Below are 115,343 nucleotides of genomic sequence, written 5' to 3'. Positions count from 1 at the left end.
GCCCAGCACGACCAGCCGTCACTGGCGACTTTGCCGAAGGCTTCCAGCACCTCGCGCACCTTGGCGGCGCTGATCTTTTCCGGCGCCAGGAAATCGAAGGAATAGCACATGTGGACGCGTTTGCCGCCGGCGGTGTAGGCGGCGACCACTTCCAGCCCGCGTTGCGAATCGCCGACTTCGCCGACTGCGGCGGTTGCCGGATATTCGTCGAGCAGCGCCCGGAACCGTTCGAGGAAGGCAAGGTTTTCCGGCCGGCTCTTGTCGTAGATATGGTCCTGGTAGTTGTAGGGATTGACCGCAGGTGCTGTCTGGTCGTTGCGCTCTTCGGGCGGCAGCGGCGGATTGTTCTCCAGCCCCTGGCTGTGGAAGTAGAAATTGATGGTGTCGAGGCGGAAGCCGTCGACGCCGCGCTCCAGCCAGAAGCGGGTGACGTCGAGCAGCGCGTCCTGGACTTCCAGATTGTGGAAGTTGAGATCGGGCTGCTCGGACAGGAAATTATGCAGGTAATATTGCTGGCGGCTGGTGTCCCACTGCCAGGCCGAGCCGCCGAAGATCGACAGCCAGTTGTTGGGCGGCGTGCCGTCCGGCCTGGCGTCGGCCCAGACATACCAGTCGGCCTTGGGATTGCTACGGCTGCCGCGGCTCTCCTTGAACCATGGATGGTTGTCGGCGGTGTGCGACAGCACCTCGTCGATCATCACCTTGAGGCCGAGGTGATGGGCTTCCGCAACCAGCGCGTCGAAATCGGCGAGCGTCCCGAACATCGGGTCGACGTCGCAATAGTCCGACACATCGTAGCCGAAATCCTTCATCGGCGACTTGAAGAAGGGCGAAATCCAGATGGCGTCGACGCCGAGCGAGGCGATGTAGGGCAGCCTGCGGATGATGCCCTTGAGGTCGCCGATGCCGTCGCCATTGGAGTCCTGATAGGAGCGCGGATAGATCTGGTAGATCACCGCGCCCCGCCACCAGTCGCGATCGACGGCGAGATCGGGCTTCGAGGTCGCCTTCAAAGCGGCTTGCATAAGTCTCAACCTCCTTTGACCGAGCCGGCCAGCAGCCCGCGGACGAAATAGCGCTGCAGCGAGAAGAACACGATCAGCGGCACGATAATGGTGACGAAGGCCGATGTCGTCAGGATTTCCCAGTCGCCGCCGCGCGAGCCGAGCAGCGCGTTGAGCTTCGCGGTCAGCACGATCTGGTCCCCTTCGGTACCGAGGAAAACCATTGCCACCAACAAATCGTTCCACACCCACAGGAACTGGAAGATTGCAAAGGACGCCAGCACCGGGAAGGACAGCGGCAGCACGATCTTGACGAAGATTTCGAAATCGCTGGCGCCATCTATGCGCGCCGATTCCATGATCTCGCGCGGCAGGCCGGCAATATAGCTGCGCAGGAGATAGATGGCGAAGGGCAGGCCGAAGCCGGTATGCGCCAGCCAGATGCCGAGATAGGTTTTCGACGGCACACCGAAGAAGATGCCGACGCCGTTGTAGATCTTCAAAAGCGGGATCAAGGACATCTGCAGCGGCACGACCAGCAGGCCGATGATTGTGGCGATCAGCAAGGCGCGGCCGGGAAAACGCATCCACGCCAATGCATAGGCGGCGAAGGCGGCGATCAGGATCGGGATGACCGTCGCCGGGATGGTGACGGTCAGCGAGTTTATGAACGAGCGGCCGATGCCCTCCGAAAACAGCACGGTCTTGTAATTGTCGGTGGTGAATTTCGGTGGCGCCGACGAGGCGTAATAGACGCGCTGGCCACGGTCGCCTTCGAAAGCCTTGGGCGAACTCATGACGAACGTTCCGTCGGCATTGAGCTGCAAGGTCACGCCGTCGCCGAGATCGGCAGTGGTGCCGGCCGGATATTGCGTCGGTGCCGCCGACTTGACGCCGAAGGCGCTGATGTTGCGCGCAGCACCGTCGCCGAAGATATTGCCGGCAAGCACGAACTTGCCGTCCTTCTCGACCTGCGCCGAGGCCGGCGGCAGGCGGCCGGCTTCAGTCTGGCTGGAGCTGGAGAATGAGTTCCACCAGCCCGAGGCGATGATCTGGTCCTTGTCGCGCAGCGACGAGACCAGGATGCCGAGCGTCGGCACGGTCCAGATGGCGACGAAGACGAGCACGGCGATGTGGACGCCGAAGCGGCTGGCAAAGGACTTCCCGGTCGCGACGGCCATCTCAGTGTCCTCCCGTCTCTTTGTTCGCCTGGCGGATGTTCCAGACCATGATCGGGATGACCGCGATCATGATGATGATGGCGATGGTGGCGCCGCGGCCGAAATCGCCGCCGCCGCGGAACATCCAGTCGAACATCAGATTGGCCAGCACCTGGCTGTTCCACTGGCCGTTGGTCATGGTCAGCACGATGTCGAACACTTTCAGCACCAGGATGGTGATCGTCGTCCAGACCACGGCGATGGTGCCCCAGATCTGCGGCACCATGATCTTCCAGAATATCTGGAACGGATTGGCGCCGTCGATGACCGCGGCTTCAAGCGTCTCTTCGGGGATGCCGCGCAATGCCGAAGACAGGATGACCATGGCAAAGCCGGTCTGGATCCAGATCAGGATGATCATCAGGAAGAAATTGTTCCAGAACGGAAGCGATATCCAGACCTGCGGCTGGCCGCCGAAATACTGGATGATGGCGTTGAGCAGACCGATCTGCGTCTGGCCCTCGCCGCGATATTCGTAGATGAATTTCCAGATCACGCTAGCGCCGACGAAGGAGATCGCCAGCGGCAGGAAGATCAGGCTCTTGGCGATCGTGCCCCACCAGATCTTGTCAGTGAGCACGGCGATTATCAGCCCTAGAAAGGTGCAGGCAGCGGGCACCACCGCCAGCCAGATGATGTTGTTGAGGATCGAGTTGCGGAACTCGCGGTCGCCGAACGCCCATTCATAGTTGGCGAAGCCGACAAAATGCTGGCCGCCGCGGTCGAGGAAGGACAGCCAGAGCGTCGCCACCACCGGATAGATCAGGTAGACGGTGAGGATGATCATCGCCGGGCCGACGAACAGCCACGGACGGACCAGTCCTTGCCGGCGCAGATTGTCGATGGCCGCAGCCCCGGCCACGCCGCGCGACGGGAATATCAGGTCGACCAGCTTGTTGGCGCCCCAGAAATAGGCGACGCAGCCGCCGACGCCGATGATGATGACAAAAATGGCCGATAAGATCTGAGCAGCCATGGGTCCCTCTTCCCTGCGCATGATCGGCCGGGCCTTGAACAGCCCTGGCGATGTGGCTCTGCGCCGATTTAAGTTATTCTGAAACGAACGAACGCAAATCGGTCCGGCGTAAGGCGCCGGTCGGATCCGGGCCATAGCGGCCCGGATCCAGTCTGTGGAGGAAGTCCTGAATTTGCCGCCAAAGCGGCTGATTACTTGGCAGTGGTTACTTGCCAGCTGACTGCTTGCCAGCTGACTGCTTGCCAGCTGACTACTTGATAGCGTCCCAGCTCTTCTGGATGTCGGTGGCGACATCCTGCGCCGACTTGCCGCCGACCAGATCGATCATGCCGGTCCAGAAGGCGCCGGCGCCGATCTTGCCCGGCATCAGGTCCGAACCGTCGAAGCGGAAGGTCGAGGCATTGGCGAGAATATCGCCCTGCTTCTTCAGCGCGTCGCTGGCATAGGCATCCTTGTTGACCGACTTGAGCGGCGTGACGAAGCCGCCCTGGGCCATCCAGATTTCATGTGCCAGCGGCATTTTCAGGAATTCGATGAACGCGCGTGCACCCTTCGAATCCTTGGTGATCATGGCCAGCGTGCCGGCGCCGAGCACAGGCGTGCCCAGCTCGGGCTTGGATGCATAGGGCGGGAAGTAGAAGAAGTCGGCGTCCTGTCCAACCTTTGTGCCTTCCGGGAAGAAGGTCGGGATGAACGATGCCTGATGGTGCAGGTAGCATTTCGGCGGCACCGAGAAGAGGCCCTTCGGGCTGTCGCGGAAGTCGGTCGCGGCAACCGCCTTGGCCCCACCGTCGACCATCTTGTCGTCGGTCGCGATCTTGCCGAAAATGTCGATGGCGTTGACCACCGCCGGATCGTTGAACGGGATCTCGTTCTTTACCCACTTGTCATACACGTCGGGCGTCTGGGTGCGCAGCATGATGTCTTCGACCCAGTCGGTCGCCGGCCAGCCGGTAGCGCCGCCTGAGCCGAGGCCGATGCACCACGGCGTGCCGCCGTCGGCGATGATCTTCTTCTCGAGGTCGGCGAGCTCTTCCTGGGTCTTGGGAACCTTGTAGCCGGCTTCCTCGAAATTGTCGGGCGAATACCAGACCAGCGATTTCACGTCGGCCTTGTAGGGGAAGGCGAAGAAGCCCGGCTTGCCGTCCTTGTCCTTGAAGGTGCCGAGATCGACCCATGACTGGCCGGCGCCGTAATTGTCCTTGATCCATTTGGCGGTGTCGTCGCCCAGCGGCGTCAAAAGGCCCTTGGACGCCAGATCCTGGATCAGGCCCGGCTGCGGCAGTACGGCGATATTGGGCGGGCTGCCGGCTTGGGTATCGATGACGATCTGCTGTTCGTAATTTTCCGACGAGGAGTATTTGATCTCGGCGCCGGTGGCTTCCTGAAAATATTCGAGAACAGTGCGGATGAGGCCTTCGTCCTCGCCGCGCCAGGGCCCGAAGATGGTCAGCGTCTCGCCCTTGAGATCGACCTTCTTCAGCTCTTCGTAATTGGCCCAGTTGAAGCGCTTGTCTTCCCCGGGCTTGAACTTCAGTTCGGCTTGCGCCGGCAGGGACAAGGCGAGTGTGGCAAACGCTGCGCCAAGCAGAAGCATCTTCTTCATCGGTATTCCTCCCAGTGTGGACACATACACCCGGGCGGAACCTCCATTCCGCCCGCCGACGCTGCAGGACTGTGACTCGTTCAGAAAGGAACCGCAACCTTTCGAAGAGTCTTCCAAAGCGCTTTGGTCTTTTTGATCTCGCCATTGAATCGGCTGGAAGTCAAGAGGGCGGTGGGCTAATCGATTTAATTGCGGGCCGCAAGACTTGGTAAAGTGCACTGCAGCACAGTTTTACGGCGGTGCAGCACCGTATTAAGCTTCAAACTGGCCGGACCAGTGCGTATGGTCGACCAGCTCGGCCGCGCCCATTGTGGCGCCGCGTGGCTTCAAAATTAAAAGCGCTTTGAGGCTTGGAGGCCTCCCAGTGAACCTGAAGCAGCTCTCTCATATGCTGGCCCTGTCGCAGACAACGGTAAGCCGTGCGCTCAACGGCTATCCCGAGGTCAACGAGGAAACCCGCCGGCGTGTGGTGGATGCCGCCAAGCGCCACGGCTACCGGCCCAACCCGAGCGCGCGCCGGCTGGCGACCGGCAAGACGGGCATGATCGGGTATGTGCTGCCGACGGGCGCCTCCGTCGACATCGACCCGCATTTCGTCGAGTTCCTGTCGGGTCTCGGCGACTATGCCCGCTCGCACGAGCTCGACCTAGTGCTGTCGCCGGCCGATGCCGACGACCAGGAAACCACCTATCGCCGCATCGTCGCCAACCGCCAGGTCGACGCCGTCTACATCTCCTCGCCGCGCCCGGCCGACCGGCGAGTGGCGCTGGTCAACACGCTCGGCATTCCCTTCATCGTCCATGGCCGCAGCGAAGGCTTCGATTTCGACTACCCCTTCACCGACATCGACAATGAGGGCGGCTTCCACGACGCCGCCCGGCTGCTGGTTCAGCTCGGCCACCGCCGGCTGGCGCTGATCAATGGCGACGACCGCGAGACCTTCGCCATCCACCGCGAGCGCGGCATGCGCAGGGCGCTGGCCGCGAGCGGCCTGACGCTCGGCGAGCGCCATGTCTGTTCACTCACCATGACCGAGGAGAACGGCTACCGCGCCGCCAGGCGCCTGCTCGAACAGAGCGAGCGGCCGACGGCGATCGCCTGCTCCAGCCTGATCATGTCGCTCGGCGTCGTGCGCGCGGTGCGCGACCTTGGCCTGACCATTCCCGGCGACCTGTCGTTGATTGCCCATGACGACGTCTTTCCATGGCTGAAGCCGGAGAATTTTTCCGTGCCGCTGTCGACGACGCGCTCGTCAATCCGCCTCGCCGGCGCCCGCATCGCCGAACGCCTGGCAGCGCGCATTTCCGGCTTGGAAGAAGGGGCGCGGGGCGAGGTCTGGCCTGTCGACCTGGTGGTGAGAGGCTCGGTCGCCGGCGCGCCGGTTTAGGGATTAATCCAATTGCTCCGCTGGCAAGTTCACCCATGTGGATGTTGCCCGCAGATAGATTGACTTCGTTGGGACAACGGTCTGCCTGGACCTGTCCTTGATTTGGCTTCGAGTGGGTGGCAACCAGTAAGCCAGAGCCATCAACCAGTCCTCAGGGTGCGCCACTTGCCCATATTCCCGTTCTCCGAAACGGATCCAATCCGGCATCCTGGCCCACCGCCGAAAACGTCGGAGGTGGTCATTGTCGGTGGCGGCATCATCGGTGACGACGGCGCTTTTCCTGGCACAGCGGAACATCCCGGTGACGCTGCTGGAAAAAGGACGCATTGCGGCCGAACAGTCGTCCCGCAATTGGGGCTGGATCCGAAAGCAGGGACGCGACGCCGACGAGTTGCCCATCGTCATAGAGGCTATTCGCCTGTGGCGGCAACTGGCTGAGGAATGCGGCGAGGACATCGGCCTGACCCAGACAGGTGTGACCTACCTGGCGAAGACCGACAAGGACATGGCCGGCTTCGAAGCATTCATGAAGATCGCTGCGACGCATGCGCTCGACACCCGTCTCCTGGATGCAGACGAAACCGCGGCACTCATCAAAGGCATGTCGCGCAAATTCAAGGGCGCGATGACGACGCCCTCCGACATGCGGGCGGAGCCTTGGCTGGCGGTGCCCGCACTTGCCCGGCTCGCCGCGCGAAAAGGCGTCAAAATCGTCGAGAATTGTGCGGCGCGAACCCTCGAAATCTCAGGCGGCAAGATCAAGGGCGTGTGGACCGAGGCGGGGTATGTCGAGGCCTCCAGCGTGCTGGTCGCCGGCGGCGCCTGGTCATCTCTGTTCTTGCGCAGACACGGCATCTCCATCCCCCAGCTCAGCGTCAGAGTAACCGCAGCCGCAACGGAGCCCATGCCTGAGGTCTATGCAGGTGCGGCCGCCGACGAACACATCGCGTTCCGGCGCAGGCAGGATGGCGGATATACGCTCGCCGCGGGCGGCAGCCATTTGCTTTACCTGGGGCCTGACGCATTCCGGCACGCCACCAATTACCTTCCCGCCCTCAGGGACAATCCGTTCGGGACACGCTACTTTCCGTTCGCCCCGTCAGGCTACCCTGACGCCTGGTCGACGCCGCGCGATTGGGCGCCGGATTCCGTCAGTCCTTTCGAAAAAATGCGGGTGCTGAACCCGCCCCCTGAACGAGCCGGTCTGCGTTCCATAGAACGCAATTTCGGACGTCTTTTTCCACAGCTCGAAACAGTTCGCCTGAAGGCAGGCTGGGGCGGCATGATCGACGCCATGCCGGACGTCGTCCCCATCGTGGATCATGTGCAGGCCGTCGGCGGTCTTTTCGTCGCGACGGGAATGAGCGGTCACGGCTTCGGTATCGGGCCTGGCATAGGCCGGGTCGTTGCCGACATGATCCAGGGAAACCAGACCGGGCACGACCTCAGCCGCTTCCGGCTGTCGCGCTTCCATGATGGCAGCCCTGTTCGGCTGGGTCCGGCGCTCTGAATTGGGTGGCGCGAAATTCGCCCGGTTTACTTGTTCGCCGCCGCCTTCGTATCCAGCAGCCCATAACCGAAATCATTGTCCCGTCCCTTCGGACCGAGATCCCTGGCGGTGACGGCCAGCGCCTTTTCGATATCGTCGGCCGAGCGCTCGGGTGAGGCGTGGATCAGGTTGGCGATTGCGCCGGACACGATCGCGGCGGCAAATGAGGTGCCGGTGACGACGTCAGAGCCGGCGCCGCTCGGCGCCACCATCTCGACGCCGGGCGCCGAGATGAAGACATAAGCGCCGCGATTGGCCTGCTGCATCAGCCCGTCCTTGGCGTCGGTGGCGGTGACCGCGATCACGCCGTCATAGGCGGCGGGGTAGCCATAGGGCGCTTTCGGCCCGTTGTTGCCGGCAGCAGCGACCAGGATGATGCCGAGCCCGCGCGCATTGCGGCAGGCGGTGGCGAGCAGATCGTTCTTGGGGCCGACGAAACTCATATTGATGATGCTGACATTCTGGTCCGCCGCCCAGTCGAGCGCCGACAGGATGACATCCATGGTCGACCTGCCGTCCTCGAAGGCGCGGGCGTGATAGATCCTGGCGCCGGGCGCCATGCCTTCGAGCGCGCCGACGCCGGCGATCAGCCCGTCGACCGAGGTACCGTGGTCACGCTTTTCGACCGGCACGTTGGGCATGGCGTCGAACTGGTCGGCAATGACGCCGGACAGCGCCGGATTGGTGTCGTCTATGCCGGTGTCGATGACGGCGATGCGCACGTTTTCGCCACTGGCTTGCTTGTTGTCGAGCTGAATGCGCTCGAAGGCATAGTTGACGATGCCGGCCGCCTGCTGCAGCGAATAGATATGGTTTGGCTCGCGCCGCAGGGTGCGGCCATCGGCGGCCAGCTGCGCCAGCACGGCGCCGACCGGGCGGCCGTCGGGAATGCCGAAGCGCACCAGCGTGGTGCCGAGCAGCCGCGACTGGCGCTGCGAGCGCACTTCAAGGCCGAAGGAGGCGGCGATCTGCTGGACGGCGCCGGCATCGCCGTCGACGGTCACCAGCACCTCGTCGGGCACGAACTCGCCGGCGATGGCACGGCGCGGCGCGGTCGCGACAAGATCGGTCGGCGAAACGATCGCCCCGCCGGCGGGTGGCCCGGCCTGCGTGTCGGCAGGCGGCGCTGACGGCCGCGGCGTCGGCACGGGCGCTACGGGAGCCGGTGGGTTGGGAAACAGGTCGACGATCAGGGCCGGAAGGGTAACTGCGCCTGGTTCGCCGCCGACGTTGGCCTCATTGCCGTCTTTCGGGCAGTCGGCAGCCGCCGCTCCGGCCGCGTCGGTGCAGTCGGCCCGGCCGGCATTGGGATCATTGGTCTGCGCCGACGCCGGCACGGCGACGATTGTCGTCGCCGCCACCAGGATCGCCGCAAATCGAATGACCGCCCTAGCTGCCATCAACCGGTTTCCTTCCCTCGATCACAGTCTCCGCGAACGGCTGGGCGGCAATAAGGCCGACGAGCCTGGTGTAGTCTGCTCCGGTCTTGACCGGGATGGCAATGCGGAAGACGCCCGAGGCGGCCGGCCCGCCGGCGATCTTCAGCGCGTTCTGGTCGAGGAAGACAGCGATGTCGGACATCTTCGCATCCGGCTTGAACTTGACCAGCGCGAACGGCAGTTTCGCCAGATCATCCTCGGCGCCGGCAATCTCGAAATCATGGCTCTTGCCGCCGGTCTGCACGTAGGACTGCACCACGACCAACGCCAGCAGCACCGCCGCTGCCGCCCAGGCGACACCGACCGGCACCGCCATGAAACGGCCGAGTGCCTGCGCCAGCCAGGAACGGCCCGCGGGAGCGCGGACCGGTCCGGCTTCGGCGTCGAGCGCCCTGGCAAAGCGGCTGAGCGCATCGGCCGGAGGCCGGATCGCCTCGTTGGCGGCGGTGGCGCCGGAGAATTCCGCCTCAGCCTCGCCAAGCGCCGCCGTCGCCGCCGGATCGGACGCCAGCCATTCCTCGACGGCTTCGAGGTCCGAGCCTTCCAGCGAGCCGTTCAGGTAGAACGGCAGCAGCGTTTCCATTTCGTCACGGCGCGAGATTTTTTCAGCGGCGCTCATGTCTTCAGGATTGCTCATGGCCACCCCCTGTCGTAACCGGCGGCCTTGAGGGCTTCGCCGAGTTTCTTGCGGGCGTAGAACATTCGGGTCTTGACGGTGGCGACCGGGATGCCGAGCACCTCGCCAATCTCCGTCACCGACTGTCCATGGTAATAGGCAAGGTCGATCACCGAGCGGTGTTCCTCCGGCAAGGCATCGACGAAGCGCCGCAAAGCGGCGCCCTTGTCTTCCTTCATGGTGGCGACTTCCGGCGTGTCGGCGCCGTCGGGAACCTGCGCCGCATCGTCGTCATCGATCCAGTCTTCTTTTTTCTTGCGAAGCATCGACAGCGCCTTGAACCGGGCGATGCCGAGCAGCCATGTCGAGACTTCCGAGCGCCCTTCGAAACCGGGCGCCTGGCGCCACAGCTCGAGAAAGACCTCGTTTGCGATATCGTCGGCCATCATTTCCGATCCCGTCTGGCGCACCACGAAGCGGTAGACCCGCGCGTGGTGACGCATGAACAGCAGCCGAACAGCGGCACGGTCGCCCTTCGCGACCCGGTCGACAAGCGCGCGATCAGTCTCGGTCGCTGCCGTCATGGCCGGTCGAGCCGCCTGGCTCCTGTCTGCTCTGTCGCCGATAGGTTCAAAAAGGTTCATCCTTCCGCCAAGGAATTTTGGCGAAGCTAACCGAAGAGAGGGAGTGTTGCCAGAGCGTCTGTCCAGCCGATAGATGGGTAACACTTTGAACCGGATACATAGGTGACACTTCTCTCCCCCTATGCGTCCGCCGCAGCGCCAAGCGGATTGGTTGGCGCGGCGCTGCGGCGGACAAGCTTCATGTGCCGTGTGTCGATGATGCCGAGCGGGTGGGCATGGAATGAGAGTGTCCATTGTCCGTCTTCGGTCTCCAACGCAGCGACCGGTTCGCCCGCCAGCGCTTGCGAGACATATATGAAGCCGCCATTCCATCGGATCTCGCCATTGTGGCGCACGCGGCGGACCGAGGCCTCGGCCGGATAGACGGGCTCGGGTGGTGTCCTGGGCATGGCGCGCTGTGAGGACCGGTAGTGCTGGGCGGGCGTATCCATGCCCAGCGCCTCATGGGGACGTTCCTCATTGTAGCTTTGGCGGAAGGTCTCGAAGGCCTGGCCCTGTGCCGTTCGGTCGGCTTCCGGTGCCTCGGCCATCGGCAGCATGGTCAGGTGAAAGCGCTCGTGACGTCCGTTCTGCTGTGGCCTGCCGGGTGCGATCCGCTCCAGCGTGATGCCGAGCTTGATGAAGCGCACGACAAGCGGCGTCAGCCCGGTGACGCCGGCCGATGCGAAGGGCGGGCCATTGTCGCTTTTGAAGCGATCCGGCAGGCCATGCTCTTCAAACAGCCGTTCGAACACCGGCCAGGCTTCGCTATCGGCCGTCGACCCCGTCGCTTCGAGCGCCAGAAGAAGCGGCTCGACGCATCCATCACCGTCAAGGGTTCGCAACGCCAGCCGTCGCGGGTCCGGAACCAGCCCTTGTGATCGCCAGTCCACACCGCGTTCGGTTCTTGCGGCTGTGGCCAGGGTCCATTGCCGCAGGCCCGCAGGCGGGGTCGCTTGCGGGCGCGGACAAGCCCATGCCGCGCAAGGATCGCGCCGACCGTCGAGGCTGAAGGCCACATGAACTCGGGAGCCGTGCGCCTGAGCCGTGCCACGATCTTCTTTGGACCCCAAAGCGGATGCAGCTCCTTGGCCGCCACAATCCGCTCAACCAGATCCTGAGCTGTTGCACGGCCTTGATTGAGCGGGGCTCGCGGCAGGTCGTGCAAACCCTCAGGCCCAAACGTCCGATAGCGTCCTAGCCATTTGTAGCCGTTCTTGCGTGAGATCCCGTAGGCCGCACAAAGCGCAACCATCGTCTCATCCCCAGAAAGACACTCCACAACAAACCGTAGCCGCTCGTCCATGATGCCAGTCTCTCGCCAAACCATCGCCGGTCCTCCGGCGGACAAGAAAACTGTCACCCATGCTATCGGTCCATTCTGTTACCTATCTATCCGGTTCGGACACGTCTCCCTTCTCCCCGTCACTACACGGGGAGAAGGTGCCGGCAGGCGGATGAGGGGCGGCGCCGGCGTTGGGGTATTTATTTTGATGTTAGCGCTGCCCCTCACCCTTACCCTCTCCCCGTATAGTGACGGGGAGAGGGGGTAGCGAACGGCGGCTCAGCGACGACCTCCGTCACCCCAAAAACGGCTTAGCCTTCATGGTCTCCGGCACCGGCACACCCAGCCGCTTCAGCACCGTCGGCGCCAGTTGCAGCTGATCGAGCAGCGTGTCCGGATCCGGCCCTTTGCCGGCTCCGAAATAATACAGCGCGAAATCCTGCATTTCATCGTCACGGCCGCCATGATGGCCGCGGTCTGTCTGGCCGTGGTCGGCGGTTACGATCACCTCGTAACCGGCCTGCCGCCAGCCCGGCAGGAAGGCTGCCAGCATGCCGTCCATCGCATAGCAGGCATGGTCCATTTCGTGGCAGTCATGGCCGAAGCGGTGGCCCATCGAATCCAGAGTGCAGGTGTGCAGGATACCGTAGTCGATGGCATGGCGCCGGGTCAGCATGGTCAGCGTCGCAAACAGGTCGACATCGCTCGGCGTCATCTGGTTGCGGGCATTATAGCCGGTCATGGTGTGGAAGCGGCCATGCGCGATCGGTCCGTTGGGCTCGTCATACTCCATGTCCTCGACCAGATCGAACGGATAGGAACGGAAGAATTCGGACCAGTAGGAATGAGTCACTGCGCCGGTCTTGCCGCCGGCCTTGCTGACCTCGGAGAAAATATCCGGCTTGTTGACGAGAAAACGGTTCTCGTTGGATAGGATGCCGTGCTCCTGCGGCGAAACCCCGGTGTGGATCGAGGCATAGCAGCAGGCCGAGGTCGACGGCAGCACCGAGCGCATCTTCCACACCTGCGCCTCGCCCGACTGCACCCAGCCCTCGAGATTGCCCATCAGCCGGCGCCAGTTCCGGTAGGGCACGCCATCGAGAATGATGAGCAGCAGTTTGGTCTTGAGCGCCATGGGCGGCTCCGGAAAGCTTTTGCCGTTGAAGGAAGTTTTCGCGACAAAGGCCGCGAATTCCCTACTAATTCCCCGCGCTCGCCATGCGCCGTCCCTTGATCGCCTTTTCCAGCCAGCCGATCTCCATCTCGGGAACGGACGACAGCAGCAGGTCGGTATAGGCGTCGAAGGGCGGCGTCAGCACCTTGCTCTTGGCGCCGTAGCGCACCACCTCGCCGCGGTACATCACCGCGATCGAATCGGCGATCGACTTCACCGTCGCCAGATCGTGAGTGATAAAGAGGTAGGCGACCTTCTCGTGCTGCTGCAGGTTGAGCAGCAGCTTGAGAATGCCGTTGGCCACCAGCGGGTCGAGCGCCGATGTCACCTCGTCGCAGATGATCAGCTTGGGCTTGGCGGCGAGCGAGCGGGCGATACAGACGCGCTGTTTCTGGCCTCCGGAGAGTTCGGCCGGATAACGATCGAGAAAGCCCTTGCCCATCTCGATCTCGTCGAGCAGTTCGGCGACGCGCTTGTCGCGCTCGCGGCCGCGTATGCCGAAGTAGAATTCCAGCGGCCGGCCGATGATGGTGCCGACGGTCTGGCGCGGGTTCATCGCCACGTCGGCCATCTGATAGATCATCTGCAACTGGCGCAGATCCTCCTTCGGCCGGTCGGCAAGCCGGTTGGCGAGCGGCCTGCCATCGAAGGTGACGGTGCCTTCCTCGGGCGGCAACAGCCCGGTGATGGCGCGCGCCAGCGTCGACTTGCCAGAGCCGGATTCACCGACGACCGCCAGCGTCTGTCCCGGATAGATGTCGACCGAGACGTTCTTCAGCACCTTGACGTGGCTGCCGCCGTAAGCGGCGGTGACGTTCTTGACCGACAGGAACGGCGCGGCGCCGGGCTTCTGCTCGGCATGCTCGATCTCATGCACCGAGACCAGCGCATTGGTGTATTCCTGGCGCGGCTCCTTGATGATCTGGCGGGTGCCGCCCCATTCGACCAACCTGCCATGGCGCAGCACCATGATCTCGTCCGAGACCTGGGCGACGACGGCAAGATCGTGGGTGATGTAGAGCGCCGCGACATGGGTGTCACGGATGGCGTCCTTGATCGCCGCCAGCACGTCGATCTGCGTCGTCACGTCGAGCGCCGTGGTCGGCTCGTCGAAGACGATCAGGTCGGGTTCCGAACACAGCGCCATCGCCGTCATCACGCGCTGCAACTGGCCGCCGGAGACCTGGTGCGGGAAGCGTTCGCCGATGGTTTCGGGGTTCGGCAGGCTGAGCTTCTTGAACAACGCCACGGCACGTTTCTCTGCCTCGGCGCGTGTCGCCGTGCCGTGCAGCAGCGTTGCTTCCACCACCTGGTCCATCAGCTTGTGCGCCGGGTTGAAGGCGGCGGCCGCCGACTGCGCGACATAGCAGACCTCGCGGCCGCGCAATTTGCGGAAACCTTCCTTGCCGCCCTTGAGGATATCGCGGCCGTTGAGCAGCACCTCTCCGCCGGTGATGCGCACGCCGCCACGGCCATAGCCCATCGACGACAGGCCGATGGTCGACTTGCCGGCGCCGGACTCGCCGATCAGGCCGAGCACCTTGCCCTTTTCCAGCGTCAGCGAGACATCGTGGACCAAAACGATGTTCTTCGGCGCCTCGCCGGGCGGAAACACTGTCGCTTCGATGCGCAGATTGCGGATATCGAGCAGCAGGCCGGGCTTTGCTTTTGTGTCAGCCATCACCCGCGTCCTCCCTTCAGGCTTGTCGTGCGGTTGAGCACCCAGTCGGCGACCAGATTGACCGAAATCGCCAGTGCTGCGATCGCCGCGGCGGGAATGAGTGCCGCCCCGATACCGAAGACGATGCCGTCCTTGTTCTCCTTGACCATGCCGCCCCAGTCGGCATCCGGCGGTTGCACGCCAAGCCCGAGAAAGGACAGCGTCGACAAGAACAGCACCGCGTAGATGAAGCGCAGACCAAGTTCCGAGACCAGCGGCGAAAGCGCGTTGGGCAGGATCTCGCGGAAGATGATCCAGCCGCTGCCTTCGCCCCGCAGCTTGGCGGCCTCGACATAATCCATGACGTTGATGTCGACGGCCACCGCGCGCGACAGCCGGTAGACGCGGGTCGAGTCGAGGACGCCCATCACCAGGATCAGCGTCACCAGGTTGGTCGGCAGCACCGAAAGCACGACGAGCGCCATGATCAAGGTCGGGATCGACATCAGCAGATCGACAAGGCGCGACAGCAGCGTGTCGAACCAGCCGCCGAACACCGCCGCCGAAAAGCCGAGGATGGCGCCGAGCGAGAATGACAGCGCGGTGGCCAGCACCGCAATGAACAGCGTGATGCGAGCGCCGTAGATCATGCGCGACAGAAGATCGCGACCGAGATTGTCGGTGCCCAGCAAATGTGCCGCCGTCATCGGTTCCCAGACATCGCCGACGATTTCGGCATTGCCGTACGGTGCGATCAACGGTGCGAAAACTGCCGCCAACACGAACATAGCCGTCAGCACGATGCCGATCAGCGCGGGGATGGGGATGCGTTTGATGTCGAGCATGCCCGCCGCCTATTTCGGATGTCTGAGGCGCGGATTGGCGACAATCGCCCCGATGTCCGCAATGATGTTCAGGCTGATATAGACGGCGGCGAAGACCAGGCCGACCGCCTGCACCACCGGCACGTCGCGCTTGGTGACGTGGTCGACCAGATATTGTCCCATGCCGGGATAGACGAAGATCACCTCGACCACGACGACGCCGACGATGAGGTAGGCGAGGTTGAGCATGACCACGTTGATGATCGGCGCTATGGCATTGGGGAAAGCATGCTTGCGGATGACGTTGAAGGCCGACAGGCCTTTCAGTTCCGCCGTCTCGACATAGGCCGACTGCATGACGTTGAGGATGGCCGCGCGGGTCATGCGCATCATATGCGCCAGCACAACCAGCGTCAGCGCGGTGGCCGGCAGCGCGATCGCCTGCATGCGCTCACCGAACGGCATGCCGTCATAGACCGTGGAAATGGCCGGGAACCATTGATACTTCACGGCAAAGAAATAGACGAGCACATAGCCGATGAAGAATTCCGGGAAAGATGTCGAGGCGAGCGCCAGGCCGGAGATCAGCTTGTCGACCCAGCCATTGCGGTAACGCACGGCGATCAGGCCGAGGATGATGGCCAGCGGCACGGCCACGATCGCAGCCCAGAAGGCGAGGAACAGCGTGTTCCACAGCCGCCCCTTGATCGACGTGGCAATATCCTGGCCGCTCGACATCGCCGTGCCAAGATCGCCGGTGAGCACACCGCCTAGCCAATGGAAATACCTGATGTAAGCCGGCTGATTCAGGCCGAGCTGCTCGCGCAGATTGGCGAGCGATTCCGGCGTCGCCGACTGTCCGAGAATGGCTTGCGCGACGTCGCCGGGCAGGATCTGGGTGCCGGCGAAGATCAGGACCGAAACGGCCAGCAAGAGGACGATGCCCAGCGCAACGCGCTGGGCCACAAGTTTCACGACGGGTGAGGACATATCCGCAAAGCCGGGCTCAGGCTTCGAGCCAGCACTTCGCCAGCGCGTAGCCGTTCATCAGCTCCTGATGCGGATCGTCGACCCAGCCGCCGACCTTGGCGCCTGTCGCATCGATGAACTGATTGAACATCGGCAGGATCAGGCCGCCCTCGTCGCGCACCAGCACGGCCATGTCGTGGTACATCTGCTTGCGCTTGGTCTCGTCGAGTTCGGCGCGTGCAGCCAGCACCAGCTTGTCGAAGTCCGGACGCTTGAAACGGGTGTCGTTCCAGTCGGCGGTCGACAGATAGGCGGTCGAGTACATCTGGTCCTGGGTCGAGCGGCCGCCCCAATAGGAGGCGCAGAAGGGCTGCTTGTTCCAGACCTCGTTCCAGTAGCCGTCGCCGGGCTCGCGCTTGAGCTCGATCTTGATGCCGGCCTTGGCCGCGCTCTGCTGGAAGAGCTGCGAGGCGTCGACCGCGCCCGGGAAGGCGACGTCGGAGGTGCGCAGCAGCACGGTGCCGTCATGGCCCGACTTCTTGTAGTGGAACTTGGCCTTGTCGGGATCATATTTGCGCTGCTCGATCTCGGAAAACAGCGGATAGGACGAATTGATCGGGAAGTCGTTGCCGAGCGAGCCGTAGCCGCGCAGCACCTTGTTCAGCATCTCCTCACGGTCGATCGCGAGCTTCAGCGCCATGCGCAGGTCGCTGTTGTCGAAGGGCGCGGTGTTGCAATGCATGATGAAGACATAGTGGCCGGGGCCGGCATGGTTGCGGATGGTGACGCCCGGTACACGCTTGATCAGGTCGACGATCTTCGGCTCGACGCGGTTGATCATGTTGACCTGGCCGCCCTGCAGGGCCGCCGTGCGCGCGGTCGCGTCGTTGATGACGATGATCTCGATCTGGTCGGCATGGCCCATCTTGTCGGCCTGCCAGTAATTGGCGAAGCGCTCGCCGCCATGGCGCACGCCGGGCTCGTTGGTGGTGACCTTGTAGGGTCCTGCCGAGATGCCGGCATCCGCCTTGTCCTTGCCGCCGTTGGGCTGGACGATGAGGTGGTAGTCGCTGAGGAGATAGGGAAGGTCGGCGTTGGCCTCCTTCAACGTCAGGACGACTTCCTTGCCACTGGCCTTGATGCTGTCGATGCCCTTCATGTAGCCCAGCGCGCCGGACTTCGACTTTTCATCGGAATGGCGCTCGAGCGTTGCCGCCACATCCTCAGCGGTCACCGTCTTGCCGTTGTGGAATTCGACGCCGTCTCGGATTTTCAGCGTCCACACCTTGGCGTCGTCCGACGAGCCGATCTCTTCGGCGATGCGGTTCTCGAGCTTGCCTTCCGGAGACAGCTCGACGATCAGTTCGCCCCACATCTTGCCAAAGGCGAACGGCACTTGCGTCATGAACAAAGCCGGGTCCAGGCTGTTCGTGGATTCGCCGCCGACGAGGCCGGCCTTCAGCGTGCCGCCCTTGACCGGGCCTTCCGCACGAGCCGCACTGGAAAGCAGCATATTGGCGAAGGGCGCTGTGACGCCGAGTGCGGCGGCGCGGCCGAGGAAATCACGACGGCTCAGCTTGCCGGACGCAACGCGCCGGCTCAGATATTCGAGTTCGTTGGACATTTGAGTTCCTCACTCTGTTGGTTCGACCTTATGGTCGTTTTTTGCTTGTTGTTACCAAAGGGATATTGACCGGAAGGCAAAGCCGTAAGCAAGACGGAATGCGACATGCCGTGGCGTAAATCGTGCGTCGCAACTGGACCAGTCGGGTCGACGCTCAGAGCAGGTCGCGCGGGATCGTCTCTTCGAAATCGCGTTCGAAAACCAGCGTTTCGCCCTCATAGGCTTCGATTCTGGCGCTGACGATGAAGTTTTGCGCATCGCAGCGCATTTCAGCCGACGTCTCGGTGCGAACCGACCATCCGTTTCGCGACAAGGTCTGCGTCCAGTGCGTGCGACCCGAGGCAGACAGCGGCTCGTCGGGGTGGATCGTCCAGCTCTCGCGGGCAATGCTGCCATTGGCCAGTCCATGCGCGAGATCGCGCACTTCTCCGAAATCATCCGTGATCGACAGCGTGACGATGCCGGTCTTCTCATCGCGATCGACGTGACGCTCGGAATTCGCTGCACGAACTGTCGCGGTTGCCCAGGGTGTTGCGCCTTCGGGAGACTGGAACGAGGTCTCGTCGGCTTTTGCGAGCGGGCGCAGCGGCAGCCTCAGCGTCGCCGCTGAAAGGTCTAGCCGCACCGGCTCCGGCGACGGCCAGATCATCGGCCAGTAAGCATTGGAAACCGCGATGCGCAGGCGGTGTCCGGCCGGCACGCGGTAGGCGCACTGGTCTAGAATAACGCGCGCCGAAACCGTTTCGCCCGGCACCAGCGCTTGCGGCTGTTCGTGCGAAGAACGATGCGTCAGGTTGAGCACGCCGTAGGAGATCAGTTCCGAGGCGCCGTCGGGGTGCACGTCGCACAGCCGCACCGCGATGTTCGCCTGCGGGCGATCGGACGACACCCGGATGAGAAGCTCCGGCGCGCCGACGATGTCGAGTGCCTCGGCAAGCACAGGCTGATCGAAGCAGACGGACAGCGCGTCGTCCGGGCGCTGGTCGCCCGGCAGTTCCGGGCCAAAGGTGAAGGGAAAATATTCGCCGCCGGCGAGCCCGCAGCTTTGCGGGGTCGCCACGATCGCCGGCCTGACGCCGTCAGCAATGAGTTCGATCGCCCCGACCTTGATGTTGGGAGACGGCCATTCCTGTTCGGCCACCCAACGGCCCGGCCGCTCCGGGTGCCAGCGCGCGGGGCGCACACTGTCCATGACATAGGCGCGATAGTCCGGGTCGGCCTCGACACCGGTGTCGACGCCTTTCAGCCAGCGGTCCCACCAGCGCAACGCCTCCTGCAGGAAGCCGATGGCGGGTGTTGGCCCGGCATAATGCGGGTATTTGTGGATCCACGGCCCGACAATGCCCTTCACCGGCGCCTGGATGTTGGCGACGAGGTGCGAGATCGTGTTGCGGTAGCCGTCATGCCAGCCGCCGATCGACAGCACGGCCGCTTTGACGGCGGAGAAATCCTCGCAGATCGAACCGCGTTTCCAATAGGCGTCGCGATGCTGATGGCTGAGCCAGAGCGGCAGAAGGAAAGACTGGTTCTCCAGCCGCGTCAGCCAGAGGTCGCGCCAGCGGTTGTCGCCCGCAATCAGCGGATCCGGCGGTCGCGACGAATAGGACAACATGGTCGAGGCCCAGCCGAAATTTTCCGTCAAAAGGCAGCCGCCCTTGTAGTGGATGTCGTCGGCGTAGCGGTCGACGGTCGAGCACAGGCTGATCACCGCCTTCAGCGCCGGCGGCTGCTTGGCCGCCACCTGCAGGCAGTTGAAGCCACCCCAGGAAATGCCCATCATGCCGACACTGCCGTTGCACCAGGGCTGTGCTGCCGCCCAGGCAATCACATCGCAGGCGTCCTGCAATTCCTGCTCGGAATATTCGTCGTCCATCAGACCTTCGGAATCGCCATTGCCGCGCATGTCGACGCGGATCGAGGCGTAGCCGTGGCCGGCAAAATAGGGATGCGTCAGTTGATCGCGAAAGATGGTGCCGTCGCGCTTGCGATAGGGCAGGTGCTCGAGGATCGCCGGCACCGGATCGCTGCTGGCGTCCTCCGGCATCCAAACCCGCGCCGACAGCCGGCAACCATCCGGCATGACGATGCCCATATCGGGGAATTCGACGACCTTGCGGGGAAATTCGGTGATGGTTTTCATGCGATGCTCCAGGATGTCAGTGACGCATGGAGCGGGCATGTCATGAAGTCAAACGGGCGACGGCCGGTGTCGCCGCGACGACGCCACGATATGTAGCCCGATTGTTTTGCCCTGATGTTGCAGGATTATAATTAATGTATTACATTTATTAGCTGAACCCAACGTGATGAGGATTTCGCCTGAAAATCGTTTGGGATGAGCCAAAGCGCGTGACGAACCTGGACAGCCGGGGTCTCGATTTTGCCGAACTCGATATTGAGTTTTTTTGCGACTTCAACCGTCCTTCCAGCCAAGGCCGACCGGTTCAAGGCGATTGGCGAATTCGGAGAGATCATCCTGGCCGTGATTTTCAAGCCGCTTGGTTCGGAGGTGATCTCGATGCGCGCCGTGCCAGCCGAAAGGAAAGGTCAGTATATGAACAATCCTAAATCGCGTGTTCGACCGCTTACCGATGCGGAGGAAGTGGAAATTCAAAGACAAATTGTTGATGATCCCGACGATGCGGAGACGACAGACGAACAGTTGGCGCAAGCCAGGCCTTTCGCGGAAGTGTTTCCAGAACTTTTCGAGAGCATAAGGCGTGCTCGTGGCCGGCCAGCCGTGGAGAAGCCTAAGCAAGTCGTGTCCATCCGTCTGGATCAGGATGTCATCAGTAAATTCAAGGCGACCGGCAAGGGCTGGCAGGCCAGGATCAACGAGGTGCTGAAAAACGCGAAGGTAGGCTAGGCAATCCGCGTCAGTTCAGCGGAATGTCGTTTTCGGCCTTGCGCGCCTGATAAGCGCCGGACAGTTCGTCGTAGCGGGCGGAAATATTGCCGATCCTTGCCTCAAGCCGGCCGCGCTCGGCCTCGGGCAGCGTCCGCACCAGCCTGCGAATGGAAAAACTCTTCCAATAAGCGTTCTCGGCATTGTAGCCGCCGGGATCAAGAGTGAAGACCTCTTTCAGGATTTTCAGATCGTGCGGGATCGCAAAGCTGTCGCGTGAATCCTCGTGGCTGAAGAGGTAGTAGAAATTGTCGAAGCCGGTCCAGGTGATCGCCGACAGGCAGAGCGAGCAGGGCTCATGCGTGGCGATGAAGATGGCGTCCTTGGTGTCGACGCGCTCGGCTTTCGGCATTTCATAGAAACGCTTCAGGCAGTGCACCTCGCCATGCCAGAGCGGATTTTCCATCTCGTTGTTGGTTTCGGCCAGCACCAGCGAGCGGTCGCCCTTCCGCAGGATGGCGGCGCCGAACAGCTTATTCCCATGGGCCACGCCCTCTGCCGTTTTCGGCACGATGTCGTGCTCGATGACATCGAGCAGGCGGTCGATCAGCGACAAGTCGGTCATTTCTCAGGTCTCGTTGGGGAGATGGATTTCGTAGGGGTGCGAGAAATGGAACTCTTCGAGGTTGGAGCCGTCACCGCCGCGGTCGACGATGACGAAATCCTGCGCTTCGCCGAGCGGCGTCAGCACGCCGTGCCAGAGATTGCGCGGATAGTTGACGCCTTGCCCGGGTGCGGTGATGAAGGCGTGCGGCTCGCCCGGACCGTCCTTGCCGTCATGGCAGACGACGACCAGGAAAGGCCGCGGCGACAGCGGGATGAACGCCTGGCTGCCCAAGGGATGGCGCTCGACCATGCTCAGCTTCAGCGGCAGGTCGTAAGGCGTGCCGCGCGCCATCGAGATCAGCACGCGGGCATTCGGTCCCGCGGCTTCAGCGGTGGCGAGATTGTGGTAGCGCTCGGTCTTGCCGCCATTGATCGGGTAGTGATTGCCGCCGCCCATGTCGATGACATCGCCGAAGCCGGCAAAGCTTTCGCGGGTCAGCGGCCGCGCTGTGATGCGGGTCACCGCGCGCGACCGCCAATGCCCGCCCCGCCGAGCTTGGCGTGCCGGTTGACGTCCTTGTAAAGGAGATAGCGGAATTTGCCTGGGCCGCCCGCGTAGCAGGCCTGCGGGCAGAAGGCGCGCAGCCACATGAAGTCGCCGGCCTCGACCTCGACCCAGTCCTGGTTGAGGCGGTAGACCGCCTTGCCTTCCAAGACATAGAGCCCGTGCTCCATGACATGCGTCTCGGCAAACGGGATGACGGCGCCGGGCTCGAGCGTGACGATGGTGACATGCATGTCGTGGCGCATGTCGGCCGGATCGACGAAACGGGTCGTCGCCCAGCGGCCCTCGGTGCCGGGCATCGGCGTCGGCGCCACTTGCTGGTCACTGCTGAACAGGGCTTCCGGCGCGCCGATGCCGTCGACGGCCTCATAGGCCTTCCTGATCCAGTGGAAGCGTACGGCGTCGCGACCTTCGTTGCGCACCGTCCAGCCGCTGGCCGGCGGCAGGAAGGCAAAACCGCCGGCTTGAAGCAAGTGCTTCTTGCCGGCCAGCGAAACGGTCAACTCGCCCTCGACCACGAACAGCACGCCCTCGGCGCCGGCGTCCGGCTCGGGCCGGTCGCTGCCGCCGCCGGGCAGGACCTCGACGATGTACTGCGAAAATGTCTCGGCGAAACCCGAAAGCGGCCTGGCGATGATCCAGGCCCTGGTCTCGTCCCAGAACGGCAGTGGGCTGGTGACGATGTCCTGCATCACTCCCTTCGGTATGACGGCATAGGCCTCGGTGAAGACGGCGCGGCCGGTCAAAAGCTCAGTTTGGCCGGGATGGCCGCCATGCGGTGCATAATAGGTTTTCTGGTCAGTCTTGATCATATCCATTGGGTCCTGACCCCTCAGTCATTTCATTAGAGCGGGAGCATGTCTTTCAGGCGGAGCAGCGCGATGCGCTCGACCTGTTTGCAGGCGGTATCGAGTTCTACGCCACGGCTGTTGCCGATGCGCGCCTCGAACTCGGCGAGGATCTCCTCCTTGGTCTTGCCCCGCACCGCGATGATGAAGGGAAAGCCGAAGGTGGTGACGTAAGCGGCGTTGAGCTTGGAAAACAGCTCGCGCTCCTTGTCGGTCAGCGCGTCGAGGCCGGCGGAGGCCTGCTCGCGTGTGGATTCCGCAGTGAGGCGTCTCGCTTCGGCCAGTTTGCCAGCGAGATCGGGATGAGCGTTGAGGACGCCGATCCGCTCGGTTTCGCTGGCGGCGCGGAAGACGCGGCAGAGCGCATTGTGCAGGCCGCCGGCGCTGTCATGCGCCGGCCCAAGCTCCAGCTCATAGGCACGTTCGGCGATCCAGGGCGAATGTTCGAACACGCCGCCGAAAGTGTCGACGAAGGTCTCGAACGCCATCTTCGACGGCTTGAGCGCCGCCGGCTGGTAGGGGTGGTTCTCCTGCCAGTGCCTGGCGATATCGATGCGCCGTGCCAGCCAGACCTTGTCGTGCGATCTGACATAGTCGACGAAGCGCTTCAGCGCCGCCACCCGCCCGGGACGTCCGACGAGGCGGCAATGCAGGCCGATATTCATCATCCGCGGCCGGCCCGCTTTGCCCTCGGCATAGAGCGTGTCGAAACTGTCCTTCAAATAGGCGAAGAACTGGTAGCCGGAATTGAATCCCTGCGGCGTGGCGAAACGCATGTCGTTGGCATCGAGCGTGTAGGGGATGACGAGTTGCGCGCCGCCGCTGTGCTCGAACCAGTAGGGCAGTTCGTCGTCATAAGTGTCCGACACATAGTCGAAGCCGCCCTCTTCGGCCACCAACCGCACCGTATTGACCGAGGTGCGGCCGGTGTACCAGCCGGTCGGCCGTTGGCCCGTCACCTCGTAGTGCAGCTTGATCGCCGCTTCGAGGTCGCGGCGCTCGTCCTCGGCGCTGTGGTCGCGGTAGTCGATCCATTTCAGGCCGTGCGAGGCCATTTCCCAGCCGGCCTCCTGCATCGCCGCCACCTGGTCGGGCGACCGGGCTAATGCTGAGGCGACCCCGTAGCAGGTCACCGGCACTTGCGCCTCGCTGAACAGGCGCAGCAGCCGCCAGAAGCCTGCCCGCGCGCCATATTCGTAGATCGATTCCATGTTCCAGTGGCGCTGGCCGACCCAGGGCGCGGCGCCGACGATTTCCGACAGGAAGGCTTCCGAGGCCTTGTCGCCGTGCAGCACGCAGTTCTCGCCGCCTTCCTCGTAGTTGACGACGAATTGGACGGCCACATGCGCACCGCCCGGCCATTTCGGATCCGGCGGATTGGCTCCGTAGCCGCGCATGTCTCTAGAGTAACGCATTGCCCCTCCCCGCCGGACGCTGCCGGAAGTTATGATCAGGATAGTCGAAAGGGTTGCTCGCGCATTCCCCCGAAATTTTTGAAAGTGTTTTTGTGCCACTCCGCTCGACCGGGACTTATGCATCGCCTTTAATTGGCGCACAATTCACTGCTTTGTTCGGCTGTATCGGAAATGGGAGGCGCCAGTGGCAGAAACGTCGAAAGCCGATGGCGGACGTCTGACGACGCATGTGCTCGACACCGCGACCGGCAAGCCGGCGGCGGGCCTGTCGATCGCGCTTTATCATCTTGAGAGCGACGCGCGGATACATTTGAAGACCGTCGTCACAAATGCCGACGGCCGCTGCGATGCGCCGCTGCTGGCAGGAGCGGAATTCCGCCTCGGCGAATACGAACTGGTGTTCGCCGCCGGTGACTATCTACGCGGCCAGGGCACCAAACTGCCGGAACCGGCCTTCCTCGACAGTGTGCCGATCCGCTTCGGCATGGCGGAATCCGTGCATTATCACGTGCCGTTGCTTATCTCTCCTTATGGCTACTCGACCTACAGGGGGAGCTGACGCATGGCCAAGATCACCATACGCAACGAGATCCGCTTCATCCTCAATGGCAGGGATGTCGCGCTGTCGTCGGTGGCGCCCGACGCGACCTTGATCGACTGGCTGCGGCTCGACCGCTCGCTGCGCGGCACCAAGGAAGGCTGCGCCGAGGGCGATTGCGGCGCCTGCACGGTCCTGGTCGGAAAATTGTCCGCCGGCAAGCTGGTTTATGAAAGCGTCAACGCCTGCATCCGTTTCCTCGGTTCGCTCGACGGCACCCATGTCGTCACCGTCGAGCATCTGCGCGGCGCGCCTGGCCAATTGCATCCGGTGCAGCAGGCGATGGTCGATTTCCACGCTTCGCAATGCGGCTTCTGCACGCCGGGCTTCGTTATGTCGCTCTACGGCTTGTGGATGAAGTCGCCGGACCCGTCGAATGCGGCGATCGAGAAGGCCTTGCAAGGCAATCTTTGCCGCTGCACCGGCTATGAGGCAATCATGCGCGCCGCGCGTGCCATCTCCAGTTACGGCAAGGCGGCGAAGGATCCGCTGGCGGCCGAGCGCAAGGCGATCACCGCCAGGCTCGAGGCTATGCATGACGGTGCCCGCGTCGAAATCGGCGCCGGCAAGCTGAGGTTGGTCGTCCCGGCCAACGCCGATGATTTCGCCGCTGTACTGGATAAGGAACCCGACGCCACTGTTGTCGCCGGCTCGACCGACGTCGGCCTGTGGGTCACCAAGCACATGCGCGACATCTCACCGGTAGTCTTCATCGGCAATCTCGAGGGGCTGTGCGCGATCTCCGAAGACAATGACGTCATCACCATCGGAGCCGGCGTCACCTACACCGACGCCTTCGCGACACTGGCCAAGCGCATCCCCGCGCTCGGGCCATTGTTCGACCGCATCGGCGGCGAACAGGTACGAAACATGGGCACCATCGGCGGCAACATCGCCAATGGCTCGCCGATCGGCGACACGCCGCCGCCCCTGATCGCGCTTGGTGCGCAACTGACGCTGCGCCGCGGCAAGAAGCGGCGCACCATCGCGCTCGAGGATTTCTTCATCGCCTATGGCAAGCAGGACCGGCAGCCAGGCGAATTCGTCGAGGCCGTGCACGTTCCCGTGCCGGCCAAGGGCACGAAGTTTGCCGTCTACAAGATCACCAAGCGCCGCGACGAGGACATCACCGCAGCCCTTGGCGCCTTTTTCCTCGACTTGGCCAAGGACGGAACCGTGGCCGATATATGCATCGCCTATGGCGGCATGGCGGCCACCCCGAAGCGGGCTTTCGGTGTCGAAAAAGCGCTGCTCGGCAAGCCGTGGACGGAGACAACGGTGGAAGCGGCCATGGCTGAATATGCCGGCGATTTCACCCCGCTGACCGATATGCGGGCATCGGCCGAATACCGGGCGCTGGCGGCCAGGAACCTGCTGCTGCGCTTTTTTGCCGAAACCAGCGGCAGCAAGGCGCCGTTCCAGGTGTCACGCAACGAGGCGGCCTGATGAACAAGCACGCCTCTCCAGATCTCAAGGCGCAGAAGATTTCCGGTGGCGTCGCCGCCGACCAGCGCCACGATTCCGCGCACAAGCATGTCAGCGGCAGCGCGGTCTATATCGACGATATGCCGGAACCGGCGGGCATGCTGCATGGCTGCCTCGGCCTGTCCACGGCGACGCATGCGACGGTCAGCAAAATGGATCTGTCGGCGGTGCGCGCGGCGCCGGGCGTCGTCGATGTGCTGACGGCCAAGGACGTTCCGGGCGAAAATGACATTTCGCCGACCGGTCGACACGACGAGCCGGTGCTGGCCGACGACAAGGTCCAGTTTTATGGTCAGCCGATCTTCTGCGTTATTGCCAAGACGCGCGAACAGGCGCGCCGCGCCACCCGGCTGGCCAAGGTCGAATACAGTCCATTGCCTTTCGTCACCGACATTGGCGATCTCGACCCCCGCAAGGACAAGCTGGTCACGCCGCCGCTCACGCTGAAGCGTGGCGATGCCGCTGCCGCGATCAAGGCGGCGCCGCGCCGGCTGAAGGGCAAGATGCGCATCGGCGGCCAAGAGCATTTCTATCTCGAAGGCCATATCGCAGTGGCCATTCCTGGCGAGGACCAGGACGTCACCATCTATTCCTCGACCCAGCATCCGAGCGAAGTCCAGCATATGGTCAGCCATGCGCTGGGCGTGCCGAGCAACGCCATCACAGTGGAAATCCGCCGCATGGGTGGCGGCTTCGGCGGGAAGGAGACGCAAGGCAACCAGTTTGCGGCATTGGCTGCGATCGCCGCCAAGAAACACCATCGCGCGGTCAAGATCCGGCCCGACCGTGACGACGACATGATTGCCACCGGCAAGCGCCATGACTTCCTCGTCGACTACGAAGTAGGTTTCGACGACGCCGGCAACATTCTTGGCGTCGACTTCATGTTCGCGGCGCGTTGCGGCTTTTCATCGGACCTGTCCGGCCCGGTCACCGACCGCGCGCTGTTCCATTGCGACAACACCTATTTCTGGCCGGCGGTGCATGCGCAATCGGCGCCGCTTTACACCAACACCGTGTCGAACACGGCGTTTCGCGGCTTCGGCGGCCCGCAAGGCATGGTCGGCGCCGAACGCGTCATCGACGAGGTTGCCTTTGCCGTCGGCAAGGACCCGCTCGAAATCCGCAAGCAGAATTTTTATGGCACCAGTGGTGATAAAGACGGGGGCCGCAACGTCACCCCGTATCACCAGACGGTCGAGGACAACATCATCCACCGCATCGTCGCCGAGCTGGAGGCGAGCGCCGACTATGCGGGGCGCCGCCGCATCATCCAGGCCTTCAACGCCAACAGCCGCTTCATCAAGCGCGGCCTGGCGCTGACGCCGGTCAAATTCGGCATCTCTTTCACGGCCACCCACTACAACCAGGCCGGCGCGCTGGTGCATGTCTATACCGACGGTTCGGTGCATCTGAATCACGGCGGCACCGAGATGGGGCAAGGCCTCTACGTCAAGGTGGCGCAGGTGGTGGCGGAAGAGTTCCAGATCGACCTCGACCAGGTCAAGATCACCGCGACGACCACCGGCAAGGTGCCCAACACTTCGGCCACCGCGGCGTCGTCCGGCACCGACCTCAACGGCATGGCGGCGCAGAACGGCGCCCGCCAGATCAAGGAACGGCTGACCGACTTCGCCGCCGAAAAATACCAGGTGCCGCGCGAGCAGGTGCTTTTCCTGCCCAACCGGGTGCGCATCGGCAACCAGGAGATCGCCTTCACCGACCTTGTCAAGCAGGCCTATATGGCCCGCATCCAACTGTCGGCGGCGGGTTTTTACAAGACGCCGAAAATCCACTGGAACCGTGACAAGGGCGAGGGCCGTCCGTTCTATTATTTCGCCTATGGCGCCTCGTGCTCGGAAGTCTCGGTCGACACGCTGACCGGCGAATATGTCGTCGAGCGCACCGACATATTGCATGAAACCGGCCGCTCGCTGAACCGCGCCATCGATCTCGGCCAGATCGAGGGCGGCTTCATCCAGGGCATGGGCTGGCTGACGACGGAGGAGCTGTGGTGGGACGACAAGGGCCGGCTGCGCACGCATGCGCCGTCGACCTACAAGATCCCGCTCGCGTCCGACCGGCCGAAGATATTCAACGTCACGCTGGCCGACTGGCCGGAGGCCAACGAGCCGACGGTGCACCGTTCCAAGGCGGTCGGCGAACCGCCCTTCCCGCTCGGCATGTCTGTGCTGCATGCGCTGTCGGACGCGGTGGCAAGTGTGGCCGATCATAAGGTCTGTCCGCGTCTCGACGCTCCTGCAACACCAGAACGGGTGCTGATGGCGATCGAACGGTTGAAGGGTGAAGCCGAGAATAGCGCCTGACTCTGACCTGGATTCTGGCAAAACGTGCAATTCAGACTGAAAAACTCTATATTTCCCGTACGGGAATGCGAAATATGAACTCGAAAGTGCAAAGCCTCAGAGCTTTTCTCGCCAGCGCCGGCCGGCTTGCTCTGGTCGAAGTGGCCGGCACCAAAGGCTCGACTCCGCGCGAGAAGGGCGCCTTCATGCTCGTATCGCAGGCGGCGATTTTTGGCACGATCGGCGGCGGTCAGCTCGAGTACATGGCGATCGACAAGGCGAGGCAGATGGTGGGGTCTTCACCCTCCCCCTTGTGGGGAGGGTCGGCCGGCGAAGCCGGCCGGGGTGGGGGTGCGGACGATCGTGCCAAGCCACCCCGTTTCGCGGACGCCGCCACGCGGCGTCCGCTCACCGACCCTCCCCACAAGGGGGAGGGTAAAGAAGCCCGCATCAGCTTCGACGAAGTCTGCGCCACGCTTGACGTGCCGCTAGGCCCCGAGATCGGCCAGTGCTGCGGCGGGCGCGTCGAAGTCTTGATCCGTATCGTCGATGCCGCGCTTACTGCCGAGCTGATCGCGGCCGCAGAAGCCGAGGAAGCCCACCTGCCGCATGTCTATATGTTCGGCGGCGGCCATGTCGGCCAGGCGCTGGCCGCGACGGTAGCACTTCTTCCCGTGCATGGCGTCGTCATTGAGACGCGGGCCGAAGCGCTGGAAGACATGCCGGAGACGGTCGAGAGGCGGCTGACGCCGATGCCCGAGGCCGAGGTGCGAAACGCTCCCGCCGGCACCGCCTTCGCCATCCTAACCCACGACCATGCGCTGGATTTCCTCATCGTCGCCGAGGCGCTGAAGCGCGACGACGCGGCCTATGTCGGCATGATCGGCTCGAAAACCAAGAGAGCGACGTTCAGGAACTGGTTCCTGAAATCGGCGGATGGCACGGAGGCTGAGTTGGCCCGCCTCGTCTCCCCGATCGGCGGCGACGCCGTCAGGGACAAGCGCCCGCCGGTGATCGCGGCGCTCGCGGCAGCCGAGATCATGACGGCACTGGTCGTTCACAACACCGCGCCGAATGCCGACCATGAAGTCCAGCACAAGATGATGGCCGGCTAAGCTTCGGCGCGGCTAAGCAGGCCGCTTCAGGCCGAGATGATCTCGCAAGGTGCTGCCTTCGTATTCCCGACGGAACAGTCCGCGCCGCTGCAGTTCCGGCACCACCAGCGTGGCAAAGGCATCGAGCTCGCCGGGGAAGTATGACGGCATGACGTTGAAGCCGTCCGCGCCGCCGCCCTCGAACCGCGCCTGCAATTCGTCAGCGATCTGCGCCGGCGTGCCGACGATACGCCAATGGCCACGTGCGCCGGCGAAATGGCGCGCAAGCTGGCGGATCGACAGGCCGTCGCGGCGCGATTGTTGGATGACCAGCGCCTGGCGGCTTTTCATGCCCTCGGTCTCCGGCAGTTCGGGCATCGGTCCGTCGATCGGATAGGTCCCGAGATCGGAGATGCTGAGATAGCTGGACAGCAGCGCCACGCCGACATCGTCGGGGATCAGCGCCTGCAATTCCTCCTGTTTCTCCCGCGCTTCGGCCTCGGTGTCTGCCACCACCGGGGAGACGCCGGGCATGATCTTGATGTCGTCGGGTTCCCGCCCATAGGCCGCCATACGGCCCTTGAGGTCGTCGTAAAAGGCCTTGGCTTCCTCGAGGGTCTGCGCCGCCGTGAACACCACGTCGGCGGTGCGGGCGGCAAGGTCGCGGCCGACATCCGAGGCGCCGGCCTGCACCATCACCGGCGCGCCCTGCGGCGAGCGCGGCAGGTCGAGCGGGTCGCGCACCGAAAAGCTCTGGCCGTTGTGACCGTGAAAGCCACTGCCTTGCCAAAGTCCTGATACCACCTCGGCGAATTCGCGCGCCCGCTCGTAGCGGTCGGCATGGGGTTTCAGGCCCATCGCGCCGAAATTGGCGGCTTCGATGGGGCTGGCCGACGTCACCAGGTTCCAGCCAGCCCGGCCACCACTCAGATGATCGAGCGACAGAAAGGTGCGCGCCAGACCGTAGGGCTCGTTGTAGCTGGTCGACGCCGTCGAAACGAGGCCGATGCCGCTGGTCTGCACGGCGAGCGCGGACAGCAGGCTGATCGGCTCGAAGCCGATCGAGCGTGAGGTCTGGCTGGCGATGCCGATATTGGCTTCGCGCAGACCGGCGGCGTCCTCGCAGAACACCATGTCGAACTTCGCCGCTTCCGCCGTGCGCGCCAGCCGGATGTAATGATCGATGTCGATGCCTGCAGTAACATGCGCCTTGGGGTGACGCCAGGCGGCGATGTGGTGGCCCGTCGCCCACAGGAAGGCGCCAAGCTTCATCTGGCGGGTCATTGCGCTCCTCCGGCAAGTCTGAGATGAGAGCGCAAGGTGGTGCCGGGATAATCCGGGCGGACGAGGCCGCGGCGCTGCAATTCCGGCAGCACGCGGCCGATGAAACCGTCAATCGCCGCAGGCGGTATTGCGATGTTGAACCCGTCGCAGCTTTGCGAGCTGAACCATGTTTCGAGCGCGTTGGCAGCGACATCTGCGCCAACGTTCAGCAGCAGCTTGACCGCACCCGGATCGCGTCCGCAGGCCACAACGCGGCGCTTGAGATCGTCATGGCGCGCCTTGGGGTCCTTTGTGGGTCTGTCCAGCAGGACGACATCGGCAGTGCGGGCGGCCATATCCAGGTCGGCCTCGGACAGGCCGGACAGCACCAGCACCGGCGTATCCTGCGGCGAGCGCGCGACGTTCAGCGGCCCGCGCACGGAGAAAAATTCGCCCTTGTGGTCGAGCAGGTGCATTTTTTCGGGATCGTGGAAGCGGCCGCCGATCTTGTCGAACAGCAGCGCGTCGGCATCCCAGCCCTGCCACAGGCGCTGAACGATGCCGATGTATTCCTGCGTGCGGCGGCGGAACACATCGTCGGAAAATCCATCCGGCCGGCTGAAATTGGCGGCTTCCCGTGGCGCCTGCGCCATGGTCGCGTGCCAGCCGGCGCGGCCATGGCTGATGATGTCGAGCGAAGCAAGACGGCGCGCCAGATTGTACGGCTGGTGAGCCACCGTCGAGGCTGCAGCGACAAGGCCGATCCGACTTGTCACCGTCGCCAGCGCCGCCAGCAAGGTCGTCGCTTCGAAAGAACTCGACCCGGCGCTGTTCGGCGCGGAATCATCGAGGACAATCATGTCCAGCCCCGCCGCTTCCGCTTGCTTGGCAAAACCGGCCAGGTCGCTGAACCCGAGCGGCTGCCCGGAAGTAATGTTGAGCGAAACGGCAAGATGCATTGTGGCTTGCTGGTCAGTCGGCATGGGACCATCGATCATAGGGCGGCGTATGCGAACCTAAGGTCACCTGCTTGTAAGACAACCCTGGCGACTGGGCCAACAGCCCCTCACTTGCCGGCCAGCAAATCCTTGATCAGCCGCTGGCAACGCTCGGCCATGAAGTCGAGCAACAGCCGCACCTTTGGATCCTGCAGCTTCTTGTGCGGATAGACGGCGGCGAACTGCACCGGCGTTGGCGGCGTGCTGGCCAGGATGACCTGCAGCCGCCGGTCGCGGATGAAGGGTTCGACCTCGAAGCGCGGCTTGTTGATGATGCCGCGGCCCGACAGCGCCCAGCCGGTCAGCACATCGCCATCGTCGGTGTCGTAGGGGCCGTGCACCTCGAATTTCTGCGGGCCGGACGGCGTCTGCAGCGTCCAGACATATTCGCGCGCCCCGGAATAGCGCAGCATCAGGCAGTCGTGCTTCTTGCCGATCAGCTCCTGTGGCTCCACCGGCTCGCCGCGCGCTTCGAGATATTTCGGTGCCGCCACCAGCACGCGTTCACATTCCATGATGCCGCGCATCCGCAGGCTGGAATCCTCGATGATGCCGAGCTTGAAGGCGACGTCGATGCCTTCCTTCATGATGTCGATATTGTGGTCGGAGAGCCTCAGCCGCACCTCGATATCGGGGTATTTGTCGTGGAAATCCGGAATGCCCGACGCCACGAGCCGCCGTCCAAGGCCGAGCGGTGCGGTCACCTTGATGGTGCCGCGCGGCTGGCCGGAAAGAGCCGAGACCGCGGCTTCCGCCTCGGTGATCGCCTCCAGCACCTGCTTGGCGCCGGAGTAGAACACCGTGCCATGCTCCGTCGGCATTAATTGCCGTGTGGTGCGGTTGAACAGCCGCACGCCGAGGTGTTTTTCCAGCTCCTTGATGCGGTTGGAGGCGACCGCCGGCGAAATGCGCATGTCGCGGCCCGCCGCCGAGAGATTGCCAAGCTCGACGACGCGGACGAAGACGGCGATGTTGTCGAGATAGGCCATTCGTGGCTCTTTATTTGGCGGCGTACGTGGTCAGCCTAGTATTTTCCATTTTTTTTTGAAAGTCATCGTACACCTCGCCTCTTTTCGTTTGCGCCCCACACCGTAAAGTCAGCCGATCGGCAGGGACGATTTCACATGATGGATTTCGCGATTTTCTGGGACTGGCTGAGTTTCGCCGTGCGCTGGCTGCACGTCGTCACCGGCATCGCCTGGATCGGCTCGTCCTTCTATTTCGTCGCGCTCGACCTTGGGCTGCGCCAGCGCCCCGGCATGCCGGCCGGCGCATTCGGCGAGGAATGGCAGGTGCATGGCGGCGGCTTCTACCACGTCCAGAAATATCTGGTGGCGCCGGCCGAAATGCCGGAACACCTGACCTGGTTCAAGTGGGAATCCTACGCCACCTGGCTGTCCGGCTTCGCCATGCTGTGCGTGGTCTACTATGCCGGCGCCGATTTGTTCCTGATCGACCCCAATGTGCTGCCGATGTCGGTGCCGGTCGGCATCCTTTTGTCGATGGCCACCATCGGCGTCGGCTGGGTAGTCTACGATCTGCTCTGCCGGTCGCCGCTCGGCAAAAGTGACACCGGACTGATGCTGGTGCTCTATGGCGTGCTGGTGTTCATCGCCTGGGGTCTGACGCATCTGTTCACCGGCCGCGCCGCTTTCCTGCATCTGGGCGCCATCACCGCCACGATCATGTCGGCCAATGTCTTCATGGTGATTATTCCAAACCAGAAGATCGTCGTCGCCGACCTGATTGCCGGCCGCAAGCCCGACCCGAAATACGGCAAAATCGCCAAGCAGCGCTCGCTGCACAACAATTACCTGACGCTGCCCGTGCTGTTCCTGATGCTGTCGAACCACTATCCGCTGGCGTTTGCGACGGAGTTCAACTGGGTCATCGCCTCGCTGGTGTTCATCATCGGCGTCTTGATCCGGCACTATTTCAACACCGTGCATAAGCGTGCCGGCAACCCGCACTGGACCTGGATGGCGGCTGCGGTGCTGTTCGTCATCATCATGTGGCTGTCGACAGCGCCGAAAATACTGACCGGCGAGCCCAAGGCATCCGCCGCGGCCGAAGTCTATATCGCCTCGTCGCATTTCCCGGCGGTGCGCGACACCGTGCTTGGCCGCTGCTCGATGTGCCATACGGCCGAGCCGGTCTATGAAGGCATCTACCATGCGCCGAAGGGCGTGATGCTCGACACCGACGCCGGCATTGCCGAGCATGCGCGTGAAATCTATTTGCAGGCCGGGCGCAGCCACGCCATGCCGCCCGCCAACGTCACCCAGATCAGCGACAAGGAACGGGCGCTGCTGGTCGCCTGGTTCGAAGGCGCAGGGAAATAGGGATGACCTCCACACTTCTGCGCGGCCGCACCCTGAGTTTTTTGCGCTGGCCCGAAGCCATCGACGACCATGCCGCCTGGCGCTATGAGGAGGATGGCGGCCTGCTGATCCGCGATGGCCGGATCGTTGCCGCAGGCAGCTACACGGAAGTCGAAAAGCAAGCGGGCGACGGTGCGAAAAAGATCGATCATCGGCCGCATCTGCTGCTGCCCGGCTTCATCGATGCGCATGCGCATTTTCCGCAGATGCAGGTCATTGCCTCCTACGGCGCCGAACTGCTCGACTGGCTGAACACCTACACCTTTCCCGAAGAGACCAAATTCGCCAACGCTCAGCATGGCCGCCGCATCGCCCGGCTGTTCCTGGACGAGATGGTGCGCCACGGCACGACGACGGTCGCCGTCTACTGCTCGGTGCACAAGGCGTCTGCCGAAGCGTTCTTTGCCGAATCGCATGCGCGCGGCATGCTCAACATTGCCGGCAAGGTGATGATGGATCGAAACGCGCCGGCAGGCGTGCTCGACACGCCGCAATCCGGCTATGACGATACCAAGGCACTGATTGCGGAATGGCACGGCAAGGGCCGCCAGCTTTATGCGATCACACCGCGCTTCGCCATCACCTCCTCGCCCGAGCAGTTGGAGATGGCCGGCACGCTCTGCCGCGAGCATCCCGATCTACACATGCAGACGCATCTGTCGGAAAACCACGCCGAAATCGCCTTCACGCAAAAACTCTATCCGCAGGCGCGCGACTACACCGATGTCTACGAGCAGTATGGCCTGCTGGGGCCAAAGAGCCTGTTCGGCCACTGCATCCATCTCTCGGAACGCGAGGCCGATGCGCTGTCGGACAGCGGCTCGGTGGCGGTGTTCTGCCCGACCTCGAACCTGTTCCTCGGCTCCGGCCTGTTCGATTACCAGCGCTTTCGGCGCCGCGACAAGCCGCTGCGCATCGCCGCGGCCAGCGATGTCGGCGGCGGCACCAACTATTCGATGCTGCGCACCATGGACGAGGGCTACAAGGTGATCGCGCTGACTGGCGAAAAGCTGAACCCGTTCCAGTCCTTCTGGCAATTAACACGTGGCAATGCCGAGGCGCTGTCTATGGCGGACAAGGTCGGCACGCTGGATGAAGGCACCGATGCCGACATCACCGTGCTCGACGCCCGCGCCACGCCGGCGATGCGGCTGAGGATGGAGACTGTGGAGACGCTGGCGGAGGAGCTGTTCCTGCTGCAGACGCTGGGCGACGACCGTGCCGTGCGCGAGGTCTATGTCGCGGGGCGGCCGGCCAAGATCGATATGATCGTGGGGTAGGACCCATCATCCGCGCGGGACAAGATGATGATTGCGCCTGGTTGCCAAGTGGTTCCCCCACTCCGTCGCCGCTTCGCGGCGCCACCTCTCCCCCCTCCGGAGGGAGAGGAAGGGAGCCTTTGCTTCGGAGGACGGGCGCCGGTTCGGACAGCTTGGAGCCCTTCCTCTACCCTGTCGATCGGGGGAGAGGTGTCGAGAGAAGCTCGATGGAGTGGGGGGCGACCCTGGCGGGGCAAGACCACCACCGCGACGAGACCTTGACCGGGCGGAGCTTGTCGTACACACGATTTGTGACGATTTCGGAGAACAAAATGGCCGCCGCGGACGACATCGCTCTGATCCAGAAACAGGAAGAGACGCTGGTCTTCCCGGCCTTCGACGAGGCCGTCGCCTTCAAGGTCGGCGCGGCGATCCGCGAGCGGGCGCTGGCCGAAAAGCTGCCCATCATTGTCGATATCAGGCTGTGGGATCGGCCGCTGTTTTATGCCGCGATGCCCGGTTCAAACGCCTCCAACCCCGACTGGGCACGACGCAAGATCAATGTGGTCAAGCGCTACCTCAGGAGCACCTATCGTCTGGTGCTGGAACAGCAGCGACCGGACCGCACCTTCAAGGTCGGCGAGGGGCTGGATATTGCTGATTACGTACTGGCCGGCGGCGGGTTTCCGGTGACTGTAAAGGGTGCCGGCGTCATCGGCGTCATCGCCGTCTCCGGCCTGCCGGAACGCCAGGACCACGGCGTCGTCGTCGATGCACTGTGCGATCATCTCGGCGTTGATCGGACACAATTGGCGCTGCCGCCGGAAGATAAATCGTGACGCTACCGCTGCCCCTCATCCGCCTGCCGGCACCTTCTCCCCCTATAGTGACGGGGAGAAGGGACAAGCCCGCTCTCCCCGTCTTTCACGGGGAAAGGATAAGGGAGAGGGGCAGCGCCAACGTTTGCTCAGTTTGAAAACCGCCAGTTACGGCCAAGGATAACCGTGCTCGACCCAAAACCCTTTCTCATCTCGATCTTCAATGCCGCTGTTGCCGCTGCCGATCCTGAACGGACCATCAGGGATCATCTGCCGGCCAGGCCCAAGGGCCGTACCATTGTCATTGGCGCCGGCAAGGGCTCGGCGCAGATGGCGGCCGCGTTCGAGAAGGTGTGGAATGGCCCAATCGAAGGGCTGGTCGTCACCCGCTACGGCTATGGCGCCAGATGCGAGCGCATCGAAATCATCGAGGCGGCACATCCGGTACCGGACGCTGCCGGTCTTGAGGCGTCGCGGCGCCTGCTCGAAAAGGTGCAAGGGCTGACTGCGGACGACCTGGTAGTGGCGCTGATATCGGGCGGAGGATCGGCGCTGCTGCCGTCGCCTGCCGCTGGCCTGACGCTCGCCGACGAAATCGCCGTCAACGAGGCGCTGCTCGCCTCCGGCGCGCCGATCGCGGCCATGAACACCATCCGCAAGCATCTCTCGACCATCAAGGGCGGCCGGCTGGCAGCTGCCGCCTGGCCGGCCAAACTGGTATCACTGGTTGTCTCTGACATTCCCGGCGACAACCCGGCCCTGGTGGCCTCCGGCCCGACCGTGCCCGACTCCGGCAACCGCGCCGATGCGCTGGCCTCGATAGCGGCCTATGGCATGAAGCTGCCCGACGCCGTCATGGCGCACATCAACTCGCCAGAGGCCGATGCGCCAGATCCGGATGACCAGCGCTTTTCACGCAATGAAGTGCACCTGATCGCCTCGGCTGGCGTGTCGCTGGAAGCGGCAGCCGCTGAGGCAAAACGGCAGGGCATCGAAGCCGTCATCCTCTCCGATTCCATCGAGGGCGAGGCGCGCGAGGTCGGTGGCGTGCATGCAGCCATTGCGCGCGAAGTGGCGACGCGCAACCGGCCGTTCAAAAAGCCGGTGCTGATCCTGTCCGGAGGCGAGACGACCGTGACCTTGCGGGCCCCTGTTGACGGAAAAAGGGGCAAGGGCGGCCGCAACTCGGAATTCCTGCTTGCCTTCGCCATCGGCATCAGCGGCGCGGGAGGTATTCATGCACTGGCCGCCGATACCGACGGCATCGATGGCTCGGAAGACAATGCCGGCGCCTTTGCCGATGGCTCGACTGTCTCGCGCATGCGTGCCGCCGGCGTCGACGCCAAGGCGATGCTGGCCGGCAACAATGCCTGGACGGCGTTCAACGCGATCGGCGATCTGTTCGTGCCGGGGCCGACGGGTACGAATGTGAACGATCTGAGGGCAATCCTGATCAGTTAATTCGGCCGTGGCGGCCGAAGTTTCCAACCTTGGATACACGACCGTAGGTGATTGGCTGAAGCCACTCAGCTTCGTCATCCCTGGGCGAAGCAGGAGCGAAGCTCCGTCGCGAAGACCCTGGGGTCCATTCCGTAATGTTAGCCATCGAGCGCAGCGGAGCAGAATTCTGCACCGTAGCAGCGTGCAAACGTCGCGGCATGCATCCTCGGGTCTGCGCTGCGTCGCTTCACTCCTTGCTCCGCCCGCGGATGGCGATGTCGCTGAGGCTTTCGCTCATCTCACGACCCCATAAGCCGCTTCACCTCTCTCATATCCCTGAGAAACCGCTCGCGCTCTGCCTCCTTGTCCGCCGGCTCATGAATACGCAGGATGAAGGAGGGGTGGATGGTGATGAACACGCGCAAACCGTCCTCGCGCTCGATCACCTGGCCGCGCATTTTCGTCACGGCAATGGCCTTGCCCAGCAGCGACAACGCCGCCGTTGCCCCAAGCGCCACGGCGAGGTCCGGCTTGATCAGCTCAAGCTCCCGGCCGATCCACCAGCGGCAGGCCTGGACTTCGCCGGTATTTGGCTTCGAGTGGATGCGGCGCTTGCCGCGCGGCTCGAACTTGAAGTGCTTGACGGCGTTGGTGACGTAGACTTTTTGCCGGTCGACGCCTGCGTCATCGAGAATTGCATCGAACACTTTGCCCGCTGGCCCGATAAAAGGTTTGCCGGCGAGATCTTCCTGATCGCCAGGTTGTTCGCCGACGAAGACCACTTTGGCGTCATCCGGCCCCTCGCCGAACACGGTCTGTGTCGCGTCGCGCCACAACGGGCAGCGGCGGCAGCCTTTCGCGGCTTCGCGTAGCTCGGAAATGGTGTTGGCGTCATCGTCCGGCGCCTCGGCCGGCTCGCGCTTCGGCCAATGTTTCGCCTGCAGCTTGGCGTGGTGCGGCGCCGGCATTGTCGGCAGTCTGGCAATCATATCCCTGGCGGCCTCGTCCGCTCCTGCGATCAGATCTGGAATGAGCGAGGCCTCGGGAAGGTTCCGCCAATATTTCTTCGGCATCTCCTTCTGCATCGCCTTCACCTTGAGCCGCGCCGGGTTGAAGATGTTTTCGAAATAGGTCAGCCACAACGCCTCGGTGTCGTCCTGATCGGGTGCATCGCCCTTGGCCGCACCCGGCCCGATCGCCAGCCTTTCGCCGTTCCAGTCGGCGGAGGCATAGGGCGTCAGGATGGTCCAGCGCATGCCGGTGAACCGCCGGACGAAGAAATCCGCGTTGCGCTCGACAATGAAATGCTCCGGCTCGAACCAGGCGACGTAGCGCTCGTTCTCGCCGTCGCCGATCTTCCGGAAGCGTACGAAGGCATGCATCTTATGGCCGTCGCGCCGCACCGCCTTTTCCATGGCTTCGAGCCGCCTGGTGTCGGGATCGGATGCGATCGCCAGCAGTTTCGGCTCGGTGCGCAGGCGCCAAAGCATCCAGTAGAGAAAGGCAAACCGGCCGGGGTCGGAGTGGCAGAAGGCGGTTTCGGCATGGGCGATGAACTCGCGCGGGACGGTAAGCTGCGCGCCCTCTGGCACCGCCGGCAAGGCATCTCGAGGATCATTGGCGTCGGACCCGACACCCCAACTAATATCCTCAGGCCGGACCTCATTCAGCGTCAGACGCCGTGCCGCATCGCGCCAACCGGCGAAATCGGTCTGGCTCGCTAGCCGGACAGTGTATCGGGCAAGGTCGAGCTGGGCCGGCTGCATGGTCAAAACAGCGACAGTTGTTCGCAGGACTTTACGATCGTATCGCGCAGGCCTGTCTTGTCGGTGAGTCCGCCCGGCGACCAGCCTTCGGCGATGATGAAGGGCCTCAGCTTGGCGATCGAATGGCAGATCCGTCCGACATCTTCCAGCCGCATACGTCGGTGGCGGCGGGTTTCAAGGATCTTCGCCACCACCTTGGTGCCCAGACCCGGAACCCGCAGCAGCGCTTCCCGATCGGCGCGGTTGATGTCGACGGGAAACCTCGCCCGATTGCGCAAAGCCCAGGCGAGCTTGGGGTCAATGGCGAGATCGAGCATGCCGTCGCTGCTGCCGGCGAGGATTTCCGGCTGCGAAAAGCCGTAGAAGCGCATCAGCCAGTCGGCCTGATAGAGCCGGTGCTCGCGCATCAGCGGCGGTTTCTGGAGCGGCAGCGACGATGACGAATCCGGGATCGGGCTGAAGGCGGAGTAATAGACGCGCCGCAGATGGTAGCTGCCATAGAGCCGCGCACTGGAGTGCAAGATACCGTCGTCGGATGTCTTGTCGGCGCCGACGATCATCTGCGTCGACTGACCTCCGGGCGCAAAGCGTTCGCGCTTCTTGGTCCGCAACGTCGGCTCGGCCTTTTCCTCCATCTTCCGGCGCAGGTTCGCCATGGAAAGCCGGATCGTTTGCGGCTTCTTCTCCGGCGCTAGTTTCTTCACGCCCTCATCGGTCGGCAGTTCGACATTGATAGACAGCCGGTCGGCGTAGAGCCCGGCCTGCTCGACCAGTTCGGCCGAGCTTTCCGGAATGGTCTTCAGATGAATATAGCCGGAGAATTTTTCGTCCAGCCGCAGCCGCCGCGCCACTTCCACCATTTCGGCCATGGTCTCGTCGGGCGAACGGATGACGCCGGAGGACAGGAACAGGCCTTCGATGTAGTTGCGCCGATAAAAGTCCATGGTCAGCTTCACCACCTCGTCGATGCTAAAGCGGGCGCGGCGCACATTCGATGACGAGCGGTTGATGCAGTAGCTGCAATCGTAAATGCAGAAATTGGTGAGCAGGATTTTCAGGAGCGAAATGCAGCGGCCATCCGGCGCGTAGGAATGGCAGATGCCCATGCCTTCTGTGGAGCCGATACCGCCGGATTGGAGCGAATCCTTCTTCGCCGAGCCGGACGAAGCACAGGAGGCGTCGTATTTGGCGGCGTCAGACAGGATTGCCAGCTTTTCACGGACGGTGGGTGCGCTCATCCGTTCATGATATGTTCTTGACGGCTGCAGCGCCACCTCATTTGATGCAGGCGGCGAAAAAGTAATCGCCGCCTGATCGTCGGGCTAGCAGGACGACTGCCCGAGTTCAGGCGGTCTCTCAGACCTCGTGGAGGTAGAGGTGATAATCTAGCTCGCTGACGGTGCGGGCGACGCGCAGATACTCCGACTGCTTGATCGCCACGAAGGTGCGATGCAGATCCTCGCCAAGCGCCTCTTTCAGGAAGCTCGATGCCCGCGCCGCCTCGATCGCAGCGCGCCAGTCGACCGGCATGGTCGTGCGCGTGATGGCGGCTTCATAGCCATTCCCAGTGGTTTCGGGGCCGGGGTCGAGGCCTTCATCCAGACCCTTGATGATGCCAGCCAGCACCGTTGCCGCGATCAGGTAGGGATTGGCGTCGACACCCGACGGCCGGTGCTCGATGCGCCGGTTCTTGGCGTCGCCCGCCGGGATGCGCAGCGCCACCGAACGGTTGTTGACGCCCCAGGTCGGCGCCACCGGCGCATAGGACTGCGAGACGAAGCGCCGCCAGGAATTGGCGTGCGGCGCAAACACCAGCATCGATTCGGCCATGGTCTGGATCAGCCCGCCGAGCCCCTGCAGCAGCGGCAGCGACCAGCTTTCGCCGCCAGCCTCGGCAAAAACGTTGCGGCCGTTCTTGTCCTGCAACGAAACATGGAAATGCATGCCGGAGCCGGCATATTTTTCGATCGGCTTGGCCATGAAGCAGGCGGTGACACCATGGCGGCGCGCCTGCGCCCGCACCAGCCGCTTCAACATGACGAGGTCGTCGGCCGCCCGCATGACATCCTTGCGATAGTTCAGCGTCAGCTCGTACTGGCCGGGCGCGTATTCGGAAATCACCGTTTCGGCCGGAATGCCTTGCGCCTTGGCCGCGGCATAGATGTCGGAAAACAGCGGCTCCATGCCGTGCAGATGGTCGACGGAATAGACTTCCGTCTTGGCCGAGCGGCGGCCGTCGAGCACGGCGTCCGCCGGCTTTACCTTGCCGTCGGCGTCACGCTCATTGGCAAGCAGGAAAAATTCGAGTTCGAAGGCGCCGGCGGGATAGAGGCCCTTGGCCGCCAAGATGTCGACCTGCCTGGCCAGCGCCAAGCGCGGGTCCGACGACATAGGCTGTCCCTCGAGATGGTACATCGCCATCAGCAACTGGCCGCGCGGCGGGTTCGTGCCGTAAAGCGGCACCAGCGTGCCGGGGATTGGCCATGCCCTGAGATCGCCATCGCCGGTCGTCCAGATCAGCCCGGTTTCGTGCACATCCTCGCCGGTGATGTCGAGGCCGAGGATCGAGATCGGCATGTGGCGGCCGCCCTCGAAGATGCTTTTCAGCTCATGCCGGCGCACGATCTTGCCGCGGCCGACCCCGTTGGCGTCGGTCAAGACGATATCGAAGGCTTCGATTTCGGGATGGGCGTCGAGAAAGGCTTGCGCCTCGGCGGGCGTCGAGCCCGAAGGTGAAGTCATGATTAGTGTACTCGAGTTTGGCTTGGCAGCTTGTCTCATGCCGTCAGCCTTGCCGCAACCGTGGCGAAGGCGGTGATCAGCCGGTTGACCTGGGCGCCGGTGGTGGCCGGTGAGATCAGCATCATGTTGTGAAAGGGCGCGATCAGCACGCCCTGGTTGACCAGCGCGACATGGATAGCCGCCTCAAGCTCCGGCGCATGGGCAGTCTCGGCTTCGGCGCCGTTCCTGAGCGGGCCAGGGGCGCAGATGAACTCGACGCGGGCGCCGACGCGGGCGACATGCCAGGGCAGATTGTAGCGATCGATGACGCCGGTCAGCCCGGCATCGAGCCGCAGGGCGAGGCGATCCATCCGGGCATAATTCTCCTGCGTCATCACCTCTTCGAGCGTTGCGCGCATGGCTGCGAACTGCAGCGGGTTCGCCGACAGCGTCGTGCCCATGCCGGAATAGCCCGGCTCCTTGGTTCGATTGTAGTCGGCATAGCGCGAGGCGACCTCGTCGCTCATGCCCCACACGCTTGCCGGCACGCCGCCGGCGATCGGCTTGCCCAGCACGAACAGGTCGGGCTGCAGCCCGAATTTCCTGGTGTAGCCGCCGGGTCCAGTCGAAATCGTGTGCGTCTCGTCTATCAGCAGCAGCGTTCCGGCCGCGCGCGTCAGTTTGCGCAAGGCGTCGTGAAAACCCGGATCGGGCAGCACCATGCAGGAATTTGTCAGCACCGGCTCGGCGATGACGCAGGCGACATCGTGGTCGGCGAGCGCCGCTTCCAGTGCAGCAACATCGTTGAATTCGATGACCTTCGCCGTCCTGGTCAGGTCGCGAAACTCACCCGCCAGCCCCGGCCGATTCACGGGCTTGCCGTCGACCATCCGGACCATCGTCTCGTCGACCGAGCCGTGATAGCAGCCGTTGAAGACCAGTATCTTTTCGCGGCCGGTGACGGCGCGGGCGACGCGCAGCGCGAAGCGGTTGGCGTCGGTGGCGGTGGTGGCGATCTGCCAGAACGGCAGACCGAAACGCTGAGTGAGCAGCGGCCCGATGGCCAGCGCATCTTCCGAAGGCAGCATATAGGTCAGGCCGCGCCCGGCTTGGCGGCGGATGGCGCGCGCCACCGGCGGCGGCGAATGGCCGAACATCGAACCGGTGTCGCCGAGGCAGAAATCGTCCAGCCTGTTGCCGTCGATATCCGTGATGGCGGCGCCCTTGGCGCTTTCGACCAGGATCGGGAATGGCGTCGGCCAGTCGTTCATCCAGTGCATCGGCACACCGCCGAAGAAGCCTGGCAGGCCGTTACCGACCTTGGCCTGCGATTTCGGCCGCGCCTTGCGGAAGGTGTTCGCCTCGCTTGTCCGCAATGCAGCGATGCGGTCACGGCTGATACCGCCAATGGACGCCTTTGAACTGTTCGTGCTGTACATGAAATCCCTCTCGGCCGGCACACTACCCAATTGGCGACGGCAACCGCAATTGGCCGTGTTGGTGCCCTGCATTGGGTCAGCAGCAAGTTCGGCAGACTTGACCTTCCGGCGCAGTCGGGCGCCAATGCGATCGGGTCTGTGGTTTGGGGAGAAAAATGCGGACGATCATCTGCGCTATTGCGCTACTCTTGTCGGCCGCTGCGGCTTCCGCATCGGGCGGCGTCTGGTGTTCCGTCGATGACAAAGCGGTGCAATTCGAGGTCGGCGCCGGGGTCACCAGAGGTATGGGCGGCCCGACCTTCAATTTTCGCGGCGATCTCGAGATACTTGGCCGGCCGGAAGGCGACAGTCTGCGCAAGACCGTCTTCGAGGATTCCGACCTCACCCAGTACTGGCTGGACGACAAGGAGTTGCGGCTGAACGTCTACCACGAGCATCAGCTCGGAGATAAATTCAACTCTGTCGAACTGACGATCCTGACCAAGACCAGTGACGAGGGCGTCTATGACGGCCGGTACACGCTTGCCGTCTACGACAACGCCGCCGACACGGAACAGGACGGCAAGCCGAAAGAATTGACCGGCAAGGTGTCGTGCGGAGCCGAATAGGTCACGCCGAGATATCGATGACGCCGCAGTCGCCGGCGGCACTGCCGAAGGCGACCCGGCGCTCTTCCTTATCCCACATCATCGCGGTGATGGCGCCCTTGCCCGGGCGGCGCAACAGCACCTCTTTGGCATCGGTAAAGCGCACCGCCATGACCATGCCGTCATCATAGCCGACGGCGACGACATCCTGGCTCGGATGGCAGGCAACCGATGTCACCATGGCGTTGCCGCGCGTGCCGAGCTCCAGCGGCGCCTTGCCCATCGGGCCGTCCTTGCCCGAAAACGGCCAGACGATCGCCGCCGGCGCGCCGGAACTCGCCAGCCATTTGCCCTTCACGCTCCACGACAGGCTTTTGACCTTGCCGGGATAGCCGGTCATGCGCATGTGCTTGCCGTCGGCGAGCTTCCAGCCATGCAGCGCGTTTTCCTGCATGGTGGTGACGAGGAAGGCGCCATCCGGCGAGAAGGTGACGCCGGTATGGGCACCGGCCCATTCCAGCTCCACCGGCTTGCCCTCGGCGGCCGGGAAATGCAGCGTCGCGCCATTGTAGCGGGCGACGCCGAAGCGTATGCCCTTGGGGGAGAAGGCCAGCCCCTCGACCGAACGCGGATGGGCAAACTCTTTGGTCTTGCCGTCGGCAAAGCGCACGAAGGCAGTCTTGCCTGTGGCATAGGCGATAGCGCCTTGCGGCCCGGCGGCGACGCTGGTGATCCACTTCTTGCCGGCGCTCGCCAATTCGCCGACGGTGCCACCTGCGGTGACAGCAAAAATCTTGCCGTCCTCGCCGCCGGTGATCAGGCGGTCGTTGGCGGCGTCATGGAACGTGGAGAGCAGGCCGTCATTGGCCTGAATTGCCTTGTGGCCGTTGTCGAGCCTATGAACTGTCCCATCGGCCAGCGCAAAATGCGGCACGTTGTCGAGGAAGACGGCGGCAAGGCAGTGACCTTCCAGGTCGAGGGGAGCAACTGTGGGCATCAGGACCATTCCAATGAAGCTGTCACCACTCCCGGGAAGCCACTGAGGCGGCCAGGCCTGGCGTCAACCTTCTCCCCTTGTGGGAGAAGGTGGATCGGCGCGCAGCGCCGAGACGGATGAGGGGTGTTGAACGGATCGCCGTCGGTGCCGAGCTGGAGCACCCCTCATCCGACCTCGCTTCGCGAGGCCACCTACTCCCACAAGGGGAGAAGGAAGAGCGGGCAGCGCTAGCGCCATAGAGTCCGGAAATCAAGCCGCCTGGCAGGCGTCAAAGCTCTTCTTCAGCCGTTCGGCGTCAAGCTCGCGGCCGATGAACACCAGCCGGCTCTCATGCTTTTCGCCGTCTTTCCAGGCGCGCTGGTGGTCGCCTTCGATGATCATGTGCACGCCCTGGATGACATAGCGCTCGTCGTCGCCCTCGAGCGCGATGATGCCTTTCAGCCGCAGGATGTTGGGACCTTCCATCTGAGTGATCTTCTCGATCCACGGGAAGAATTTCTTCGGGTCCATCTCGCCGCCGCGCAGCGACACCGACTGCACGGTCACGTCATGGATGTCGGAGGGATGCGCGTGATCGTGATGATGATGGTCGTGATCATGGTCGTGGTGATCGTGGTCGTGATCATGGTGGTCGTGATCATGATCGTGCGCCTCGAGAAAATGCGGATCGTTTTCCAATGCGCGCGACAGGTCGAAGGCGCCGCGGTCGAGCACTTCCGACAGCGCCACGCCGGCGCGCGTGGTGCGGTGGATCCTGGCCGCCGGGTTGATGGCGCGGATGGTGGCTTCGACCTTGGCCAGCTCTTCGGGCGTCACCAGATCGGTCTTGTTCAGCACGACAACATCGGCGAAGGCGATCTGGTCCTCGGCTTCCTTGGAATCCTTCAACCTGAGCGGCAGGTGCTTGGCGTCGACCAGGGCCACGACAGCGTCGAGTTTGGTCTTGGAGCGCACGTCGTCGTCCATGAAGAAGGTCTGCGCCACCGGCACAGGATCGGCGAGGCCGGTGGTCTCGACGACGATGGCGTCGAAGCGGCCGGGACGGCGCATCAGGCCTTCGACGACGCGGATCAGGTCGCCGCGCACCGTGCAGCAGACGCAGCCATTGTTCATTTCGTAGATTTCCTCGTCGGATTCCACGATCAAATCATTGTCGATGCCGATCTCGCCGAATTCATTGACGATGACGGCATAACGCTTGCCATGGTTTTCCGACAGGATGCGGTTGAGCAGCGTCGTCTTGCCGGCGCCGAGATAGCCGGTGAGAACGGTCACTGGGATTTGCGTCTGTGCTTCGCTCATATCTTGCCTCGAAATGGCTGGGCCACGGAATTGCGGGCCGCAAGAAGGGATTGTTGGCCTGATATAGGATGTGTGCCGGCCTTTTGCACGAGGCAAACCGCCTGGGTGTTTGACCCAGGATTGACGAAGCGGATGGGTAGACCCGAGAGGCCGAGTGCGAGGGATGCCGACCATCAACGTGTCGCCGGAAACGCCTCTTCGTTGACCTGTGCTGAGCCGCGCCGCGTCAAACCGTTGCAATCGCCTTGGCGGAAACTCGTTTGTCATCTAACTGAAATAAACATCTGGCATCACCATTTCGAGCACCACAAATGCTTGCCGGCAAAGCTGTTTCGAAAGCCGGAATCTTTTGGATCGTCGATTGCCAACCGGCCGGCTGCGTCTATGCTGCACGCACCGGTACGGCCGAAGAGGGATCACCATGGCCAAGGCGGACAAGACTGCAACGATGAGCCGGCTGCATTCGGCGGCAAGGCTGGCAAGGACCGCGCTGGCGGCGCGGCTTCTGGCGCACGGCTTCTATGCCGGCCAGGACCAGATCATGCTGACGCTCGACCGCGAGGACGGCCAGACGCCCGGCAATCTCGCCGGCCGCCTCGGCGTTCGCCCGCCGACCATCACCAAGACCATCAACCGGCTGCAGGCCCAGGGCTTTTTGGAAAAGCGCGCCTCTTCCGCGGATGCACGCCAGGCGCATATCTTTCTCACCGACACCGGCCGCGAGATCATCCACGCCATCGAGAAGTCGGTGAAGAAGACCGAGAAGCAGGCGTTGAAGGGCCTCGACAAGAAAGAACAGAAGACGCTGTTCAAGCTGCTCGCCCGCATCGAGGCCAATTTGTCGAACGAGGAGCTGGTGCTTGTCGACGACGATGGCGACATCGACGATTGATCTTCCTAGGCGGCTACCGAAGGCCCGCGCACCAGGGTCGACCAGCGGCCGGGCGTCAAGCCGAATGCTTTCTTGAAATGCCTGTTGAAATGGCTCTGGTCGCTGAAGCCGGCGCCAACGGCAATCTCGGCCAGCGGCTCGCCCACCTCGATCATCCGTCTTGCCTTTTGCAGCCGGCGCATCAGCAGGAACCGATGCGGGCTGGTGGAATAGGTCGCGCGAAAATGGCGTGACAGCGCATAGCGGTCGAGCCCGGTGACGGCTTCCAGCTCATCGGAACGAACGGACCGCTCGGCATTCTCCTCGAGATAGCCGCGCGCCAGCGCTGCCGCACGCGAGGCCGACTTCCCCATCGGCTTTGCTTTCTGTCCCGCATGACGCCCCAGATGCTGCGCCAGCTCCGCAACGAAATCGGCGACGAACAGCTCGTCCAGTTCCTCATCGAGCGGCGACAGGGCCGAAAGCAGCGTGCCACGCAAGGCAGGATCGCTGACCACAGCATCCCTGACGAAAGGCAGCGGCGCGCCGTCGAGGCAGTCGAGCAGCAGTGAGGGTTCCAGATAGAGGATCCGGTAGCGCAGACCATCCTCGGTCCCGGCGCCGCCATCGTGCACTTCGTCGGGATGCAGCACGATAACCTGGCCGGGCAGGCTGTGGTTGACAGTGCCCCTGTAGTGGAAGCGCTGCACACCGGAAAGCGTCACGCCGACGGCAAGTGTATCATGACGGTGCAGGTCGAAGGCGTTGCCATGGAAATGCGCCTCGATGCGCTCGATGCCGGTGCTGCCTGGCGCCGAGACGATCCGGTCTTCATCCGCGCACGAACGTCCAAGACCCTGTGTCGCCTCACCGTCTAGATCGTGCGTCATCACCTATCCCTGCCCTTCATGGGCGTGCTCCGGAGTCCTCATTTTGGTGTTCGATACGAAATTTGCAATCGTGCTGCGGGACGATCTCGCCGTCTGGCAAAAGCTCAACGTCACGGCCTTCCTGACCAGCGGCGTCGTCGCGCAATTCCCCGACATTATCGGCGAACCCTACCGCGACCGCGCCGGCAACCTTTACAATCCTCTGTCGATCCAGCCGGTCATCGTGCTTTCGGCCGATGGGCCGACGCTCAACTCCATCCACCGGAAGGCGCTGGAGCGGCGCGTGACGGCGTCAGCCTATGTCGAGGAGATGTTTGCCACCGGCTTCGATGCGGCCAACCGCGCCGTCTTCGCCGAGTTCGGCCCTGAGGACGCCAAGATCGTCGGCATCGCGCTGCGTGCCGACAAGAAACTCGTCGACAAGATCACCAAGGGCGCCCGCATGCACGCCTAATTCAGCAGGAAGCGTGTAACGGCGCTCATGAATTCAGTCGGCCGCTCGACGTTCAGCATATGGACGCCCGGAAGCAGTGTAAGCGTGGCGCCGGGGATGCTGGCTGCGATCGCCTCGCTGTGGCTTGCCAGTGTTACCTTGTCGTCTTCTCCACCGATCACCAGGGTGGGGGCGGTAATGAGGGAGACAGTCCGGCGCAGATCGCAATCGCGTACGGCGGCGAAGCATCCCGCGAGACCTTGGGGCGGCGTCGCCAGGACCATCGCGCGGAACGCGTCGACGGTTTCGTTTGGGCCGGCAAGCATCGAGGCGGGAAACCAGTTGTGCATGAACATGTCCGCGGCGGCCGACATGTTGCTCGCAGCAAGGACAGTACGGATCTGCTCGTCAAAGTAAGAAGCCGGCCCGAGATGTGGCGAGGTGTTGGAAAGGATGAGACGCTCGATGCGGTCCGGGGCATGGATACCCAGCCACTGCCCTACGAAGCCGCCCAGCGACAGCCCGCAGAAATGCACGCGGGCGATCTGAAGCGCATCCAGCAGCTCAAGGACGTCGCGGCCCAGCCGATCGAGCGAATAGGCTCCGGCCGGAGCATCGGAACTGCCGTGGCCGCGCAGATCATAGCGCAGCACCCGGAAAGATCCGGCAAATTCCGCAAGCTGCCGGTCCCACATATGCAGGTTCGTCGCAATGGAATTCGAGAGCACAAGCACAGGGCCGGCCCCCGCCAGCTGATAGGCGATCCGGCAGCCGTCGCCCGTCGTAAAATAAAGCGTGTCAGTCATCTGGTCCTCATCTCACCCTGGCGAAAGGAGTTCGATGCTCCCGCCGCCCTTTGAATGAGCCACCCTAGGCCTCGTAATTATCCAGGAAAATTACTATGATTGGACGATCTCAGTAGGTTTTTACGATAATGAATGGTCTAAAACTCCACGACCTACGGTGCTTTGACGCCGTGGCAAGCGAGGGCAGCTTCCAGGCGGCCGCCCTTGCCTTGAACCGATCGCATCCATCCGTCTTCGCCGCTGTCGCACGCCTCGAGCAGTTGCTCGGGCTCACACTTCTCGACCGCAGCGGATATCGGGTGGGGCTGACGGAGGCGGGCCGCGAGTTTCACGCGCGAGCGCAGCTGACATTGCGCGAGCTCGACCATCTGCGAACCTATGCGGGCCAGTTGGCGAGCGGCGAGGAGACGGTCCTGCGTGTCGTCATGGGTGATCTCTGCCCGCGACCGCAAATCCTGCGTATGCTCAGCGGCTTCTTTGCCGAACGCACCGGGACACGCCTGCACCTGGAGTACGAGGCGGTCGGCGGTCCGCTCGAACGGTTGATGGAAGGCTCGGCTGACCTCATCTTCCATCGCGCGGATCCTTCCGATCCGCATCTCGAGCGGATCGATCTCTGCGCGGTGCCCCTCGTGCCGGTGGTGGCGCCTGGGTTCCTTCCGTTCGCGCCTGGCCGCGAGATTGCGCCGGAGCAGATGCGGCCCTTCACCCAGTGCGTGATCCGCGACACGGCGCGGCGGCCATCGCCGGAGAGCTATTTCCTCATCGACGGTGCGCATCAGTGCTCGGCGCCGGATCATCTGATGAAGAAGGAACTGATCCTTCACGGACTGGCCTGGGGCCATCTGCCGGCATGGCTGATCGAGGACGAACTGCGGGATAGGAGGCTGATCTCGATCGCTGGTGCACATCTGCCCGGCCGGACGGAGACCCTGGCGGCGGTGCGCCGGCGCGACCGACCGCATGGACCCGTCGCCCAGGCGTTGTGGCTTCATCTCCAGGCGCAAGTGGCATCCGGCGAGGCGCTTTAGCCGGCATAGGATCGGCCCGCGCTGAGCCTGCGCGCGGCTCCTGTTGTGCCAGTCGCTTTTGGCTTGCCGGGCGCAGGCGATTGCCGCAAAGGTTAAGCGTTGCTCCTCCCTGCCCGGCCTGACATTGAACGTTCCCGCAAAAGCAGACGAAAGCGCAACGCCGCCCGCGGCGATGCTGTTCATGCTTTCCACCTATGTCTTTTTCACCTTTCTCGACACATCGAGCAAATATCTGGTCCTGGCCGGCGTCTCGGCGCTGATCGTCGCCTGGGCCCGCTTCACCGTCCATGTCCTGCTTGTCGGCGTCTTCCTGCGCGGCTGGCGCGAGCCGTCGCGCTTCCGCGCCAACAATTTGCCGGCCCACATCCTGCGCGGCGGTCTGCTGTTCGGCTCGACGATGTGCAACGTCATGGCGCTCAAAACGCTTCAACTGGCCGAGACCACCTCGATCTACTTCTTCGGGCCGATGGTGATCACCGCCCTTGCCGGGCCGCTGCTTGGTGAATGGGCCGGCTGGCGGCGCTGGCTGGCAATCCTGTCGGGCTTTGTCGGCGTGCTCGTCATTACAAGGCCGGGCATCGGCGTGTTCGGCATCGGCCATCTTTTCGCGCTCGGCTCGATGCTGTCGAACAGTTTTTACGTCATCATGACGCGGCGGATGTCAGCCAGCGAAACCTCGGAAAGCCTGATCCTGTTTTCGGCGCTGGCGCCGGCCGTGCTGCTTCTGCCGATGCTGCCGTTCTCGCATGGGCTGCCGCAGGATAGCTGGCACTGGTTCATCCTGGTGATGCTGGGCGTGTTCGGCGCCGGCGGCCACTGGCTGCTGGTGCAGGCCTACCGCCTGGCGACCACCACGGCGCTGGCGCCGTACCCCTATTCGCAGATGGTCTGGATGATCCTGTCCGGCTGGATCATCTTCCACCAGTTCCCCGACCGCTGGACGCTGGTGGGTGCAGCCATCATCGTCGCCAGCGGCCTTTACATCATCCATCGCGAGCACCGTCTGCGGCTGCGCAATCGCACGACCGTCGATGCCGAGGCGGAGGCTCTGGCGAAAAAACTTTGATTTGCGCCGAATCCGATGGCATAACGCCGCATTTAAAAAATTTAAAAGACTCGGGGAGCCAAGGGCTGGCACAAAAGATCAAGCTTTCGACGATCGCGGATGCGCTTGGCGTCTCCACGGCCACCGTCTCCCTCGCCTTGCGCGACAGCCCGCTGGTCGCAGGCGCCACGCGTGACCGCATCAAGGAGCACGCGCGGGCCATCGGTTATATCTACAACCGCCGCGCCGCCTCACTGCGCACCTCGCGCTCGGGCATTGTCGGCGTCGTCGTGCATGACATCATGAACCCGTTCTTCGCCGAGATCCTGCGCTCGATCGAGAGCGAACTCGACCGCAGCCGGCAGACCTTCATCCTGTCCAATCACTACGACCAGTTGGAAAAGCAACGCACCTTCATCGATACGCTGCTGCAGCTCGGCGCCGACGGCGTCATCATGTCCCCGGCCATCGGCACGCCGGCCTCTGACATCGTCATGGCCGAGGAAAACGGCCTGCCGGCGGTGCTGATCGCACGCAGCGTGGAAGGCGCCGACGTGCCGGTGTTTCGCGGCGACGATGCCTATGGCACGGCACTTGCCACCAATCATCTGATCTCGCTCGGGCACAAGCGCATCGCCATGATCGGCGGCACCGACCAGACCTCGACCGGGCGCGACCGCTACCAGGGCTATCTCAACGCCATGGAGGCCGCCGGGCTTGAGGTCAGGCCGTCCTGGCGCATCGCCGGGCCGCGCACCAAGCAGGGCGGATTCGAGGCGGCTGGACAGTTTCTGGCGCTTAAAGACAAGCCAACCGCCGCTTGCTGCTGGAATGATCTGGTCGCCATCGGCCTGATGAACGGCATTGCCCGCGCCGGCCTGGTGCCGGGCGCCGACATCTCGGTGACCGGCTATGACGATCTCGAGGAGGCGGCAATCGCGACACCGGCGCTCACCACAGTCTGGAATGGCCAGCGAGAGGTCGGCCGCCGTGCCGCCAGCGCGCTGCTCGACAAGCTGAACGGACAGGCGGTACGGCCGTCACAGGAACTGATCAAGCCGGAACTGCATGTGCGCCAGTCGACCGGCAAGCCGGTGGAGCGTGCATGACCAAGACTGATGCGTTGCAGACCGTCGCCGTTCTGGTGCCAGGACATTTCAACGACCATGCGGTCGAGCGCATCGACCGCACCTTCAAGCGGGTCAAGATAGAGCGCGCCGATCCCGCCCTGGTCACCGACGAGATGCGCCATGACGTGCGCGCCATTGCGTCCTTCGCCGGCGTCAATGCGGCATTGATGGATGCATTGCCCAACCTCGAACTCATCGCCTCCTTCGGCGTCGGCTATGATTCGGTCGATGCCGGCCATGCGGCCAAGAAAAACATCATGGTCACCAACACCCCCGATGTTTTGACCGAGGAGGTCGCCGACACCACGGTCGGCCTTTTGCTCAACACCGTGCGTGAACTTTACAAGGCCGAGAAATGGCTGCGCGACGGCAGTTGGGTGAAGAAGGGCAACTATCCCCTGAGCCGGCTGACCTTGCGCGGTCGGCATGTCGGCATTTTCGGCATGGGCCGCATCGGCCTTGCCATTGCGCGCCGGCTGGAAGCGTTCGGGCTTCCGGTGGCCTACCACAACAGGCGCAAGGTCGAAGGTCTGGCTTATGAATACCACCCGACGCTGAAGGGCCTTGCCGAAGCGGTCGATACGCTGATTTCCGTAGTGCCGGGCGGCGCTTCCACGGAGAAGGCGGTCAATGCCGAAATCCTGGCGGCGCTTGGCGCCAACGGCGTTTTCGTCAACATCGGCCGTGGCAGCACGGTCGACGAGGCAGACCTCGCCGCAGCGCTTGCCAACGGCACCATCGCCGCGGCCGGGCTCGATGTTTTCGCCGATGAACCGAATGTGCCCAAGGCTTTGCTGGACGCGCCAACCTCGCTTTTGCCCCATGTCGGCTCGGCCTCGCACCATACGCGCCGCGCCATGGCGGATCTGTGCGTCGACAATCTGGTATCCTGGTTCAGCGAGCGCCGGCCACTGACCCCGGTGCCTGAGACGGCGCAAGTCAAGCCACGAAGCTGAGCGGCTCTCTGCCACACTCGTTAACGTCGGCTTAACGCTTTGGAATCATTCTGCATCTGCGCCGGGGGGCGCGGAGTGCAAGATGACGAAAGTTCCGGCATTGATTGCGGCAGCGGCACTTTTCGCCGGCTTTCAGCTGTTTCACGGCGGCAGCAGTGAAAGTTCGGCCAATGAAGCAAGGCCGGCAACCACCTTCAGGCTGGTCGCCAATGGCGACGAAGGCGACTGCGCGGTTAGCCGCGGCGCCGCGATTGACGATGGCCTGTCGCTGTTGGCCGTGGCGCCGAGTTGCCGCGGGTTGCTGCCGGGGATCGAGCGGGCAAAATTCTGGCGAGAGGGCGAGGACGGCACAATCGCGTTCAGCGCCGACGGCACCGACCCGATCGTCACCTTCTCGGTTGCGGATGGCGACGGCTACGAATCCTACGCTCCGGCCACGCCGCTGCTTTCGCTGGCGACAACCGGCGAACGGGATCAATCCGCCGGCAATTGATCGTCGGGATTTATTCCGCCGCCGCCCGTGCACCGGCCTTCGCCGCCGCATGCAGCCGCACCGCATCGCCGAAGGCGCGGAAGATCTTGGCCGAGTTGCCGTCCGACTTGACCCAGTATTCGGGGTGCCATTGCACGCCGACGGCGAAGGCGCGGGCGTCCTTCACCGAAACCGCCTCCACCGTGCCGTCGCCGGCAACCGCCTCGACTTGCAGCTTCGAGCCGAGCCGGTCGATGCCTTGGCGGTGCAGCGAGTTGACCTTGATGTCGCCGGCGCCGAATACACCGGCCAGGCAACTGCCCGGCTTGATCGAAATGGTCTGGTGAATGGCGAAACGTTCGTCCTGATTGTCGCTCACCTGCGCGCGATGGTCCAGCGAACCTTCGCGCTCCTGGATCTCGGTGCCAAGCGTGCCGCCTAGCGCCACGTTCAACTCCTGGATGCCGCGGCAGATGGCAAGCAGCGGCACGCCGCGCTCGATCGCCTTGCGGATCAGCGGCAGCGTGGTGGAATCGCGCGCCGGGTCGTAGGGGCCGTTGGCTTCGCTGGCGTCGCCGCCATAGAGCGATGGATGCACGTTGGACTTCGAGCCAGTGACCATGACACCGTCGACCGAAGACAACAGCTCGTCGAAGTCGAGCCGGTCACCGAATGACGGCACCAAAAGCGGGAACACGCCGGCGCCGGAAAGTGCTGCCTCGATATATTGCTGCGGGACGGCATGCCAAGTGTAGTTGTCGAACTGACGGACGTCGGTTGATATGGCGACGAGCGGCTGGTGCATTTTGGGTCCGGATTCCATTTGGAGCGAAGCGAATAATCTATTGTGCCTGCAAAATAGGCGATCCGAAGGCGCTTTTCCATGCCAAGTTTCGCCATCTCGCATGGGCCACGCGCGACCGTTAGACTATAGTTGCAGGCCGGGCGCGCGCCTCGCGGATTTGTCATTAGCGCCGCCTCAAATCCCGCCGCCATGCTGGACTCGACCCCTTGCCCGTGTATTGTTTCGGGCAAATCGACAGCGGGCGCGAGGAGATGTCCCTGATGTCGGTTTGTTGGTCCAAAAGGGAGGTTCTGCATGGATCGTCGTTCATTCATCCGCAAGGCCGGGGTCACCGGCGTGGGCGCCGCGGCGGCTGCCGCGACGCTAGCCGCACCGGCAATCGCCCAGTCCAATCCGAAAGTGACGTGGCGGTTGGCGTCATCCTTCCCCAAGTCACTCGATACGATCTATGGCGGCGCGGAAGTCTTCTCCAAGATGCTGTCGGAAGCGACGGACGGCAATTTCCAGGTCCAGGTCTTCGCCTCCGGCGAACTCGTGCCCGGCCTGCAGGCCGCCGACGCCACCACTGCCGGCACTGTCGAGGCCTGCCACACGGTGTCATACTATTACTGGGGCAAGGACCCGACATGGGCGCTCGGTGCGGCAGTGCCGTTCTCGCTCAACGCGCGCGGCATGAATGCCTGGCACTATCATGGCGGCGGCATCGACCTGTTCAACGAGTTTCTTGCCACGCAGGGTCTTTTCGGCCTGCCCGGCGGCAACACCGGCGTGCAGATGGGCGGCTGGTTCCGCAAGGAGATCAACACCGTCGCCGACCTGTCCGGCCTCAAGATGCGCATCGGCGGCTTTGCCGGCAAAGTGGTGCAGAAGCTCGGTGTCGTGCCGCAGCAGATCGCCGGTGGCGACATCTATCCGGCGCTGGAAAAAGGCACGATCGACGCCGCCGAATGGGTCGGCCCCTATGACGACGAGAAGCTCGGCTTCTACAAGGTCGCGCCCTATTACTACTATCCCGGCTGGTGGGAAGGCGGCCCGACCGTCCATCTCCTGTTCAACAAGGCGAAGTACGAAGAGCTTTCGCCGGCCTACAAGTCGCTGGTGCACACGGCCGCGCACGCGGCGGACGCCAACATGCTGCAGAAATACGACTACCTCAATCCTGCAGCAGTCAAGCGGCTGGTGGCCGGCGGCGCGAAATTGCGCCCGTTCAGCCAGGACATCATGGCCGCCTGTTTCGAGAAGGCCAATGAGGTCTACACCGAAATGGAAGCCACCAACGCACCGTTCAAGAAGATCTGGGACTCGATCAAGGGCTTCCGCAAGGAGCACTATCTGTGGGCGCAGGTGGCCGAGTACAATTACGACACCTTCATGATGGTCCAGCAGCGCAACGGCAAACTGTAGGCTGGGATCTGTCCCTTCTCCCCGTCACTATACGGGGAGAAGGTCCCGGCAGGTGGATGAGGGGCGGCGCAAACTTCGGCGATTGATCGCCTTGGGCTTGGTAGCCGCCCCGAAATTATAGCTTATCTCTCCAAGCGTTGACGCTGCACCTCACCTGCCTGCCGGCATCCTCTCCCCGTATAGTGACGGGGAGAGGGACGCGGTCATCGTCGTTTCGCCAATCGCCAACGTCGCAGGATTGAGGCTGCCCTTCATTCCCTGCCCGGCACCACCAACACCTTGACCTCGCCGGGCGCTGCCGGATTGGCGATCACCGAGGCGGCTTCCTCCAGGCCGACCTGCCTTGAGATGAGCTTGTCGATCTCGATTGCGCCGGACGCGACAAGGTCCGCCGCCCGCCTGTGGGTGAAGGGGTTGATGAACGAGCCGAGAACCTTCAGTTCGCGAAACAGGATGTCGAACGGTTCGAAGGGCACTTTCACGCCTTGCGGCATCACGCCGACGATCACCACCGAGCCGCCGGACTTCGCCAGCCGCATCGATTGTTCGACGGTATCGGGGACACCGGCGCATTCGAGCACCACGTCGGCCCCGCCGGGCACAAGACCGGCTGGGCCGGCGATCGCCTCGATCGGGTCGACCGCGTTTGGGTCGACCGTCGCCGTTGCACCGAGTTCTTCAGCGAGCGCCCGGCGGGAGGCCTGCCGCGTCGACAGGATGATGGTCGCCGCTCCTGCGAGCCTCGCCAATTGCACGGTAAGCAGGCCGATGACGCCGCCACCAAGCACCACCACGGCAGCGCCGGGTCTGATTCCGGCGAGGTCGACAGCGTGCAGGCAGCAGGCCAGCGGCTCGCAGAAGGCGCCATGCGTTGGCTTGAGGTTCGCAGGCAGAAGAAAGGCCTGGTTCTGCGGCATCACGACGTAGTCGGCGAAGCCGCCGTCGCGATGGATGCCGATGGCCCTGAGATTGCTGCACAGATTGACGCGGCCGGCTCGGCAATGACTGCAGCGTCCGCAGAAGATGTTGGGATCGCCGGTAACACGGTCACCGATGGCGATGCCGGAAACCGCGTCGCCGACAGCCTCGACGATGCCGCAGAATTCGTGACCAAGCGTCACCGGCGGGCTCGAAGGGAATTCGCCGTGGAGGAGGTGACGGTCGGTGCCGCAAACGCCGCAGGCTTCAACGCGCACCAGAACGTCCTGCGGTCCCGCAACAGGCTTGTCGACCTCCCGTAGCGCAATGCTGGCCACGGCTTCCAGGCGCACGGCTCTCATGACATCCTCACTCAGGTTCTCAGTGTTCACACATCAGTTGAAGTTCGGCGGCTGCGACAGGTCGGTCGCCGGCGGCGCCGGCTTGGCGGGCGGCGTCTCGCCGAAATTCGGCGGCTGCGAGAGATCGTTCGACGGTGGCGCCGCGGGTGATGGGCCACCGTTGGCTGGTGGTGGTGTGCCGAGAGGCGCAAGGCCTGGCATATCAGGCAAGTTGATCTCGATCGTTCCCGGATCGACGGCCGCACCCTTGTAGCGCATGACCATTTGCGGGAAGGCGATGGTCAGCCCGATCATGATCACCTGGATGCAGACGAAGGGCACGGCGCCCCAATAGATCTGGCCGGTGGTCACCGGCGCGATCTGCTTGCCGGTGAGGCGATCGAGATAGGGCACGCGCGCGGCGACAGAGCGCAGGTAGAACAGCGCAAAGCCGAAAGGCGGGTGCATGAAGCTTGTCTGCATGTTGACGCCGAGCAGCACGCCGAACCAGATCAGGTCGATGCCGAGCTTATCGGCAGCCGGCGCCAAGAGCGGTACGATGATGAAGGCGAGCTCGAAGAAGTCGAGGAAGAAGGCGAGCACGAAGACCAGGATGTTGACGCCGATCAGGAAGCCGACTTCGCCGCCCGGCAGCGACGTCAACAAATGCTCGACCCAGACGTGGCCGTTGACGCCGTAGAAGGTCAGCGAGAACACCCGCGCGCCGATCAGGATGAACAGCACGAAGGAGGAAAGCCTGGTGGTCGACGCCAGCGCCTGCTTGATGACATCCAGCGACAACCGCCCCTTCATTGCCGCCATCGCCAGGGCGCCAACCGCGCCCATGGCGCCGCCCTCCGTCGGGGTTGCGATGCCAAGGAAGATGGTGCCCAGCACCAGGAAGATCAGTGCCAGAGGCGGGATCAAAACGATGATCACCTGCTGCGCCAGCCTGGACATCATGTTGATGTTCAGGCCCTTGTCGGCGATCGCCACGATGTAGATGAGGATCACGCCGATGCTGGCGCCAAGGATGTCGGCATTGTCGCCATGCGCCGGCTCAAGGTAGCGATAGGCCGCATAGGAAGCCGCGACTGCCACCAGCAGTGCCGCGAGCAGCGACAGCACGCCGTGGCCAAGCGTGCGGGCCGCCAGCGGCAACGCCGGCATCGAGTTCGGCCGGACGATCGACATGATCAGGATGTAGAGCGTGTAAAGGCCGGTCAGCACCAGGCCGGGGATCAGCGCGCCGGCATACATGTCGCCGACCGAACGGCCGAGCTGGTCGGCCAGAACGATCAGCACCAGCGACGGCGGGATGATCTGGGCGAGTGTGCCGGATGCCGCGATGACGCCCGACGCCAGTCGTCGGTCATAGCCGTAGCGCAGCATGATCGGAAGCGAGATAAGTCCCATGGCGATGACCGAAGCCGCGACCACGCCAGTGGTCGCGGCAAGCAGCGCACCGACGAAGATCACCGCATAGGCAAGGCCGCCGCGAACCGGGCCGAACAGCTGGCCGATCGTGTCGAGCAGGTCCTCGGCCATGCCCGATCGTTCCAGCACGATGCCCATGAAGGTGAAGAACGGGATTGCCAAGAGCGTGTCGTTCGACATCACCCGGCTGCCGTAGAAATTGTCGGGCAGCGCATGCAGCAGCGGCCACGCCAGGTTGATCGAGCCGCCCGAATAGGGCGACAGCACGACACCGATGAAGAAGAACATCAGGCCGTTGGCGGCGAGCGAGAAAGCGACGGGGTAGCCGATCAGCAGGAAGATGATCAGCGAAGCGAACATGATCGGCGCCATGTTCTGGGCGATGAACTCGATCATGGGCGCGCCTCCTGGACGAGCGCCTTGGCTTCTTCGGCAAGGGCTTTCGCCTCGAGCTCGGCCTGTTCGTGCACCGAGATGAACGGATTGGGATCGTCCATGTCGCCGCGCATGATGGCGATCTTCTTGATGATCTCGGAGATGCCCTGCAGCGCCAGCAGAAAGAAGCCGACGAGCAGGATCGCCTTGGCCGGCCAGATGATCAGGCCGCCGGAATTGTTCGACATTTCGCCGCTGCGGAACGACAGCGACACGTAGGGTATAAAATAGATCACCATCAGCGTCACGAACGGCATCAGGAAGAAGACATGGCCGAGCAGGTCGATCCAGTGCTGCACGCGGCGCGACCACATGCCGTAGACGATGTCGATGCGGATATGGTCGTTCTGTTTCAGCGTGTAGGCGGCGGCCAGCATGAAGGCGGCGCCGAACAGGTACCACTGCAGTTCCAGCCAGGCATTCGACGAGACGTCGAAGACCTTGCGGATGATGGCATTGGCGGCGCTGACCAGGATTGCCAGCAGGATCAGCCACGATATCCACCGGCCGATGAACTCGTTCATACGGTCGATCGTTCTGGATAGAGCGAGCAGCCCTGCCATGCATTTCCTCCCTGAGGTCGAAGGCGCGCCGGCTCCCCTATTTTCCGTCGCGCCGCTGTGGCCCAACGGTATGCCGTGCGTGGTTCGGCGGGTCAACATGGCATGGGCGCGATCAACGACGTCGTGACGGGAGGCAGGGGATAAGTGCCGACCGGCTGCTGCGTCATGCAACCAAAGTCTGACAGCGGATGCGGCGATCAGGCGATCTTCTGCTGGTCGCGGCCGGGACCGATCAGCACAAGTGCCGCGACCAGGAACAGATACATCCAGCCATCGCGCCATTCGATCGGGAAATAGCCGGCCCATAGCGACTCCGCCATGCCGAAGGCGGCCGCACCGAGCGCGGCCCGAGGCGGAGAGAGATAGCCGCCCACCGCCGTCACGAACAGGATTTTCAGCCCGTAGACGAGGCCGGAGCCGAAGCTGACATTGCCGTAGTAAAGGGCGGCCATGATTCCGGCCAGCGCGGCGCAGAAACCGCCGAACAGCACCGCATGCCGGAACACTGCGCGCACGTCCACGCCGCACATGGCAGCCGCTTTGGGATCGTCGGAGACGGCGCGCCAGCGGCGGCCGAAGCCCGAGCGGGCAAACGCCCATGCAGCGAGCATGATTGCCGCCAGAACCACCGCGCAATCGATGAGCTGGATCAGCGTCAGCGTCGCCTGGAAGCCGGCATCCTGAGCAAAAACGATGGGCTGCGCCAGCATCGGCGGCAGCCACCAATCATGCGTGTCGGCGGCGATACGGCTTGCTTCCGACAGCACCAGCAGGATGCCGAGCGTCGTCACCACAATGGCATTGGGCGTGCGGTCGGCCAGCGGTTCGAAGACGCTGCGCGACAGCACGTGGCCGATCAGCGCGGCATAAAGGAAAGCCGTGACGACGCCGAGCACCACTGCCGCCAGCAAGGTCAGCCACAATACCTGATAGCCGAAGGCCACGGTCAGGATCATCGTCTGGCCGCAAAAGGCGAACAGCGCGCCATAGGCGAGATTGGTCCGGTGCAGGATGCCATTGGTCAGCACGTAGCCGAAGGCAAGCAGCGCATAGAGCGCGCCGGAATGCAGCCCGTTCAGCACCTGCTGGAAGAAATAGAGCATAGACAGCTTTCCGGGCGCCGGAGCCCGCGCCAAGGTTTGCATCGTAAAATCTAACTTGTCAAACGCGATTTATCGGTTAGATTTCTGATATGACAGTATCTTGGAGCCCACATCGCTTCACCGGCGGCATTCTTGCGCTCGATACGGCCAACACCGTGGTGTTGCGCAACGATCCGGAAAAGACTTTCGACCGTTTTGCCGATCCGGCCGAGATCGCGCGCTTCGCCAACGCCGCAACCGGCTTTCGCGGTGCCGAGCTTGGCGGCAGACCGCTGGAGGCGACCTCGCCGGACAGCATCGCGCCGGTGGTGCTGGCGATCCGCGAGACGACCGACCGCCTGTTTCGCGGCGCGGTGTCGAAAGGTGCGCTTGCCGCCGGCGACCTCGCCGCTTTTCTCAAGGCCTGCGCCAACGGCCTCGATCGGAGCCCTGCCGAAATCGGCGCACCGGGTAGACCGTTCGGCGATCCATCGACGCCGATCGCGTTCGAGGCGGCGCTGGCGGTTTCGGCCTTGTCGCTGCTGCGCGACGACACGGTCGCCAGGCTCAGGATCTGTCCCAATTGCAGCTGGCTGTTTCTCGACAGGAGCCGCAATTCCAGCCGCCTTTGGTGCGATATGGCTGTGTGCGGCAACCGCCAGAAAGCAAGCCGTCACTATCGCCGCCGCACGGCGGCACATGAGGTCAACAATGCTTAGGGTTGTTTTTCGTTCAATCCTTGTCGGTGCTGCGCTCATTGCAGCCGTTGCGCTTGGCGCCTGCCGCGACACCGGCGGCGACGGCAAGCTGTTCGAGGTTTCCGGCAAGGTCGTCGTCTTCAACTACCGTCTCGCCCGGGCGACCTATGTCGTGACGCTGCGGCCCCTGCAGCCGATGGGCGAAGGCCAGGTGGCGGTCGCCAGTTTCCAGAATCCGGCCGGCGGCCCTCCCCTGGTAGTCGAGCAGAAGGTCTGGCCGAAGCTCGACAAGGTCAGCCTGGAGAGCCCGGCGCTCACCTGCATCGTCAAGGACAAACCCTATGCGATCTCCATCAGCATCAGGGGTCCTGACGGCACGTTCCTGCAGAAGATCGACACGACGCTGATGTCGAGCGAGGACCAGTCGATCCTTCCCGACCGGCCGCTGGTGGTCGACCAGCTCTATACGGCCAATCCCGATCTTGCCGGCCATCCCGACGGCAAGCTGCCGGGTGAGCCGAAGCCGGATTGCTCGAAAGGCTGACGCGTCTTTGCCGGGCGCGACTGCGTGGAAATTTTCGGTCGCCGGACAACCGCCGCGGACCGATTTCGTGCCGGATACGCGACGGCAGCGGATCGTTCGTTGCGCTTTGCCTGGCACTTTCGATTTCGTTTGACCTGCCTTGCAAGCGGAGAAAGACTGCGCCATCTCACTCCTACGTTGGCTGCGCGCCCCCGGTGCTGTCTCCGCAGAGGAAATGCCTGATGACGCTGCACGACGTCGCGCTCGACGACAAGTTCGATCTTGGCAAGGAGCGCATCTTCCTGTCCGGCGCACAGGCGGTCATCCGCATGCTTGTGATGCAGCGCGAGCGCGACCGCCGGGCCGGCCTCAACACGGCCGGCTTCGTGTCCGGTTATCGCGGCTCGCCGCTCGGCGGCCTCGATATGCAGCTGTGGCGGGCGAAAAAGCAGCTGGCGCAGGCCGACATCGTCTTCCAGCCCGGCCTCAACGAGGAGCTTGCCGCCACCGCCTGCTGGGGCTCTCAGCAGACGGAATTAATGGGCGAAGGCAAGCATGACGGGGTGTTTTCGGTCTGGTACGGCAAGGGACCGGGCGTCGACCGCTCCGGCGACGTTTTCCGCCACGCCAACCTCGCGGGATCGTCGAAGCATGGCGGCGTGCTTGCGCTGATGGGCGACGACCATATGGCCGAATCATCGACCAATGCGCACGCCACCGAATTCCTGTTCGTCGACACCATGGTGCCGATCCTCAACCCGGCCGGCGTTCAGGAGATCATCGACTACGGCCTCTACGGCTTTGCCATGTCGCGCTTCGCCGGCACCTGGGCGGCTATCAAATGCGTCAAGGACAACATCGAATCCACGGCCTCCGTCGATGCCGCGCTCGAGCGCCTGAACATCGTCGTGCCGGAGTTCGATATGCCGCCCGGCGGCCTCAACATCCGCGATGAGATCGACATGCTCGGCCAGGAGGAGCGGCTGCATGAATACAAGCGCGCCGCTGCATCCGCCTTCATCCATGCCAACGGCCTGAACCGCATCGTCTATTCGGGCGGCCGCGCGCCGAAGCTCGGTATCATCACGCTGGGCAAGAGCTATCTCGATGTCCGCCAGGCGCTGGAAGACATCGGCATCGACGAGGCCGCCGCCAACCGCATCGGCATCCGCCTGTTCAAGGTCGGCTGCCCCTGGCCGCTCGACCTGCAGCATATCGCCGAATTCGCCCGCGGCCTCGACACCATCGTCGTCGTCGAGGAGAAGCGCTCGCTGATCGAGGTGCAGCTGCGCGAAAACCTCTACGGCACCGCCACGCGGCCGACGATCGTCGGCAAGAAGGACGAGCGCGGCGACTGGCTGTTCCCGGCCAAGGGCGCGCTTGACCCCAACGAGATCGCCATTGCGCTGGGCGAGCGCATCCTGCGCACAATCGGCCCTTCGGAAGAGATCACTGGCAAGGTGGCAAAGCTGCGCCAGTTCCAGGCGATGCTTGCCGACACCAGCGATATCGGTTCGCGCACGCCGTTCTTCTGCTCCGGCTGCCCGCACAATTCCTCGACCAAGGTGCCGGACGGCTCGATCGCCGCCGCCGGTATCGGCTGCCATTTCATGGCGCTGTGGATGGACCGCAACACGGTCGGCTTCACCGCCATGGGCGGCGAGGGCGCACAATGGGTCGGCCAGGCGCCATTTTCGAAGCGTGGCCACATTTTCCAGAATCTTGGCGACGGCACCTACAATCACTCCGGCACGCTGGCGATCCGCTTCGCGCTGTCGACCGATGCCAACATCACCTACAAGATCCTCTACAACGACGCCGTCGCCATGACCGGCGGCCAGCCGCATGAAGGCGGCCTGACTGTCGACATGATCGCCAGGCAGGTGCGCGCCGAAGGCGTCGAGCGCATCGCCATCGTCACCGACGAGCCGGAGAAATATGCGGGGAAGGCCGAATTCCCCTCCGGCGCCACCATCCACCACCGCGACGACCTCGACCTCGTCCAGCGCGAGCTGCGCGACGTCAAGGGCGTCTCGGTGCTGCTCTACGACCAGACCTGCGCCGCCGAAAAGCGCCGCCGCCGCAAGCGCGGCACCTTCCCGGATCCCGACAAGCGGGTCTTCATCAACGAACTGGTCTGCGAGGGCTGCGGCGATTGCGGCGTGCAATCGAACTGCGTCTCGATCCAGCCGGCCGAAACCGAGTTCGGCCGCAAGCGCAGAATAGACCAGTCGAGCTGCAACAAGGACTTCTCCTGCGTCAACGGCTTCTGCCCGTCCTTCGTCACCGTGCACGGCGCCAAGATCAGGAAGGCCGAAGGCATTGCCGGGCGCTCCGACCCGCTTGACGGCGTGCCGGTGCCGGCCGAATTCCCGCTCGGTAGCGAGGGTTGGGCGGCGATCATCGACGGTGTCGGCGGCACCGGCGTCGTCACCATAGGTGCTGTGCTCGGCATGGCCGCCCATCTCGAGGACAAGGGCTGCGGCATGATCGACATGGCCGGCCTCGCCCAGAAGGGCGGCTCGGTGTTCACCCATGTCCGCATCGCCCGCACTCCGGACGACATCCACGCGATCCGCGTTTCGGCCGGCAAGGCGGACCTGGTGCTCGGCTGCGACCTCGTCGTCTCGGGCGCCAAGAAGGTGCTGGCCGCAGTGCGCGAAGGCCATACCATCTTCCTCGCCAACACCGCCGAGATCATGCCCGGCGAATTCGCCCGTTCGGCCGATTTCTCGCTGCCGATCGAGCGCCTGAAGAAGGCGATCCGTGCTGCCGCCGGCGAAGACAAGACGCATTTCTTCGACGCCACGCGCACCGCCACCCAATTGTTCGGCAATTCACTCGGCGCCAATATGTTCATGCTCGGCTTCGCCTTCCAGAATGGCGGGCTGCCGCTGTCGGCGCAAGCCGTTGAAAAAGCAATCGAATTAAACGGCGAGGCGGTGGCGATGAACATCGCCGCCTTCCGCTGGGGCCGGCGCGCCGCGCATCAGCCGGAGTTTGTGCGCGGCCTCGTCGCCCAGCCGGGCAAGGCCACTGAGATCGCCAAGACGCTGGACGATATCATCGCCCGCCGCGTCGCTTTCCTCTCTGCCTATCAGAATGCCGCCTATGGCAGGCGCTATGCCGAGAAGCTGGCGGTTTTGCGTGCTGCCGAGGCCAAGGCCGTGCCTGACTCGACCGCGGTGACCGAGGCCGCCGCCAGAAACCTGTTCAAGCTGATGGCGATCAAGGACGAATATGAGGTGGCGCGGCTATACACCGACGGCTCCTTCGCTATGGAGCTCTCAAAACAGTTCCAGAGCTACGACAAACTCGAATTTCATCTGGCGCCACCGATCATGGGCAGGCGCGGCAATGACGGCAAGCCGAGGAAATCGAGCTTCGGCCCGTGGATGATGAAGGGATTTCGCCTGCTGGCGGCGCTGAAAGGCCTGCGCGGCACGGCCTTCGACGTGTTCGGCTACAGCACTGAGCGGCGCATGGAGCGGCAGCTTCTGGCCCGCTATGAGGCCGATCTGGAGCTTGTCGCCAAGGCACTTGCGCCAGGCAGGATCGAGGCCGCCATCGCCCTTGCCTCGGTGCCGGCGCTCATTCGCGGCTACGGCCATGTCAGGCAAGCCAGCGCCGAAAAGGCAGAGGGCGAGCGCACAAGGCTTGTCGAGCGGCTGGCCAACACGCCGGCGCGGCCTGAACTTCAGGCCGCCGAGTGATCGATACGCCTTGTTTACCTGAACACGAATTTTCGCGGTTTACGCCGATGGAGCCGACTTGACGCCAGGCGTCGGAACGGCATCTCTAAACCTTTCTTAAGGCGAATGTGACATGACTGCGGTTCGTGCGACACCGCAGGCCATGCAAGAAAACAAAGCCGCAGAGATAGGTGAGGACGTCTATGCTGGGTTCGTGCGATCGTTGTTCAACGATCCCGGGATCCTGCTGATTGGCGCATTTTGCCATGGCCTCATCGGCATTCTGGTTTATTTTACCTCGGGGCATCCGGCCTATCTTGCATTGGCCGCGCTTATGCTTGCGGCGGGGCTTTACCGTTACTACGGCATCCGCAAAGGCCTGCGCATAGGCAGTTTCGAAACTTATGAACAAGCCAAGAAGTGGGAACGCTACTACCTGGTTGGCGGCACCATCCAGGCTTTCTTCATGGGGCTTTTCTGCTTCACCTCAATCTATCTCATTCCCGATGTCTTCGGGGAAAGTGCCGCCATCGCCGTCATAATGGGCTCGACGGTGACCATTGTCGGCCGCAATTACGGCTCCAAGACCATGGTTGCGGTGCAGGCCTTCACGGTCGTGCTGCCGATCGCGGTCGGGCTGATGCTCAAGGGACATCTCGGCGATTTCATCCTCGGCCTCTACATAGTGCCGTTCATCTTCATCATCACCCGGATGGCCAGCCACGTCCGCACCGTGCTGTTCAACGCCATTTCGGAGCGCAAGACGGCCGCCAGGCTCGCCGAGCGCTTCAACCGCGCGCTCAACACCATGTCGCATGGCCTGGTCATGCTCGGCCCCGACGGCAAGGTCGTGGTCGGCAATGCCGAAGCCGCGCATCTGATGTCGCTGCGCTCGCCCGACCAGCTGCTCGGGCGGTCGATCCATTCGCTGCTCCTGCGCGGCGTTGCGGGCGGCATGCTGGCGCCGAAAGACTGTCGTTATGTCGAAGCGCAGCTGACGCGCGCCTTGCGCGAGGGCCGCGACCGCAAGGTGCTGGTCTCCTTCTCCAATGGCCAGCACTATGAGTTCTCGGCCCGCGAAGGCAATCAGGATCTCGGTGTCATCACCTTCGAGGACGTCACCGCCCGCGTCGAGGCTGAGGAAAAAATCCGCTTCATGGCGCGCTATGACAGCCTTACCGGCCTGCCGAACCGCGCGTATTTCCATGAGCTGGTCGGTGAAGCCATGGCGTCGGGCAGCCGCGACCGCCTGTGCGCCCTGGCGGTGCTCGATCTCGACGATTTCAAGAGCGTCAACGACACCCTCGGCCATCCGGTCGGCGACGGACTTATCTATGCCGTTGCCGAGCGACTGGCGGCCGTCGCCGGGCAAGGCGTCAATGTCAGCCGCTTCGGCGGCGACGAGTTCATGATCTTCTTCGACCGCGTCGAGGATGAAAGCCATCTGACGGGCCTGCTCGACCAGATCTTTGCCGATCTGCAGGGCGAGGTCGACGTCGCAGGCCACGGTCTGCGCATCCAGGCAAGCGCGGGCGCCGTGCTGTCCAGGGTCGACGACACCGATGTCGACGCCATGATCGTCAAGGCCGATCTGGCGCTCTACAAGGCCAAGGAACTCGGCAAGAACAACTGGCGGCTGTTCGAGGCAGCGATGGATGCGGCGTTCCGCAACCGCCAGCTGATGAAGGCCGATCTGCGCACGGCGGTCGAAGGCAAGGCGCTGCGGGTGGTCTATCAGCCGATCGTGGCGATGAACACCATGCGCATCGCCAGTTGCGAGGCGCTGTGCCGCTGGGATCATCCCGATCTCGGGCCGGTTTCGCCCAGCATCTTCATTCCGCTGGCCGAAGAAATGGGCATCATTTCCGAGATCAGCACTTTTGTGCTCGCGGCTGCCTGCGCCGAATGCGCTAAATGGCCCGCACAGACCAGCGTCTCGGTCAACCTTTCGGCCAAGGATTTCCGCAACCGCGACGTTGTCCAGAAGGTTCGCGACGCGCTTGCTACTTCGGGGCTCGCCGCCGGCCGCCTCGAGATCGAAGTCACCGAAACCGCACTGCTCGACGACAAATCGCTAACGCGCCAGTATATCGAGGAACTTAAGCAGCTTGGCGTGCGCATTGCGCTCGACGATTTCGGCACCGGCTATTCAAGCCTGAGCTACCTCCACAAGCTGCCGCTCGACAAGATCAAGATCGACCGTTCGTTCCTGATGGACGTGACCCAGAACAAGCGTTCGCTCGACTTGTTGAAGGGCATCGTCGACCTGACCCGCGTGCTCGGGCTGACCGTCACCATCGAAGGTGTGGAAACCTTCGAACAGCTGAAGATCCTGGTGCATTCGGTCAAGCCGGACCTCGTCCAGGGCTTCCTGTTTGGCGCAGCACTCAGTGCCTCGGGCATAGAGACCATGTCCAACGTGACCTGGCCTTTCGCCGCCGAGCTGCGGCCGGCGGCAAAACTCGCCACGCCCTGACCCGTCATTAAATTGCGCTTGAAAAGCCCGTCTAAAAAGCGTTGTATTGTCTAGGCGTTAACTGATTGTTAAGGTTAATGATCGGTAAACACAGACGATTAGAGTTTCATCTTCTTGTTCCTTCGGTCGTCCGGTATTGTTCTCCTGCGGCGGTACGAGGGGAAGTAATGGACACGCATCAGTCAGGTGTGCTTTCGGGTGCGGCAGTCAAATCCGGCCCGCCTTCCTTGTTCGCCCGCAACGTCCTCGACGTCCTCGAGCGTGTCGAATACCGGCGCTGCGAAAGCGGCGAGGATCTCGAAGCGGTCTACCGGCTGCGCTACAAGGCCTTTCATACACACGGCCTGCTTGACACCATTACCGAACAGAAGCTCGTCGATCCCCTTGACGAAGTGCGCAATTGCTACTGTTTCGGCGTCTTCATGGATGGCGAGCTGGTCAGCACCGTCAGGCTCCACCATTTGACCCGTGAGACCCCCGAAGCGCCGATCATGACCGTTTTCGGCGACCGGCTGCTGCTGCGGCTGGCGCGCGGTGAAACCTTCATCGACCCGAGCCGGTTGGCGATCGATCCGCAAATGTCGTCGGCCAACCGCGCCCTGCCCTATGTCACGCTGCGGCTCGCGGTTATCGCCAACACCTTCTTCAACGCCACCAGCTGCATTTCGATGATCCGCGAGGAGCACACGGCCTTCTACCATCGCATCTTCGGATCGGTGCAGGTCGGCGAGCCGCGCCTCTACCCGCCCTTCACCATGCCGATCTTCTTCTATGAATCGATCTGCGAGCAGAACATGGCCCCGACGCTGGAGCGCTTTCCCTTCTTCCAGTCGACGGCGCTGGAGCGGCGTATGCTGTTTGCCAAGGCGCCGGCCGGCGAGCTCGCGCCGCTGACCATCCTGCCCACCGCTAAATATTTTCGCGAAGCAGCGTAATGTCGGCAAAGCCGGCGCACTTTAGCGCCCGGTGCGAGGAGCTTTCCGGCCGCTTCGGCGTTCTGGACGTCACGACGCCGACGCGGCCATAGAAAGGAACCGACATGCATATTCCCGAGCTAGCACTGACCCCGCTGATCTCGCTGATTGCCGGCGTGCTGATCCTGGTGATGCCGCGGCTGCTCAACTACATCGTCGCGCTCTATCTGATCGTCATTGGGCTGCTCGGGCTGTTTCCGCATCTAGCCGGTTGAAACGCAAAATCCTCAACCTTCGACGCCAGGCCGGCGACAAGCCCATACCGCCGGCTTTCAACATTTCTTTGAGGCTGTTGTCACTGGTCGTGCGGCAATAGCGCCATTGCTCTTGGCCCGGCTTTTCGCTATGTGCCTCAAAGATGTCTTCGAAGGGGTATTCCTATGGCTGATCACACGCCGACCGGTCCTGTCGAACTGGGCGCGAAGATGGACTATGCCGAACATGACCGCACCTATCATGGCTTTCTGGCGCTGGCCAAATACGGCTCGCTGTTCTGCGGCGCCCTGCTCCTGGCCATGGCTTTCGGCTTCTTCGCAGGCGGCTTCTTCTCCGCGACCATCCTGTTCGTGCTGATCCTCGCCCTCGGCGCCTTCATTCTCCGATAGTCTATACAGACCCCTTGCCAGGGCGTAGCCGGATATCCGGCCGCACTCTTGCGCAAACAGGTTCCAGCCGAAAGGATCATGCGGTGGGACAGACGGTTTTCATCCCTCGCGAGCTCGATGCCAGCGAGCCTCGTGTCGCGGCCTCGCCCGATACCGTGAAGCGGCTGGCGGCGCTGGGCTTCGACGTCACCGTCGAGACGGGCGCCGGCACCAAGTCGCGCATTCCCGATGAGGAGTTCGCCAAGGCGGGTGCCGCGATCGGCAAGGCTTCGGATGCGAGCCGGGCGGATGTGGTGCTGAAGGTGCGCCGGCCGACCGACGCCGAGCTGAAGGGCTACAAATCGGGTGCGGCGGTCATCGCCATCATGGATCCCTACGGCAATGATGCCGCGGTCGCGGCGCTTGCCGAGGCTGGGGTCACCGCCTTCTCGATGGAATTCATGCCGCGCATCACCCGCGCCCAGTCGATGGATGTGCTGTCGTCGCAGGCCAATCTCGCCGGCTACCAGGCCGTGATTGACGGCGCATCGGAGTATGACCGCGCGCTGCCGATGATGATGACTGCGGCCGGCACCGTGCCGGCGGCGAAGATCTTCATCATGGGCGTCGGCGTTGCCGGCCTGCAGGCGATCGCCACGGCGCGCCGTCTCGGCGCTGTCGTCACCGCCACGGACGTTCGTCCCGCCGCCAAGGAACAGGTGGCGTCGCTTGGCGCAAAGTTCCTCGCCGTCGAGGACGAGGAGTTCAAGGCGGCCGAGACCGCCGGCGGCTACGCCAAGGAAATGTCGAAGGAGTACCAGGCGAAGCAGGCAGCGCTCACCGCTGAGCACATCGCCAAGCAGGACATCGTCATCACCACGGCGCTGATCCCCGGCCGGCCGGCGCCGAAGCTGGTGTCGGCGGCGATGGTCGCCTCGATGAAGCCGGGTTCGGTGATCGTCGACCTCGCCGTCGAGCGCGGCGGCAATGTCGAAGGCGCGGTTGCGGGTCAGGTGGTGACGACGGCCAACAACGTTAAGATCGTCGGCCACCTCAACGTGCCCGGCCGCGTCGCCGCATCGGCCTCGCTGCTCTACGCCAGGAACCTGTTCGCCTTCCTCGAGACGCTGGTCGACAAGACCAGCAAGACGCTCGCCATCAACCGCGAAGACGATCTGGTTAAGGCGACGATGCTGACCGACGCTGGCCGCGTGGTGCATCCGGCCTTCGCCAAGGCGGCGGAACAGCCCCATATCGAACCGGCGGCCATTCCGGCCGAGACCATGGTGGCTGATGCCACGCCGAAGAAGGCTGCACCGAAAAAGGCGTCCGACAAAGCCACTGCCGGCAAGTCCGCCGCCAAGCCGAAGGGGATCGCGTGATGGATCAGACCTTGCAGAAAGCCCTCGATCAGCTCGACCAGGCAAGTGCCGCCGTCCGGCTGGCTGTGCAGAACCTGGCCAACGCGCCCGGTGGCGTCGATGCGGCGGGCGATGCCGCGCACGCACTGTCCGGCGGCGCCATCGATCCCTTCGTCTTCCGCTTCGCCATCTTCGTACTTGCGATCTTCGTCGGATACTACGTCGTCTGGTCGGTGACGCCGGCGCTGCACACGCCGCTGATGGCGGTCACCAACGCCATCTCCTCGGTCATCGTCGTCGGCGCGCTGCTGGCCGTCGGCATCTCGGCCTCCGGCATTGCCACCGGCTTCGGCTTCGTCGCGCTGATGCTGGTCTCAGTCAACATCTTTGGCGGCTTCCTGGTCACCCAGCGCATGCTGGCCATGTACAAGAAGAAGGACCGGTAGAGAGCCATGAACGCCAACTTCGCGTCCTTCCTCTACCTGGTCTCCGGCGTCCTGTTCATCATGGCGCTGCGCGGCCTGTCGCATCCGACCACCAGCCGCCAAGGCAATCTCTACGGCATGATCGGCATGGGCATTGCCATTGCCACCACGCTGGCGCTGGCGACTCCGTCCGCCGGGCGCTTCGGCCTGATCGTGCTTGGTCTGGCCATCGGCGGCGGCGTCGGCGCCGTTACAGCGCGCCGCATCGCCATGACGTCGATGCCGCAGCTGGTCGCCGCCTTCCACTCGCTGGTCGGCCTTGCCGCCGTCATGGTAGCGGCAGCCGCCATCTACGCGCCGGAAAGTTTCGGCATCGGCACCAATGGCGACATCCACGCCCAGGCGCTGATCGAGATGAGCCTTGGCGTTGCCATCGGCGCCATCACTTTCACCGGCTCCGTCATCGCCTTCCTCAAGCTCGATGGCCGCATGTCGGGCAAGCCGATCATGATCGGCGGCCGTCACATCATCAACGCGGTCCTCGGCATCGCGCTGATCGTGCTGATCGTGCTTCTGGTCACCACCGAGGCCAAGCTGGTGTTCTGGCTGATCGTCGCGGCGTCGCTGGCGCTCGGCGTCCTCTTGATCATCCCGATCGGCGGCGCCGACATGCCGGTCGTCGTCTCGATGCTGAATTCTTATTCCGGCTGGGCCGCCGCGGCACTCGGCTTCACGCTTGGCAATCTGGCGTTGATCATCACCGGCGCGCTGGTCGGCTCGTCCGGCGCCATCCTGTCCTACATCATGTGCAAGGGCATGAACCGGTCGTTCATCTCGGTCATCCTCGGCGGCTTCGGCGGCGAGACCGCGGCGGTTGCCGATGACGGCATCGAACGCACGGTCAAGCAGGGCTCGGCCGACGACGCTGCCTATCTGATGATGAACGCACAGAAGGTCATCATCGTGCCGGGCTACGGCATGGCGGTCGCTCAGGCCCAGCACGCGCTGCGCGAAATGGCCGACAAGCTCAAGGCCAATGGCGTGGATGTCAAATACGCCATCCACCCCGTGGCCGGCCGCATGCCCGGCCACATGAACGTGCTGCTCGCCGAAGCCAATGTTCCCTATGACGAAGTGTTCGAACTGGAAGACATCAACTCCGAGTTCGCGCAGGCCGATGTCGCCTATGTCATCGGCGCCAACGACGTCACCAATCCGTCCGCCCGCGACGACAAGTCGTCGCCGATCTACGGCATGCCGATCCTCGACGTCGACAAGGCCCGCACCTGCCTGTTCGTCAAGCGCTCGCTCGGCTCCGGCTATGCCGGCATCGACAACACGCTGTTCTACAAGGACGGCACCATGATGCTGCTCGGCGACGCCAAGAAGATGACCGAGGAAATCGTCAAGGCCATGGATCACTGATCCCGCTGCAACCTTCCACTGGAAGGTTGTCGGTCCATCATCGGAAACAAAAAAGCCCGGTTCGACCGGGCTTTTCTATGTTGAAGACCGGTTCAGCGGCTGGTCAGGAAAACCGCTTCCTCGTCGTCGCGCTGCCTGCCGCCCAGTGCTGCCGCAGCGCTGGCGATGAAGGCGCCGATAACCAGCGACAGGGCGCCAAGCAGTGCGAAGGTGGCGCTGCCTTTCCGGGCGGCGTCGGCGGCCTGCTTGGCCTTGACCTTGGCGTCCTCGACCCTGGCCACCAGGGCGTCGACACGCGCCTTGGCGTCAGCCTCGGAAAGCCCGGTGCGGGCGGCGACGAGCTGCGACAGATAGGTCTTGTCGTCAGCCGAAATTTCGCCTGCCGCCGCACTGGCGATGAGGATGCGCGAAGCCTGCCCGGCCGCAGCCGCATCGCTGTCCGGATTGGCCGCCGCGAGCCTGGCGGCATCAGCCGGACGGAACAGCGTATCCACAAGATAGGACGTTGCATTGTCGGCCGGTGCGCTGCCGGCATTGGCGGACGCGCCGGCCGAAGCACCCATGGCGGCGCCTGAGGCAACAGTAGAAGCCGCCTGCACGCCTGAACCAAGCACTGCCGACAGCGCCGACCCGAGAATGCCGACGACCAGCAATGTCGCCAGCGCCCAGGCGAGGAGGCCGTGCGCGGTGTCACGGAAATAGACCTCGTCGGTGTGGATGCCGACCCATTTGGTGCGCAGGCGTCCGGCAAGATAGCCACCGACCCCGGAGGACAGCCATTGCACGATGATGAGCCAGATGGCGCCGGACACCGCGAAGGTGGTCAGCGAGGCACTGGCGCCGGACCACGGCGAGACCATGGTCAGCCCCAGCCCCGAACCGAGCAGCATGAGGATGAAGGTCAGCGTCGAGGCCGCGAAGGCGCCGGCGATGATCGGACCCCAGCTGACGGCCGGGGCGGAGGATTCTGTTGAGGCGGATACGTCGACAGCCGATACGGTGGACTGCATCGACGCCTCCTACCGTACGAACAGCATGATGAGAATGATGATCGGGATCGGAATACCGAGCAACCAGAGCAAAATACCGCGTCCCATAAAGAGCCTCCCTGCGAGAAATTGATCGATGTCGTCACAATGTTCCTGAGCGATTTCCGTTCCGAAGGGCAATGAAATGATTTGCTTGCCGGGAACGGAACCATTTTCCGCGCGGCCCGAGGCACGACTGCGAAACTGTGGATTGGTTCACGGAGTTCCACATGGGCTGCCGTGTATTGTTGGCTCGGTGAGCCGGGGGTAGCATGAGCGATCCCGCCGTCGGATGTCGTCAACGGAGACGCTGATGCCCAAGACTGTCGCATCGCTGGCTTACAAAAAGGCGCAGCCCGGCCAGGCGGTGGTGATCGTGCACGGCATGGGCGAGCAGCGGCCGATGGGTACGCTGAGGGGATTCGTCCAGGCGGTCTGGAGCAGCGATCCCACCCGTGCTCCACCCTACGCCCAGATTCCCGATCCGGCCGTTTCCGGCGCCACGATCAACCAGAGCTGGATCACGCCCGACAGCCGGACCAAGTCACACGAGCTGCGCCGCATCACCACGCCCTACGACGTCGATGGCCGCCGTACCGATTTCTACGAGCTTTATTGGGCCGACATCACGCAAGGCACGACGCGCGGCCGGCTGGCCGCCTGGGTTACGAACCTGTTGTGGCGCAAGCCCGCCGACATTCCGCTCGACGCCCGCAAGCTTTACGTCGCCACACTTCTGATCGTTATCGTCATTCTGGGCGCAGCACTCGTGCTGGCAACATCGGTCTGGCAACAGGCCGTTACCTTGACGACCGGCCTGATGATCACCACCCTCGCTTCTTTTGTCATCTGGGCGGTGGATCAGTTCGCCCTGCCCTATTTCGGTGACGTCGCCGCTTATGTGCGCGCCGAGGCGGCGACGATCGAGAAGCGTGCGCTGATCCGCGACCGCGGCCTGACGTTGCTCAAGACGCTGATGAAGGACGATGCTTACGACCGCATCGTGCTAGTCTCGCACAGCCTGGGGTCGATCATCGCCTATGATTTGCTGCAGATCCTGTGGGCCGAGTTCCGGCCGCGAAGGCTGGAAGCGGTCCGCGACAAGGCCAAACTGGCGGCGGTCGAGGCCATCGACAAGGCAACGCTCGGCTCTGATGGGTCAGCGTGGCCAAAGAACCTTGAAGACCTCGCCGGGTTCCGGCGCGGCCAATGGGCGCTCTACCAGCAGCTTCGGGCCAAGGACGCCGACCACCCGCTGCCCTGGAAGATCAGCGATTTCGTCACGCTTGGCAGTCCGCTCTCCCACAGCGAATTCCTGGTGACCTACAATCTCGCGGAATTCAGGCGTGGCCTTGCCGAGCGCCTGTTCTCGGCTTGCCCGCCGATTGCCGATGACGGGCGCCCCGGCGGCACCGTGCTTTACCGGGAAGGACACAGCCAAGGCAAGGCGCAGCGCGCGGTGCATCATGGCGCGGTGTTTGCGGCAACGCGCTGGACGAACGTCTACGACCGCGGCAATGGCTGGGCGACAGGCGATCCGATTTCCGGTCCGATGACGGAAAACTTCGGCCCCGGTGTGGAGAACATCCAGATCGAGCTTCGCAGCTCACTTGGCCGTATCTTCACCCACACGCTTTATTGGTCATCGACGGCAAACGGCGTCGAAATCGCCCTGCCGGCGGGCACCGCGCCGCGCTCGCATCTGCAAGTGCTGCGCGACGCGGTGGACCTCGGGCGAAAGCTGGAACCGAGTTGAGTGGAGATTGACTGAAGCCCCTCAACTTCGTCATCCTAGGGCGAAGCAGGAGCGAAGCTCCGTCGCGAAGACCCTGGGATCCATTCCGTGACCTCGGTCGAATGATGCAGCGGCGTAGAATTCTGCACCGTTTTCAAGGCCTTAACCTCACGGCATGGATCCTAGGGTCTGCGCTGCGTCGCTGCGCTCCTTGCTCCGCCCTAGGATGACGAAGCGATGGGCGCGCAGCCATCAAATGTCCAGATTGGCCACCGACAGCGCATTGTCCTGGATGAATTCGCGCCGCGGCTCGACCTCGTCGCCCATCAGCCGCGAGAACAAGCTGTCAGCATCGGTTGCGTCATTCACCTTGACCTGCAGCAGCGAGCGCACATTCGGGTCGAGCGTGGTTTCCCAGAGCTGCTCGGCATTCATCTCGCCGAGGCCCTTGTAGCGCTGCATGGTCAGGCCCTTGCGGCCGGTCGCAAACACCGCGTTGAGCAGCGCCAGCGGCCCCGAAATGGTTTCGGAGACATCCTTGCGGCGCAGCACCGGCGGCTCGCCATAGACTTCCATGAGGCGCGGGGCATAGCGGTCGAGCTGGCGTGCGTCGGCCGAATTTATCAGCCCGGCATCGAGCTGCGCGAATTCCTTGACGCTGCGCACCGTGCGTTCGAACACGTAGCCGCCGACGCCTTCATTGGAGGTCGACAGCCGGCCGGTCCAGCCGCGCTCGGTGTCTTCGGCAATGATGTCGAGGCGCTGGGCGACGCGCTCGGCCATGGCGTTGGCGCGGCCGAGATCGTTCAACACGTCGGCATTGAGCGCGCCGGCGATCGCCGCCTGTTCGACCACACCCCTGTTGTAGCGCGTATGCAGCCCGTTGATGAGCTGGCGTACTGCCAGTGCATCGTCGATCGAGCCGCGCAGATCCTGTCCGGCCCGCGCCTCGCCGGAGGCAAGCGTCAGCGACGCCTCCTCCAGCCCGGAGCCGATCAGGAATTCCTCGAAGGCGCTCTCGTCCTTGATGTATTGCGAGCTTTTTCCGCGCGTCACTTTGTAGAGCGGCGGCTGGGCGATGTAGAGATGGCCGCGCTCGATCAGCTCCGGCATCTGGCGGAAGAAGAAGGTGAGCAGCAAGGTCCTGATATGGGCGCCGTCGACGTCGGCGTCGGTCATCAGGATGATCTTGTGGTAGCGCAATTTGTCGGCGTTGAACTCGTCCTTGCCGATCGAGGTGCCGAGCGCGGTGATCAGCGTGCCGATCATCTCGGAGCCGAGCATGCGGTCGAAGCGGGCGCGCTCGACATTGAGGATCTTGCCGCGCAGCGGCAGGATCGCCTGGTTCTGGCGCGAACGGCCGCCCTTGGCGGAGCCGCCGGCCGAGTCACCCTCGACGATGAAGATTTCGGATTTCGCCGGGTCGCGTTCCTGGCAGTCGGCAAGCTTGCCGGGCAGAGAGGTGACGCCGAGCGAGCTTTTGCGGGTGATGTCGCGGGCCTTGCGCGCGGCTTCGCGCGCCGCAGCCGCCTGGATCACCTTGTCGATGACCACCTTGCCCTCGGTCGGGTGTTCTTCCAGCCAGGTGCCAAGCGCCTCGTTGACCAGGCCTTCGACCACGGGCCGCACCTCTGACGAGACCAGCTTGTCCTTGGTCTGCGAGGAGAATTTCGGATCGGGAACCTTGACCGACAGCACCGCCGTCAGGCCTTCGCGGCAGTCGTCGCCGATCAGCGCCACCTTTTCCTTCTTGGTCAGGCCCGACGATTCGCCATAGCCGGTGATCTGGCGCGTCAGCGCGCCACGGAAGCCGGCCAGATGGGTGCCGCCATCGCGCTGCGGGATGTTGTTGGTGAAGGCCAGCACGTTCTCGTGGTAGCTGTCGTTCCACCACATCGCCACTTCGACGGTGATGCCGTCGCGCTCGGCCTTGATGGCGATCGGCTTGTCGATCAGCGGTTTCTTGACCCGGTCGAGATATTTGACGAACTCTTCCAGGCCGCCATCATAGTGCAACTCGTGGCGCACGAGATCGGCATGGCGGGCATCGGTCAAAATGATGCGCACGCCGGAATTCAGGAAGGCGAGCTCGCGCAGCCGGTGCTCCAGCGTGCCGAAGTCGAACTCGACCATGGTGAAGGTTTCGGACGACGGAAAGAAGGTGATCTCGGAACCGCTGCGGCCCTCATAGGTGCCGGGCTGCTTGTTCTGCTCATAGCTGCCGGTCGCCTTGAGCGGCGCATCGGCATTGCCATGCGTGAAGCTCATCTCGAAAATCTGGCCGTTGCGGCGGATTTTCAGCTTCAGCCAGGCCGACAACGCGTTGACCACCGAGACGCCGACGCCGTGCAGGCCGCCAGACACCTTGTAGGAATTCTGGTCGAATTTGCCGCCGGCATGCAGCTGCGTCATGATCACTTCGGCCGCCGAAATGCCTTCGCCAGTGTGAATATCGGTCGGAATCCCGCGGCCATTGTCGATAACGGTGACCGAACCGTCGGGATTGAGCGTCACCGTGACCAGATCGGCATGGCCGGCCAGCGCCTCGTCGATGGCGTTGTCGACCACCTCATAGACCATGTGATGCAGGCCCGAGCCGTCATCGGTGTCGCCGATATACATGCCCGGCCGCTTGCGGACAGCGTCCAACCCCTTCAAAACCTTGATGGAATCGGCGCCGTATTCGGCCTCAGCGCCGTTGGCGTTGTCGCTTTGATCGCTCATGAAAACCTGTCTGATTGATGCCGCATGCTCAGCGCGAAAAAATGGCTTCGAATCACGCCGCTTTGATGTCCTAGATATAGGCGCAAAAGGCGGTTTTTCCAAGGTTTGCGGGGATTTCAGGGCTGAATCCCGAGCTGGCAGCCGGCTATTTTTTCGCGGCTTTCAATTTGGCCAGAAGTCGGCGCAGATATCTGATCGTGGGTTTGTCCCTCGGCGCCAGTTTGCCTGTGCGGTCAAGCTCCAGCGTCAGGTCTAGCGCCTGCGACAACACAGCCTTCGGATTCTTCGCCACATAGGCATAGTTGATGTAGGCCTGTACCAGATCGAATTGCCAGATCGCATTGTCCGGATCGGACAGGGCCAACCGCTGGCGGATGGCCAGGCTGGCTTCGAAGGCCTTCTTCGAGCCATCATAGTGGCGCTGCTTGGTCTCCAGCAGGCCTATTTCCTCGAACGTGATCGACAGGTCGCGCTGCCAGTCGGAATTGCCCGGGTCGAGATTTGCCAACCGGTTGGCAATAACGAGACTGTCCTGATAGTTCTGCAAAGCACCGGCGATATTGCCCTGGGCATCAAACACGCCGGCAATTTTTTCCAGACAGACCGATAGGTCGCGCTGCCAGTCGGTGTTGCCTGGGTCGCTTGCGGCAAGGTCTCGCGCCGTGGCCAGCGCTTGCTGGTAGGCCTCCAACGCGAGTGGCCAGTCCTTCTGGTCGCCGTAAGCATTGCCGATCTTGGCGTAACCGACCGACAGGTCGCGCTTCAAATCGGTGTCGTTTGAGTCGCGGCGCACCAGCGCTTCGGCGATTATTTGGCTCTTGTGGTAGGCGTCGAGCGCGCCCGCAGCGTCGCCACGCTCGCGCAGGACGTCGCCGATCCTTGTGTAGCTGACGGAGACGGCGCGCTGATGCCTGGGGTCGTCGGGGTTGTTCTGCGCCAGCGCCAGCCGAATTCTCAGGCTCTCTTCGAATGCAGTCTGGGCGCCATCCAGCTGGCCGGCGGTGCGGGCAAGACCGCCGATTTCGTCGTAGGTAATGGTCAGGCCGCGCAGCAGATAGACGCTGTTCGGCTCGGCATCGGCCAATTGCTGCTTGATGGACAGGCTTTGCTGGTATGCCTGGGCTGCCGCACCCACGTCGCCTTGCGTGGCCAGCACATTGCCGATCTTGTCATTGGCCATGGCCAGATCGCCGAGCCAGTCTTTTTTGTCAGGGACCCTTGCAGTCAGATCCTGCAGCATGTCCCTGGCCGCCTCATAGTTTTGCAGGGAGGCCGGCAGATCGCCTTGCGCCATCTTGATGTTGGCGAACTTGATATGGCCGATGGCGAGGTCCCGCTTGACGCTCGGATCGGTTTCTTGACGCGCTCGCTGCTCAAGATTGGCGACCAGCGCCGCAAAGGCGCGGCCGGCGGCGTCGGTTTTGCCAATCGTTGTGTAGAGGATGCCGAGCTCTTCCAGCGTGCGGCTTTGGCGGTCGGCCTGTTCCAGGCTGAGAGAGGTCTGTCCGGCTTCGCCATAGAGCGCCAGCACCGTTTCATAGTCCTTGATGGCGGTGGCATAGTCGAGGGTGGCGCGCGCCGCGGCGCCCGAGAGAAATAGCGTCGCGGCTTCGGACAGGGTGCGGCTGACGAAATTGGCCTTCAACGCCTGGCGCGAGACATTGTCGACGTCGGCGGCCTTGGCGAGGATCACGCGTGCACCATCGAAAGCGCCGAGCGCCAACTGTTCCTCGGCCTGGCGGCGCAGTTCGGTCACCTGCGGGTCGTCGGCGGCCAGCGTCTTCATCTCGCCGCGCACCTTGACGAAGGCGTCGGCGGCCTCGCGCAGCTTGGCGTCCAGGCTTTCGCCGGAGAGATGGCTGGTGTCGGAACTGATCAGCGCGCCATAGAGCGGCGCCAGCGGCATGTCGGCATCGCTGGCGACACGCTCGACCGCGCCGCGCATTTCCGGCGTCACATCGGCCATGGCAAGCAGCAGCCGCTCGCGCTCCGGCAATTGTTCCTTGGCCGCCGAGGCGAAGAACAGCTTCGGCAGCCCGCTCTCGACGTAGGGCAGCTGTTTCCCGCGCGAAAGGTCGTAGACCTCCTGCTGCACCAGCGTCAGCACCGAGCGGATTTCGAGCCCGTCGGTGCCGAGATATTTGGTCAGCGCCGCTGTAAAGGGCGAATTCGCACCGGTACCGTCGGCAGCCGTCTCGCCGGGCGCCGCCGAAAAGGCGAACAGGATGTTTTCCGCCTTGCCGACGCGTCCGAGGCCCGGCTTGATCTTGTCCACAAGGCCCTTGATCAGCGATGTCGCGCCGCGTCCGTCGCCGCTGCCGCCCGTGAACGGATCGCTGCGGCAGGCGTCGAGCACGATCAGCCCGACCTTGGCCGTGGCGGCCACCGCGTCGCGCACCTCTTCCAACGGCAGGCTGGTCTTTTCCAGCCGATCGAGCGAGGAGGCATCGGCATCGACCGGCAGCAGCCGGTTGTCGCCGGAGATTTCGACGCCATGGCCGGAGAAATACACCAGCGCCACGTCGGCGCCCTTGGCATCCTCGCGAAAATCATCGAGCGCACGGCGCATGCGCCTGAGATCACGGTTGGTTTCGAGAACGACCTCGAATCCAAGCGTCTTCAGCGCCGCTTCCATCGCCTCGCCGTCATTGACCGGATTGGCGAGCTTCCGCACCAGCCGGTAGTCGTTATCGGCAATGACCAGCGCCACGCGCCGCTCCGCCACCGCCGTGGCGGTGGTCGCAAGCATCAACAGCAAGGCAAACAACAGGCGCAAATCGAACCGCCCCCGGCTCAGTCACCTGCCGACCATTCCACCTCTTTATGGCATGAGCAAGCCGGGGCCGGCTGCGTTACGTAGCCCGCATCGGCTTCAGCGCCCCGCTCCAGCGCGAGAGCTCGTCCAGCATGGTCTTGGTCCCACCCTCTACCTGCTCACTAGCCTGGAAGGAGCCGTCGCTCTCCAGCAGTTTCTGATACATCGGCAGCGCGACGCCTTCCGAGATGGGCATGACGCCCACCGCGGTCAGCAGCGGCTTCAGCGCCTGCGCGGCGCGCAGGCCTCCGGAAATGCCGCCATAGCTGAAGATGGCGGCTGGCTTGTATTTCCATTCGCGCGCAAGGTAGTCGATGGCGTTGACGATCGCAGGCGCCACGAAATAATTGTACTCCGGCGCCACGAACACGAAGGCGTCGGCGGCATCAATGACCTTCGACCAGGCTTTGGTGTGGTCGTTCTGGTAATTGCCGAGCCTGGGGTGATGCGGCTCGTCCAGAACCGGCAGATGGAACGTGGCAATGTCGGTCAGCACCGGTTCGAATTTGCCGTGCTCGCGGGCAAAATCCTCCAGCCAGTGGGCGAAGACCGGCCCGGCGCGGCCCGGCCGCGTGCTGCCGATTATGATGTTCAGCTTGTGCTTCAAGCGGACTCTCCTGGGCGATTGGCAGTAGCTGTTGGTAACTGTCACCTATGGCAGAGTGTCCAACCGGACAAGCCGCAACCGTTTCACCGGCGGTCACGATCCGATGAACACACCGTCTGTCGGGCACACCGGGCGCTGCAGCGTTTCAGTTTGCCGTTCGGTCACATGGACGCCCGGATTGCCAGCCACTACATCTGAGCTATCAGCGGAGCACCTCATGGACACGCAGCCCGTCCCCTTCGTGCCGCCGGCGCCCAAGCCGCGCACGACGCCGCCTTCGACGCTGGAGATGATGCGGATCGTCTACCGCAATCCGCTCGAACTGTGGGGCGAGCACACCTACAACGAGCCCTGGATTTCGGCGAATGGCGTCGGCGGGCATCTGATCGTCGCCAACGATCCCGGCCTTATCCGCCACGTGCTGATCGACAACGCCAAGAACTACAAGATGGCGACGGTGCGCCAGATGATCCTGCGACCGATCTTGCGCGACGGGCTGTTGACCGCCGAAGGCGAGGTGTGGAAGCGCTCGCGCAAAGCGATGGCGCCGGTGTTCACGCCGCGGCATATCTTCGGCTTCGCCGAGCCGATGCTGCGCCGCACGATGCAGTTCGTCGCCCGCTATGACGAAGGCGGCATGACCGATGTCGCCCATGACATGACGCTGCTCACCTACGATATCCTGGCCGAGACGCTGTTTTCGGGCGAGATTGCGGGCGAGCCCGGCAGTTTCGCGCAGGAGATCGACCGCCTGTTCGAGACCATGGGCCGCGTCGATCCGCTCGACCTGTTGCGCGCGCCCGAATGGCTGCCGCGGCTGACCCGCATCCGCGGCCGCAAGACCATGGCGTATTTCCGCAAGATCGTCACCGATACGGTCAAGATGCGCGAGGAGCGGCTGAAGCGCGACCCCGACACCGCGCCGCAGGATTTCCTGACGCTTCTGCTGCGCGCCGAAGGCCCCGACGGGCTGACGCGGGCGGAAGTCGAGGACAACATCATCACCTTCATCGGCGCCGGCCACGAGACCACCGCGCGGGCACTGGGCTGGACGATCTACTGCCTCGCCGAAGCGCCGTGGGAGCGTGAAAAGGTCGAGCGCGAGATCGAGGCCGTGCTGGCGCGCGAACCCGACCCAACGAAATGGCTCGACGCAATGCCGTTCACCCGCGCCGCCTTCGAGGAGGCGCTGCGGCTTTATCCGCCGGCGCCGTCGATCAACCGCGAGCCGATCGAGACGGAGACCTGGAACGATCTGGTGCTCCCCAAGCGCGCGGCCGTACTGGTGATGCCTTGGGTCGTCCACCGCCACAGAAAACTGTGGGACATGCCCGACGCCTTCATGCCCGAACGCTTCCATCCGGGAAACCGCGAGAAGATCGACCGCTTCCAGTATCTGCCGTTCGGCGCCGGTCCGCGCATCTGCATCGGCGCCAGCTTCGCCATGCAGGAGGCGATCATTGCGCTGGCCATCATGCTGTCGCGCTTCCGCTTCGATGTGACCGCCGAGACCAAGCCGTGGCCGGTGCAGAAACTGACGACACAGCCGCAGGGCGGCCTGCCGATGCAGGTCACGCGGCGCGTTTAACGGCGCAACGCCTTGTTACGCGATGCCGGCGGGCTTGCGCTGGAACTGGCCTGCGGCGCGGAAGCGCCAGAGATAGCTGGGCAGGATGGTGCCGATAGACTGCGGCTGGATATCGAGGCCGGCAAGGTTCCGGTTGGCCTTGTTGGCCTCCTCCGACACGATGTTGGGCTGGCGCAGCAGCAGCACCTGGTCCTTGGTCAGCAACGGGTTGGGCAGCAGGCCGAGGATCGAGGCCTGCAGATTGGCCATCCACCACGGCACCGGTACCAGGAGCCGCTTGCGCTCGATGACGGTCAGCAGCTCTTCCATGCACTGCTTGAAGGTGAGCACTTGCGGCCCGCCGAGTTCATAGATCTGGCCGCCCTTGATCTTGCCCTCGACCGAACGCGCCACCGCTTCGGCGACATCGCCGACATAGACCGGCTGGAACTTGGTCTGGCCGCCGCCGATCAGCGGCAGCACCGGCGAATAGCGCGCCATGTCGGCGAAGCGGTTGAAGAAACTGTCCTCGGGTCCGAAATTGATCGACGGACGGAAGATGACGGCGTCCGGGATCGTCTCCAGGACGGCCTTTTCGCCGAGCGCCTTGGTGCGGGCATAGTCGGATTCGGCGTTGAGGTCGGCGCCCAGCGCCGAGATGTGGGTGAGCCCTGCGCCGACCGAGCGTGCGGCTTCGGCGACGGCGCGGGCGCCGAATTCGTGCACGGTGTTGAATTTCTGCCGGCCGCTTTCATGCGGGATGGCGACCAGATTGATGACATGGTCGGCGCCCTGCACGGCGCGGTCGACCGACCAGCGCACGCGCACATTGGCCTGCACCGGCTGGATCTGGCCGACATTGCCGAGCGGCTGCAGATGTCCCGCCAGATCGGGCCGGCGCACCGCCACCCTGATGCGGTAGCCGCGCTTGGCCAGCGCCCGCACGATGTGGCGGCCGACGAAGCCGGAGCCGCCGAAGACGACCACGAGCTTGGGGATCTGCAGGATTTCGGTCATGGCTGGCTCCGGCGCTCGAAAGCTTGGCTGAAGCCGTTTCATAGTCCGTTTTGGGCCAAAGGCAAAGGGTGACGCGTCGTCGCTGCCACCCTCTTATAGACCCTTCAGAACGCCTTGCCGATGCGCGCGTCGACCGACTGGCGGTTGCCGCCGCGGATAACGAAGAACAGCAGGATCGCCGCCCATAGAAGCGACTTTTCAGCGCCGGAAAAGCCCTGGCCGGCAGTGATCCAGTGGAACCAGACGGTGACCAGCAGCACGATCATGCCGGCAAAGGCGGCGGGCCGAGTCAACAGGCCGATGGCGATCAGAATGCCGCCGAAGAATTCGGTGCAGGACAAAGCAACGACCAGAACGCGCCGGGATAGAAGCCGAGGCCTTCGACCATCTCGGCGGCGCCGAAAGGGTTGGCGATCTTCTGCGAGCCGTGAATGGTGAAACCCGCCGGCGACGACGCGCAGAAGGGTTTCGGCGCCATCATGCAGCGACGAATACAGGCGGCCAAACACCGGAACGATAAGTTTGCCGCGGGAAGCGTCGGTGGTTGCGGAAATCGTAGCTCCTGTTTTTGTGACGATCCCTTGCAAACGCCCGATGGTTCCGGCAAGTCAAGTTAACAAAAGTTAACTTCCGCCACATGTTTTAGCACACAGAGCACGAACGCAGAAAACCCCGCCGAAGCGGGGTTTTCCGGGTGACGCAACGGTCGAGACAGAGCGCAACGGGGCGGATAACCTGAGACGGCATACGCCCGCCCGGGCCCTAAACGCATCCGACAGAAGACACCGACCGGGCAAACCCGACCCGGCAGCTATTGGTCGTTGCGATCGGTAGAAAGGTTCAGTCAGGTCGCGTAAAAATTCGTTGTCGCAGGACCGCTTCAGCCCGAATAGCGCTCGGCGAACTCGGAAATGCGCTGCACCACGGCTTTGGGGGCATTGATGCCGCGCGCCTGCGCCTTCTCGGCCGCTTCGGCCCGCGCCCGGCCCGGAACGTGCACGCCAAAGCGCCGGCGCAGCCGGTCGAGCTGGTCCTTCATGCGTTGCTCGAAATCCGGGTCGAGCAGCTTGGGCTCGACGGCGAGCACGAACAGGCCGGTTCCCGGGCTGTCCGGTCCGCCGGAGAACCAGGGCGCGTCGAGCGACCAGTTGGCGCCCGACAGGCCAGCCGCCAGCACTTCGACCATCAGCGCGATGTTGGCGCCGCGCTGGCCGCCGAAGGCCAGCATGGCGCCCTTCATGGCCGCGGCCGGATCGGTGGTCGGGTTGCCGCTGGCGTCCAGCGCCCAGCCTTCGGGGATCTTCTTGCCGTCCTCGGCCGCCTTGCGGATGTTGACGAACGCCGTGGCGCTCGACGACTGGTCGATGACCAGCGGCGCGCCATCGGCGGCGGGTGCCGCAAACGACATCGGGTTGGTGCAATAGACCGGCTTGACCGAGCCCGAGCCTGCCAGCACCGCCGGCCCGTTGGTGGCGGCGAAGGAGACCAATCCCAGTTGCGCCAGACGCCCGGTGAAATAGCCTAGTGCGCCGCAGGTATAAGCGTTCTTCTGCGAGAAGATGGCGACGCCGAACAGCTTTGCCGCCTTGGCAAGGTCATCGATGGTGCGGTCGAAGCCGGTATGGGCGAGGCCGCCACGCGCATCGGATTGATAGACGGCGAGCGCCGGCCTGGTGATCACGGGATCGGCATTGCCGTCGATGCGGCCGGCTTCCAGCGCTTCGAGGTAATCGATGAAATGGGTCAGCCCGACGGTCGAAAGCCCTTCCGCCTCGGCGGCAATGATCGAGGCGGTGAGCGACCTCGCCGCCTCCTCATTGGCGCCGGCGCCGAGCGCCGCCATCCGGCACAGCCCTGTTGCCTGATCGAGAGAGAGTTGCATGTTGCGGACCCGATTGGTGGTGAGTGAGTAGGGAGTAGTCAGTAGGGAGTAGCGAAAGCAAGCGGTTTCCCGGTCATATGCTGACTACTCACTACTGCCTACTCACTATTCCCTAGCCCACCTTGTTCGGTATGCGCGCCTCGATCTTGCTGAATGCAAACACCAGGAGGCCGGTGATGATCATGTAGATCAGCGCCAAAAGCAGCAAGGGTTCGTAGGTGAGGTAGGTGTCCTGCCGGACCTTGGACGAGACTGCGAAGATGTCGATGACGCTGATCGTCGCCACCAGCGGCGTCGACTTCAGCTGCAGCACGGTTTCGCCGGTCAGCGTCGGCAGCGCCCGGTAGATGGCCTGCGGCAGCCAGATGCGGCGGAAAATCTTCCAGCGGCTCATGCCGAAAGCGCGGGCCGCCTCTAACTGCCCCTTCGGCACGCCGGCAAAGGCGCCGCGCATCACTTCGCCCTCATAGCCGGCGAAGGACAAGGTCAGTGCCAGCACTCCATAAGGCCAGGCTTGCCTCAGATACGGCCACATCCAGGATTCGCGGATCCAGGGAAATTGCGGAAACAGCGAGCCTAGCCCGTAATAGAGCAGCCATAGCTGGATCAGCAGCGGCGTGCCCCTGATGACGGTGCAGAATGTCCTGGCGGGCGCGGAAAACCAGAAAGAGCCGGCGGCCTGCGCCAGCCCGAGCGGCACGGCGAGCAGGAAGCCGAGAAAGCAGGTGACGGCCAGGATCCACAGCGAGCGCCAGATGCCGATCAGTCCCATTTCATAATATTGCGGAAGCCAGTCCCAGCGCATGAAAAAGGCGGCACCGAAAACCAGCGCGATTGCGACCAGGATCAGCACGATGCGATGCGGCTGCAGCCACAGCGACGTGCGCGCGGCAGCGTTGATGATGGTCGCTTCTCCGGCCATCAGCGCGCATCCTTGAGCGACGGCATACCGCGCCGCGACCAGGCCTCGAGACGGCCGATGAGGAGGTTGGAGACCAGCGACAAGATGAGATAGAGCACGCCCGCGGCGAAAAAGAAGGTGAAATAGGCTTTGGTGACGCCCGCCGCCTGCCGCGTCGCCAGCGCCAGCTCGTAAAAGCCGACGACCGCCAGAAGGGCCGTATCCTTGGTGGCGATCAGCCACAGATTGGCGAGCCCGGGTATGGCGAAGGGCAGCATCGCCGGCAAGGTGATGCGCCGCAGCATGAGCCCGGGTGACATGCCATAGGCACGGGCGGCTTCGATCTGGCCCTGCGGTATGGCCAGGATGGCGCCGCGGATCACTTCGGTCGAATAGGCACCCTGGACAAAGCCGAGCACGGCGATGCCCGCGGCAAGGCCGCTGATGTCGACGCGCTGGTAGCCCATTGCGGTCAGCGCCTGGTTGATCAGGTCTGTTCCGGCATAATAGAGCAGCAGGATCAGCACCAGTTCGGGCACGGCGCGCACGATGGTGGTGTAAACCGCCAGCAGGTCGCGTACGACCGGCCCGCCGTAAAGCTTGCCAAAGGCGCCACCGGTGCCGATCAGGAGACCAAGGACCGTGGCGCCGAGCGCGATCTCGATCGAATGGAGCAGCCCAAGCAACAGCGTGCCGCCCCAGCCCGGCGGATTGGGCGAGAGAAGTTCTATGATGCTGGCCGCCGAGGCCGAAAGAAGTGCGTCGATCAGCGTCGCCCCCGGATTGCTGGCTTCAACCACCGCCGACGGCAGCGTCGGTGGCAGCATGTCTGGGAAAGGTCGGGCAGGAGGGGCATGGCGTTGGCGCCATGCCCCTCAGCTCATGCGAGGATCGTCAGTTCGACTGCGCGCCGCCACCACCGTAAATGTCGAAATCGAAGTATTTCTTCGATATCTCGTCATATTTGCCGTTCGAGCGGATCGCCTTGATGCCGGCGTTGATCTTGGCCTTAAGGTCGGTGTCTTCCTTGCGCACGCCGGCGCCCACGCCCGGTCCGAGCACTTCATCGTCCGGAGCCACCATGCCCTTCAGATCGCAGCAGGCCTTGCCCTGGTCCGACTTCAGAAATGCGTCGAGCGCGATCGAATCCGCCTGGACGGCGTCGAGGCGGCCTGCGGCCAGATCGTTGTTGGCTTCGTCCTGCGTCTGGTATTCCTTGATCTCGGCGGCCGTGGGCCCGAAATGCTTCTTGGCATAGGCCGAATGGGTGGTCGACACCTGCACGCCGAGCACTTTGCCCTTGAGATCGTCCGGCGTGGCGCCGAATTTCTGGTCCTTCGGCCCGATGATGGCGGTCGGCGTGTTGTAGTACTTATCCGAGAAGTCGATGGTCTTCTCGCGTTCGGCGGTGATCGACATCGAACTGGCGATGACGTCGATCTTCTTGGTCGTCAGCGCCGGGATGATGCCGTCCCAGGCGACAGGCGTGATGACGCAGTCGAGCTTCTCCTCGGCGCAGACGGCGTCGATGAACTCGATTTCCCAGCCAACCCATTTGCCGGAAGCGTCCGGCGAGGTGAAGGGCGGATAGGGCTCGGCGGCGACACCGATCTTGACCGGATCGGCCTTGGCCACGCCCATGGCGGCAACGCCGAGCAGCAGCGCTGCGGCGAATGTTTTCAGAACAGTCTTCATGTCACGACTCCCAGTTTGTTGTTGGTTCCCGGTTTTCTTCCGTCCCGGCTTGTCCTAGCCGATGTTGCGGATGAACTGCTTCAGCCTTTCGGATTTCGGTGCGCCGAATATCTGCTCCGGCGGCCCCTCTTCCTCGACCAGCCCGTTGCAGAGGTAGACGACATGGGTCGCGACCTCTCGGGCGAATTTCATTTCATGCGTGACCAGCACCATGGTGCGGCCCTCGCGCGCCAGGTCGCCGATCACCTTCAGCACCTCGCCGACCAGCTCCGGGTCGAGCGCCGAGGTCGGCTCGTCGAACAGCATGACGCGCGGGTTGATGGCCAGGGCGCGGGCGATCGCCGCGCGCTGCTGCTGGCCGCCCGAGAGATAGGCCGGATAGACGTCGCGCTTTTCGGCCAGGCCGACGCGCGCCAAAAGCTTTTCGGCTTCCCTGATCGCCACGTCGCGCCTGACGCCCAGAACATGCACCGGAACCTCGATGACGTTCTCGATCAGCGTCATGTGGCTCCACAGGTTGAAGTTCTGGAACACCATGCCGAGCTTGGCGCGGATGCGTTCGATCTGCCGGCGGTCGGCGGGCACGGTGTGGCCGTGGCTGTCGGCCTTGAGTTTGATCTCCTCGCCATTGACGCGGATGATGCCGCTGGTCGGGTTTTCCAGGCAGTTGATGCAGCGCAGCAGCGTCGACTTGCCGGAACCCGAGCCGCCGATAATGGCGATCACCTCGCCGTCGCGCGCCGACAGCGAAACGCCTTTCAGCACATGCAGATGGCCGAATTTCTTGTGCAGGTTCTCGACATGGATGGCCTCGGCAGCGCCGTCCTGCGCCTTGCCGGATTGGACTCTGGCGGTTCCCGCCGCGCTCACCGGGGAACCTCTGCCACAGGGTCCACGGCAGATCGTCGAACGTCTATCCGGCTAATCAACATACGCTGTAATGCCCACTCCAGACTTCAGCATGGACCCAACAGCGCGAGCCCGTCAATCCCGCTCATTACGGCACTTGCGGCCTTATTGTGCAAGTGTATAAATAGCCTCCGATGAAATTTCTTCCATTTTTTTCACCCTGAACACGGCATTGAAAAGGGCACCGATGAGCGCTTTCGGATCACAGTCCATGGCGGCGCCGTTGCGGCGCGTGCTGATGCGGTCGGCGGCCAATGCCATGCGCGGTGCCGACCGGGCTATCTGGCACTATGGCCCGGGTTTCGACCCGGCGAAAGCGGCGGCGCAGCACGCGGCTCTCGCTGAGCTGGTGACGGCGTCCGGCGCCGAAATCGAATGGATCGATGACAATGCCGACGGGCTGTCGGATTCCGTATTCACCCACGACCCGTCGCTGATGACCGACCGCGGCGCGCTGATCCTGTCCATGGGCAAGCCATTGCGCGCCCGGGAGCCATCGCTGCATGAGGAAACCTACACACGCCTGGGTATTCCTATCCTCGGCCGCGTCGAGGCTCCCGGCCAGGTCGAAGGCGGCGATTGCGTATGGCTGGATAAAAACACGCTGGTAATCGGGCGCGGGGTGCGCTCCAACCAGGAAGGCATACAGCAGGTTTCCAACCTGCTGACGCCGCTCGGCATTTCCGTCTACGGCTTCGATCTGCCGCTGTGGCAGGGCGAGGAGGCGTGCCTGCATCTGATGTCGGTGATCAGCCCGCTGGCCGACGACCTGGCCCTGGTCTATTCACCGCTTTTGCCGGCGCCGTTCTATCAGTTGCTGAAGGCGCGCGGCATCCGGCTGGTGGAAGGCGACGCCGAAGAGTTTGCCGCGTCCAACGGCCTCAGCCTGAACGTGCTGCCGACCAGCCCGCATAAGGTCATTGCCGTCGCCGGCTTTCCCAAGACCAAGGCCGCGATGGAAGCCGCCGGCTGCACGGTTCAAATCTTCGAGGCGGATGCGCTCTGCATCGCCTGCGAAGGTGGGCCGACATGCCTGACGCGGCCCATCCTGCGGCAATGAATGAGCGCCGCAAGTTCCGCCGCGAGGGCGAGGAGCGGCGGCGGCAGGATCTGATCGACGCGACCCTGGACAGCGTGGCCGAACATGGGCTGGAGGGCGCCAGCCTGCGCACCATCGCACTGCGCGCCGGCGTCACTGCGGGGCTGATCCGGCACTATTTCCCCGGCAAGGAAGACTTGCTGCAGGAAGCCTACGCGGCGCTGATGGGCCGTATGACCGAGCAGGCGAAGGCAGCATTGCTCATGGAAGACGCCGCGCCGCGCCAGCGCCTTGCGGCCTTCGTTACCGCCAACCTCAACGCCCCGATCATCGATGCACGCGTGTTTTCGCTGTGGGCAACCTTCATCGGCCGCGCCGGCGCGGATCCGAGCCTGGCTCGCGCCCACCGCGAAGGCTATCTTGGCTTTCGCAACGAGGTGGAAGCAGTCGTTGCCGAAGTGCTCGGCGCCGAGCAGCGCAGGCCAAACGCAAATGAGCTGCGCCGCCATGCCATTGCCATCAACGCGATCATCGACGGGCTCTGGATCGAAGGCTGTCTGGCCGCAGAGATGTTCTCGCCTGGCGAATTGGCGGCGATCGGCGTCAAAGCCATAGAGGCCGAGCTCGGCCTCGCGCCGCAAAAGGGAGAGAAGCCATGACCACCATCGGCGAAGCGCTGATCACGCTGCTCGAAGCGCATGGCGTCGACACCGTTTTCGGCATTCCTGGCGTCCACACTGTCGAGCTTTACCGCGGGCTGGCGCGTTCAAAGATACGCCATGTCACGCCGCGTCACGAACAGGGCGCCGGCTTCATGGCCGACGGCTATGCCCGTGCCAGCGGCCGGCCGGGCGTTGCCTTTGTCATCACCGGACCGGGGCTGACCAACACCATCACCGCAATGGGCCAGGCGCGCGCCGATTCGGTGCCGATGCTGGTGATTTCGGGCGTCAACGCGATGCCGACGCTGGGCAAGGGGCTGGGCTTCCTGCACGAACTGCCGGACCAGCGCGGCATGATGGAGAAGGTGGCGCTGTTTTCGCAGCGTGTCACCGAGGCCAGCGAATTGCCGGGCGCTCTGGCGCGGGCCTTTGCGCTGTTTTCGTCGTCGCGGCCGGGCCCCGTCCATATCGAGATCCCGACCGACGTCATGGTCAAACCGGCCGACGGCATCGCTGCTTCGCTCACCAATGCAGCGCCGCCGGCGCCGGATGGCGCGGCAATTGCCGAGGCAGCCAAACTGATCGCAGCCGCGCGCCGACCGCTGATCCTTGCCGGTGGCGGCGCCAAGCGCGCCGAACAGCCACTGCAGCGCCTGGCCGAGCGGCTCGGCGCACCTGTCGTCCAGACCGCCAATGCGCGCGGTCTGCTGCACGCGCATCCGCTTTGCGTGCCGGCCAGCCCCAGCCTGAAGGCGGTGCGTGCGCTGATGGCAGACGCCGATCTGGTCATCGCCGCCGGCACCGAATTCGGCCCGACCGACTATGACGGTTACAGCGATGGCGGCTTCGTGCTGCCCGCCAATCTGATCCGCATCGATATCGGCGCCGACCAGCTCGCCCGCCGCCCGGTGAGCGTCGGCATCCAGGCCGATTGCGCGGAGGCGCTTGGCGCACTGCTTGGCGCGCTCCACCCTGATCATGCCGCGGCGAAGGACGGCGAGAGCCGCGCAGCCGCGTCGAGAAAGGCGGCCTTTGCCGAGCTCAGCCCGGCCTATGCCGCGCAGGTGCGTGCGGTGGAAACCATTCGCGACGCGCTGCCGGGCGCCATCATCGTCGGCGATTCCACCCAGCCGATCTACGCCGCCAACCTTTACTACGACCATGACCGGCCAGGCGGCTGGTTCAATGCCGCCACCGGTTTCGGCGCGCTCGGCTACGGACCACCGGCGGCGATCGGCGCAGCCCTTGCCATGCCCGGCGTGCCGGTGGTCTGCCTCACCGGCGACGGCGGCTTCCAGTTCACCTTGCCGGAGCTGGGCGCGGCGCTCGATGCACCCGCACCGGTCATCTTCGTCGTCTGGAACAACAGATGCTATCGCGAGATCGAAACGTCGATGCTCGATGTCGGCGTCGAGCCGGTCGGCGTGTCGCCGGCGCCGCCGGATTTCTGCAAGCTGGCCGAGGCCTACGGCATATCAGCCGAACGGCTTGCCGGTACTGCCGGTCTCGCCGATGCGCTCAAACGCGCACGCGCAACCAGACTGCCGCACGTCATCGAAATCACCATCGACTGACGCTTGACCGCGCGCTTTACGTCAATGCGCGGGTCAGAAGGGGGCGGTCGGCGACTTCGAGCGATGCAAAGACGCAACAACTGCCATGTCGAGATGTCGGTTGAGTGATCGTGCAAAAGGCGCGACGCTCTGCGTCGGCGCGGCACGACAAGCGACATAATCATAAGAAACGACAGGAGCGTCCAGGATGACGGAAACAGTTCAGGGCAAGCATATCGTGGTGACCGGTGGCACCGGGGCGCTGGGTGCCGCGGTCGTCGGCAAATTGCTGGCGGACGGCGCGATCTGCCATGTGCCGAATGCCCACGCGTCGGCCCCCTCGCATTTCCCCTTCGCGGCCCATGATCGCGTCCGGCTGGCGCACAATGTCGATCTCGCCGATCCTGCCAAGGTCGATGCCTTCTATGACAGCGTCCCCGAATTGTGGGCCTCCATCCATCTGGCCGGCGGCTTTGCCGCAGCCCCGGTCGAGAAGATCGAATCCGCATCCTTTGCCGAAATGATGGACACCAACGCCCGCACCGCCTTTCTGTGCTGCCGCGCGGCAGTGCGCTCCATGTTGGGCTCGAACACAGCGGGCCGCATCGTCAATGTCACGGCACGCGCCGGGCTCGACCCGCGCCGAGGCGCCGGCATGGTCGCCTATACCGCGAGCAAAGCGGCAGTGGCGGCGATGACCGTGGCGATGGCGGAAGAGCTGAAGCACAAAGGCATACTGGTCAACGCGGTGGCGCCCTCGACGCTCGATACGCCGGCCAACCGCGCCGACATGCCGGATGCCGATTTCGGCAAATGGGTCAGCCTCGAAGCCGCCGCCGAGGCAATCGCCTATCTGGCATCACCGGCCAATCTGGCAATGAGCGGAACGCTGGCGCCACTTTACGGCCGCGCCTGAAGTTCCGCCGCGCAGGCGACTCATTTGGTTTGGCTTCCGATGGCGGCCTTTGCCGACCTCGCCTGAGTCTACAGCGGAGGTTGGCCATTCAATCATGGCGTCCGCCGACGCCTCCACGGCATTAGAAGGCCTGCGACTACGTCAGGTTCGAGACGCCCGCTTCCACGACCTCGACTGCGTCGCCGATGGCGATCGCGCCGGCGTTGTTGGGAATCGCATTCTGGCCGAAGATGATGCCGCCCTTGGCGGAGCGGTGGAGTTTGCCAAGCGTCTGCAACGGCTCGCGCGGGTCCGGCTGCTCGCCGCTCAACGGATCTCGGGTGGTGATGACGCAGCGCGAGCAGGGCTTTGCGATCCGCAACTCCACCGTGCCGATGCGGATCGTCTTCCAGCTGTCTTCAGGCCATGCGCCTTCTGCGTCGACGACGATGTTTGGCCGGAACCGCGCCATCTCGATGGGCCTGGCAAGATGGCTGTTCAGATGGTTCAGCGAGCCTGTCGTGGCGATCAGCAGCGGAAAACCGTCGGCAAAGCCGACGAAATCGCCGGGCTGGCCGAATTCCGCATCGACCGGCCGGTTTTGCGGATCGTCGAAATAGACGAGATCGACAGGCCGGCCAAGAATAGCCGAGAGATAGGCGCCGGCGGCCGGATCGCCCGGCCGCGCGGCAGCCATATCCTTCCAGATCTTGACTTGCCGGAGCGCGGTGCCGGGAGCCGGAGCCTCGACGAAGTGCGAGCCATGCCTGTCATGTTTCAACAGGATGCCCGTTCCGCGATGCTCGACGTCGATCGTCGTCATATCAGGTATCTGGCGAATGGTGAGGAACTGCCCATCCTTGTCGACGACCATCCAGCGGCGGTCGCCTTCCATGCCCATTGTCTCGATGTCGGCGCTCGGCACGGCATGGCCGCGCAGGCTCTTGACCGGATAGCGATAGAGTTCGACGACCTTCATCCCGCATGCTTCTCCGTTGCCCGAAGGGCCGGACTTCCGTGTTTACGTCTGCAACGACGGCCGAGCCTACAACCGCGCGTGTGGAATTGAAGGGGTTGCACAGTCTTAGTCTAGTGCCAATCGCGCAGCCGAGCATGAAAAACCCGCGAGCCTTGCGGCCCGCGGGTTTTCTTGTTCAGGCTGCGCGCGAGGCGCAGCCGAGGCTTACGCTTGCGCGAAGCGGCTTACGCGCTGCGCGCAAAGCGGCTTAGCTGCCCTGCTTCTTCAGCGCGGCGCCAAGGATGTCGCCCAGCGAAGCGCCGGAGTCGGTAGAGCCGTACTGTGCGACGGCTTCCTTCTCTTCGGCGATTTCCAGCGCCTTGATCGAGACCTGCAGCTTGCGGGTCTTCTTGTCGAAGGCGATGACGCGGGCGTCCAGCTTCTGGCCGACCGAGAAGCGCTCGGGGCGCTGCTCGTCACGGTCACGGCTGAGGTCGTTGCGCTTGATGAAGGTCTCTATGCCGCTGTCGACCAGCCGCACTTCCAGGCCGCCATCCTTGATGCCGGTGACTTCGCAGGTGACGACCGCGTTCTTGCGCAGTTCGCCTGAAGTCGCCGCTTCGCCGACCGTATCCTTGGCCAGCTGCTTGATGCCGAGCGAGATGCGCTCCTTGTCGATGTCGACGTCGAGCACCTGCGCCTTGACCATGTCGCCGCGATTGTACTCTTCGATGACCTGCTCGCCCGGACGGGTCCAGTCGAGGTCCGAGAGGTGCACCATGCCGTCCACGTCGCCTTCAAGGCCGATGAACAGGCCGAACTCGGTCTTGTTCTTGACCTCGCCCTCGACCTGGCTGCCGACCGGATGGCTCGCGGCAAAAGCCTGCCACGGATTCTCGAGCGTCTGCTTGAGGCCGAGCGAGATGCGGCGCTTGGCCGGATCGACCTCGAGCACGACCACGTCGACTTCCTGCGTCGTCGACAGGATCTTGCCGGGGTGCACGTTCTTCTTGGTCCACGACATTTCCGAAACGTGGATGAGGCCTTCGATGCCCGGCTCCAGCTCGACGAACGCGCCGTAGTCGGTGATGTTGGTGACGGTACCCTTGATCTTCTTGCCGATCGGGAACTTGGTGCCGATCTCGGACCACGGATCGCTCTCGAGCTGCTTCATGCCGAGCGAGATGCGGTGGGTTTCCTGGTTGATGCGGATGATCTGCACCTTGACCGTCTGACCGATGTTGAGGATCTCGGTCGGGTGGTTGACGCGGCGCCATGCCATGTCGGTGACATGCAGCAGGCCATCGATGCCGCCGAGGTCGACGAACGCACCGTAATCGGTGATGTTCTTGACGACGCCTTCGACAACCTGGCCTTCTTCGAGGTTCTGCACGATTTCCGAACGCTGTTCGGCGCGGCTTTCCTCGAGCACGGTGCGGCGCGACACCACGATGTTGCCGCGGCGGCGATCCATCTTGAGGATCTCGAAGGGCTGCGGGTTGTGCATCAGCGGAGAGACATCGCGGATCGGGCGGATATCGACCTGGCTGCGCGGCAGGAAGGCCACGGCGCCGTCGAGGTCGACGGTGAAGCCGCCCTTGACCTGGTTGAAGATGACGCCTTCGACGCGCTCACCCTTGGTGAACTTCTCTTCGAGCTTGACCCAGCTCTCTTCGCGGCGGGCCTTGTCGCGCGACAGGACGGCTTCGCCCAGCGCGTTTTCGATGCGCTCGACCATGACCTCGACCGTGTCGCCGACCTTGAGCGTCGAGTCCTTGCCCTTGACGCCGAATTCCTTCAGCGGCACGCGGCCTTCGACCTTGAGGCCGACATCGATGATGGCCATGTCTTTTTCGATCGCCAGGATCGTGCCCTTGACGACCTGACCTTCGCCGGAGTGACCGGTGGTAAATGATTCTTCGAGCAGGCTCGCGAAATCGTCGCGAGTGGGATTTGCAGCTGACATATTTTCTCCTGGAGTGCCCCGCATCTGAAGCGGGACGGGCGCCGTGGGTTAGCGTTGCGTTGGCCTGCCGGCGTTCCGGGCTACAAAAGCCCTGGGCCGCCTAAGCGGCAATTCCGGCGCATGAAGAATGCTGGCAGGCTGGTTCGTGCCCGATATGGGTATTTTCTTCGCTTCCGGCAATCGGTGGAGCGGGAAAACCCTGGATCAGGCTTTGTCTCTCTTGGCCAGGGCGTCGTCGATGATCGCTTTGGCCGCTAGAAACGCGGCCTCTATAGCCATTTCGGAGGTATCAAGCAAGTGCGCGTCCGCCGCCGGCTTCAGCGGCGAGTCGGCGCGGCCCATGTCGCGCTCGTCGCGGCGCACAATATCGGCAAGGATTTCGGCGAAATCGGCGGTGCCGCCGATGCTTTCGATCTCGGCCAGCCGGCGCTGCGCCCGCACTTCGGCGCTCGCCGTCACATAGAGCTTTATGTCGGCGTCAGGGCACACGACCGTGCCGATGTCGCGCCCGTCGAGCACCGCGCCTGGCGGTGTCCTGGCGAAATCGCGCTGCTTTTCGACCAGGATGCGCCGGACGGTAGGGTAAATCGCGACCTTCGAGGCCGCCTCGCCAACCGCATGCGCCGACAGCACCGCACGGTCGAGCTTTGCCAGATCGACCTGGCGTGCGGCGGTTTCGGCTGCCGAGACATTGTCGAGTGGCAGCGCGTGCCGGATCAACGCATAGGCGACGGCGCGGTAGGTGAGGCCGGTGTCGAGCAGGTTGAGGCGGTAGTGGTCGGCCAGACGTCGGGCCAGCGTGCCTTTGCCGGCGCCGGCGGGACCGTCGATGGCGATGGTGAACGGCAATTCGCGACCTCGAAGATTTGCTGCTATCAGGATCGAAACTGGAAACCCGCATCTTTCAGCTTCAGAGCTTCATTTCCAGCGTAAAAGCCACTGTGCAGATGATTTAGATTTTTCCGCACCAGGCGTAGCAGCGCGTCGCCAATCTTGGTGAATGCCGCATGCTTCTCTATCAACTGCCCAAGATCGTCGAAGTCGCGCGCTTGGAAATAAAATCGGCCCTGAAAAATTGAACTGCCTTCGGTCCGGGATGGGTTGTACTGTATCACAGATGAGCGGCTGAGATCGGGATCATACGTATCGTTGTATGGATTGTGCTTCCAAACAATTTCCTCCCTCAGTGCCTTGGGAACGAGATGAAAGCCCTCGACCTTACGGCCCGGGTGCACTCGTTCAAATTTTTCTTTCAGCGAGGGTGCGGGGGTCTTCGACTGGCTGTTGATCACCGCGAATACCCCCTTTGAAAGCACGATGGACTGAAGCTCAGTTTGATCTTTGTCTGACAACCAGAAATTGACCTGCCTGCCCATCATTGCCGCGATTCCGACATTGCACTCTCATGCACGAATACTGCACATTGAGACAGGGAAAATCACCCAATCTCCGCGCCCAGCCCCGTCATCAGCCCCATGAACTCCGGGAAGCTCGTCGCGATCATTGCGGCGTCGTCGATGGTTACCGGCTTTTCCGTTGCCAGCCCCATCACCAGGAAGCTCATGGCGATACGATGGTCGAGATGCGTCTGCACCGTCGTGTCCTGGCTATTGGGATGGCCGCCCAGCCCCTTGCCGCCGGGCTTTCCGCGCACCGCGAGCGAAGCTTCGCCTTCGGTGCAGTCGACGCCGTTGAGCTTCAGCCCATTGGCAACCGCTGCCAGTCGGTCGGATTCCTTCACCCGCAGCTCTTCCAGCCCCTGCATCAACGTCTCGCCCTCGGCGAAGCTCGCGGCAACCGCCAGCACCGGATATTCGTCGATCATCGACGGCGCCCGCTCGGGCGGCACGGTGACGCCCTTGAGCTCGGAGTAGCGCACGCGCAGATCGGCAACATCCTCGCCGCCGGCATTGCGCGGGTTCAAGATGTCGATCTGGCCGCCCATTTCCTGCAACGTTAGAAGCAGGCCGGTGCGGGTGGGGTTCATCAGCACGTTCTCGATGACGATGTCCGAACCCGGCACGATCAGTGCCGCGACCAGCGGGAAGCCGGCCGAGGAGGGGTCGCCGGGCACGGCGATGGTCTGCCCCGTCAATTTGCCCTGGCCCTCGATGAAGATGTGGCGCACGCCGCGCTCGTCGGTCTCGACCGAGAGATTGGCGCCAAATCCCCTAAGCATCTTTTCGGTATGATCGCGCGTCATCACCGGTTCGATCACGGTGGTGATGCCGGGCGTGTTGAGGCCTGCCAGCAGCACGGCCGACTTCACCTGCGCCGAGGCCATCGGCACGCGGTAGGTAATGGGTGCGGCGTGTTTCGGCCCATGCAGCGTGATCGGCATGCGGTCGCCCGGCGTCGCCTTCAGCACCTGCACGCCCATCTGGCGCAAGGGTTCGAGCACGCGGCCCATCGGCCGTCCCGACAGCGATGCGTCGCCGATGAAGGTGGTTTCCATGTCGTAAGTGCCGACAAGGCCCATTGTGAGGCGGGAGCCGGTGCCGGCATTGCCGAAATCGAGCGGGCCTTCCGGCTGCAGCAGCGCGCCATTGCCGGTGCCGCGGATCACCCACTCGGCGCCGCGCTTCTCGATATGCGCGCCCATCGCCTTCATGGCGGCAGCCGTGCGCATCACATCCTCGCCTTCGAGCAGGCCGGTGACGCGGGTTTCGCCGGACGCGAGCCCGCCGAACATCATGGAACGGTGCGAAATCGACTTGTCGCCCGGCACCCGCGCGGTGCCGGAAAGGGCAGATGATTTGCGGGCGGTGGCCGGCTTGGCAGCGGCGGCGTGAGACATGGAATTTCCCTGGACGGAATGCCGGCGCACCGGCGCTTTTCATTTGTTGCGGCGGTCTCGTATCACGGCGGGCACGAATGGTCATCCCCATGGTCGTCGCTTGGCGCGAGGCCTTTCAGTGCTTGGTTTTGTGACGCCGGCTTTTCGCTTTGACAGCGCGGTAAACTGTGGTTAAGGGGACCACTCTTTTACTGACGAGGCTTGACGTGGCAAAAAACGAACTTGGCACAAAGCGTGTCGACCCTGAAACGGGCCGAAAATTCTACGACCTGAACAAGGACCCTATCGTCTCGCCCTATACGGGCAAGACGTATCCGCGTTCCTATTTCGAGGACGGCAAGATCGCCGCCCTCGAAGAGGAAGAGGAAGTGGCCGAGAAGGAAGTGGACGCCGAGGAAGAAGAAGGCGTTGAAGTCGTCTCGCTTGAAGAGGCCGACGAAGACGTCAAGGCCGGCGACGAGCTTCCCGATCTGGGCGACGACGAGGACGATGTCGATCTAGGCGACGATGAGGACGATACTTTCCTTGCCGACGAAGAGGAAGAAGACGACGACGTCGCCGACATGATCGGCGTCGGCGACGACGACGACGAAGTCTAAGAACGCTTCGAACGCATGCATTTAGCGGCGTTGACGGGCTATGACGAAAAAGCGGCCCTCGAAGGCTTGATCTTCAGGGAAGGCGGGGTTAGAAGCCGCCTGCACTAAACGGCGCGGTCCTGAAACCCGCGCCGGACCTCTCGCCGGCAACGGCGACGGCTGACTGCCGGAGTGGGGCCATAGCTCAGTTGGGAGAGCGCTTGAATGGCATTCAAGAGGTCGTCGGTTCGATCCCGATTGGCTCCACCAAACAGTCTGCAATGTTTCCATGCATTTAGCATCGCGGCTGGCTTAACGCTGTTACTGTGATTAGTTCCGGGGCACCGCAGTGTTTCACGTCGACGGATTCCACTGCGGGCACTTTGCCGACAGGTGTGGCTTCCTAGCTACATACAAAGTTGCAGGCATATTCTACTAGTTGCCTGACATTGTGCTGGGGATTCCGATGAAAGCCTTTCTTTTCGCTTCACTTATCGCGCTTTCGGTGACCGCGCCGGCAATCGCCGCCGACACCATTACTGCTCCTGTGGACACCCCTGAATGGACCTGGCAAGGACCTTACGCTGGTATCTTCGGCGCGGGAACGCTGGAGCACTACAAGATCCATGAGCCGAACATTGGCGCCGGAGCTACCCACAGCCCCGGCTCGGCAACAATCGGCGGCTTTGCGGGCTATAACTTCCAGTCGGGCAAGATTGTCTACGGCGTCGAAGGCGAGCTTGGATATCGCTTCAAGAAGAACACCTTCAACGACATTCCTGGCCCAGGCGTCCTCGACGCTTCCACCGGGTTGTTTGGCTCTGTAAAGGGTCGAGTCGGAATGGACATGGGAGCGTACATGCCGTTCGTCACGGCGGGGGTAACCGCCGCAAAGTTGAAGACGTTCTATCCAGGTGGTGACGCGGAGCGCGATGCCACCTTGGTAGGCGGCATCGTTGGAGCAGGTTTAGACGTCGCACTCACCCACAACGTGTTTTTGCGCGGAGAGTATGATTTCTCCTTCTTTGGCAAGAAATCGCTAGAATATTGCGGTGGCGGGTGCACACTCGAACACACGGTTCAGACGCACGACTTCCGCGTCGGCGTCGCGATGAAATTCTAGCTGTTAGCAGCACGAGCCTTGCTGAACTGGTCGCGTGTGCGACTTGCCGCAAAGGTCGACCTTAGCGGAATGGCGATCAGCGGTCTCGAGAACGGATTCAGGAAATCGCGTCCTCACGATATCGCGGCAGTCCGCAAAGCGTTTGAAGAGGCCGGAATCGTCTTCACCGTCGAAGGCACTCCCTCGCTAGCCCGCTCAGAAGGTGATAGCGGCCTCGCCACCGACAACAGACAGTGGCGCCGGCGGCAGAGAAAATAATAAGGGCGAAAAGCACGGGCGACCGATGAAGAACGTCCGGGTGCGACTGAACATCCTCGCTCCAAGGATGTTCTTGGGCCGCACGAAAAAGCCCGCCAGCTTGAGCTGGGGGCAATCGGTCTGGAGTAGCTGGAATGAGCCAGCATAGACGAACGAGCGGCGGGTTGGATGGTCCCTTTACCTGCCTGGCTTACCAGCCACCGCTCTCCAAGGCTCCCATAGACCTACGCCTGCTAAGTCGTCACGTCGAGCGCGTGAGTGGCCGTCACCTTGCCAACCTTGGCAATTGTCACGCAGATCGCCCGGACCAGGCTCGGTAGCGCAAGATAACACGAAATGCCGCCGGTGGCGCGAACGCGAAGGCCAAACCCGATCCGCTCGCTGTCGAATACAGAAGTCCGTGCCGTTCGGCTTCGTAGCGCCCACCACGCGCTTTGTGATTTTGACTGATTTGGCGCCTTCGGACATACTGTGGCACCGCTTGGAGGGTCGGGGCACCGCCAGGGCACCATAAAATAGACAACCCGGCGACACTCACGGAAGCACCGTAGCTGATTTGCGTTGAAACTAATAACTTCCCGGACACTGGCTGCAACGCACGGAAACAGAACGAAAGAAAGGCCCTATGAATGGCATTCAAGAGGTCGTCGGTTCGATCCCGATTGGCTCCACCAAACAGTCTCTTTCCGACGCTCGGTTTCGCGGCATTCATGCTTGTCGCCTGCCAGTCGGCGCCTGAACCATCATCGCCGCCGCCAGCGCCCGCACCTCAGCCCATGGCTCCTGCCGCGATCTCTGCTCCGGATGGTGCGGCGGTCCTCGATCCATCCGTGCGGGTCATGCCCCCGGGCGAAGGCGTCCCAGCCAAATATGTCGCGTTTTCCGGCATATGGGGCGGACAGTTGGACGGGATGTATGACGGCAAGCTCGCCGTGCTGACGATTACGCGCGGCGGCAATGTCACCGCCACCTATGCCTGGGGCGATGTCGGCGACAACAAACCGGGCGTGGCCGACGGCGAAGGCAAGATTTTCGGCAACACGTTGAAACTGCGGCGCCTTCCCAATGGCGCGGACGTCAGCGCGGTGATTCAAGCGGACGGAACGCTGGCCGTCACCTATGGGCTTGCCGACCGCACCTATACGGGCACGTTCACCAAGCAGTAATCGCGAGAGCTAATCTTCCGGGGGAGCCACGGCGGGCTCCTTCCCTTGATCAATGCAGGCCGAATTCGCGCAGCAGTTCTTCGCGATAGCGCACGAAGCGGCTCTCGCTGCGCTCGCGCGGGCGTGGCAGGTCGATGTCGATCAACCGCGCCGCGCCGCCTTTCTCCTTGGGCAGGATCAGCACCCGGTCAGCCAGATAGATCGCCTCCTCCAGATCGTGGGTGACCATCACCATGGTGACGTTCTCCTCGCTCCAGATGCGCGCCAGTTCCTCCTGCATGCCGATCTTGGTCATGGCGTCCAGCGCCCCCAGCGGCTCGTCGAGCAGGAGGATCTCGGGCTGCACGGTGAGCGCCCGGGCGATGCCGACGCGCTGCGCCATGCCGCCGGAAAGCTGGCTCGGAAAAGCATCGGCGAATTCGGCAAGGCCGACCAGCGCGACGTAGAAGCGGGCGCGTTCCTCGGCCTGCCTCTTGGGAACACCGCGCACTTCGAGGCCGAACGCGACATTGCCGAGCACGCTCAGCCACGGCAGCAGCCGCGGCTCCTGGAAGATCACGGCACGCTCGGCGCCGACGCCATGCACCGGCTGGCCGTCGATCGCGACACCGCCGCTGTCGGCCGCCTCCAGCCCGGCCAGAATACGCAGCAGCGTGGTCTTGCCGGAGCCGCTGGCGCCGACAATGACCAGGCATTCCCCCGAACGAATGTCGAGGTTGAGCGTCCGCAGCACGGCAAGCTGGCGCCCGCCGAGGCTGAAGGATTTGGACAGGTCGCGGATCGAGACCTCTCCGCCACGGTTGGAACCGGCCATCTTATCTCTCAGCTGTTTCAAAGCTCAGTTGATCTTGGTTTCGCCGGGCCGGTACAGGATGTCGGCGGCTTTCAGCTTGCCCTGGGCCAGACGGCCGTCGCGCTCCAGCACGGCGACCCAGAAGTCGATGTCGCGGTCGGTCGCCTGTGCACCTTCGCGCAGACCAAAGCCGGTCCAGTAGCGGGCGAGATCGCCGTTTTCACCGCGCTTGTCGAGGATAGTGGCCAGCACCTTGCGGGCTTCGTCCGGGTTCTGGCGCGACCAGTCCGAGGCGCGCGCCGACTGTTCGACGAAGTTGCGCGCCGCATCCGGGTTGGCGGCAATGAAGTCGCGCCTGAGTACGACGAAGCCGCCGGCGAGTTCGCCGAGCACCTGCGTGTCGTCGAACACGCCGCGCACGCCGCCATTGGCGACCAGCGCGCCGGCAAAGGTCGCCTGCCAGTAGCCGAGGCCGGCAATGTCGACCTGGCGCGAGCGCAGCGTCTGCTCAAGCTGCGGGCCGGGCACGACAATGAGGTTGGCGGCGGTCGGCGGCAGGCCGACGCTGTGCAGGGCCTCACGCACCGTATAGTCGAGATGAGCGCCGAGCGTGTTGACCGAGATGGTCTTGCCGGCAATGTCGGCGATCGATTTGATCGGGCTGTCTTCCAGCACGTAGAAGACGCTCTTCACATCCTTGTTGATGCCGTTGCTCGGATACGCCGCGACGAAGTCGTTGCCGCCGGAGATCGAGTTGATCACCGCCGCGGTGGCGGCCGAGCCGATGTCGACGCTGCCGGAAGACAGCGCAAACAGCGATTCCGGTCCACCCGAGGAATAGCCGACATTCTCCAGCTCGACGCCGAGCCCTTTGAAGTAGCCAAGCTCGTCGGCCAGCTCGTGCGGGGAGATGCTGCCACGGCTGGCGAGGTAGCGGAACTTGACGGCTGCGGCTTGCGCAAAGGCCATGCGCGGCAGGCCGGCGGCGATGAGGCCGGCGGCAAGCGGCGCGCCGGCAAGCAGCGAACGGCGGGTGATTTTCATGATCGGGTCCTTCCTGGAGGTAAACGGTGAGGGGCGGACTGCTCAGTTGACAGGATTGCTCCAGCGACAGAGCCGCCGCTGCAGGGTGACCAATGCCTGGTTGGCGATCAGGCCAAGCCCGGCGAGGATGACGATTGCCGCAAACATCAGCGGGATCTGGAAATTGTACTGCGCGTTCATCACCTGGAAGCCGATGCCCTTGTTGGCACCGATCATCTCGGACGCGATCAGCAGCAGCAGCGCCGTGGTGGCGCTCAGCCGCAAGCCGACGAAGATCGACGGCACGGCGCCCGGCAGTACGACGCGGCGAAACACGGTGAGCCGGCTCGCACCATAGACGCGCGCCATTTCAAGCAGCTTGGGATCGACTTCCTTGACGCCGCTGGTGGTATTGAGCAGCAGCGGAAACAGCGTCGCCCAGAAGATGACGAAGATCTTCGAGGTCTCGCCAAGTCCCAAGAGCAGGATGAACACCGGATAGAGCGCCAGCGCCGACGTCTGCCGGAACACCTGCAGGATCGGATCGAGCGCGGTTTCGACCGGGCGCACCTGGCCCATGAACAGGCCGAGCGGAATGGCGACGGCGACGGCTGCGGCAAAGGCGATGCCGGCGCGCTGCAGGCTGATGGCGATGTCGCCGAGCAGGCTGCCGCCGGCAAGCCCCTTCCAGAGCGCTTCGACGATCATGTCGATCGGCGGCAGCACCGCCGCGTTGACCCATCCGACGCTGCTCGCCACCTGCCAGAGCGCTAGGAAGCCGGCAAGCACGCCGTAGCGCTTCAGGAAGCGAACAGCAGCCCGGCCGCCGAGGCGCAGAAAGTCGGTGCCGAGCCCGGTTTCGCCACCACCGCGGCGAACCGTGATTTGCCGATCGATGTGCTGCAACGTCATTGCTTCACCCCTTCGATGCCAAGGTCATTCGGCGGCAAGGACGGTCGAGCGGGCGACGGTCCATGGATTTTCCGGGCGCCTGAGGCCAAGATTCTCGCGCAGCGTGCGGCCTTCGTAAGCCGTGCGGAACAGGCCGCGCCGCTGCAGCTCGGGAATGACCAGGTCGACGAAATCGTCGAGCGCGCCGGGCAGCCAGGGCGGCAGGATGTTGAAGCCGTCGGCCGCCTCGCTGGTGAACCATTCCTCCAGCTGATCGGCGACCTGCGTGACGCTGCCGACGATGGTGTAGTGGCCGCGCGCCGTCGCTACCCATTGGTAAAGCTGGCGGATGCTGAAATTGTGCTCGTCGGCAATCTGCCGGATCAGCGCCTGGCGGCTTTTCATGCCTTCGGTTTCCTTGCTCGGCGGCAACGGGCCGTCGAGCGGATAGCCCCTGATGTCGAGCGTCTGGCCGGCCAGCCCGTTGAGCAGGGCGACACCGTCCTCGGGCAGGATAAGGTCGTTAAGCTGTTGGTATTTGGCACGGGCCTCGTCCTCGGTGCGGCCGACGAAGGGCGCGACGCCCGGCATGATCAGCACCTGGTCGGGATCGCGGCCGACTTCAGCCACGCGCGCCTTGATGTCGCGGTAGAATTCCTGCGCCGTCTTGAGCTTCTGATGGGCGGTGAAGATGACCTCGGCCGAGTGCGCGGCAAGCCCGCGGCCGTCTTCCGACTGCCCCGCTTGTACGACAACCGGATGTCCCTGCACCGGGCGCGGCACGTTGAGCGGACCCTTGACGCTGAAATGCTCGCCCTTGTGGTCGATGTCGTGCAATCTGTCCTTGTCGTAGAAGCGGCCCGACTGCTTGTCGCGGATGAAGGCGTCATCCTCCCAGCTGTCCCACAGCGCCTTGACCGTCTCGACATGCTCATGCGCCCTGGCATAGCGCTCGGCATGGCTGGGCTGGACGTCGCGGTTGAAATTGCGTGCCGTTTCGTCGCCGGCCGAGGTCACCACGTTCCAGCCGGCGCGGCCGTTCGACAACAGGTCGAGCGAAGCGAATTTGCGCGCCAGCGTGTAAGGCTCCTCATAAGTGGTGGACGCCGTTGCGATGAAGCCGAGATGCGTCGTCAGCGGCGCCAGCGCCGCAAACAGCGTCACCGGCTCGAAGCCGGCGATCTTGGCGTTGCCGCCCTCGCGGGCGCCGAGGCCGACGGTCAGGTTGTCGGCCAGGAAATAGGCGTCGAACAGGCCGCGCTCGGCGGTCAGCGCCAGCTGCTTGTGGAACTCGAAATTGGTGGCGCCGTCGGCCGGCGCATCGGGATGACGCCAGGCGGCGATATGCTGCCCGCCGCCGGGCAGGAAAGCGCCGAGCTTGATCTGCCGCGGCCTGCTATCGGACTTGCTGGCTCGAGTCATTGCAGGCGTCCTTCTGGTCTATGCGGGATGGACTATTGCGTCGCGGATCGTGGTTTCAGGCGGCAAGGACGACGCTGTAGGGCACGCCGGCCACCCGGCATGCCTCGGCGACCGCCTGCCGGGCTCGCGCCTTGACTGCCTCTGACACCAGCACGCCATCGGCAAAGTCCTTGTCCGAGGCGTAGATCGCGGTCGGCAGGGTCTGCGCCTCGAAGAAGCCGAACAACGGCCGCAACTGGTGTTCGACGACAAGCGAATGACGCTCGCCGCCGCCTGTTGCCGCCAGGATGATCGGCTTGCCGCGCAGCGACGACGGGTCGAGCAGGTCGAAGAAGTGCTTGAACAGCCCGGTGTAGCTGCCCTTGAAGGTCGGGGAGCCGACCACCAGCACGTCGGCGCCGAGCAGCTGCTCGATAATACCGCGCGCCGCCGGATCGAGATCGCCAAGCTGTCTTGCAGGCGCAAAGGACGGGCCGAGATCCTCGATGTCGAAAACGCTCAAAGCCGAGCCGGCCCGGCTCGCCACCTCACCGGCGATGTGGCTGACGAATGCCTTCGTCTTGGACGGACGGGTCAGGTTGCCGGACAACCCCACCACCAGCTTTTTTGACATCCGAGGCTCCTTCTCGCAAACGCACTATCCGCATTAAGCCTACCGATTTTGTAGAATTAAATGAGCGAGAAGATTTCAAAACCGGGCTCTGAAGCGAATGGAGTTTGCGGGACATCGCCTTTGGTTGGTTCATTTGGCCCCAAAAGCGCCGCGGCAGATGCTGACCCGACCGCACAAGGCATCGCCGGGGACCATGGCCTGGTCCTTTGCGCACTGATGGGTAACGTTGCGAAACCGTCAAGGGCCGGCGGCATTGACACTGCGTTGTGTCAGTGTCGATTGAACCCGATCGCGTGGGCGACGAAGTAGGCAACTGCAATCAAAGAACAGGATGCGCGCATGAAGAAGATCGGCTTTCTTTCCTTCGGCCATTGGTCGCCCTCGTCGCAATCGCAGACGCGCTCGGCGTCCGACGCGCTGCTGCAGTCGATCGACCTGGCCGTCGCCGCCGAGGAGCTGGGTGCGGACGGCGCCTATTTCCGCGTCCATCATTTTGCCCGCCAGCTCGCTTCGCCGTTTCCGCTTCTGGCCGCGGTCGGCGCCCGCACCAACCGCATCGAGATCGGCACCGCCGTCATCGACATGCGCTATGAGAATCCGCTGTATATGGCCGAGGATGCCGGTGCTGCCGACCTGATCGCCGGTGGCCGGCTGCAGCTTGGCATCAGCCGCGGTTCGCCGGAGCAGGTGATCGACGGCTGGCGCTACTTCGGTTACGTGCCGCAGGACGGCAAAAGCGATGCCGACATGGCACGCAACCATGCCGAGGTGTTCCTGGACGTGCTGCGCGGCGAAGGTTTCGCGCAACCCAATCCGCGGCCGATGTTCCCCAATCCTCCGGGAATGCTGCGGCTCGAGCCATTCTCGGCCGGCCTGCGCGACCGGATCTGGTGGGGTGCCGCTACCAACGCCACCGCCGAATGGGCGGGCAAGCTCGGCATGAACCTGCAAAGTTCAACGCTGAAGTTCGATGAGAGCGGCCAGCCGCTCCACATCCAGCAGGCCGAACAGATCCGCGCTTATCGCGCGGCGTGGAAGGAGGCCGGCCATGCGCGCGAGCCGCGCGTGTCGGTCAGCCGCAGCATCTTTGCGCTGGTGAACGACCGCGACCGCGCCTATTTCGGCGGCGGCAGCAGCGAAGATCATTTCGGCTATATCGAGCCTGAGAAGCTTGCCGTCTTCGGCCGCTCCTATGCCGCGGAGCCCGATGTGCTGATCGATCAGCTGAAAGAGGACGAAGCGATCGCCGAGGCCGACACGCTGCTTCTGACCGTCCCCAACCAGCTCGGCGTCGAGTACAACGCCCACGTCATCGGGGCGATCCTGAAGCACGTCGCGCCGGCTCTCGGCTGGCGCTGACAAGAGGCGCCAGCCGCCGGGGAAACAAAGAGATTGAGCGTTTCGCCGCCGAACGGTGAAACGCTCAAGAGAAGAGATGGCTAAACATCCGCCTTGAAGGTCTGCTTCTGCTGGCCGAGCCCCTCGATGCCCAGTTCCACCACATCGCCGGGCTTCAAGAACACCGGCGGCTTCATGCCCAGCCCAACGCCGGGCGGGGTGCCGGTGGAGATGATGTCGCCAGGATGCAGCGACATGAACTGGCTGAGATAGGAAACGAGATAGGCGACGCCGTAGACCATGGTCCTGGTCGAGCCGTTCTGCATCGTCTTGCCGTTGACCGTCAGCCACATTTTGAGGTTCTGCGGATCGGCAACCTCGTCCTTGGTGACAAGCCACGGCCCGGTCGGACCGAACGTGTCGCAGCTCTTGCCCTTGGTCCACTGGCCCTGGCGCTCGGCCTGGAAGGCTCGCTCGGACACGTCATGGGCAATGGCATAGCCGGCGACATAATCCAGCGCCTCGGCTTCGCTGACATATTTGGCTTTTCTGCCGATGACCACGGCGAGTTCAACCTCCCAGTCGGTCTTTTCCGAACCGCGCGGGATCAGCACGTCATCGTCGGGACCGACAATGGCCGAGCTTGCCTTCATGAAGATGATCGGCTCCGGCGGCACGGTGGCGCCGGTTTCGGCGGCATGGTCGGAATAATTCAGGCCGATGCAGATGAACTTGCCCGTGCCGGCGACGCAGGCGCCGAGGCGCGGCTTGCCGGAAACCGCCGGCAGCGAGTTCGGATCGAGCTTCGACAATGTCTCGAGCGACGCCGGATCGAGCGCCTTGCCAGCAATGTCGGTGACATGACCCGAAAGATCGCGGATCGTTCCATCCGCATCGAGCAGGCCGGGGCGTTCGCTCCCTATCTCGCCATAGCGCAGCAGTTTCATCTTGCTCTCCAAATTGCGGCCCAAGGCCGTTTTCAAAACTCGCTCCGCCAAGCGATGACTGGGCGGACTCTGGCTATCGGACCCGACCTGGGGCAAGCCGGACTTTAGAACTGTTCGAGCCTGGACCTGCGGATCGAGGCTATTGCTCAGATCGACCAGCCGCCGTCGATATTATAGGCCTGCCCCGAGGTGTAAGTGGCGCCGGCGAGGTAGACGGCAAGGTCGGCGATTTCCTCGGGCGTGCCGAGACGGCCCATCGGCTGGCGGGCAATGAAGGCTGCGCGGGCCGCCTCGTAATCGCCCTGCGCATGCATGCGGTCCTGCAGCGACGGACTCTCGACGGTGCCGGGGCAGATGGCGTTGCAGCGAATGCCCTTGGCGACATAGTCCGCGGCAACCGCCTTGGTGAGACCGATCACGGCCGCCTTGGAGACGCCATAGGCGAAGCGGTTGGGCACGCCCTTGCCGGCGCCGGCGACGGACGACATGTTGATGATCGAGCCATCGCCGCGCTCCAGCATGCCGGGCAGTACCGCCCGAATGGTGCGGATCATGGCGCGGACATTGAGGTTGAAGGCGAAGTCGAGATCGGCATCCTTCATCTCGAGGATGGACCCGGAATGGACGAAGCCGGCGCAGTTGAACAGCACGTCGACGCGGCCGATTTCGGCGAAGCCGGATGCCACCGCATCGTCGTTGAGAACGTCGAGCTTGCGGGTCTTGATGCCGGAGGTCTTGGCGAGTTCGGCCAGCAGCGCCTCGTTGATGTCGGTGGCGTGCACGATGGCACCTGCCTTGGCGAAGGCCAATGCGCTCGCTCTGCCGATGCCTTGTGCCGCCGCGGTGACGACAACGACCTTGCCTGCTAGATCCGCCATGCGTTTCTCCTCGCCCTCTTTGGCCACTGCTCGGCCCGATTTACTGCCGGCTGACTGGGGCGTCCTGTGCCAGACAGGCGCGACTATGCGGCCTGCACAATCCATCAGTCCTTAAATAACAAATGTTTTTTCTGGTTAAAGAACACATGTCCAAGCGTCAAGCCCGAACGCGATCACCTTCCGCGACGGCTGATGTAATGCACATCGCTTGCTCTGATGCAACAACATGTATGACAACCGGACAACGAGTCACGCTGCCATGGTTCACTCAAGCACAGCGCGCTTCGGCGGCATTAGTCGCCGTATGGCACCCAGACGTTCTTCACTTCGACGGCGCGGCGCAGCAGGGCATCGCCGGCGGCCTCGTCGGACGCCCAGTCGAGGCTGCGGCCGTTGCCGGTCCAGACGCGCTTGAGATTGCCGACGGAATCGGCCTCCGCTTTGGCGCAAGTGTCGGCATCGGCAAACAGCCAGAGCCCGTCGACATCGTCATGCTTGGCCAGCACGCCGGCAAGCTCCGCCGTGCGGCCGGTGACGATGTTGATGGCGCCTGCCGGAACGTCGGAATATTCGATCACCTGGTAGAGATCGGTGGCAAGCAGCGGGTATTTTTCCGACGGCACGGCCACCACCGTGTTGCCCATGGCAAGCGCAGGTGCGATCAGGGAGATCAAGCCGAGCAGCGGCGCGCTGTCCGGGGCGACGATGCCGAGGACGCCGACCGGCTCGTGCAAAGCGAGCGTGACGGCGCGGGCCGGTGGCTGATGCACCCTGCCCTCATACTTGTCGGCAAGGCCGGCATAGAGGAACAGGCGCTCGATCGATTGTTCCACTTCCTCCCGCGCGGCCTTGGCGTTGGCGCCGGTCAGTTCGGTCAAGCGTGCGGTAAACTCGCCGGCACGGCCGGACAGATTTTCGGCGAGATAATAGAGCACCTGGGAGCGATTGTAGGCGGTCGCCTCCGGCCACGCCTTGCAGGCGCGGGCGGCGGCAACGGCGTCGCGGATGTCCTTGCGGCTGCCGAGACCGACTTCGCCGGCGAGCTTGCCCTTGGCAGTGGCTATCGCCAGCGAATAATTGCCGTCGGGCCGCACCTGCTTGCCGCCGATGAACAGTTTGGCCGTACGATCGATGGCGCCGCCATCCGATTGCTCGACGGGCTGCGCCGAAGAGGTCGCCGGCTTGATCACGGGACCAAGCGGCAGTTTCACCGACAGATATTCGAACATGCCCTCGCGGCCGCCTTCACGGCCAAAACCGCTTTCGCGGTAGCCGCCGAAGCCGCAGGCTGCATCGAACATGTTGGTGCCGTTGACCCAGACGACGCCGGCCTTCAGCTGCGGCGCGACATGCAGCGCGAGATTGATGTTTTCGCTCCACACCGAGGCGGCCAGCCCATAGCGCGTGTTGTTGGCAAGCTCGATCGCTTCCTCGGTGTTGCGGAAGGTCATGGTGGCCAGAACCGGACCGAACACCTCTTCCTGCGCCAATATATTTGCCGGCGAAACACCGGTGGCGAGCGTCGGCAGGTGGTAGTAGCCGGAAGACGGCAGCACCGCGTCGGGCTGCCAGCAGACGGCGCCCTGTCTGGCGCCTTCGGCGACCAGACCCTTGACGCGGTCGAGCTGTGTGGCGTCGACCAGCGGTCCGATATCGGTGTTCTTGTCGAGCGGGCTGCCGACGCGAAGCCGGCTCATCCTGACCTTGACCTTTGCGATCAACGCGTCGGCAATGCCTTCCTGCACCAGAAGCCGCGAGCCTGCGCAGCAGACCTGGCCCTGGTTGAACCAGATGCCGTCGACCAGTCCTTCGACGGCGCTGTCGAGATCGGCGTCCTCGAAGACGATGAAGGCCGATTTGCCGCCAAGCTCCAATGACAGCTTCTTGCCCGATCCAGCCGTGGCTTTCCTGATGATCTTGCCGACCTCCGAAGAGCCGGTGAAGGCGATCTTCTGGATGCCGGGATGGTTGACGATGGCGACGCCCGCTTCCGGCCCGCCCTGGACGATGTTGACGACGCCCTTGGGCACGCCGGCACGCTCGCAGATCTCGGCAAACAGGATGGCGGTGAGCGGCGTGAACTCGGCCGGCTTCAGCACCACCGTGCAGCCGGCGGCGAGCGCCGGCGCAATCTTCCAGGCCAGCATCAGCAGCGGGAAATTCCATGGGATGATCTGGCCGACGACGCCGACACCCTTGTGGCCTGGGAAATCCTTGTCCAGCGCCTGTGCCCAGCCGGCATGATGGATGAAATGGCGGATGGCCAGCGGCACGTCGATGTCGCGGCTTTCGCGGATCGGCTTGCCGTTGTCGATTGACTCAAGCACTGCGAACAGGCGCTGATGACGCTGCATCGCGCGGCCAATGGCGTAAAGCACTTTTGCGCGCTGGTAGCCCGAGGATGCCGACCATTTCGGTAAGGCCCTGGTGGCTGCGGCGACGGCTGCGTCGATATCGGCGGCGCCGGCATCGGAGATCTTGGCCAGCAGCTTGCCGGATGAGGGTTCGCTGGTCTCGAAGGTCTTGCCGCCGCCTGCTGCCTTCCAGCCGCCGTCGATGAACAGCGCCTTGCCGAAATCGCGTCCGGCAAGCCAGGCATCGGCCTCGGTGCGGGCTTCCGGCGCCGGGCCGTATTCCATGGCGTGATAGCGTTCGAGAATGTTCATGACGCGCTCCAGATAATCGTCTTGGCAGGCGCTCTGTGGCGCCCCCCTCTGTCCTGCCGGACATCTCCCCCACAAGGAGGGAGATTAGCCTTCGCGCCTGTCGGCTCTGAAACGTCGACAATTGGCGAAATCGCCGACGTTAGCCAATCTCTCCCCAATCGGGGGAGATGTCCGGCAGGACAGAGGGAGGCGCGAAGGAACTCGACGTTCAAGGCCTTCTCCGCCTCACGCCATCGCGTGGCGGTGATTGGCCGAATAATGCCCGGTCAGATGGTGCTCGAGCTGGCGCTCGATGTCGGTGAGCAGGCTCGAGGCGCCGAAGCGGAACAGGTCTGGCTCCAGCCATGGCCGGCCGAGCTCCTCCTTCATCAGCACCAGCCAGTCGAGCGAAGCCTTGGCTGTAGAGATGCCGCCGGCCGGCTTGAAGCCGATGAGAAAGCCGGTCTCCTCGAAATAGGCTCGGATGGCGCGCACCATGGCGAGGCCGACGGGCAGCGTGGCGTTGACGCTTTCCTTGCCGGTCGAGGTCTTGATGAAATCGGCGCCCGCCATCATCGCCACCATCGAGGCCAGCATGACATTTCGCAGCGTGGCGAGGTCGCCGGTGCCGAGGATAACCTTGAGATGCGCATCACCGCAGGCTTCGCGTATCGAGACGATCTCGTTGTAGAGCTCCTGCCATTTGGCGCCGAAGACGAGGCCGCGCGGGATGACGACGTCGATCTCGTCGGCGCCGTCGCGCACCGAAGCCTCGATCTCCTGCAGGCGGGTCGACAGCGGCGCAAGGCCGTGCGGGAAAGCGGTGGAAACGGCGGCGACATGGATGCCGGTGCCGCGCACGGCATCAACAGCCGTCGCGACGAAGGGATGATAGACGCAGACCGCTGCCGGCCGGATTTTTTCGCCCTCGATGCCAAGCCCCTCGACGATGTCGCGGCGGAACGGGTTGATCGCCTTGGCGCACAGGCGGCGGACGCGCTCTTCGGTGTCGTTGGAATTCAGCGTCGTCAAATCCATGCAGGAGACGGCGCGCAGCAGCCAGGCGGCCTGGTTGTCGGCCTTGATCGAACGACGCTTGGTCAGGCTGGCGACGCGGCGCTCCAGCGCCGAGCGATTGACCGAGCGCACCGATTCCATGAAGCCGAGATCGAGCCGCATGCCGGTGTTGCGGGCGATGCCATGCGATTGCGGAACGGGCGTGTTGGCTGCGGCACGCGCCGGCAGCGGCGTGACCTTGGACCCGCCGAGATCGGCTTCGCGGATTGTGCTGCTCATCTCCTGCCCTTTCGCTCGACGATTTTACGTCGTGGTGCGTGTCGTTGCTCCCGGACTTGGGCGACACACACCGAAGATAGCCCGTGAATCGATGCTTCACGAGTCCTTCAAGGGCTCATAACGGAAAAAGGCGGCAAAAGCAGCTGAATTTTGACC

Annotated in this window: 97 protein-coding genes, 1 tRNA gene and 4 pseudogenes (1 of these 102 running past the window's edge); 42 read left to right on the top strand and 60 right to left on the bottom strand. The window is 63.5% G+C overall.

Annotated elements, in window-relative coordinates; all coding sequences use genetic code 11:
* From bglA to NLY36_RS18105, 4 genes are all read right to left on the bottom strand, one after another.
* Window positions 1-1,025: the 5' portion of a beta-galactosidase BglA gene (gene bglA, locus NLY36_RS18120; RefSeq protein ID WP_031201799.1), read on the bottom strand. The gene continues 640 nt to the left of window position 1, outside the view; 1,025 of the gene's 1,665 nt are visible here — the first part of the coding sequence; it begins with the start codon at window positions 1,023-1,025; its stop codon lies off the left edge, out of view.
* Window positions 1,026-1,030: 5 nt separating this feature from the next.
* A complete protein-coding gene (locus tag NLY36_RS18115) occupies window positions 1,031-2,185 on the bottom strand; it encodes a carbohydrate ABC transporter permease (RefSeq protein WP_023715517.1) in 1,155 nt (384 codons plus the stop codon).
* Window position 2,186: 1 nt separating this feature from the next.
* Entirely contained in the window at window positions 2,187-3,200 is a 1,014-nt protein-coding gene (locus tag NLY36_RS18110; RefSeq protein WP_023668891.1) for a carbohydrate ABC transporter permease, read from the bottom strand.
* Window positions 3,201-3,450: 250 nt separating this feature from the next.
* Window positions 3,451-4,806, bottom strand: coding sequence for an ABC transporter substrate-binding protein (locus NLY36_RS18105; protein ID WP_023690253.1), 1,356 nt, complete (start codon window positions 4,804-4,806; stop codon window positions 3,451-3,453).
* Between the two features lie 364 nt (window positions 4,807-5,170).
* Between NLY36_RS18105 and NLY36_RS18100 the strand changes: the two genes are divergently transcribed.
* Both NLY36_RS18100 and NLY36_RS18095 read left to right on the top strand, forming a co-directional pair.
* Complete coding sequence (locus NLY36_RS18100) at window positions 5,171-6,193, top strand: substrate-binding domain-containing protein (RefSeq protein WP_023684299.1); 1,023 nt, start codon at window positions 5,171-5,173, stop codon at window positions 6,191-6,193.
* A 165-nt stretch (window positions 6,194-6,358) separates the two neighbouring features.
* Window positions 6,359-7,703: pseudogene (locus NLY36_RS18095) on the top strand (NAD(P)/FAD-dependent oxidoreductase).
* Window positions 7,704-7,729: 26 nt separating this feature from the next.
* Here the strand turns inward: NLY36_RS18095 and NLY36_RS18090 are convergent.
* The 10 genes and pseudogenes from NLY36_RS18090 to NLY36_RS18040 form a co-directional block, all read right to left on the bottom strand.
* Complete coding sequence (locus tag NLY36_RS18090) at window positions 7,730-9,142, bottom strand: S8 family serine peptidase (protein ID WP_286461282.1); 1,413 nt, start codon at window positions 9,140-9,142, stop codon at window positions 7,730-7,732.
* Window positions 9,132-9,800, bottom strand: a complete 669-nt coding sequence (locus tag NLY36_RS18085; RefSeq protein WP_031249538.1) for a hypothetical protein — start codon at window positions 9,798-9,800, stop codon at window positions 9,132-9,134. Before NLY36_RS18085 ends, NLY36_RS18090 begins: the two co-directional genes overlap by 11 nt.
* A gap of 14 nt (window positions 9,801-9,814) precedes the next feature.
* A complete protein-coding gene (locus NLY36_RS18080) occupies window positions 9,815-10,381 on the bottom strand; it encodes a sigma-70 family RNA polymerase sigma factor (RefSeq protein ID WP_023683483.1) in 567 nt (188 codons plus the stop codon).
* Between the two features lie 179 nt (window positions 10,382-10,560).
* A pseudogene (locus tag NLY36_RS31745) lies at window positions 10,561-11,750 on the bottom strand (integrase core domain-containing protein).
* A 250-nt stretch (window positions 11,751-12,000) separates the two neighbouring features.
* A complete protein-coding gene (locus NLY36_RS18065) occupies window positions 12,001-12,840 on the bottom strand; it encodes an alkaline phosphatase family protein (protein WP_023683484.1) in 840 nt (279 codons plus the stop codon).
* 64 nt (window positions 12,841-12,904) lie between these two features.
* The gene (locus NLY36_RS18060; RefSeq protein WP_023695964.1) at window positions 12,905-14,560 is read right to left on the bottom strand and encodes an ABC transporter ATP-binding protein; all 1,656 of its coding nucleotides are present in this window, start codon (window positions 14,558-14,560) and stop codon (window positions 12,905-12,907) included.
* On the bottom strand, window positions 14,560-15,384 hold the full coding sequence (locus tag NLY36_RS18055) for an ABC transporter permease (RefSeq protein ID WP_023671389.1): 825 nt from the start codon (window positions 15,382-15,384) through the stop codon (window positions 14,560-14,562). The genes NLY36_RS18060 and NLY36_RS18055 overlap by 1 nt, the downstream gene beginning before the upstream one ends.
* A 9-nt stretch (window positions 15,385-15,393) precedes the next feature.
* Window positions 15,394-16,353 carry an ABC transporter permease gene (locus NLY36_RS18050; RefSeq protein WP_023671388.1) on the bottom strand — a complete coding sequence of 320 codons (960 nt, stop codon included), beginning with the start codon at window positions 16,351-16,353 and terminating at the stop codon, window positions 15,394-15,396.
* A gap of 16 nt (window positions 16,354-16,369) precedes the next feature.
* Window positions 16,370-17,956 carry an ABC transporter substrate-binding protein gene (locus NLY36_RS18045; protein WP_023671387.1) on the bottom strand — a complete coding sequence of 529 codons (1,587 nt, stop codon included), beginning with the start codon at window positions 17,954-17,956 and terminating at the stop codon, window positions 16,370-16,372.
* A 154-nt stretch (window positions 17,957-18,110) separates the two neighbouring features.
* Window positions 18,111-20,096 carry a CocE/NonD family hydrolase gene (locus NLY36_RS18040; RefSeq protein WP_023695963.1) on the bottom strand — a complete coding sequence of 662 codons (1,986 nt, stop codon included), beginning with the start codon at window positions 20,094-20,096 and terminating at the stop codon, window positions 18,111-18,113.
* 179 nt (window positions 20,097-20,275) lie between these two features.
* Between NLY36_RS18040 and NLY36_RS18035 the strand changes: the two are divergent.
* Window positions 20,276-20,501, top strand: a pseudogene (locus NLY36_RS18035) (BrnT family toxin); the annotation flags it as partial.
* 9 nt (window positions 20,502-20,510) lie between these two features.
* Window positions 20,511-20,822, top strand: coding sequence for a BrnA antitoxin family protein (locus NLY36_RS18030; protein WP_023671384.1), 312 nt, complete (start codon window positions 20,511-20,513; stop codon window positions 20,820-20,822).
* Window positions 20,823-20,832: 10 nt separating this feature from the next.
* Here the strand turns inward: NLY36_RS18030 and NLY36_RS18025 are convergent, their stop codons facing one another.
* From NLY36_RS18025 to puuE, 4 genes are read right to left on the bottom strand one after another with little or no spacing between them, the layout of a single operon-like run.
* On the bottom strand, window positions 20,833-21,426 hold the full coding sequence (locus tag NLY36_RS18025; RefSeq protein WP_023695962.1) for a nucleoside deaminase: 594 nt from the start codon (window positions 21,424-21,426) through the stop codon (window positions 20,833-20,835).
* Window positions 21,427-21,429: 3 nt separating this feature from the next.
* Window positions 21,430-21,930 carry an ureidoglycolate lyase gene (locus NLY36_RS18020; RefSeq protein WP_023695961.1) on the bottom strand — a complete coding sequence of 167 codons (501 nt, stop codon included), beginning with the start codon at window positions 21,928-21,930 and terminating at the stop codon, window positions 21,430-21,432.
* Window positions 21,927-22,784, bottom strand: a complete 858-nt coding sequence (locus tag NLY36_RS18015) for a bifunctional allantoicase/(S)-ureidoglycine aminohydrolase (protein ID WP_444848972.1) — start codon at window positions 22,782-22,784, stop codon at window positions 21,927-21,929. Before NLY36_RS18015 ends, NLY36_RS18020 begins: the two co-directional genes overlap by 4 nt.
* A gap of 32 nt (window positions 22,785-22,816) precedes the next feature.
* Complete coding sequence (gene puuE, locus NLY36_RS18010) at window positions 22,817-24,235, bottom strand: allantoinase PuuE (RefSeq protein WP_023695959.1); 1,419 nt, start codon at window positions 24,233-24,235, stop codon at window positions 22,817-22,819.
* Window positions 24,236-24,419: 184 nt separating this feature from the next.
* Between puuE and uraH the strand changes: the two genes are divergently transcribed.
* The 4 genes from uraH to xdhC all read left to right on the top strand — a co-directional run bounded on the left by uraH (window position 24,420) and on the right by xdhC (window position 29,739).
* Window positions 24,420-24,794 carry a hydroxyisourate hydrolase gene (uraH, locus tag NLY36_RS18005; protein WP_023694734.1) on the top strand — a complete coding sequence of 125 codons (375 nt, stop codon included), beginning with the start codon at window positions 24,420-24,422 and terminating at the stop codon, window positions 24,792-24,794.
* A 3-nt stretch (window positions 24,795-24,797) separates the two neighbouring features.
* A complete protein-coding gene (gene xdhA / locus NLY36_RS18000) occupies window positions 24,798-26,279 on the top strand; it encodes a xanthine dehydrogenase small subunit (protein WP_023695958.1) in 1,482 nt (493 codons plus the stop codon).
* On the top strand, window positions 26,279-28,645 hold the full coding sequence (gene xdhB / locus NLY36_RS17995) for a xanthine dehydrogenase molybdopterin binding subunit (RefSeq protein WP_023695957.1): 2,367 nt from the start codon (window positions 26,279-26,281) through the stop codon (window positions 28,643-28,645). Before xdhA ends, xdhB begins: the two co-directional genes overlap by 1 nt.
* A 74-nt stretch (window positions 28,646-28,719) precedes the next feature.
* Complete coding sequence (xdhC, locus tag NLY36_RS17990; protein WP_286461279.1) at window positions 28,720-29,739, top strand: xanthine dehydrogenase accessory protein XdhC; 1,020 nt, start codon at window positions 28,720-28,722, stop codon at window positions 29,737-29,739.
* 12 nt (window positions 29,740-29,751) lie between these two features.
* Here xdhC and NLY36_RS17985 read toward each other — a convergent pair whose 3' ends face one another.
* The 3 genes from NLY36_RS17985 to NLY36_RS17975 form a co-directional block, all read right to left on the bottom strand.
* Window positions 29,752-31,002 (bottom strand): LLM class flavin-dependent oxidoreductase, encoded by a 1,251-nt coding sequence (locus NLY36_RS17985; protein ID WP_023695956.1) that lies wholly within the window; start codon window positions 31,000-31,002, stop codon window positions 29,752-29,754.
* Entirely contained in the window at window positions 30,999-31,940 is a 942-nt protein-coding gene (locus NLY36_RS17980; RefSeq protein ID WP_023695955.1) for an LLM class flavin-dependent oxidoreductase, read from the bottom strand. The genes NLY36_RS17985 and NLY36_RS17980 overlap by 4 nt, the downstream gene beginning before the upstream one ends.
* A gap of 107 nt (window positions 31,941-32,047) precedes the next feature.
* Window positions 32,048-32,968 (bottom strand): LysR family transcriptional regulator, encoded by a 921-nt coding sequence (locus tag NLY36_RS17975; protein WP_023671373.1) that lies wholly within the window; start codon window positions 32,966-32,968, stop codon window positions 32,048-32,050.
* A 135-nt stretch (window positions 32,969-33,103) separates the two neighbouring features.
* On the opposite strand from NLY36_RS17975, the gene NLY36_RS17970 reads away from it, so the two are divergent.
* The 4 genes from NLY36_RS17970 (at window position 33,104) to NLY36_RS17955 (ending at window position 37,898) form a co-directional block, all read left to right on the top strand.
* A complete protein-coding gene (locus tag NLY36_RS17970) occupies window positions 33,104-34,321 on the top strand; it encodes a urate hydroxylase PuuD (RefSeq protein WP_023695954.1) in 1,218 nt (405 codons plus the stop codon).
* A 2-nt stretch (window positions 34,322-34,323) separates the two neighbouring features.
* Window positions 34,324-35,640: a guanine deaminase gene (guaD, locus tag NLY36_RS17965; protein ID WP_023695953.1), complete on the top strand. Its 1,317-nt coding sequence runs from the start codon at window positions 34,324-34,326 to the stop codon at window positions 35,638-35,640.
* Window positions 35,641-35,951: 311 nt separating this feature from the next.
* Window positions 35,952-36,458 (top strand): heme-degrading domain-containing protein, encoded by a 507-nt coding sequence (locus NLY36_RS17960; protein WP_023695952.1) that lies wholly within the window; start codon window positions 35,952-35,954, stop codon window positions 36,456-36,458.
* A 159-nt stretch (window positions 36,459-36,617) separates the two neighbouring features.
* Window positions 36,618-37,898: a glycerate kinase type-2 family protein gene (locus NLY36_RS17955; RefSeq protein WP_023695951.1), complete on the top strand. Its 1,281-nt coding sequence runs from the start codon at window positions 36,618-36,620 to the stop codon at window positions 37,896-37,898.
* A gap of 278 nt (window positions 37,899-38,176) precedes the next feature.
* Here the strand turns inward: NLY36_RS17955 and NLY36_RS17950 are convergent, their stop codons facing one another.
* From NLY36_RS17950 to NLY36_RS17935, 4 genes are all read right to left on the bottom strand, one after another.
* Entirely contained in the window at window positions 38,177-39,643 is a 1,467-nt protein-coding gene (locus NLY36_RS17950; protein ID WP_023695950.1) for a UdgX family uracil-DNA binding protein, read from the bottom strand.
* 2 nt (window positions 39,644-39,645) lie between these two features.
* Window positions 39,646-40,881 carry a putative DNA modification/repair radical SAM protein gene (locus tag NLY36_RS17945; RefSeq protein WP_023683504.1) on the bottom strand — a complete coding sequence of 412 codons (1,236 nt, stop codon included), beginning with the start codon at window positions 40,879-40,881 and terminating at the stop codon, window positions 39,646-39,648.
* A 118-nt stretch (window positions 40,882-40,999) separates the two neighbouring features.
* Entirely contained in the window at window positions 41,000-42,385 is a 1,386-nt protein-coding gene (locus NLY36_RS17940) for a glutamine synthetase family protein (protein ID WP_023695949.1), read from the bottom strand.
* A gap of 35 nt (window positions 42,386-42,420) precedes the next feature.
* The gene (locus NLY36_RS17935; protein ID WP_023695948.1) at window positions 42,421-43,803 is read right to left on the bottom strand and encodes an aspartate aminotransferase family protein; all 1,383 of its coding nucleotides are present in this window, start codon (window positions 43,801-43,803) and stop codon (window positions 42,421-42,423) included.
* A 155-nt stretch (window positions 43,804-43,958) separates the two neighbouring features.
* Here NLY36_RS17935 and NLY36_RS17930 point away from each other — a divergent pair, with 155 nt between their 5' ends.
* Complete coding sequence (locus NLY36_RS17930) at window positions 43,959-44,411, top strand: hypothetical protein (RefSeq protein ID WP_023683507.1); 453 nt, start codon at window positions 43,959-43,961, stop codon at window positions 44,409-44,411.
* A 1-nt stretch (window position 44,412) separates the two neighbouring features.
* On the opposite strand, the gene NLY36_RS17925 is transcribed toward NLY36_RS17930, so the two are convergent.
* A complete protein-coding gene (locus NLY36_RS17925) occupies window positions 44,413-45,387 on the bottom strand; it encodes a WD40 repeat domain-containing protein (protein WP_023689246.1) in 975 nt (324 codons plus the stop codon).
* Between the two features lie 249 nt (window positions 45,388-45,636).
* Window positions 45,637-46,689: a CobW family GTP-binding protein gene (locus tag NLY36_RS17920; RefSeq protein WP_023695947.1), complete on the bottom strand. Its 1,053-nt coding sequence runs from the start codon at window positions 46,687-46,689 to the stop codon at window positions 45,637-45,639.
* A gap of 421 nt (window positions 46,690-47,110) precedes the next feature.
* On the opposite strand from NLY36_RS17920, the gene NLY36_RS17915 reads away from it, so the two are divergent.
* Window positions 47,111-47,581, top strand: coding sequence for a MarR family winged helix-turn-helix transcriptional regulator (locus NLY36_RS17915; RefSeq protein WP_023671361.1), 471 nt, complete (start codon window positions 47,111-47,113; stop codon window positions 47,579-47,581).
* A gap of 5 nt (window positions 47,582-47,586) precedes the next feature.
* Here NLY36_RS17915 and NLY36_RS17910 read toward each other — a convergent pair whose 3' ends face one another.
* Entirely contained in the window at window positions 47,587-48,450 is an 864-nt protein-coding gene (locus NLY36_RS17910; RefSeq protein ID WP_023736881.1) for an AraC family transcriptional regulator, read from the bottom strand.
* 46 nt (window positions 48,451-48,496) lie between these two features.
* Between NLY36_RS17910 and NLY36_RS17905 the strand changes: the two genes are divergently transcribed.
* Window positions 48,497-48,904 carry a DUF2000 family protein gene (locus NLY36_RS17905; protein ID WP_023695946.1) on the top strand — a complete coding sequence of 136 codons (408 nt, stop codon included), beginning with the start codon at window positions 48,497-48,499 and terminating at the stop codon, window positions 48,902-48,904.
* Here NLY36_RS17905 and NLY36_RS17900 read toward each other — a convergent pair.
* A complete protein-coding gene (locus NLY36_RS17900; RefSeq protein WP_023689240.1) occupies window positions 48,901-49,689 on the bottom strand; it encodes an alpha/beta fold hydrolase in 789 nt (262 codons plus the stop codon). The two genes, NLY36_RS17905 and NLY36_RS17900, sit on opposite strands and share 4 nt — an antisense overlap.
* Before the next feature lie 128 nt (window positions 49,690-49,817).
* Between NLY36_RS17900 and NLY36_RS17895 the strand changes: the two genes are divergently transcribed.
* From NLY36_RS17895 to NLY36_RS17875, 5 genes are all read left to right on the top strand, one after another.
* Window positions 49,818-50,720, top strand: a complete 903-nt coding sequence (locus NLY36_RS17895) for a LysR family transcriptional regulator (RefSeq protein ID WP_023695945.1) — start codon at window positions 49,818-49,820, stop codon at window positions 50,718-50,720.
* 181 nt (window positions 50,721-50,901) lie between these two features.
* Entirely contained in the window at window positions 50,902-51,786 is an 885-nt protein-coding gene (locus NLY36_RS17890; RefSeq protein WP_032934323.1) for a DMT family transporter, read from the top strand.
* Window positions 51,787-51,851: 65 nt separating this feature from the next.
* Window positions 51,852-52,874: a LacI family DNA-binding transcriptional regulator gene (locus NLY36_RS17885; RefSeq protein ID WP_023671355.1), complete on the top strand. Its 1,023-nt coding sequence runs from the start codon at window positions 51,852-51,854 to the stop codon at window positions 52,872-52,874.
* Entirely contained in the window at window positions 52,871-53,851 is a 981-nt protein-coding gene (locus NLY36_RS17880) for a 2-hydroxyacid dehydrogenase (protein ID WP_023695943.1), read from the top strand. The genes NLY36_RS17885 and NLY36_RS17880 overlap by 4 nt, the downstream gene beginning before the upstream one ends.
* 82 nt (window positions 53,852-53,933) lie before the next feature.
* A complete protein-coding gene (locus NLY36_RS17875; protein WP_023695942.1) occupies window positions 53,934-54,344 on the top strand; it encodes a hypothetical protein in 411 nt (136 codons plus the stop codon).
* Window positions 54,345-54,354: 10 nt separating this feature from the next.
* On the opposite strand, the gene NLY36_RS17870 is transcribed toward NLY36_RS17875, so the two are convergent.
* Window positions 54,355-55,128: a gamma-glutamyl-gamma-aminobutyrate hydrolase family protein gene (locus tag NLY36_RS17870; RefSeq protein WP_023695941.1), complete on the bottom strand. Its 774-nt coding sequence runs from the start codon at window positions 55,126-55,128 to the stop codon at window positions 54,355-54,357.
* 294 nt (window positions 55,129-55,422) lie between these two features.
* Here NLY36_RS17870 and NLY36_RS17865 point away from each other — a divergent pair, with 294 nt between their 5' ends.
* Window positions 55,423-56,532, top strand: a complete 1,110-nt coding sequence (locus NLY36_RS17865) for a TRAP transporter substrate-binding protein (RefSeq protein WP_023695940.1) — start codon at window positions 55,423-55,425, stop codon at window positions 56,530-56,532.
* 251 nt (window positions 56,533-56,783) lie between these two features.
* Here NLY36_RS17865 and NLY36_RS17860 read toward each other — a convergent pair whose 3' ends face one another.
* From NLY36_RS17860 to NLY36_RS17845, 4 genes are all read right to left on the bottom strand, one after another.
* Window positions 56,784-57,812 (bottom strand): zinc-dependent alcohol dehydrogenase family protein, encoded by a 1,029-nt coding sequence (locus NLY36_RS17860; RefSeq protein ID WP_023695939.1) that lies wholly within the window; start codon window positions 57,810-57,812, stop codon window positions 56,784-56,786.
* Between the two features lie 33 nt (window positions 57,813-57,845).
* The gene (locus tag NLY36_RS17855; protein ID WP_023695938.1) at window positions 57,846-59,624 is read right to left on the bottom strand and encodes a TRAP transporter large permease; all 1,779 of its coding nucleotides are present in this window, start codon (window positions 59,622-59,624) and stop codon (window positions 57,846-57,848) included.
* On the bottom strand, window positions 59,621-60,226 hold the full coding sequence (locus NLY36_RS17850; protein WP_023695937.1) for a TRAP transporter small permease subunit: 606 nt from the start codon (window positions 60,224-60,226) through the stop codon (window positions 59,621-59,623). The genes NLY36_RS17855 and NLY36_RS17850 overlap by 4 nt, the downstream gene beginning before the upstream one ends.
* Window positions 60,227-60,423: 197 nt before the next feature.
* Entirely contained in the window at window positions 60,424-61,329 is a 906-nt protein-coding gene (locus NLY36_RS17845; protein ID WP_023695936.1) for a branched-chain amino acid ABC transporter permease, read from the bottom strand.
* 89 nt (window positions 61,330-61,418) lie between these two features.
* Between NLY36_RS17845 and NLY36_RS17840 the strand changes: the two genes are divergently transcribed.
* From NLY36_RS17840 to NLY36_RS17820, 5 genes are all read left to right on the top strand, one after another.
* On the top strand, window positions 61,419-62,027 hold the full coding sequence (locus tag NLY36_RS17840) for a CGNR zinc finger domain-containing protein (protein ID WP_023694705.1): 609 nt from the start codon (window positions 61,419-61,421) through the stop codon (window positions 62,025-62,027).
* Window positions 62,020-62,550, top strand: a complete 531-nt coding sequence (locus NLY36_RS17835; RefSeq protein ID WP_023694704.1) for a hypothetical protein — start codon at window positions 62,020-62,022, stop codon at window positions 62,548-62,550. Before NLY36_RS17840 ends, NLY36_RS17835 begins: the two co-directional genes overlap by 8 nt.
* A 221-nt stretch (window positions 62,551-62,771) precedes the next feature.
* On the top strand, window positions 62,772-66,242 hold the full coding sequence (locus NLY36_RS17830; RefSeq protein ID WP_023695935.1) for an indolepyruvate ferredoxin oxidoreductase family protein: 3,471 nt from the start codon (window positions 62,772-62,774) through the stop codon (window positions 66,240-66,242).
* Window positions 66,243-66,354: 112 nt separating this feature from the next.
* Window positions 66,355-68,697 carry a putative bifunctional diguanylate cyclase/phosphodiesterase gene (locus NLY36_RS17825; RefSeq protein WP_031196397.1) on the top strand — a complete coding sequence of 781 codons (2,343 nt, stop codon included), beginning with the start codon at window positions 66,355-66,357 and terminating at the stop codon, window positions 68,695-68,697.
* Between the two features lie 167 nt (window positions 68,698-68,864).
* Window positions 68,865-69,632 (top strand): N-acyl amino acid synthase FeeM domain-containing protein, encoded by a 768-nt coding sequence (locus NLY36_RS17820; RefSeq protein ID WP_023695933.1) that lies wholly within the window; start codon window positions 68,865-68,867, stop codon window positions 69,630-69,632.
* Here NLY36_RS17820 and NLY36_RS17815 read toward each other — a convergent pair.
* Complete coding sequence (locus tag NLY36_RS17815) at window positions 69,607-69,738, bottom strand: hypothetical protein (RefSeq protein ID WP_280793507.1); 132 nt, start codon at window positions 69,736-69,738, stop codon at window positions 69,607-69,609. The two genes, NLY36_RS17820 and NLY36_RS17815, sit on opposite strands and share 26 nt — an antisense overlap.
* On the opposite strand from NLY36_RS17815, the gene NLY36_RS17810 reads away from it, so the two are divergent.
* From NLY36_RS17810 to NLY36_RS17790, 5 genes are all read left to right on the top strand, one after another.
* Window positions 69,737-69,886 (top strand): DUF3096 domain-containing protein, encoded by a 150-nt coding sequence (locus tag NLY36_RS17810; protein ID WP_023671341.1) that lies wholly within the window; start codon window positions 69,737-69,739, stop codon window positions 69,884-69,886. The genes NLY36_RS17815 and NLY36_RS17810 overlap by 2 nt on opposite strands.
* Before the next feature lie 165 nt (window positions 69,887-70,051).
* Window positions 70,052-70,276 (top strand): aa3-type cytochrome c oxidase subunit IV, encoded by a 225-nt coding sequence (locus NLY36_RS17805; protein WP_023671340.1) that lies wholly within the window; start codon window positions 70,052-70,054, stop codon window positions 70,274-70,276.
* Window positions 70,277-70,359: 83 nt separating this feature from the next.
* Window positions 70,360-71,637 carry a Re/Si-specific NAD(P)(+) transhydrogenase subunit alpha gene (locus tag NLY36_RS17800; protein ID WP_023695932.1) on the top strand — a complete coding sequence of 426 codons (1,278 nt, stop codon included), beginning with the start codon at window positions 70,360-70,362 and terminating at the stop codon, window positions 71,635-71,637.
* Window positions 71,637-72,062: an NAD(P) transhydrogenase subunit alpha part 2 gene (locus tag NLY36_RS17795; RefSeq protein WP_032891560.1), complete on the top strand. Its 426-nt coding sequence runs from the start codon at window positions 71,637-71,639 to the stop codon at window positions 72,060-72,062. The genes NLY36_RS17800 and NLY36_RS17795 overlap by 1 nt, the downstream gene beginning before the upstream one ends.
* A 6-nt stretch (window positions 72,063-72,068) precedes the next feature.
* A complete protein-coding gene (locus NLY36_RS17790) occupies window positions 72,069-73,466 on the top strand; it encodes an NAD(P)(+) transhydrogenase (Re/Si-specific) subunit beta (protein ID WP_023671337.1) in 1,398 nt (465 codons plus the stop codon).
* Window positions 73,467-73,558: 92 nt separating this feature from the next.
* Here NLY36_RS17790 and NLY36_RS17785 read toward each other — a convergent pair whose 3' ends face one another.
* Window positions 73,559-74,476, bottom strand: coding sequence for a membrane protein (locus NLY36_RS17785; protein WP_023695930.1), 918 nt, complete (start codon window positions 74,474-74,476; stop codon window positions 73,559-73,561).
* 331 nt (window positions 74,477-74,807) lie between these two features.
* Between NLY36_RS17785 and NLY36_RS17780 the strand changes: the two genes are divergently transcribed.
* Window positions 74,808-76,250 (top strand): hypothetical protein, encoded by a 1,443-nt coding sequence (locus NLY36_RS17780; RefSeq protein WP_023736882.1) that lies wholly within the window; start codon window positions 74,808-74,810, stop codon window positions 76,248-76,250.
* A gap of 231 nt (window positions 76,251-76,481) precedes the next feature.
* On the opposite strand, the gene gyrB is transcribed toward NLY36_RS17780, so the two are convergent.
* The 3 genes from gyrB to NLY36_RS17765 all read right to left on the bottom strand — a co-directional run bounded on the left by gyrB (window position 76,482) and on the right by NLY36_RS17765 (window position 82,375).
* On the bottom strand, window positions 76,482-78,953 hold the full coding sequence (gyrB, locus tag NLY36_RS17775) for a DNA topoisomerase (ATP-hydrolyzing) subunit B (RefSeq protein WP_023671333.1): 2,472 nt from the start codon (window positions 78,951-78,953) through the stop codon (window positions 76,482-76,484).
* Between the two features lie 145 nt (window positions 78,954-79,098).
* Window positions 79,099-81,729 (bottom strand): caspase family protein, encoded by a 2,631-nt coding sequence (locus tag NLY36_RS17770; protein ID WP_023695928.1) that lies wholly within the window; start codon window positions 81,727-81,729, stop codon window positions 79,099-79,101.
* Between the two features lie 76 nt (window positions 81,730-81,805).
* Window positions 81,806-82,375 carry an NADPH-dependent FMN reductase gene (locus NLY36_RS17765; RefSeq protein WP_023683526.1) on the bottom strand — a complete coding sequence of 190 codons (570 nt, stop codon included), beginning with the start codon at window positions 82,373-82,375 and terminating at the stop codon, window positions 81,806-81,808.
* 217 nt (window positions 82,376-82,592) lie between these two features.
* On the opposite strand from NLY36_RS17765, the gene NLY36_RS17760 reads away from it, so the two are divergent.
* Window positions 82,593-83,963, top strand: coding sequence for a cytochrome P450 (locus tag NLY36_RS17760; RefSeq protein WP_023736883.1), 1,371 nt, complete (start codon window positions 82,593-82,595; stop codon window positions 83,961-83,963).
* Window positions 83,964-83,978: 15 nt separating this feature from the next.
* Here NLY36_RS17760 and NLY36_RS17755 read toward each other — a convergent pair whose 3' ends face one another.
* The 7 genes and pseudogenes from NLY36_RS17755 to NLY36_RS17725 all read right to left on the bottom strand — a co-directional run bounded on the left by NLY36_RS17755 (window position 83,979) and on the right by NLY36_RS17725 (window position 90,307).
* A complete protein-coding gene (locus NLY36_RS17755) occupies window positions 83,979-84,959 on the bottom strand; it encodes a complex I NDUFA9 subunit family protein (RefSeq protein ID WP_023693143.1) in 981 nt (326 codons plus the stop codon).
* Between the two features lie 104 nt (window positions 84,960-85,063).
* Window positions 85,064-85,513, bottom strand: a pseudogene (locus tag NLY36_RS17750) (DoxX family protein).
* 326 nt (window positions 85,514-85,839) lie between these two features.
* Window positions 85,840-86,841, bottom strand: a complete 1,002-nt coding sequence (locus tag NLY36_RS17745) for an Ldh family oxidoreductase (RefSeq protein ID WP_023689222.1) — start codon at window positions 86,839-86,841, stop codon at window positions 85,840-85,842.
* A 112-nt stretch (window positions 86,842-86,953) separates the two neighbouring features.
* Window positions 86,954-87,763, bottom strand: a complete 810-nt coding sequence (locus NLY36_RS17740; RefSeq protein ID WP_023703668.1) for an ABC transporter permease — start codon at window positions 87,761-87,763, stop codon at window positions 86,954-86,956.
* The gene (locus NLY36_RS17735; protein WP_032891566.1) at window positions 87,763-88,428 is read right to left on the bottom strand and encodes an ABC transporter permease; all 666 of its coding nucleotides are present in this window, start codon (window positions 88,426-88,428) and stop codon (window positions 87,763-87,765) included. The genes NLY36_RS17740 and NLY36_RS17735 overlap by 1 nt, the downstream gene beginning before the upstream one ends.
* Window positions 88,429-88,636: 208 nt before the next feature.
* Window positions 88,637-89,437 carry a transporter substrate-binding domain-containing protein gene (locus NLY36_RS17730; RefSeq protein WP_023671323.1) on the bottom strand — a complete coding sequence of 267 codons (801 nt, stop codon included), beginning with the start codon at window positions 89,435-89,437 and terminating at the stop codon, window positions 88,637-88,639.
* Window positions 89,438-89,491: 54 nt separating this feature from the next.
* Window positions 89,492-90,307, bottom strand: coding sequence for an ABC transporter ATP-binding protein (locus NLY36_RS17725; RefSeq protein WP_023736885.1), 816 nt, complete (start codon window positions 90,305-90,307; stop codon window positions 89,492-89,494).
* A 226-nt stretch (window positions 90,308-90,533) separates the two neighbouring features.
* Between NLY36_RS17725 and NLY36_RS17720 the strand changes: the two genes are divergently transcribed.
* From NLY36_RS17720 to NLY36_RS17705, 4 genes are all read left to right on the top strand, one after another.
* Window positions 90,534-91,406, top strand: coding sequence for a dimethylarginine dimethylaminohydrolase family protein (locus NLY36_RS17720; RefSeq protein ID WP_023736886.1), 873 nt, complete (start codon window positions 90,534-90,536; stop codon window positions 91,404-91,406).
* Entirely contained in the window at window positions 91,376-92,044 is a 669-nt protein-coding gene (locus NLY36_RS17715; RefSeq protein ID WP_023725953.1) for a TetR family transcriptional regulator C-terminal domain-containing protein, read from the top strand. The genes NLY36_RS17720 and NLY36_RS17715 overlap by 31 nt, the downstream gene beginning before the upstream one ends.
* Complete coding sequence (locus NLY36_RS17710) at window positions 92,041-93,621, top strand: 5-guanidino-2-oxopentanoate decarboxylase (RefSeq protein ID WP_023736887.1); 1,581 nt, start codon at window positions 92,041-92,043, stop codon at window positions 93,619-93,621. Before NLY36_RS17715 ends, NLY36_RS17710 begins: the two co-directional genes overlap by 4 nt.
* A gap of 187 nt (window positions 93,622-93,808) precedes the next feature.
* Window positions 93,809-94,516, top strand: coding sequence for an SDR family NAD(P)-dependent oxidoreductase (locus NLY36_RS17705; protein WP_023671318.1), 708 nt, complete (start codon window positions 93,809-93,811; stop codon window positions 94,514-94,516).
* Window positions 94,517-94,652: 136 nt separating this feature from the next.
* Here the strand turns inward: NLY36_RS17705 and NLY36_RS17700 are convergent, their stop codons facing one another.
* The 5 genes from NLY36_RS17700 to aroA form a co-directional block, all read right to left on the bottom strand.
* Window positions 94,653-95,474 carry an MOSC domain-containing protein gene (locus NLY36_RS17700; protein ID WP_023689216.1) on the bottom strand — a complete coding sequence of 274 codons (822 nt, stop codon included), beginning with the start codon at window positions 95,472-95,474 and terminating at the stop codon, window positions 94,653-94,655.
* A 247-nt stretch (window positions 95,475-95,721) separates the two neighbouring features.
* A complete protein-coding gene (rpsA, locus tag NLY36_RS17695; RefSeq protein WP_023671316.1) occupies window positions 95,722-97,419 on the bottom strand; it encodes a 30S ribosomal protein S1 in 1,698 nt (565 codons plus the stop codon).
* A 204-nt stretch (window positions 97,420-97,623) separates the two neighbouring features.
* Complete coding sequence (gene cmk, locus NLY36_RS17690) at window positions 97,624-98,268, bottom strand: (d)CMP kinase (protein ID WP_031201346.1); 645 nt, start codon at window positions 98,266-98,268, stop codon at window positions 97,624-97,626.
* A gap of 26 nt (window positions 98,269-98,294) precedes the next feature.
* Window positions 98,295-98,798 (bottom strand): hypothetical protein, encoded by a 504-nt coding sequence (locus NLY36_RS17685; protein WP_023695919.1) that lies wholly within the window; start codon window positions 98,796-98,798, stop codon window positions 98,295-98,297.
* A 59-nt stretch (window positions 98,799-98,857) separates the two neighbouring features.
* On the bottom strand, window positions 98,858-100,216 hold the full coding sequence (aroA, locus tag NLY36_RS17680) for a 3-phosphoshikimate 1-carboxyvinyltransferase (protein WP_023695918.1): 1,359 nt from the start codon (window positions 100,214-100,216) through the stop codon (window positions 98,858-98,860).
* 206 nt (window positions 100,217-100,422) lie between these two features.
* Here aroA and NLY36_RS17675 point away from each other — a divergent pair, with 206 nt between their 5' ends.
* The 4 genes from NLY36_RS17675 (at window position 100,423) to NLY36_RS17660 (ending at window position 103,341) form a co-directional block, all read left to right on the top strand.
* Window positions 100,423-100,815 (top strand): TIGR02300 family protein, encoded by a 393-nt coding sequence (locus NLY36_RS17675; RefSeq protein WP_023683538.1) that lies wholly within the window; start codon window positions 100,423-100,425, stop codon window positions 100,813-100,815.
* Window positions 100,816-100,988: 173 nt separating this feature from the next.
* A tRNA-Ala gene (locus NLY36_RS17670) sits at window positions 100,989-101,064 on the top strand.
* 196 nt (window positions 101,065-101,260) lie between these two features.
* Window positions 101,261-101,917, top strand: coding sequence for an outer membrane protein (locus NLY36_RS17665; RefSeq protein ID WP_023688264.1), 657 nt, complete (start codon window positions 101,261-101,263; stop codon window positions 101,915-101,917).
* Between the two features lie 1,088 nt (window positions 101,918-103,005).
* Entirely contained in the window at window positions 103,006-103,341 is a 336-nt protein-coding gene (locus NLY36_RS17660) for a hypothetical protein (RefSeq protein WP_245260320.1), read from the top strand.
* Window positions 103,342-103,390: 49 nt separating this feature from the next.
* On the opposite strand, the gene NLY36_RS17655 is transcribed toward NLY36_RS17660, so the two are convergent.
* The 5 genes from NLY36_RS17655 to msuE are packed head-to-tail and all read right to left on the bottom strand — an operon-like array spanning window position 103,391 to window position 108,083.
* Window positions 103,391-104,155: an ABC transporter ATP-binding protein gene (locus NLY36_RS17655; protein WP_023671311.1), complete on the bottom strand. Its 765-nt coding sequence runs from the start codon at window positions 104,153-104,155 to the stop codon at window positions 103,391-103,393.
* Window positions 104,156-104,179: 24 nt separating this feature from the next.
* A complete protein-coding gene (locus NLY36_RS17650) occupies window positions 104,180-105,178 on the bottom strand; it encodes an ABC transporter substrate-binding protein (RefSeq protein WP_023695917.1) in 999 nt (332 codons plus the stop codon).
* 42 nt (window positions 105,179-105,220) lie between these two features.
* Entirely contained in the window at window positions 105,221-106,069 is an 849-nt protein-coding gene (locus NLY36_RS17645) for an ABC transporter permease (RefSeq protein WP_023695916.1), read from the bottom strand.
* A 24-nt stretch (window positions 106,070-106,093) separates the two neighbouring features.
* Window positions 106,094-107,470: an LLM class flavin-dependent oxidoreductase gene (locus NLY36_RS17640; protein WP_023695915.1), complete on the bottom strand. Its 1,377-nt coding sequence runs from the start codon at window positions 107,468-107,470 to the stop codon at window positions 106,094-106,096.
* 55 nt (window positions 107,471-107,525) lie between these two features.
* On the bottom strand, window positions 107,526-108,083 hold the full coding sequence (gene msuE, locus NLY36_RS17635; protein ID WP_023683545.1) for an FMN reductase: 558 nt from the start codon (window positions 108,081-108,083) through the stop codon (window positions 107,526-107,528).
* 339 nt (window positions 108,084-108,422) lie between these two features.
* Here msuE and NLY36_RS17630 point away from each other — a divergent pair, with 339 nt between their 5' ends.
* Window positions 108,423-109,442, top strand: coding sequence for an LLM class flavin-dependent oxidoreductase (locus NLY36_RS17630; RefSeq protein ID WP_023695914.1), 1,020 nt, complete (start codon window positions 108,423-108,425; stop codon window positions 109,440-109,442).
* A gap of 80 nt (window positions 109,443-109,522) precedes the next feature.
* Here NLY36_RS17630 and NLY36_RS17625 read toward each other — a convergent pair whose 3' ends face one another.
* The 4 genes from NLY36_RS17625 to deoC form a co-directional block, all read right to left on the bottom strand.
* Window positions 109,523-110,368, bottom strand: a complete 846-nt coding sequence (locus tag NLY36_RS17625) for a fumarylacetoacetate hydrolase family protein (RefSeq protein ID WP_023695913.1) — start codon at window positions 110,366-110,368, stop codon at window positions 109,523-109,525.
* 146 nt (window positions 110,369-110,514) lie between these two features.
* Window positions 110,515-111,246, bottom strand: a complete 732-nt coding sequence (locus NLY36_RS17620) for an SDR family oxidoreductase (protein ID WP_023695912.1) — start codon at window positions 111,244-111,246, stop codon at window positions 110,515-110,517.
* A gap of 293 nt (window positions 111,247-111,539) precedes the next feature.
* Window positions 111,540-113,912: an aldehyde dehydrogenase family protein gene (locus NLY36_RS17615; RefSeq protein WP_023695911.1), complete on the bottom strand. Its 2,373-nt coding sequence runs from the start codon at window positions 113,910-113,912 to the stop codon at window positions 111,540-111,542.
* A 225-nt stretch (window positions 113,913-114,137) separates the two neighbouring features.
* Window positions 114,138-115,187 (bottom strand): deoxyribose-phosphate aldolase, encoded by a 1,050-nt coding sequence (gene deoC / locus NLY36_RS17610; RefSeq protein ID WP_023695910.1) that lies wholly within the window; start codon window positions 115,185-115,187, stop codon window positions 114,138-114,140.
* Between the last annotated feature and the right edge of the window lie 156 nt (window positions 115,188-115,343).

This window comes from Mesorhizobium sp. C399B, assembly GCF_030323185.1.
In the GTDB taxonomy this organism is placed as follows: Bacteria; Pseudomonadota; Alphaproteobacteria; order Rhizobiales; family Rhizobiaceae; genus Mesorhizobium.
The sequence above is the reverse complement of the archived record's forward strand: the minus strand, read 5'-3'. Positions and strand labels throughout refer to the sequence as shown.

Coding starts and splice junctions, on each gene's coding strand:
- NLY36_RS17865 (WP_023695940.1), top strand. CDS start 55,423: ATGGATCGTCGTTCATTCATCCGCAAGGCCGGGGTCACCGGCGTGGGC.
- xdhC (WP_286461279.1), top strand. CDS start 28,720: ATGAACTCGAAAGTGCAAAGCCTCAGAGCTTTTCTCGCCAGCGCCGGC.
- NLY36_RS17810 (WP_023671341.1), top strand. CDS start 69,737: ATGCATATTCCCGAGCTAGCACTGACCCCGCTGATCTCGCTGATTGCC.
- NLY36_RS18060 (WP_023695964.1), bottom strand. CDS start 14,560: ATGGCTGACACAAAAGCAAAGCCCGGCCTGCTGCTCGATATCCGCAAT.
- NLY36_RS17875 (WP_023695942.1), top strand. CDS start 53,934: ATGACGAAAGTTCCGGCATTGATTGCGGCAGCGGCACTTTTCGCCGGC.
- NLY36_RS17830 (WP_023695935.1), top strand. CDS start 62,772: ATGACGCTGCACGACGTCGCGCTCGACGACAAGTTCGATCTTGGCAAG.
- NLY36_RS17835 (WP_023694704.1), top strand. CDS start 62,020: ATGCTTAGGGTTGTTTTTCGTTCAATCCTTGTCGGTGCTGCGCTCATT.
- NLY36_RS17790 (WP_023671337.1), top strand. CDS start 72,069: ATGAACGCCAACTTCGCGTCCTTCCTCTACCTGGTCTCCGGCGTCCTG.
- NLY36_RS17795 (WP_032891560.1), top strand. CDS start 71,637: ATGGATCAGACCTTGCAGAAAGCCCTCGATCAGCTCGACCAGGCAAGT.
- NLY36_RS17630 (WP_023695914.1), top strand. CDS start 108,423: ATGAAGAAGATCGGCTTTCTTTCCTTCGGCCATTGGTCGCCCTCGTCG.
- NLY36_RS17650 (WP_023695917.1), bottom strand. CDS start 105,178: ATGAAAATCACCCGCCGTTCGCTGCTTGCCGGCGCGCCGCTTGCCGCC.
- NLY36_RS17945 (WP_023683504.1), bottom strand. CDS start 40,881: ATGAGCGCACCCACCGTCCGTGAAAAGCTGGCAATCCTGTCTGACGCC.
- NLY36_RS18110 (WP_023668891.1), bottom strand. CDS start 3,200: ATGGCTGCTCAGATCTTATCGGCCATTTTTGTCATCATCATCGGCGTC.
- NLY36_RS17880 (WP_023695943.1), top strand. CDS start 52,871: ATGACCAAGACTGATGCGTTGCAGACCGTCGCCGTTCTGGTGCCAGGA.
- gyrB (WP_023671333.1), bottom strand. CDS start 78,953: ATGAGCGATCAAAGCGACAACGCCAACGGCGCTGAGGCCGAATACGGC.
- NLY36_RS18050 (WP_023671388.1), bottom strand. CDS start 16,353: ATGTCCTCACCCGTCGTGAAACTTGTGGCCCAGCGCGTTGCGCTGGGC.
- NLY36_RS17755 (WP_023693143.1), bottom strand. CDS start 84,959: ATGACCGAAATCCTGCAGATCCCCAAGCTCGTGGTCGTCTTCGGCGGC.
- xdhB (WP_023695957.1), top strand. CDS start 26,279: ATGAACAAGCACGCCTCTCCAGATCTCAAGGCGCAGAAGATTTCCGGT.
- NLY36_RS17760 (WP_023736883.1), top strand. CDS start 82,593: ATGGACACGCAGCCCGTCCCCTTCGTGCCGCCGGCGCCCAAGCCGCGC.
- NLY36_RS17840 (WP_023694705.1), top strand. CDS start 61,419: ATGACAGTATCTTGGAGCCCACATCGCTTCACCGGCGGCATTCTTGCG.
- NLY36_RS17740 (WP_023703668.1), bottom strand. CDS start 87,763: ATGGCCGGAGAAGCGACCATCATCAACGCTGCCGCGCGCACGTCGCTG.
- NLY36_RS17855 (WP_023695938.1), bottom strand. CDS start 59,624: ATGATCGAGTTCATCGCCCAGAACATGGCGCCGATCATGTTCGCTTCG.
- NLY36_RS17860 (WP_023695939.1), bottom strand. CDS start 57,812: ATGAGAGCCGTGCGCCTGGAAGCCGTGGCCAGCATTGCGCTACGGGAG.
- NLY36_RS17900 (WP_023689240.1), bottom strand. CDS start 49,689: ATGACTGACACGCTTTATTTTACGACGGGCGACGGCTGCCGGATCGCC.
- NLY36_RS17620 (WP_023695912.1), bottom strand. CDS start 111,246: ATGGCGGATCTAGCAGGCAAGGTCGTTGTCGTCACCGCGGCGGCACAA.
- NLY36_RS17705 (WP_023671318.1), top strand. CDS start 93,809: ATGACGGAAACAGTTCAGGGCAAGCATATCGTGGTGACCGGTGGCACC.
- NLY36_RS17960 (WP_023695952.1), top strand. CDS start 35,952: ATGGCCGCCGCGGACGACATCGCTCTGATCCAGAAACAGGAAGAGACG.
- msuE (WP_023683545.1), bottom strand. CDS start 108,083: ATGTCAAAAAAGCTGGTGGTGGGGTTGTCCGGCAACCTGACCCGTCCG.
- NLY36_RS17950 (WP_023695950.1), bottom strand. CDS start 39,643: ATGCAGCCGGCCCAGCTCGACCTTGCCCGATACACTGTCCGGCTAGCG.
- NLY36_RS17815 (WP_280793507.1), bottom strand. CDS start 69,738: ATGTCGGTTCCTTTCTATGGCCGCGTCGGCGTCGTGACGTCCAGAACG.
- NLY36_RS17935 (WP_023695948.1), bottom strand. CDS start 43,803: ATGTACAGCACGAACAGTTCAAAGGCGTCCATTGGCGGTATCAGCCGT.
- NLY36_RS17870 (WP_023695941.1), bottom strand. CDS start 55,128: ATGCACCAGCCGCTCGTCGCCATATCAACCGACGTCCGTCAGTTCGAC.
- NLY36_RS17665 (WP_023688264.1), top strand. CDS start 101,261: ATGAAAGCCTTTCTTTTCGCTTCACTTATCGCGCTTTCGGTGACCGCG.
- NLY36_RS17780 (WP_023736882.1), top strand. CDS start 74,808: ATGCCCAAGACTGTCGCATCGCTGGCTTACAAAAAGGCGCAGCCCGGC.
- NLY36_RS18115 (WP_023715517.1), bottom strand. CDS start 2,185: ATGGCCGTCGCGACCGGGAAGTCCTTTGCCAGCCGCTTCGGCGTCCAC.
- NLY36_RS17645 (WP_023695916.1), bottom strand. CDS start 106,069: ATGACGTTGCAGCACATCGATCGGCAAATCACGGTTCGCCGCGGTGGT.
- NLY36_RS17615 (WP_023695911.1), bottom strand. CDS start 113,912: ATGAACATTCTCGAACGCTATCACGCCATGGAATACGGCCCGGCGCCG.
- aroA (WP_023695918.1), bottom strand. CDS start 100,216: ATGTCTCACGCCGCCGCTGCCAAGCCGGCCACCGCCCGCAAATCATCT.
- NLY36_RS18085 (WP_031249538.1), bottom strand. CDS start 9,800: ATGAGCGCCGCTGAAAAAATCTCGCGCCGTGACGAAATGGAAACGCTG.
- NLY36_RS17685 (WP_023695919.1), bottom strand. CDS start 98,798: ATGATGGGCAGGCAGGTCAATTTCTGGTTGTCAGACAAAGATCAAACT.
- NLY36_RS17825 (WP_031196397.1), top strand. CDS start 66,355: ATGACTGCGGTTCGTGCGACACCGCAGGCCATGCAAGAAAACAAAGCC.
- NLY36_RS17940 (WP_023695949.1), bottom strand. CDS start 42,385: ATGACTTCACCTTCGGGCTCGACGCCCGCCGAGGCGCAAGCCTTTCTC.
- NLY36_RS17850 (WP_023695937.1), bottom strand. CDS start 60,226: ATGGCAGGGCTGCTCGCTCTATCCAGAACGATCGACCGTATGAACGAG.
- rpsA (WP_023671316.1), bottom strand. CDS start 97,419: ATGTCAGCTGCAAATCCCACTCGCGACGATTTCGCGAGCCTGCTCGAA.
- NLY36_RS18030 (WP_023671384.1), top strand. CDS start 20,511: ATGAACAATCCTAAATCGCGTGTTCGACCGCTTACCGATGCGGAGGAA.
- NLY36_RS18080 (WP_023683483.1), bottom strand. CDS start 10,381: ATGACGGCAGCGACCGAGACTGATCGCGCGCTTGTCGACCGGGTCGCG.
- NLY36_RS17715 (WP_023725953.1), top strand. CDS start 91,376: ATGCCTGACGCGGCCCATCCTGCGGCAATGAATGAGCGCCGCAAGTTC.
- NLY36_RS17700 (WP_023689216.1), bottom strand. CDS start 95,474: ATGAAGGTCGTCGAACTCTATCGCTATCCGGTCAAGAGCCTGCGCGGC.
- NLY36_RS17625 (WP_023695913.1), bottom strand. CDS start 110,368: ATGAAACTGCTGCGCTATGGCGAGATAGGGAGCGAACGCCCCGGCCTG.
- NLY36_RS17820 (WP_023695933.1), top strand. CDS start 68,865: ATGGACACGCATCAGTCAGGTGTGCTTTCGGGTGCGGCAGTCAAATCC.
- NLY36_RS17655 (WP_023671311.1), bottom strand. CDS start 104,155: ATGGCCGGTTCCAACCGTGGCGGAGAGGTCTCGATCCGCGACCTGTCC.
- NLY36_RS18025 (WP_023695962.1), bottom strand. CDS start 21,426: ATGACCGACTTGTCGCTGATCGACCGCCTGCTCGATGTCATCGAGCAC.
- NLY36_RS18065 (WP_023683484.1), bottom strand. CDS start 12,840: ATGGCGCTCAAGACCAAACTGCTGCTCATCATTCTCGATGGCGTGCCC.
- NLY36_RS17925 (WP_023689246.1), bottom strand. CDS start 45,387: ATGCCCACAGTTGCTCCCCTCGACCTGGAAGGTCACTGCCTTGCCGCC.
- NLY36_RS18015 (WP_444848972.1), bottom strand. CDS start 22,784: ATGATCAAGACTGACCAGAAAACCTATTATGCACCGCATGGCGGCCAT.
- NLY36_RS17805 (WP_023671340.1), top strand. CDS start 70,052: ATGGCTGATCACACGCCGACCGGTCCTGTCGAACTGGGCGCGAAGATG.
- NLY36_RS17785 (WP_023695930.1), bottom strand. CDS start 74,476: ATGCAGTCCACCGTATCGGCTGTCGACGTATCCGCCTCAACAGAATCC.
- NLY36_RS17970 (WP_023695954.1), top strand. CDS start 33,104: ATGATGGATTTCGCGATTTTCTGGGACTGGCTGAGTTTCGCCGTGCGC.
- NLY36_RS17895 (WP_023695945.1), top strand. CDS start 49,818: ATGAATGGTCTAAAACTCCACGACCTACGGTGCTTTGACGCCGTGGCA.
- NLY36_RS17730 (WP_023671323.1), bottom strand. CDS start 89,437: ATGAAGACTGTTCTGAAAACATTCGCCGCAGCGCTGCTGCTCGGCGTT.
- xdhA (WP_023695958.1), top strand. CDS start 24,798: ATGGCCAAGATCACCATACGCAACGAGATCCGCTTCATCCTCAATGGC.
- NLY36_RS17745 (WP_023689222.1), bottom strand. CDS start 86,841: ATGCAACTCTCTCTCGATCAGGCAACAGGGCTGTGCCGGATGGCGGCG.
- NLY36_RS17890 (WP_032934323.1), top strand. CDS start 50,902: ATGCTTTCCACCTATGTCTTTTTCACCTTTCTCGACACATCGAGCAAA.
- NLY36_RS18055 (WP_023671389.1), bottom strand. CDS start 15,384: ATGCTCGACATCAAACGCATCCCCATCCCCGCGCTGATCGGCATCGTG.
- NLY36_RS18045 (WP_023671387.1), bottom strand. CDS start 17,956: ATGTCCAACGAACTCGAATATCTGAGCCGGCGCGTTGCGTCCGGCAAG.
- NLY36_RS17980 (WP_023695955.1), bottom strand. CDS start 31,940: ATGCATCTTGCCGTTTCGCTCAACATTACTTCCGGGCAGCCGCTCGGG.
- puuE (WP_023695959.1), bottom strand. CDS start 24,235: ATGCGTTACTCTAGAGACATGCGCGGCTACGGAGCCAATCCGCCGGAT.
- NLY36_RS18090 (WP_286461282.1), bottom strand. CDS start 9,142: ATGGCAGCTAGGGCGGTCATTCGATTTGCGGCGATCCTGGTGGCGGCG.
- NLY36_RS18105 (WP_023690253.1), bottom strand. CDS start 4,806: ATGAAGAAGATGCTTCTGCTTGGCGCAGCGTTTGCCACACTCGCCTTG.
- NLY36_RS17920 (WP_023695947.1), bottom strand. CDS start 46,689: ATGAGCGAAGCACAGACGCAAATCCCAGTGACCGTTCTCACCGGCTAT.
- NLY36_RS17640 (WP_023695915.1), bottom strand. CDS start 107,470: ATGACTCGAGCCAGCAAGTCCGATAGCAGGCCGCGGCAGATCAAGCTC.
- NLY36_RS17720 (WP_023736886.1), top strand. CDS start 90,534: ATGAGCGCTTTCGGATCACAGTCCATGGCGGCGCCGTTGCGGCGCGTG.
- NLY36_RS17975 (WP_023671373.1), bottom strand. CDS start 32,968: ATGGCCTATCTCGACAACATCGCCGTCTTCGTCCGCGTCGTCGAGCTT.
- NLY36_RS18040 (WP_023695963.1), bottom strand. CDS start 20,096: ATGAAAACCATCACCGAATTTCCCCGCAAGGTCGTCGAATTCCCCGAT.
- NLY36_RS17845 (WP_023695936.1), bottom strand. CDS start 61,329: ATGCTCTATTTCTTCCAGCAGGTGCTGAACGGGCTGCATTCCGGCGCG.
- deoC (WP_023695910.1), bottom strand. CDS start 115,187: ATGAGCAGCACAATCCGCGAAGCCGATCTCGGCGGGTCCAAGGTCACG.
- guaD (WP_023695953.1), top strand. CDS start 34,324: ATGACCTCCACACTTCTGCGCGGCCGCACCCTGAGTTTTTTGCGCTGG.
- NLY36_RS17930 (WP_023683507.1), top strand. CDS start 43,959: ATGCGGACGATCATCTGCGCTATTGCGCTACTCTTGTCGGCCGCTGCG.
- NLY36_RS17910 (WP_023736881.1), bottom strand. CDS start 48,450: ATGACGCACGATCTAGACGGTGAGGCGACACAGGGTCTTGGACGTTCG.
- NLY36_RS17710 (WP_023736887.1), top strand. CDS start 92,041: ATGACCACCATCGGCGAAGCGCTGATCACGCTGCTCGAAGCGCATGGC.
- NLY36_RS17985 (WP_023695956.1), bottom strand. CDS start 31,002: ATGACCCGCCAGATGAAGCTTGGCGCCTTCCTGTGGGCGACGGGCCAC.
- NLY36_RS17915 (WP_023671361.1), top strand. CDS start 47,111: ATGGCCAAGGCGGACAAGACTGCAACGATGAGCCGGCTGCATTCGGCG.